The sequence below is a fragment of the Acidobacteriota bacterium genome (assembly GCA_016196065.1).
Classification (GTDB): domain Bacteria; phylum Acidobacteriota; class Terriglobia; order Terriglobales; family Acidobacteriaceae; genus Acidiflorens.
On sequence record JACPYL010000008.1, the window covers coordinates 461,371 to 570,181 of the forward strand.

88 protein-coding genes and 3 tRNA genes (1 of these 91 cut by a window edge) are annotated in these 108,811 nt (G+C 57.3%); 38 read left to right on the forward strand and 53 right to left on the reverse strand.

Annotation, left to right across the window (positions count from 1 at the left end):
- On the reverse strand, nt 1–1,252 hold the 5' portion of the coding sequence (locus HY010_03040) for a glutamate-1-semialdehyde 2,1-aminomutase (protein MBI3474682.1). 128 nt of this gene lie to the left of the window's left edge; 1,252 of the gene's 1,380 nt are visible here — the first part of the coding sequence; it begins with the start codon at nt 1,250–1,252; the stop codon falls past the left edge of the window.
- Between the two features lie 76 nt (nt 1,253–1,328).
- A complete protein-coding gene (locus tag HY010_03045) occupies nt 1,329–5,012 on the reverse strand; it encodes a TonB-dependent receptor (protein ID MBI3474683.1) in 3,684 nt (1,227 codons plus the stop codon).
- Nucleotides 5,013–5,191: 179 nt separating this feature from the next.
- Here HY010_03045 and HY010_03050 point away from each other — a divergent pair, with 179 nt between their 5' ends.
- Nucleotides 5,192–6,001 (forward strand): MerR family transcriptional regulator, encoded by an 810-nt coding sequence (locus tag HY010_03050; GenBank protein ID MBI3474684.1) that lies wholly within the window; start codon nt 5,192–5,194, stop codon nt 5,999–6,001.
- A gap of 45 nt (nt 6,002–6,046) precedes the next feature.
- Nucleotides 6,047–7,762: an amidohydrolase gene (locus HY010_03055; GenBank protein MBI3474685.1), complete on the forward strand. Its 1,716-nt coding sequence runs from the start codon at nt 6,047–6,049 to the stop codon at nt 7,760–7,762.
- Between the two features lie 242 nt (nt 7,763–8,004).
- On the opposite strand, the gene HY010_03060 is transcribed toward HY010_03055, so the two are convergent.
- The 4 genes from HY010_03060 to dcp form a co-directional block, all read right to left on the reverse strand.
- On the reverse strand, nt 8,005–9,510 hold the full coding sequence (locus HY010_03060; GenBank protein ID MBI3474686.1) for an amino acid permease: 1,506 nt from the start codon (nt 9,508–9,510) through the stop codon (nt 8,005–8,007).
- 28 nt (nt 9,511–9,538) lie between these two features.
- Complete coding sequence (locus HY010_03065; GenBank protein MBI3474687.1) at nt 9,539–10,027, reverse strand: nuclear transport factor 2 family protein; 489 nt, start codon at nt 10,025–10,027, stop codon at nt 9,539–9,541.
- Between the two features lie 54 nt (nt 10,028–10,081).
- Nucleotides 10,082–11,611, reverse strand: a complete 1,530-nt coding sequence (locus HY010_03070) for a carboxylesterase family protein (protein MBI3474688.1) — start codon at nt 11,609–11,611, stop codon at nt 10,082–10,084.
- Between the two features lie 150 nt (nt 11,612–11,761).
- Nucleotides 11,762–13,918: a peptidyl-dipeptidase Dcp gene (gene dcp, locus HY010_03075; protein ID MBI3474689.1), complete on the reverse strand. Its 2,157-nt coding sequence runs from the start codon at nt 13,916–13,918 to the stop codon at nt 11,762–11,764.
- A 143-nt stretch (nt 13,919–14,061) separates the two neighbouring features.
- Between dcp and typA the strand changes: the two genes are divergently transcribed.
- The 4 genes from typA to HY010_03095 all read left to right on the forward strand — a co-directional run bounded on the left by typA (nt 14,062) and on the right by HY010_03095 (nt 17,329).
- Nucleotides 14,062–15,885 carry a translational GTPase TypA gene (gene typA / locus HY010_03080; protein MBI3474690.1) on the forward strand — a complete coding sequence of 608 codons (1,824 nt, stop codon included), beginning with the start codon at nt 14,062–14,064 and terminating at the stop codon, nt 15,883–15,885.
- Between the two features lie 13 nt (nt 15,886–15,898).
- A complete protein-coding gene (locus HY010_03085; GenBank protein ID MBI3474691.1) occupies nt 15,899–16,132 on the forward strand; it encodes a hypothetical protein in 234 nt (77 codons plus the stop codon).
- A 101-nt stretch (nt 16,133–16,233) separates the two neighbouring features.
- Nucleotides 16,234–16,310: transfer RNA gene (locus tag HY010_03090), tRNA-Arg, on the forward strand.
- 185 nt (nt 16,311–16,495) lie between these two features.
- A complete protein-coding gene (locus HY010_03095) occupies nt 16,496–17,329 on the forward strand; it encodes a hypothetical protein (GenBank protein ID MBI3474692.1) in 834 nt (277 codons plus the stop codon).
- 203 nt (nt 17,330–17,532) lie between these two features.
- Here the strand turns inward: HY010_03095 and HY010_03100 are convergent, their stop codons facing one another.
- Nucleotides 17,533–18,306, reverse strand: coding sequence for a thioredoxin domain-containing protein (locus HY010_03100; protein ID MBI3474693.1), 774 nt, complete (start codon nt 18,304–18,306; stop codon nt 17,533–17,535).
- A 149-nt stretch (nt 18,307–18,455) separates the two neighbouring features.
- Here HY010_03100 and HY010_03105 point away from each other — a divergent pair, with 149 nt between their 5' ends.
- The 3 genes from HY010_03105 to HY010_03115 all read left to right on the forward strand — a co-directional run bounded on the left by HY010_03105 (nt 18,456) and on the right by HY010_03115 (nt 22,389).
- A complete protein-coding gene (locus tag HY010_03105) occupies nt 18,456–19,370 on the forward strand; it encodes a hypothetical protein (protein ID MBI3474694.1) in 915 nt (304 codons plus the stop codon).
- Between the two features lie 413 nt (nt 19,371–19,783).
- Nucleotides 19,784–20,236: a hypothetical protein gene (locus HY010_03110; protein MBI3474695.1), complete on the forward strand. Its 453-nt coding sequence runs from the start codon at nt 19,784–19,786 to the stop codon at nt 20,234–20,236.
- A 107-nt stretch (nt 20,237–20,343) separates the two neighbouring features.
- Nucleotides 20,344–22,389, forward strand: a complete 2,046-nt coding sequence (locus HY010_03115) for a sulfatase-like hydrolase/transferase (protein MBI3474696.1) — start codon at nt 20,344–20,346, stop codon at nt 22,387–22,389.
- Nucleotides 22,390–22,503: 114 nt separating this feature from the next.
- On the opposite strand, the gene egtD is transcribed toward HY010_03115, so the two are convergent.
- Both egtD and egtB read right to left on the reverse strand, forming a co-directional pair.
- Nucleotides 22,504–23,481, reverse strand: a complete 978-nt coding sequence (egtD, locus tag HY010_03120; protein MBI3474697.1) for an L-histidine N(alpha)-methyltransferase — start codon at nt 23,479–23,481, stop codon at nt 22,504–22,506.
- A 7-nt stretch (nt 23,482–23,488) separates the two neighbouring features.
- Nucleotides 23,489–24,835 (reverse strand): ergothioneine biosynthesis protein EgtB, encoded by a 1,347-nt coding sequence (egtB, locus tag HY010_03125; protein ID MBI3474698.1) that lies wholly within the window; start codon nt 24,833–24,835, stop codon nt 23,489–23,491.
- A gap of 248 nt (nt 24,836–25,083) precedes the next feature.
- Between egtB and HY010_03130 the strand changes: the two genes are divergently transcribed.
- The gene (locus HY010_03130; GenBank protein ID MBI3474699.1) at nt 25,084–25,422 is read left to right on the forward strand and encodes a hypothetical protein; all 339 of its coding nucleotides are present in this window, start codon (nt 25,084–25,086) and stop codon (nt 25,420–25,422) included.
- 4 nt (nt 25,423–25,426) lie between these two features.
- On the opposite strand, the gene HY010_03135 is transcribed toward HY010_03130, so the two are convergent.
- The 3 genes from HY010_03135 to HY010_03145 all read right to left on the reverse strand — a co-directional run bounded on the left by HY010_03135 (nt 25,427) and on the right by HY010_03145 (nt 31,026).
- A complete protein-coding gene (locus HY010_03135; GenBank protein ID MBI3474700.1) occupies nt 25,427–29,164 on the reverse strand; it encodes a carboxypeptidase regulatory-like domain-containing protein in 3,738 nt (1,245 codons plus the stop codon).
- 205 nt (nt 29,165–29,369) lie between these two features.
- Nucleotides 29,370–30,281, reverse strand: a complete 912-nt coding sequence (locus HY010_03140) for a VWA domain-containing protein (protein MBI3474701.1) — start codon at nt 30,279–30,281, stop codon at nt 29,370–29,372.
- 10 nt (nt 30,282–30,291) lie between these two features.
- Nucleotides 30,292–31,026 (reverse strand): molybdenum cofactor biosynthesis protein MoaE, encoded by a 735-nt coding sequence (locus tag HY010_03145; protein MBI3474702.1) that lies wholly within the window; start codon nt 31,024–31,026, stop codon nt 30,292–30,294.
- A 326-nt stretch (nt 31,027–31,352) separates the two neighbouring features.
- On the opposite strand from HY010_03145, the gene HY010_03150 reads away from it, so the two are divergent.
- Nucleotides 31,353–33,983 (forward strand): PilZ domain-containing protein, encoded by a 2,631-nt coding sequence (locus tag HY010_03150; GenBank protein MBI3474703.1) that lies wholly within the window; start codon nt 31,353–31,355, stop codon nt 33,981–33,983.
- 97 nt (nt 33,984–34,080) lie between these two features.
- Here HY010_03150 and HY010_03155 read toward each other — a convergent pair whose 3' ends face one another.
- The 16 genes from HY010_03155 to HY010_03230 form a co-directional block, all read right to left on the reverse strand.
- A complete protein-coding gene (locus HY010_03155) occupies nt 34,081–34,392 on the reverse strand; it encodes an ATP synthase F0 subunit C (protein MBI3474704.1) in 312 nt (103 codons plus the stop codon).
- A gap of 169 nt (nt 34,393–34,561) precedes the next feature.
- On the reverse strand, nt 34,562–35,320 hold the full coding sequence (atpB, locus tag HY010_03160; GenBank protein ID MBI3474705.1) for a F0F1 ATP synthase subunit A: 759 nt from the start codon (nt 35,318–35,320) through the stop codon (nt 34,562–34,564).
- A gap of 110 nt (nt 35,321–35,430) precedes the next feature.
- Nucleotides 35,431–35,877, reverse strand: coding sequence for an ATP synthase subunit I (locus HY010_03165; GenBank protein MBI3474706.1), 447 nt, complete (start codon nt 35,875–35,877; stop codon nt 35,431–35,433).
- Nucleotides 35,870–36,103 carry an AtpZ/AtpI family protein gene (locus tag HY010_03170; GenBank protein ID MBI3474707.1) on the reverse strand — a complete coding sequence of 78 codons (234 nt, stop codon included), beginning with the start codon at nt 36,101–36,103 and terminating at the stop codon, nt 35,870–35,872. Before HY010_03170 ends, HY010_03165 begins: the two co-directional genes overlap by 8 nt.
- A gap of 180 nt (nt 36,104–36,283) precedes the next feature.
- Nucleotides 36,284–37,789, reverse strand: coding sequence for an NADH-quinone oxidoreductase subunit N (locus HY010_03175; GenBank protein MBI3474708.1), 1,506 nt, complete (start codon nt 37,787–37,789; stop codon nt 36,284–36,286).
- Nucleotides 37,789–39,393, reverse strand: coding sequence for an NADH-quinone oxidoreductase subunit M (locus HY010_03180; GenBank protein MBI3474709.1), 1,605 nt, complete (start codon nt 39,391–39,393; stop codon nt 37,789–37,791). Before HY010_03180 ends, HY010_03175 begins: the two co-directional genes overlap by 1 nt.
- Before the next feature lie 111 nt (nt 39,394–39,504).
- A complete protein-coding gene (gene nuoL / locus HY010_03185; GenBank protein MBI3474710.1) occupies nt 39,505–41,637 on the reverse strand; it encodes an NADH-quinone oxidoreductase subunit L in 2,133 nt (710 codons plus the stop codon).
- A 130-nt stretch (nt 41,638–41,767) separates the two neighbouring features.
- On the reverse strand, nt 41,768–42,067 hold the full coding sequence (nuoK, locus tag HY010_03190; GenBank protein MBI3474711.1) for an NADH-quinone oxidoreductase subunit NuoK: 300 nt from the start codon (nt 42,065–42,067) through the stop codon (nt 41,768–41,770).
- A gap of 101 nt (nt 42,068–42,168) precedes the next feature.
- Complete coding sequence (locus tag HY010_03195) at nt 42,169–42,696, reverse strand: NADH-quinone oxidoreductase subunit J (protein MBI3474712.1); 528 nt, start codon at nt 42,694–42,696, stop codon at nt 42,169–42,171.
- Complete coding sequence (locus tag HY010_03200) at nt 42,693–44,015, reverse strand: NADH-quinone oxidoreductase subunit H (GenBank protein MBI3474713.1); 1,323 nt, start codon at nt 44,013–44,015, stop codon at nt 42,693–42,695. Before HY010_03200 ends, HY010_03195 begins: the two co-directional genes overlap by 4 nt.
- The gene (locus HY010_03205) at nt 44,015–45,184 is read right to left on the reverse strand and encodes an NADH-quinone oxidoreductase subunit D (GenBank protein MBI3474714.1); all 1,170 of its coding nucleotides are present in this window, start codon (nt 45,182–45,184) and stop codon (nt 44,015–44,017) included. The genes HY010_03200 and HY010_03205 overlap by 1 nt, the downstream gene beginning before the upstream one ends.
- The gene (locus HY010_03210; protein MBI3474715.1) at nt 45,181–45,810 is read right to left on the reverse strand and encodes an NADH-quinone oxidoreductase subunit C; all 630 of its coding nucleotides are present in this window, start codon (nt 45,808–45,810) and stop codon (nt 45,181–45,183) included. Before HY010_03210 ends, HY010_03205 begins: the two co-directional genes overlap by 4 nt.
- Nucleotides 45,811–45,879: 69 nt before the next feature.
- Complete coding sequence (ndhC, locus tag HY010_03215) at nt 45,880–46,236, reverse strand: NADH-quinone oxidoreductase subunit A (protein MBI3474716.1); 357 nt, start codon at nt 46,234–46,236, stop codon at nt 45,880–45,882.
- Nucleotides 46,237–46,332: 96 nt separating this feature from the next.
- Nucleotides 46,333–46,842 carry a lipocalin-like domain-containing protein gene (locus tag HY010_03220; protein ID MBI3474717.1) on the reverse strand — a complete coding sequence of 170 codons (510 nt, stop codon included), beginning with the start codon at nt 46,840–46,842 and terminating at the stop codon, nt 46,333–46,335.
- A 48-nt stretch (nt 46,843–46,890) separates the two neighbouring features.
- A complete protein-coding gene (locus HY010_03225; protein ID MBI3474718.1) occupies nt 46,891–47,316 on the reverse strand; it encodes a hypothetical protein in 426 nt (141 codons plus the stop codon).
- Complete coding sequence (locus HY010_03230; protein MBI3474719.1) at nt 47,313–47,615, reverse strand: hypothetical protein; 303 nt, start codon at nt 47,613–47,615, stop codon at nt 47,313–47,315. Before HY010_03230 ends, HY010_03225 begins: the two co-directional genes overlap by 4 nt.
- A gap of 150 nt (nt 47,616–47,765) precedes the next feature.
- On the opposite strand from HY010_03230, the gene lysS reads away from it, so the two are divergent.
- Both lysS and HY010_03240 read left to right on the forward strand, forming a co-directional pair.
- Entirely contained in the window at nt 47,766–49,328 is a 1,563-nt protein-coding gene (gene lysS / locus HY010_03235; protein MBI3474720.1) for a lysine--tRNA ligase, read from the forward strand.
- A 188-nt stretch (nt 49,329–49,516) separates the two neighbouring features.
- Complete coding sequence (locus HY010_03240) at nt 49,517–50,938, forward strand: hypothetical protein (protein MBI3474721.1); 1,422 nt, start codon at nt 49,517–49,519, stop codon at nt 50,936–50,938.
- A 161-nt stretch (nt 50,939–51,099) separates the two neighbouring features.
- On the opposite strand, the gene HY010_03245 is transcribed toward HY010_03240, so the two are convergent.
- The 9 genes from HY010_03245 to HY010_03285 all read right to left on the reverse strand — a co-directional run bounded on the left by HY010_03245 (nt 51,100) and on the right by HY010_03285 (nt 58,501).
- Nucleotides 51,100–51,345 carry a hypothetical protein gene (locus HY010_03245; GenBank protein ID MBI3474722.1) on the reverse strand — a complete coding sequence of 82 codons (246 nt, stop codon included), beginning with the start codon at nt 51,343–51,345 and terminating at the stop codon, nt 51,100–51,102.
- A 233-nt stretch (nt 51,346–51,578) separates the two neighbouring features.
- A complete protein-coding gene (locus HY010_03250) occupies nt 51,579–51,935 on the reverse strand; it encodes a hypothetical protein (GenBank protein MBI3474723.1) in 357 nt (118 codons plus the stop codon).
- A complete protein-coding gene (locus HY010_03255) occupies nt 51,922–53,088 on the reverse strand; it encodes a sulfite oxidase (GenBank protein ID MBI3474724.1) in 1,167 nt (388 codons plus the stop codon). Before HY010_03255 ends, HY010_03250 begins: the two co-directional genes overlap by 14 nt.
- A gap of 270 nt (nt 53,089–53,358) precedes the next feature.
- On the reverse strand, nt 53,359–54,378 hold the full coding sequence (locus HY010_03260) for a M28 family peptidase (GenBank protein ID MBI3474725.1): 1,020 nt from the start codon (nt 54,376–54,378) through the stop codon (nt 53,359–53,361).
- Between the two features lie 55 nt (nt 54,379–54,433).
- Nucleotides 54,434–55,231 (reverse strand): twin-arginine translocase subunit TatC, encoded by a 798-nt coding sequence (gene tatC / locus HY010_03265; GenBank protein ID MBI3474726.1) that lies wholly within the window; start codon nt 55,229–55,231, stop codon nt 54,434–54,436.
- On the reverse strand, nt 55,224–55,586 hold the full coding sequence (locus HY010_03270) for a twin-arginine translocase TatA/TatE family subunit (protein ID MBI3474727.1): 363 nt from the start codon (nt 55,584–55,586) through the stop codon (nt 55,224–55,226). Before HY010_03270 ends, tatC begins: the two co-directional genes overlap by 8 nt.
- Nucleotides 55,587–55,698: 112 nt before the next feature.
- Entirely contained in the window at nt 55,699–56,376 is a 678-nt protein-coding gene (locus tag HY010_03275; protein MBI3474728.1) for a hypothetical protein, read from the reverse strand.
- Nucleotides 56,377–56,445: 69 nt separating this feature from the next.
- Complete coding sequence (locus HY010_03280; protein MBI3474729.1) at nt 56,446–57,762, reverse strand: DUF4147 domain-containing protein; 1,317 nt, start codon at nt 57,760–57,762, stop codon at nt 56,446–56,448.
- A 73-nt stretch (nt 57,763–57,835) separates the two neighbouring features.
- Nucleotides 57,836–58,501: an alpha/beta hydrolase gene (locus tag HY010_03285; protein MBI3474730.1), complete on the reverse strand. Its 666-nt coding sequence runs from the start codon at nt 58,499–58,501 to the stop codon at nt 57,836–57,838.
- Nucleotides 58,502–58,606: 105 nt separating this feature from the next.
- Here HY010_03285 and HY010_03290 point away from each other — a divergent pair, with 105 nt between their 5' ends.
- The 5 genes from HY010_03290 to HY010_03310 all read left to right on the forward strand — a co-directional run bounded on the left by HY010_03290 (nt 58,607) and on the right by HY010_03310 (nt 64,476).
- On the forward strand, nt 58,607–59,602 hold the full coding sequence (locus HY010_03290) for a M20/M25/M40 family metallo-hydrolase (GenBank protein ID MBI3474731.1): 996 nt from the start codon (nt 58,607–58,609) through the stop codon (nt 59,600–59,602).
- Between the two features lie 17 nt (nt 59,603–59,619).
- Entirely contained in the window at nt 59,620–61,824 is a 2,205-nt protein-coding gene (locus tag HY010_03295) for a thioredoxin domain-containing protein (GenBank protein MBI3474732.1), read from the forward strand.
- 100 nt (nt 61,825–61,924) lie between these two features.
- Nucleotides 61,925–62,722 carry an isoprenyl transferase gene (locus HY010_03300; protein ID MBI3474733.1) on the forward strand — a complete coding sequence of 266 codons (798 nt, stop codon included), beginning with the start codon at nt 61,925–61,927 and terminating at the stop codon, nt 62,720–62,722.
- On the forward strand, nt 62,719–63,615 hold the full coding sequence (locus tag HY010_03305) for a phosphatidate cytidylyltransferase (protein ID MBI3474734.1): 897 nt from the start codon (nt 62,719–62,721) through the stop codon (nt 63,613–63,615). The genes HY010_03300 and HY010_03305 overlap by 4 nt, the downstream gene beginning before the upstream one ends.
- 75 nt (nt 63,616–63,690) lie before the next feature.
- Nucleotides 63,691–64,476, forward strand: coding sequence for a hypothetical protein (locus tag HY010_03310; GenBank protein ID MBI3474735.1), 786 nt, complete (start codon nt 63,691–63,693; stop codon nt 64,474–64,476).
- A 60-nt stretch (nt 64,477–64,536) separates the two neighbouring features.
- Here the strand turns inward: HY010_03310 and HY010_03315 are convergent, their stop codons facing one another.
- Nucleotides 64,537–65,652, reverse strand: coding sequence for an oxidoreductase (locus HY010_03315; protein MBI3474736.1), 1,116 nt, complete (start codon nt 65,650–65,652; stop codon nt 64,537–64,539).
- Between the two features lie 217 nt (nt 65,653–65,869).
- Nucleotides 65,870–67,648 (reverse strand): hypothetical protein, encoded by a 1,779-nt coding sequence (locus HY010_03320; protein ID MBI3474737.1) that lies wholly within the window; start codon nt 67,646–67,648, stop codon nt 65,870–65,872.
- Nucleotides 67,649–68,017: 369 nt separating this feature from the next.
- On the opposite strand from HY010_03320, the gene HY010_03325 reads away from it, so the two are divergent.
- From HY010_03325 to HY010_03345, 5 genes are all read left to right on the forward strand, one after another.
- A complete protein-coding gene (locus HY010_03325) occupies nt 68,018–69,211 on the forward strand; it encodes a 1-deoxy-D-xylulose-5-phosphate reductoisomerase (protein ID MBI3474738.1) in 1,194 nt (397 codons plus the stop codon).
- Nucleotides 69,212–69,238: 27 nt separating this feature from the next.
- On the forward strand, nt 69,239–70,582 hold the full coding sequence (gene rseP / locus HY010_03330) for an RIP metalloprotease RseP (GenBank protein ID MBI3474739.1): 1,344 nt from the start codon (nt 69,239–69,241) through the stop codon (nt 70,580–70,582).
- A 175-nt stretch (nt 70,583–70,757) separates the two neighbouring features.
- The gene (gene ispG / locus HY010_03335; GenBank protein MBI3474740.1) at nt 70,758–71,999 is read left to right on the forward strand and encodes a flavodoxin-dependent (E)-4-hydroxy-3-methylbut-2-enyl-diphosphate synthase; all 1,242 of its coding nucleotides are present in this window, start codon (nt 70,758–70,760) and stop codon (nt 71,997–71,999) included.
- 57 nt (nt 72,000–72,056) lie between these two features.
- On the forward strand, nt 72,057–72,272 hold the full coding sequence (locus tag HY010_03340) for a hypothetical protein (protein MBI3474741.1): 216 nt from the start codon (nt 72,057–72,059) through the stop codon (nt 72,270–72,272).
- A 19-nt stretch (nt 72,273–72,291) separates the two neighbouring features.
- Nucleotides 72,292–72,654 carry a DUF1801 domain-containing protein gene (locus tag HY010_03345; protein ID MBI3474742.1) on the forward strand — a complete coding sequence of 121 codons (363 nt, stop codon included), beginning with the start codon at nt 72,292–72,294 and terminating at the stop codon, nt 72,652–72,654.
- 18 nt (nt 72,655–72,672) lie between these two features.
- Here the strand turns inward: HY010_03345 and HY010_03350 are convergent, their stop codons facing one another.
- On the reverse strand, nt 72,673–73,227 hold the full coding sequence (locus HY010_03350) for a cytochrome P460 family protein (protein MBI3474743.1): 555 nt from the start codon (nt 73,225–73,227) through the stop codon (nt 72,673–72,675).
- Nucleotides 73,228–73,265: 38 nt separating this feature from the next.
- Here HY010_03350 and HY010_03355 point away from each other — a divergent pair, with 38 nt between their 5' ends.
- The 10 genes from HY010_03355 to HY010_03400 all read left to right on the forward strand — a co-directional run bounded on the left by HY010_03355 (nt 73,266) and on the right by HY010_03400 (nt 83,886).
- Nucleotides 73,266–73,535, forward strand: a complete 270-nt coding sequence (locus tag HY010_03355) for a hypothetical protein (protein MBI3474744.1) — start codon at nt 73,266–73,268, stop codon at nt 73,533–73,535.
- A 158-nt stretch (nt 73,536–73,693) separates the two neighbouring features.
- Nucleotides 73,694–74,212: a hypothetical protein gene (locus HY010_03360; GenBank protein MBI3474745.1), complete on the forward strand. Its 519-nt coding sequence runs from the start codon at nt 73,694–73,696 to the stop codon at nt 74,210–74,212.
- 211 nt (nt 74,213–74,423) lie between these two features.
- A complete protein-coding gene (locus HY010_03365; GenBank protein ID MBI3474746.1) occupies nt 74,424–75,041 on the forward strand; it encodes a hypothetical protein in 618 nt (205 codons plus the stop codon).
- Nucleotides 75,042–75,181: 140 nt separating this feature from the next.
- Nucleotides 75,182–75,838 (forward strand): hypothetical protein, encoded by a 657-nt coding sequence (locus HY010_03370; protein MBI3474747.1) that lies wholly within the window; start codon nt 75,182–75,184, stop codon nt 75,836–75,838.
- Nucleotides 75,839–76,116: 278 nt separating this feature from the next.
- Nucleotides 76,117–77,388 carry a DUF4238 domain-containing protein gene (locus HY010_03375; GenBank protein MBI3474748.1) on the forward strand — a complete coding sequence of 424 codons (1,272 nt, stop codon included), beginning with the start codon at nt 76,117–76,119 and terminating at the stop codon, nt 77,386–77,388.
- 563 nt (nt 77,389–77,951) lie between these two features.
- Nucleotides 77,952–79,616, forward strand: coding sequence for a hypothetical protein (locus HY010_03380; GenBank protein MBI3474749.1), 1,665 nt, complete (start codon nt 77,952–77,954; stop codon nt 79,614–79,616).
- Between the two features lie 158 nt (nt 79,617–79,774).
- Nucleotides 79,775–80,932 (forward strand): amidohydrolase, encoded by a 1,158-nt coding sequence (locus tag HY010_03385; GenBank protein MBI3474750.1) that lies wholly within the window; start codon nt 79,775–79,777, stop codon nt 80,930–80,932.
- A 104-nt stretch (nt 80,933–81,036) separates the two neighbouring features.
- Entirely contained in the window at nt 81,037–81,813 is a 777-nt protein-coding gene (locus HY010_03390) for a DeoR/GlpR transcriptional regulator (GenBank protein ID MBI3474751.1), read from the forward strand.
- 14 nt (nt 81,814–81,827) lie between these two features.
- Nucleotides 81,828–82,904, forward strand: coding sequence for an SIS domain-containing protein (locus HY010_03395; protein ID MBI3474752.1), 1,077 nt, complete (start codon nt 81,828–81,830; stop codon nt 82,902–82,904).
- Nucleotides 82,905–82,959: 55 nt separating this feature from the next.
- Nucleotides 82,960–83,886 (forward strand): sugar kinase, encoded by a 927-nt coding sequence (locus HY010_03400; protein ID MBI3474753.1) that lies wholly within the window; start codon nt 82,960–82,962, stop codon nt 83,884–83,886.
- A gap of 34 nt (nt 83,887–83,920) precedes the next feature.
- Here the strand turns inward: HY010_03400 and HY010_03405 are convergent.
- From HY010_03405 to HY010_03420, 4 genes are all read right to left on the reverse strand, one after another.
- A tRNA-His gene (locus tag HY010_03405) sits at nt 83,921–83,996 on the reverse strand.
- Between the two features lie 38 nt (nt 83,997–84,034).
- Complete coding sequence (locus HY010_03410; GenBank protein MBI3474754.1) at nt 84,035–84,823, reverse strand: DoxX family protein; 789 nt, start codon at nt 84,821–84,823, stop codon at nt 84,035–84,037.
- A gap of 245 nt (nt 84,824–85,068) precedes the next feature.
- Nucleotides 85,069–86,337: a UDP-glucose/GDP-mannose dehydrogenase family protein gene (locus HY010_03415; protein MBI3474755.1), complete on the reverse strand. Its 1,269-nt coding sequence runs from the start codon at nt 86,335–86,337 to the stop codon at nt 85,069–85,071.
- A gap of 168 nt (nt 86,338–86,505) precedes the next feature.
- Nucleotides 86,506–87,054, reverse strand: coding sequence for a 2'-5' RNA ligase family protein (locus HY010_03420; protein ID MBI3474756.1), 549 nt, complete (start codon nt 87,052–87,054; stop codon nt 86,506–86,508).
- A gap of 141 nt (nt 87,055–87,195) precedes the next feature.
- Between HY010_03420 and HY010_03425 the strand changes: the two genes are divergently transcribed.
- Nucleotides 87,196–87,272 (forward strand) — tRNA-Pro (locus HY010_03425).
- A gap of 40 nt (nt 87,273–87,312) precedes the next feature.
- Here the strand turns inward: HY010_03425 and HY010_03430 are convergent.
- A complete protein-coding gene (locus tag HY010_03430) occupies nt 87,313–90,696 on the reverse strand; it encodes an Ig-like domain repeat protein (protein MBI3474757.1) in 3,384 nt (1,127 codons plus the stop codon).
- A gap of 621 nt (nt 90,697–91,317) precedes the next feature.
- On the opposite strand from HY010_03430, the gene HY010_03435 reads away from it, so the two are divergent.
- Complete coding sequence (locus HY010_03435) at nt 91,318–92,478, forward strand: esterase (protein MBI3474758.1); 1,161 nt, start codon at nt 91,318–91,320, stop codon at nt 92,476–92,478.
- A 56-nt stretch (nt 92,479–92,534) separates the two neighbouring features.
- Here the strand turns inward: HY010_03435 and HY010_03440 are convergent, their stop codons facing one another.
- Complete coding sequence (locus HY010_03440; protein ID MBI3474759.1) at nt 92,535–93,530, reverse strand: AraC family transcriptional regulator; 996 nt, start codon at nt 93,528–93,530, stop codon at nt 92,535–92,537.
- Nucleotides 93,531–93,690: 160 nt separating this feature from the next.
- Here HY010_03440 and HY010_03445 point away from each other — a divergent pair, with 160 nt between their 5' ends.
- From HY010_03445 to HY010_03455, 3 genes are all read left to right on the forward strand, one after another.
- The gene (locus HY010_03445; GenBank protein ID MBI3474760.1) at nt 93,691–93,966 is read left to right on the forward strand and encodes a DUF4242 domain-containing protein; all 276 of its coding nucleotides are present in this window, start codon (nt 93,691–93,693) and stop codon (nt 93,964–93,966) included.
- 64 nt (nt 93,967–94,030) lie between these two features.
- Nucleotides 94,031–94,852: a class I SAM-dependent methyltransferase gene (locus HY010_03450; GenBank protein MBI3474761.1), complete on the forward strand. Its 822-nt coding sequence runs from the start codon at nt 94,031–94,033 to the stop codon at nt 94,850–94,852.
- Nucleotides 94,853–94,969: 117 nt separating this feature from the next.
- Nucleotides 94,970–97,399 carry a glycoside hydrolase family 31 protein gene (locus HY010_03455; GenBank protein MBI3474762.1) on the forward strand — a complete coding sequence of 810 codons (2,430 nt, stop codon included), beginning with the start codon at nt 94,970–94,972 and terminating at the stop codon, nt 97,397–97,399.
- Between the two features lie 21 nt (nt 97,400–97,420).
- Here HY010_03455 and HY010_03460 read toward each other — a convergent pair whose 3' ends face one another.
- The 7 genes from HY010_03460 to pilB form a co-directional block, all read right to left on the reverse strand.
- The gene (locus HY010_03460; protein ID MBI3474763.1) at nt 97,421–99,454 is read right to left on the reverse strand and encodes a DUF3857 and transglutaminase domain-containing protein; all 2,034 of its coding nucleotides are present in this window, start codon (nt 99,452–99,454) and stop codon (nt 97,421–97,423) included.
- Nucleotides 99,405–101,468 carry a DUF3857 and transglutaminase domain-containing protein gene (locus HY010_03465; GenBank protein ID MBI3474764.1) on the reverse strand — a complete coding sequence of 688 codons (2,064 nt, stop codon included), beginning with the start codon at nt 101,466–101,468 and terminating at the stop codon, nt 99,405–99,407. Before HY010_03465 ends, HY010_03460 begins: the two co-directional genes overlap by 50 nt.
- A gap of 138 nt (nt 101,469–101,606) precedes the next feature.
- Nucleotides 101,607–102,995, reverse strand: a complete 1,389-nt coding sequence (locus HY010_03470) for a sigma-54-dependent Fis family transcriptional regulator (protein MBI3474765.1) — start codon at nt 102,993–102,995, stop codon at nt 101,607–101,609.
- Nucleotides 102,988–104,670: a PAS domain S-box protein gene (locus HY010_03475; protein MBI3474766.1), complete on the reverse strand. Its 1,683-nt coding sequence runs from the start codon at nt 104,668–104,670 to the stop codon at nt 102,988–102,990. Before HY010_03475 ends, HY010_03470 begins: the two co-directional genes overlap by 8 nt.
- A 112-nt stretch (nt 104,671–104,782) precedes the next feature.
- A complete protein-coding gene (locus HY010_03480; GenBank protein MBI3474767.1) occupies nt 104,783–105,991 on the reverse strand; it encodes a type II secretion system F family protein in 1,209 nt (402 codons plus the stop codon).
- Nucleotides 105,992–106,060: 69 nt separating this feature from the next.
- On the reverse strand, nt 106,061–107,197 hold the full coding sequence (locus HY010_03485) for a type IV pilus twitching motility protein PilT (GenBank protein MBI3474768.1): 1,137 nt from the start codon (nt 107,195–107,197) through the stop codon (nt 106,061–106,063).
- A gap of 110 nt (nt 107,198–107,307) precedes the next feature.
- A partial coding sequence (pilB, locus tag HY010_03490) for a type IV-A pilus assembly ATPase PilB (protein ID MBI3474769.1) occupies nt 107,308–108,811 on the reverse strand: 1,504 nt, incomplete at its 5' end.

Consider the following 108,811-nt stretch of genomic DNA (forward strand, 5'->3'; position numbering starts at 1 on the left):
CATCCCACCAGTAGGGTTGGCACATCACGCCGCGGTTCACCATCGCAAACCAATAGTGTCGCCACAGGTCAACATCGATTGGCAACCAGTCGCGGTAGTTGCGAATTTCCTTCGGATAGAGCATGAGTGCCCCATTCACGCCCGCGCTGGCAATATAGGCTTGCATTCCAGCCTTGGCGACCGTCTTCCTGTAGCCATCGGTGAGCTTCTGGCTGAGTTTGTCGACGTGCGCATAATTCTCGCGAGTCAACACTTCGCGGAACGTGGCCAGGCCCGCGGCCATCGAAACCGGATTCGTGTTGTAGGTGCCGCCATGAAAGACCTTGTGATCGGATATCAGGTCCATGACGCGCTTGTGCGTGCCGAATGCGGCGAGAGGCAATCCGCCGCCAATCGACTTCGCGAGGCAGATCATGTCGGGCGTGACGCCGAAGTATTCGGACGCTCCGCCCCAGCTCAGCTTGGCGCCGGTTTTCACTTCGTCGAAAATCAGCAACGCGCCATACTTGTCGCAAAGTTCGCGCAGGCCTTCGAGGAATCCCTTTTGCGGCATGCAGAGGCCGACGTTCATCATGATCGGTTCGAGAATGATGGCGGCGATCTCATTCGGATTCTCTTTGAAGCGGCGTTCCACGGTTTCCAGATCGTTGAAAGTCGCGATCTGAACATTGGCAATACTCGCCTTCGGCACGCCTAAACCACCGGGGATCGGTTTCGGATTCTTCACATCGCCGAAATCGTCCTGCGGGGGATGCGGCTTCACGCTGACCAGGGCAGCGTCATGCAAGCCGTGGTATCCGCCTTCGAACTTGATGATCTTGTCGCGTCCGGTCGCAGCGCGCGCGAGACGGATGGTGTGCATCGTCGCTTCCGTACCGCTGTTGCCAAAGCGGCACATTTCCACGGGAAAGCGGTTACAGACTTCCTCCGCCAACTCCCATTCCATGTTGTGCGGCATGCCGAACATGGTGCCAGTGGAAAGACGCTTTTCGACCGCCTTCATTACCGCCGGATGACAATGCCCGGCCATCAGCGCGCCGAAACATAGATTGTGATCGATGTACTCGTTGCCATCGAGATCGCGGAACTTACTGCCCTGCCCTTCCGCAACGAAAATCGGATACGGATCGTAAGCGCGGTAATTGCTGGCCACGCCCAGCGGCAGGCGCTTCAGGTTTTTCTTATGCGCCTCGGCGGACTTCGGGGTACGGCGCTCGAAGGTCTCGAGCTCTTTTTGCAGTGCGGGGTACATCGTGATCTCCAATTTAAGGCTCAGGCCGGATCGGCCATTAGATTAGGCCCGGGCGGGTTCGCCGCCCGGGATCGAACTAGAAGAAAAACTTCAAAGCAAATTGTACCTGTCGCGGCTCGCGGCTGCGCTTGATACGGCCAAAATCCGTGCCATCCGTGATGTTGCCATCTGGATTGTTGAATTGTGTGTGGTTGAACATGTTGAAAATTTCCGTCCGGAATTCAAACCGGCGGGTTTCACTCAACGAAAATATCTTGTGGAGGCCGAAGTCGAAGTTATTAATGGCCGGTCCACAACAAATGGTTCGCTTGGCATTGCCGATTGTTCCCAGGTCGCTTTCGACAAACGCCGAGGTATCAAACCAGTAGCCCGCCCCGTTGCCGTTCCCCGAATCTTTCTTGGGATCGAGTTTGTGGAAAGGTGCGATCTGGTTGGGCTCGCCGGGATACTCGAAGAACGCGCTATACATCAGCTCCTGATCCGATGACGAAGTGATACGAACCGGGAAACCGCTCTGGAACGTGTAGATGCCCGATATATCCCAGCCCGACAACACCTGACCTGCGAGGCCGGAATATTTTGGGACCGGCAGTTGCCACACGTAACTCAAAATAAACCGGTGACGCGCGTCGAACTGCGAAAGCGAATAGGTGCTGTGGAAGTCGAGAGGATTCAACTCACCTTCAAAGCTGGAAGCCAAATCGAACGACTTGCTCCAGGTATACGCAACGTTGGCCTGAAGTCCGTGTGAAAAGCGTTTTTCCAGCGAGGTCTGAAACGAGTTGTAGTTGGAATTGGCAATCGTATCTTCGGCGAAGATGCTGGAGAACACCGGCGTGCCATCCGCCGGGCAATTGTTGCCCGTCAGCGGATCGCAATTCGGCGAGGAGTAGCGGCGCAGTCCAACCAGAGTGAGCCCGTTGGCAAGAGTCGTGCCCGCCGGAATCACTGTCGGTCCACCGCCGTTGGCGGAATAGGGCAGATGGAAATCGACCGGCAAGACAGTTCCGGGTTCGATCGCAAACGCGCTGTCCGCAAAAAACGGGCCGCAAGTCCCATCGCCCAATACTGAGTTCAGGTCGAGGCAAGTCTGCGAGTTGCCATAGTTAATGTCATGGCTCGCGAGCAACCGGTGTCCCTGCGAACCCACATAGCCCACCTGCAAAACCAGGTCCTTCGTCAGTTCGCGCTGAATGTTGATGTTGTATTGCGCGGAGTACTGCGTTCGCAAGTGAGGCTCAAATTGTCCGAAGAGGAGTAACGACCGGAATCGCTGCCAGTCGGGATCCTGCCCCTTAGGCGGAGTAATGATGCCGCCGAAAGGATTCGGCTTGGGATCATTGCCAGCCTGGTCCTGGTACGGAGTGTTGAAGAGGGGAGAACTGATCAGGTTGCTTCCACCGAATGGCGGTTCAGCGCTGAATTGCTCCAGCACCAACTGTTCCATCGGGTTGTAGAACATTCCCCAACCGGCGCGAATGCTGGTCTTGCCCGAAGAGCCGGGGCTATACGCGATGCCGATGCGTGGTGCGAAAGTCTTGTAGTAGGTCGTGGTTAGCCCGGCAGGAACTCCCGGATCTCCGGGCACGAGCAATCCCACTGGACAGTACATGTCCGGAGTGTTCGTACAAGGATAGGTCTTACTGGTTTGGCCGGGACGGAAACTTTGTACGTGGCCGCTCACGTCAGTAAGCGGTGTGAACAGTTCCCACCGCAGGCCGTAGTTCAGGGTCAGGTTCGGCCGAATCTTCCAGCTGTCTTGGGCAAAGAGGGAGAAAATCTTGCTGCGCACATTCTCCACCTGCGCCGAGCCCTGTCCAAAAGTGTCGGGCAATCCCAACAGGTACGCCGGGAAGAGATCCTCGACGGTCGTATTGTCACCCTGCGGGACTTCCAGGTCCGGATCGTTGCTGCCGCCGCCGAAATAGCTGTAGAAGCCGTTAACGTTGTAGTACAGAGTCTGATCGAAGCGCTGGTAACGAAGATCACCGCCAAATTTCGCGGAGTGTTTTCCCTTGATCCAACTCAGGCTATCGGAGAACTGGAAACTGTTCCCGATCTGAGGAATTTCGCCTTCGAAGTTGTTTCCAATATTGAAGTACCCAGACAGCGCAATAAAGGGAACACCTTCGCGGCTCGCACCCAGTCCCGGATGAATACCGGTTGCGTTGTCCGGAGTTCCGTCATTGAAACAGGCGCTGGAGGGAACCGTGATGCAAGAATCCTGCACCAGGTTCGTCCGCTGGGGATGAAGGAAATTGCCCTGTGCCTCCCGGAAAATGGTGAAATGCGCTTCGTTCACCAGGGTGTTGCGCAGCGTCCAATTGTGAGTGACGTTCCATTGCTGGTAGCGCTCTTTCGTATTGGCTCCAAAGTTCAGCACATTGGCGCCGCCTGCCTGAAATCGCGAGTAAGGATCGAAGAGCGTGCTGTCGTTGAAGTAGTAGTACGCGGAAATATTCTGCTTGTCGTTGATGCGGTGATCAAATTTGAAGGTGAACTGATCGGTGCGATCCTTGTGGACTCCGGCCACCGTCTGGAATGTGCCATCCGGGCGATTGGCGGAGGGCACAAACTGGGTCATCAGATCGACCGCCGTTGGATCCATGCACTCGACCGGAATCCGAGAGCCCGTAAAGACCTCAGCGTAGGCCGCGCCGGCTGTGATGGGAACGCCCTCTGCATCCGCGACAGCCGCACTGCATCCGGGACGACTATTGAACACGTCCGCCACCGTTTGATCGGTAATGACGCCATTGAAATCGCCCGTGAAGATTCCATTACGGAAATCCTCGCTCGGAACGGTCACGCTCTCAGAAGAAATTCCCTGCCGTATCCGGCGCCCTTCATACGAAGTAAAGAAGAAACTCCGATCCTTCTTGATTGGCCCGCCAAAGGTTCCGCCAAATTGATTCTGTTTGAAATCGGGCTTCTCACTATCAAAGTAGCCCTTCGAATTCAGGACTTTGTTGCGGAAAAATTCGAACAGGTTGCCGTGAAAAGCGTTACTGCCAGACTTGGTCACCACGTTGACAACCGCGCCCGAGTTGCGGCCGTACTCCGCGTCAAACGTATTGGTAAGCACGCGGAATTCCTCAATGGTGTCAGGACTGGGTTGCACGGCCGGAAGGTTGGCGAACTGGTCGTTGGCATCGCCGCCGTTGACGCTGAAATTGTTGGAGCGTCCACGGCCGCCATTTACCGAAACGACTCCCGCGCGATCACTGCCATAAAACAGGTCCGTACCAGTCTGCGACTGGACACCGGGCTGGAGCGACAGCAACTGGTACGTGTCGCGGGCATTCAGCGGCAATTGCGATACCGCCCGGTCATTCACGATCGCGCCGAGCTGCGTGCTGCTGGTATCGACGAGCGGCGCTTCCGAGGTAACTTCAACTGTTTCCCTGGCCTCGCCGACCTGCATCACCATATTCAAGGTGAGCACCTGGCTGATCTGCATTGTGATTTCGCGGCGCACATTCTTCTTGAAGCCGGCAAGGTCGAACTCAGCACGGTAGGCGCCCACGGGTACGTCCGGAAACGTGTAGTCGCCAGCCTCATTGCTGACCACATTCCTGCTCACGCCCGTCGCTTCATTAATCAGGGTGACCTTCACGTTGGCGAGAACGGCGCCGGACGGGTCTGCAACGCGGCCCAGGATACGGCCACTGGTGCCTTGGGCGGAGACGAGCGTGGAACAAATCAGGCAAAGTCCCAGGACGGTAAGCCACTGCGAAACCCAAATATTCTTAGACGGCATGGAACAGAACCTCCGGATTCCTCGAGGGGAAGTCAATATTTGTTAGACCGAGTTGCCAGACCGATTCGGCTTGCGCGCAGTGCAAACCTTGCTATAATCGCGCAAGGTTAGTGATTGCCGTCACTTCTGTCAAGCGGAAAATTCCTCTACGATCCATCAACAAAGACGGCGCTAAAGCGATGGCGAATAATATTGCGGGCGACGCAAAATCCTATCTGAAGATCGGCGACGTTGCCCGGATCGTGGGCGTGTCTCCCTCGGCGATTCGGGGATGGGAGAGCCTTGGACTCACGCGTCCGCTACGCACGGAGAGCCGTTACCGGCTCTACAGCGATGACGATGTTCGGCAATTGAAGAAGGCGCGCTATCTCCGCAAAGTTAGAGGACTGAATGCGCCCGCGATCGTGCAGATGCTGAAACGAGAGGGCACGCTCAGACCGCCCAACGATGGTGCGGCTAGTGCGATTGGTCCGCGGTTGCGGCAGTTGCGGAGCAAGCACAACCTGAGTCTGGCCGAAGTCGCAAAATCAGTCAGTATTTCCGTCGGGTTCCTGAGCGCGATTGAACGCTCGCACATGAGCGCGTCGGTCGGCACGCTCCGTAAGCTGGCGCGTTTCTACAAGACAAACATTTTGGATTTTTTTGGTCCGACCGAAGCCGATACGCCGCTGGTGCGCCCGCAGACCCGCAAAGCTCTGGAAGCCGGACCGGGCGTACGCATGGAATTGCTGGCCTCGGGTCCCACCGTGATGGAGCCGCACCTGTTTCGAATCGCGCCGCAGTCTGGCAGCGGCGAATCGTACGCGCACGAAGGCGAAGAATTTCTGTTCCTTCTGCGCGGCGAATTGACAATCTCGCTGGCTGACCAGGAGTATTCTCTGAAACGCGGCGACAGCTTCTATTTTCAAAGTGCAACACCGCATCACTGGAGAAATCCAGGACGGAGTGAGACATGGGTACTGTGGATCAACACTCCGCCCACATTCTGAATCCGAAGAAAAGGGCCTATGTGCTTCCCCCAACTTTGTAATTGGTTGAAATCTGCTTCGTTTATTTTTTCCTTGCTCTTCATCGGCACTCTGGTTTTTGCCGAACCTTCCCAACCCGCCGACATGATCGTCGTCAATGCGCGGGTGTACACCGTCAATGCTCAGCAGGCATGGGCCGAGGCGATCGCAGTGCGCGGAGGCAAGATTGTCGCGGTGGGCGACAACGCCACGATCAAAGGCTATCAAGGCAAAGAGACAAAGGTGATTGACGCTGCTGGTCATCTTGTCCTGCCTGGGTTTACCGATTGCCACATTCATTTCATGGAAGGGTCGCTGGGGTTGACGCAGGTGGATCTCAATGCGGCGGGCTCCGTTGCCGAGATCCAGAAGCGCGTGAAGGAGTACGCGGAGAGCCATCCCAATGAGCCCTGGATTGAAGGCATGGGATGGACGTACCCGACCTTCAAACCGTCGGGTCTTCCAGACAAGAAGATTCTTGATGCAGTCGTGGCGGACCGGCCGGTCTTTCTGTCTGCCTTTGACGGCCACAGTTCATGGGCAAACAGCAAAGCATTGGCGATGGCAGGAATCAACCGCAACACTCCTGACCCTCCGAACGGCAAGATCGTTCGCGACGAACATGGCGACGCCACGGGCGCACTGAAGGAAGCGGCCGGCGATCTGATCAGCTCCAAGATCCCGAAACCAACCCGTCAGCAGCGTTTGGACGCCCTCCGCAAAGGCATTCGCGAAGCAAACAAGGTTGGCCTGGTGCGGGTGCACAGCGCCGGCGGCGACTTTCAATATCTCGACCTCTATGACGAGTTGCGCAAACACGGCGAACTCAGTGTGCGTTTCTATGTTGCTTATTTTCTCGATCCTCCTGGGCTAACCGCCGACATCAATCAGACGATCGACACGGCGCGTAAGCAGTATGACGATGAATGGATTTCCGGCGGCGTGGTCAAGACCATGCTCGACGGCGTGGTCGAAGCGCACACCGCTGCCATGCTCCAACCGTATTCCGATGACCCGTCGCAGACCGGCAAACTTTTCTGGGATGTCAGCCAATATCAATCCGCGATCGCCGATCTTGATCGTCGCGGCTACCAGATTTTCACGCACGCGATCGGGGATAAAGGTGTGCGGACGGCACTCGATGCTTACCAGCACGCTGCCGAAGTGAACCATACGAAGGATGCGCGGCCGCGCATCGAACATATCGAAACCATTAATGCTCAAGATATCGATCGCTTTGGCAAGCTCGGCGTCATCGCAAGCCAGCAACCGCTGCATTCTTATCCCGACGAGGACACTCTCAGCATCTGGGCGCGCAACATTGGACCGGAACGCGCCACTCGCCCGTGGGTATGGCGCAGCATCGCGCAGAAAGGCGGAGTGCTTGCCTTCGGCAGCGATTGGCCCGTAGTCACGCTGAATCCGTGGCATGGCGTACAAACGGCCGTCACGCGTCAGACCAGAGAAGGAGAACCCGCCGGAGGATTCGTTCCGCTACAGCGCTTGAGCGTGGAAGATACGATTCGCGCATACACGCTCGGCGCCGCTTTCTCCGGACGCCGCGAGAAAACGGAAGGCTCGCTTGAGCCGGGTAAACTGGCGGACTTCATCGTGCTCGATCGCGATCTGTTCAAGATCGAGCCTTCGGAAATCAGCAAGACTGAAGTGTTGCTGACGGCGGTCGGCGGCAAGGTGGTCTATGAGTCTCCAGATTGGGCGCATGCCGCGGCCGGAAAGAAATAGCATCGGCAGCTGAAGTCGGGAACTGCTGGGCTCGTAATCGCAATCGCGCGTGGTAGATTGCTCGCTCAGAATCTAAACCACGAAGGCCACCAAGGCTCACACGAAGTATCACGAAGGATGTCGGTTTAAGACTTTACTTCGTGCACCTTCGTGGTGTGCCTCCGTGGCCTTCGTGGTCATGTTTTTGGAGGACGTAACCTCAAACCGACTCACGACACAGACCCAGGTAATCTCCGCTCTTTTCAGTCGGCACTGCTCTCGCCGACAAGAGGCGCGCCCAGGTGGGCGAGATGCGCATCGCCTTCGGGCGCGTCGATTCTGTCGTATGGCTTGAAGAGCAGTGCATACAGCAGGCCGCTGACGAGTACAAAAACTGTACCCACCAGCATCCCGTAGTTGCGGTACCACGGATCCTGCGGTGTGCGTGGCCACACCATGTTCACGATGGCCAGCACTCCATAGGTGAGGGCCGCCAGGTTCACCGGCCACGCCCACACTCCCAAACGAAAGGCACCGCTTGGCTTCCAGCCTTTTGCGCGCGCGACCAGCGCTCCCAGGACGATCATCTGAAAGGCAACGTAGATTCCAGCCGAACCAAACACGATGATGGTCTTGATCATTTCCACCAGGAACAGGCCGGCAATGCAGATGACGGCGGGTACGACTCCGGCGACCATCAACGCAAAAACTGGAACGTGAGTGTGCGGAGAAAGCGTGCTCATCCTGGCGCCACCAAAAATCATCCGGTCGCGGCCATAGCTGTAGAGCAGGCGACTGGTCGCTGCTTCCAGGCTGATCAGGCACGAGAGGAACGAAACCATGACCACGGCGATCACGGCACGCAGTCCAACCGGACCGAGGGCAGCACGTAGCGTGGTCGTCACTGGATCCGCATCTTGCCCAGACAATGCGGCTTTCAAGTCCGGAATCGCCAGCACCAGAGCCAGGCAAACCAACATAGCCGCGAAGCCGCCGATATAGATGGTCATTCTCATCGCCTTGGGAATGGCACTGCTGGCGTTAGGGGTTTCCTCAGCCACGTCTCCGCAAGCTTCAAAGCCGTAATAGCAAAACATGGCAGCGACGCTCGACGCGAGAAACGCGGGTAAATAGTGCCCGTTGCTGCCGAGACCGAAACTTTGGAAGAGGACTCCGAAACTCTGATGACGAGCGGCGACCAGCAGGTATCCGCCGACGACGATTGCGCCCAGCAATTCGCAAACGAATCCAAACATCGCGACCCGGGCCAGAAGTTTCGTGCCGCTGACGTTGAGCGCGGTCGTCCCCGCGATCATGACCAGGGCGATCGCAACTTCTCCAACCTGGCTGACTTTGATGCCGACGAGCTGCGCCAAATAAGGAGCACCGCCAACAGCAACGGCCGCGATGGTCGTGCACAATGCCCACAGGTAGACCCAGCCCGCCATCCAAGCCCAACGTTTTCCGACGAGCCGGCGAGCCCATGGATAGAGCCCGCCCGCGATTGGAAACTGTGACACGATTTCCCCAAAGACCAGCGCAACCAGAAGCTGCCCCAAGCCGACAAACAAGTAACTCCAGAACATTGCTGGGCCGCCCGTGGCAATTGCAAATCCGAAAACGGTGTACACGCCAACCACCGGGGATAGATAGGTGAAGCCAAGGGCAAAGTTCTGCCACAAGCTCATCGAGCGATCGAACTTCGAGTCGTAGCCGAGGGCTTCAAGTTGCGCGGAGTCGTTGTTTACAGCAGTTCGGTCTGTGGTCATAGGGTCCTTGGATATGGGGCGCGCCGGGCTACTGCGCGGGAAGCAGCCCGACCTGGCGCATGACGGTAGAGATATCGTAATAATCCAGGCTGCGGGAAATTTTCCCGCCGCGCACGTCAACCACGGAAACGCCGCGCACCGTGAACTTCTTCCCCGTCTTGTAGACGGCCTTGTCAGTGCCAGTAAAAGTCCATTCGATGGTGCCGTGTCCGTCGTCAATCGAAGCGCGCACCAGCTTCAGTTCGAGATCAGGGACGCCGTCATATTCCGAGGCGGCAAACTTACTGAGTTCGGCTTTCCCATGACTGATCTCGCCGAAAGCCACGTCCTCGTAGTAGACGTCGTCGGTGAAGATCGCGAGCATTTTGGCGGGATCGTGGGAATTCCAGGCGGCGATAAATTTTGCCGGGATAGCCTTTTCGGCGCCGTCCGCGGCGTTGACGCCTTGAGGGATTGAAGTGCACAGAACAAGAGCGATGAATGTGACCACACTGAACAACACGCGATTCCACGTCATGATCATTTCCTCCCATCAATATCAGTATCAGTTCGAAATCGATCGCCGGACAGTCTACGGTTTGCCGGCGATTTTCTCCACCAGATCAAGACGAGCCTTCCAAGGATCGGGCCCGGCAACGGCGCCGTCACTAGTGAAGTCGAGTATCGTGTCGCTGTCCGCCGCGTACGCAGGCCACTTCGTACGCGGACGCCCGCCGGCGTTGGGGTCGCCCGACTTCGCGAACGCAACCCAGTATGCATTCACCGTCAGCGCCATCGCGCTATCGGCGGTATCGAGTTTGCTCACGTACGCCGCATTTGCCACGGTGTTGAAGACAAATGCAAGTTCGGTCGCATGATGCGCGCCGTCAACCTGAGCGCGGTCGGCGACCGGAACATAAGAAAAGCGATAGGCATAGGTAGGCTGTCCCGCCGCCGATTGCTGTCGCGCAATAAAACGCATAGGCTCGACCATGAGACGGTCGGAAGCGACAGCCGCCCCGACAACCTTCGCATCGTTCGTGTGCTGAGGATCGTACACTGCGTACGCTTTCATCTGATTCAGGCCGAAGGGAAACATGACTTCCTGAATGTTTCGCGCGAAAGAGATTCCAATGTCGCGATTGGTGGCGCCGATCAGCAGCGGGACTTTCATCTGGCGTCCCGCCTGAAACGCAGCCTGCGGAGATTCGGGCAGCAATTGTCCATCGACCATCGGTCCGACAAACGTCTTGATCGCGCTGAAAATCGACATCATGTTCAGGCCGTCGACCACATCGTCCGGCGACAGTCTGCGCAGCGCGTCGAGCGCGGCGGCGTCCGTGCCGTTGATGCCTTTCGACTTGGCAAATGCCAGCGCCGCGGACTCTCCCGTCGCCTTGCTGAAAAAACCCGACTTCCCTTTCATCTGCGTCATGCCGCCCGCCCCATCGCGCGCGGGAGCGGACTCGACAATCGCCTGCTGAAACAATCCCTGTGCCATCGGTGAAGCCATCATCGCCAGCACGGAGCCACCGCCGGCAGACTCGCCAAAGATCGTCACTTTTTTCGGATCGCCGCCGAAAGCTTCGATATTGTGCTGGACCCATTTGAGCGCGGCGATCTGGTCCATGTATCCATAATTGCCCAGCGGTCCCGAAGGCGATTCGGCGGCCAACGCAGGATGCGCGAAGTATCCGAAACGCCCCACGCGGTAGTTAAAGCTCACCAGCACGACGCCCTGCCTGGCGAACTGCGTGCCGTCGTAAACCGCCGGCGAACTGCCGCCATTAACCCAACCGCCGCCGTAAATCCAGACCATCACGGGCAGCTTGGAAACGGCGGCGGGTAAGGGAGTCCAGACGTTCACGTAGAGACAATCTTCGTTGGGAGTAGTGCGTAGCGGCGCGAGGTCCTCAATAAACGGACGCTGCATGCAGTCATGCCCGTAGTCGGTGGAGGGGCGGACAGTCGTCCAGGGCGCGGGTGGCTGTGGAGGCTTCCACCGTAGAGGTCCGACCGGCGGCGCAGCAAAAGGGATTCCCTTGAAGGAGACAACACCATCCTGCGTGATGCCGCGCACGGCGCCCGACTCAGTTTTCACTTCGTCCGAAGCGGAAACCATCACTCCAGACACAATGATCACGACTGCCGACCAGCACAGAAACTTGCAGACTTTCATTCGTTCCTCTGAGCGGTCATTCGGGTTGCTCCGAATGATTGCCGCCCAGAGTACCATTGACGCGCTCAGGCGTTCATTTGTTTCTTGGCCGCCCTATTTGGCCCCTTCCGGCAACAATCCCCGGTACTTCAGCATGGGCTCGATCGTCGGCTCCGCGCCGAGCCATGCGGCATACATCTTCGCAAGGTCCTCGGTGTTGCCGCGCGACAAGACCATGTTGCGAAGGCGGTCTCCGTTCGCGCGAGTGAGGCCGCCATGATCCTCGAACCACTGGTAGGCGGCGTGGTCGAGCATCTCGCTCCAGAGATACGCGTAGTAGCCGCCCGCGTAGCCGCTGCTCCAGATGTGCGAGAAGTAGCTGGAACGGTAGCGGGGAGGCACGGAACTCAACAGCAGGTTGGTCTTTTTCAGTGCAGCGATCTCGAACTCGTCCGGCTTCTGCAGCGGAGCGGCGGCCGGCAGTGTATGCCACTGCATGTCCAGTTCGGCGGCGGCCAGCACTTCTGTCAGAGCGTATCCGCCATTGAAGTTTTTCGCCTTCTTGAGTTTCGCAACCAACTCTTCCGGCATAGGAGCGCCGGTCTTGTAGTCCTTCGCGAAATGTTGAAACACGCTCGGATAAGTCGCCCAGTGCTCATTGAATTGCGACGGGAACTCGACAAAGTCACGCGCGACCGCTGCCCCCGACAGGCTCGGGTACATAGTGTTGGCAAACATGCCATGCAGCGCGTGCCCGAACTCGTGGAACATCGTGGTCACATCGCGGAAGCTGATCAGGGCGGGCTGACCGGGCGCGGGCTTGCTGAAGTTGGCGACGTTAAAGACCACCGGCTTCGTGCCCAGCAGCTTGGACTGGCTGACATACACTTCCATCCAGGCGCCGCCATTCTTGTTGTCGCGCTTGAAGTAGTCGCAGTACCAGAGCGCCATCGACTTGCCGTCCGCATCGAACACTTCAAACGCGCGCACGTCCGGATGGTAGACCGGGATATCCTTGCGTTCCTTGAAAGTGATCCCGTAGAGCTGGGTGGCAGCGTAGAAGACGCCATTCTCCAGCACGTTGTTCAACTCAAAAAACGGCTTCACCTGCGCTTCATCGAGGTCGTAGCGCGATTTGCGCACCTGCTCGGCATAGAAGTCCCAGTCCCATGGCTCAAGCTGGAATCCGCCTTTTTGCGAATCGATGACCGCCTGGATGTCTTTTGCCTCAACTTTGGCGTGCGCGGTTGCGCCGGGCACCAGCGCGTCCATGAACTTCAGCGCGGCTTCCGGATTCTTCGCCATCTGGTCTTGTAGCTTCCAGGCAGCAAAGCTTGTAAACCCGAGGAGCTTGGCTTTCTGGGCGCGAATCTGGGCCAACCGCGCGATCGTATCGCGCGTATCGTTCGCGCCTCCACGTTCGGCGCGATTCCAGGCGTTCTCGAAGATCGTCTTCCGCGTGGTGCGCTGGCTGAGCGATCCGAGGTCGGGCTGCTGCGTGGTGTTCTGCAGGGTGATGACGTAGCCGTCTACTTTGCGATCTTTCGCGGTCTGCGCAGCGCCATCGATCCTCGCGGCACTTAAGCCTGCCAGAGCCGCCTTGTCGGAGGTGGTAAACGCCGCCTCCTTGGTCGCGGCCAGCAGCTTCGTGCTGAACGCGTTAGTGAGTGTGGACGCTTCCTCGTTCAGCTTTTTCAATTCAACTTTGTCGGACTCGGAGAGGTTCGCCCCGGCTTGCACGAACTGATCGTAGTCATACTCAACCAGGCGGAGCGATTCTGGATCAAGTTTGAGCGCATGGCGCTGGTCGTAGACGGCCTTCACTCGTTGAAACAACTTGGCATCGAGGAAGATCGCGTCCTGGTGCGCGGCTAGTTTCGGCGCCTCGATGTCCTGCACCTTCTGCAGTTCATCGCTCAGGTTCGCCCCGGTAACGCCGTTGAATATCTGCATCACGCGGGTGAAGAGCTGGCCCGACTTCTCGAGCGCGACAATCGTGTTATCGAAGGTCGGAGGCTCGGGGTTGTCGGCGATCGCCCGCACTTCCGCGAGTTGTTGCGTCATTCCGGCGTCGATCGCAGGCTGGTAGTCCGTGTCCTTGATCTTGTCGAACGCAGGCGCTTGAAACGGCAATGAACTCGGCGCATAGAACGGGTTGTTTGGACCAAATTCACCATTGGCTGCCGACGCGGGCGCACTCGACCCCGCTGCCAAAACGCTACCTAGAGTCAATGTCCCCATCTTGAGAAGTATCCCCTTTAACTCGCGCATTTTTATGATGGCCATAGTCACTGATTTTTCCTCAGATCATTGATTGTAAAGGAAGATTTGTCCGCCGGCTTCGCCACGGGCATCGTGATCCGCGTTCGCATAGTAAAGTAGTAGTAGCACCCAAAGTCAGGAAGGATTCCTTTTTGAGTACAAGCATTCGCAACATCGCTATCATCGCCCACGTCGACCACGGCAAGACCACGCTGGTTGACGCCATGCTGCAACAGAGCGGCACGTTCCGATCCAACGAGCACCATGTCGAGCGCGTCATGGATTCGAACGAACTGGAGCGGGAGCGCGGCATCACCATTCTGGCCAAGAACACGGCCATCTTTTATCACGACGTCAAGATCAACATTGTGGACACGCCGGGTCACAGCGACTTCGGCGGCGAAGTCGAACGCGCGCTGAAGATGGTCGACGGTGTAATGCTGCTCGTCGACGCCAGCGAAGGCCCGCTGCCGCAGACTCGCTACGTCTTGAGCAAGGCCCTGGAAGCAGGTCTCCCGCCGATTCTCGTGATCAACAAGATTGATCGCGCCGATGCGCGACCGCAGGAAGTGTTGAACGAGGTCTATGACCTGTTCATCGATCTGGATGCGAAGGAAGATCAGATCGACTTTCCGGTGCTCTACACCAATGCCAAGATCGGCACGGCATCGACCGACATCAAAGGCGGCGGCGAGGATCTGCGTCCGCTATTTGATGCCATCATCAAGACCATTCCGCTCCCGAAGGGCGATCCGGACGGTCCGCTGCAGATTCTGGTCGCGAACCTCGATTACAGCGACTATCTCGGGCGCCTGGCCATTGCGCGCGTATTCAACGGCAAGATGCATACCGGCGAAGACGTCGTCATCGCCAAGCTCGACGGCACGCTGCACAAGACGAAAATTACGAAACTCTTTTCGTTCTCCGGCCTGAAGCGAACCGATATTACCGAGACGACATTGGGAGACATCGTCGCCGTCGCTGGCGTGGAAGGCATCACGATCGGCGAGACCATTACCGACGTCCTTAACCCCGCTCCGCTTCCGCATATCGCAATCGATGAGCCGACGATCGCCATGCTGTTCACTGTCAACACTTCTCCCTTTGCCGGGAGAGATGGCCAATACGTCACGTCGCGCAACTTAAAAGAGCGGCTCGAAAAGGAATTGCTGACCAACGTCTCACTGCGCGTCGAAAGCATGGGTACGACCGATTCGTTCAAAGTTCTGGGACGCGGCGAACTGCAGCTTTCCATCCTGATCGAAATGATGCGTCGTGAAGGTTACGAACTGATGGTGGGCAAACCCGAAATCGTCACCAAGCGCATCGACGGCAAGCTGATGGAACCGGTGGAGCACCTCACCATCGACGTCCCGGAAGAATTTGTCGGCGTCGTGATGGAACAACTGGGCTCGCGCAAAAGCGAAGTCAAGAATATGCACAATCACGGCTACGGCCGCGTGCGTATCCAGTTCCGCGTGCCCAGTCGTGGGTTGATCGGACTGCGCAGCCAGTTGCTTACCGACACGCGCGGCACGATCGTGATGAATTCCCTGTTCGATGGCTACACCGAGTGGCAGGGAGAGATTCCGCATCGCTTGACGGGTGCGCTCATCTCCGACCGCAACGGAACTTCAACGGCGTATGCCTTGTGGGGCCTGCAGGAACGCGGCGAACTCTTCGTTTCAGCGGGAATCGAACTCTACGAAGGCATGATCGTCGGGGAGAATGCAAAGGATACGGACCTCGACGTGAACGCGGTCCGCGAAAAGAAACTCACCAACATGCGCGCCTCGACGGCGGACGAAGCCATCCGCCTCGTCCCCTACAAGCCGCTCAATCTGGAACAGGCGATTGAGTTCATCGCGGACGATGAGTTCGTCGAAGTCACTCCCAAGGCTTTGCGATTGCGGAAGAAGGTTTTGCAGTCGAACAAACGCAAGCGCGGTCCACTCGCCATGGTGCAAGAAACATAAAATAGAGACGTAAATGAAGAAGGCGAAAGCCAAGACGCGCGAGGATCAGAAACCCCTGCCCAGAATGTTTCTGATCCCGTGCAGTTGCGGCACGACCTTCGCGATCGCCGAGAATTTCGACCGGCAGGGGACACATATCCGCAGCTTCCTTCCTTGCCCCGGATGCGGCAAACGGCACGATCCCAAGAACCGCGTGTTACGCATGGACTACAACCGCGAGCGTTTCTGGAACGTCGACGGTTGTTGAGCGGTCAGTAGAGACGCGGCAAGCCGCGTCTCTACGCTCAGATTCGTGGGGATCGGGACCGGATTTGAGGGTGCTCGCGACCCGATGTACACTGTCCACATGCGCCCGTAGCTCAGCTGGATAGAGCGCTTCCCTCCGAAGGAAGAGGCCGGGAGTTCGAATCTCTCCGGGCGCACCATAAAACCCAGCTGTCAGCTCTCGGCTTTCAGCTCAAATCGCAAGGGTCCTAGTCGACCTGTTGTGGAAGTAACCAGCGTAACCTCTCCGCTTCTCTAAAGTTTCCCATCCAAAGGACCGATAGAGTGCCAGACGGCAAGCCATCTCATCTGCATTGCCCGTCCGAGCAAGTACAACGGAGAGCATATGTCCACACAGCCAATCTCAGACAAAGCATCGATTCTGCAGGAGTTGCAGGGCTTTCGACACCATCGGACCACGGGTGGATTTCACAAAGCTCGTACGACCGAGGATGTTGCCGTCCAGAGTCCGTCGGTGGTGGTCGTCATCAACGGTTCCCAGGGAACATCCGGACCACTTCCTCCCGAGTCGATCCACAATGAACGGCAGATCTTCTTCCATGACCGGAAGGCTGCCCTGCAGCAATTGGGTGCGGCACTACAGTCCGGCGACGCTGCGGCCGTACAGAAGGCGTACGACGCACTTGTAGCACTTGGTAAGAATGGTCCGCTGGTAAATGGCGAGACGTTCCACCGGGCTGACCGCGCACAGGACTTCGCCGCTATCGGTCAAGCCCTTGCTTCCGGCGATCTGGCTGGCGCACAGACCGCATTCGACGCTTTGGCGAGCACTTTCCAGGGCCACGGGCATAGCGTAGGTACTCTGCCGCCGACGCCAGCACCCGGACCTTTGCCGCCGACGCCGGCACCTGGGCCGTTGCCGCCGACGCCGGTGGGGACATTGCCGCCTACTATCCCGCCCCAGGGAACGCTTCCGCCAACCACGTTACCGCCATCCACCGGCGGCGTGGGCGGGCCAAGCGGACCTCCTGAGATCATCATCAATCTGGGAGGGAGCACCTCTGGCCACGTCAGCATTGACGTACAGCAGCAAAACGGCGGTGAATCCGTTTCCATCAACGTGGACAATGGAGCCAGTAGCTACCAGCTCGTCCTGAACCTGACTGAATCGGCTGCGAGCAGCTCGGCGCAGAGTGGTTCCGTGAACGTGCAAGCGTAAGGGAATTTAAGACGTCAATCGCAGAGGCGTACCTCGAAGGGGGTGCGCCTCTTTTTTTGTCCAAAAATTTAAGGGCGTCCAGAGTGGCGACGCTGGACGCCCGATACCTCGGATGCGCATCAAAAGACGCGCTAGAGACACGTTAGATCAGGTCACCAAATCCGACAAGATATCCAGAGTTACTCGTTGCGCGTTACGAATAGCTATTTCGCGCCACCCGCAGTTGCCTTATGCTCGGGAGGCGCAACCCCTGCGTCGCGCAGGGCATTATCCAGAGCTGCTCGAATGTCGTCGATGGGCAGCGCTCCGTCGATCTTGCGGCCATTCACGAAGGTCTCGGGAGTCGCTGTCACTCCCAACGCCTGCCCTTCAAGCTGCGACGCGCGCACTGCTTTGTCGCTCTGTGCCTTAATACAAGCCTGCAGTTTCGTCGCGTCGAGATGGAACTTCGGGCCGCGCGCTGCGGCCGCTTTATCGAGCGCGGCAGCCTGCGTGGCGAGAACTTTCATGTCATTGAATTCTTTTTGATTGCTGTGGATAGCGTCGGAGAAATCCCAGTACGCATCGACGTTTTGCGCAAGCAAACAGTTCGCATCGATGGCTGCGTGAAGCGCCCACGGATGATTATCCTCAAGCGGGAAGTCCTTGTAGATAAACAGGACGCGATCGCCATACTCCTGGAGCAGCGTGGGAAACAGAGTCGCGTGCATGCGCGAGCAGAACGGGCACTGGAAATCGTCATAGGTGACGGCAACAACCTTGGCGTCCTTGGCGCCGCGTGTGGGGCGCCCGTTGACATCGATACTCTTCATCATTTCGGCATAGGGATCTTTGTTCATGTCGATGTGGAAAATGCGAAGCAGTGTCTTGTGGTCGCGGGCAAGGAGAAATTCGAAATCCCTCCTATTTTGTGGATCGTCGAACGTGACGTTCAGCGTGTCATAGCCCGGAATGTCGCTGGGTTGGAGCGGGTTCATGATGATCCTTATTTGCGGCGGCACCGAGAAAATCGCTCGTATCTTTGGCTCCAGACGTCGCATGACGTCATCTGGAGCGGTTGGCGCCGTTTGGGCCGAACCACCAATGCAGACCAAAAGCGTCATCAAGAAACAACGGACCGCAAATCTTGCTCGAATCGTCAACCGGAAATCTCCTGTGTGACAAGAACCGCTACGGTTATCCATTCCACCCCTCGTTTGGCTGTGATGCCCACAATGTCCAGGCAAAATTGCAGGCCTACCTCAACTTCAATCCAGACGCATTTAGTATAGACGCTGCAAACACAGCGCCAATGGCGTTATTTGCAAAACTACGGTCATGCGATATTCTCGAAACACGTTGTTCTGGAGAAAAAAACTCAATGCGTCGTCACAAGATACTCGGTTTTGCAGGGCTGGTTTTGTTTGCTGTCACGTTCATTCACGCCCAAAACCCGCTTGACGCGTTCCAGCAATTTTCAGCCTCGGTCAGCGGCAGCCCGCTCAAGTGGAACAATTTGAAGGTGTATCGTTCCGGAAACCAATGGCGAAGCGAGTTCGCGCACGAGAACGAGATTCGACTGGGTAACCTCAAGGACAAGAACGGCTGGTACATAAGGCCCCTGGATGGGGTTAAGCCGAACCAATGCGGGCGCATGACGCTTTTGGATATGACCACGTATCCGTTCTTTGCCTACACTGGCGAAGACATCATTGTGGAACGGGTCCCGGCGGCGGCTTCGCCGGCGGAGGAGAAGGAAACAGTCGACGGTCACTCCTGCAAAGTGGAGAACTATATCGTCAAGCCAAAAGAGGGTGGCGTCACCATCAAGATGAAACTCTGGGAGGCGGAAGACTTGAAGGGTTTCCCGATCAAAATGGAAATCGAGCCTTCGGCGAGACCCAAGTTTACAATGAGCTACTCCGATGTAAGCCTCGAGAAGCCTAACCTCAAACTCTTTCAACTACCTGCAATCTGCCGACTGCCAGGAAAACAAAATTCGCCGCCCGCTGCCGCGAAAACGCCGAGCAAGAAAACAGCTCAAACTCCAAAATCAAAATGAAGACAGGCTTGTTTCGCGATTTTCGGTACGAATCCGCAATCGCGGAATCCGGCCAGCAGCTTGGCTTTGCGGCGAGAACGACCGCAAGTTCGCACATATATCGCAAACTAATGCACCTCTGTGAACCTCATGGCTGAAAGTCTTTATCACTTGCGAACATTCTTGCGAAAAATTCGAATTCCTTCCTTGACAACAGAACACGCTTGTTCCATGATGCTCCTCGCATGTACGGGTTTTTCCCCGGACCCGCAAGCAAACAGTAGACTTTCCGTTAGCACGACTTCAACTTCCAGGTAAAGACGTCCACGAACACACATTCATGCGCGGATGACTACGATCTCGAATCAAGCGGTTGTAGCTGACGGACAACAACAACTGTGGTTCATGCATTTACTTCCAGGAGGAAACACAAAATGAAGAAGTTCGCGATTTGTCTCGCAGTTCTCGCCGTTGCAGCCCTGATGGTTCCGGGCGCCCAAGCCGCCGGACCGAAGTGCTATCACTTTACTAACTTCTGCGACGTCATCCAGGCCACCCAGGTTCACGTTGGCGGAATCCAGGGCAACGAAGTCGTCGGTCTGTGGGACGCATTTTGTATCGGCGCCGGCTCCGGCACCCTGATTTCGGGTGGTCCCGGCAAAGTTGGTACCCAGATCGTCTATCCGTACGTTGGCGGTTTTGCGTATGGCATCCAGGCCAACTTCACCTTCAAGAACAGCACCCATTTGTTTGATCTTTATGGAACGTTTGACGGCTTGACCACCGGCGCTTTCCAGACCAATCAGCCTTTCACGACCACCAACGGCGCTTGCAACCCGCTCGGACATCAGGCTCCTGGCAAGAAGTCCTCGATCGGCATGCGCTAGAAATAGTTTTGGCTTTCCTACTACACTCCCTGCCTCACGGCGGGGAGTTTTTTTTGCCAGATCAATTCCCCATGGCGCTCAGATTCGGGCGCGTTGATAGAAGCCGTATGCTAGACTCCATTCCATCGGCTATGCAGGCCCTCGCACGGTTTCTCCTGATTGTTCTGGTTGCGCAGTATGCCTTGGCCACCCCACCGAAGAATGCCAAGGGGGACACCCTCAAAGCAGCAAAAGCACCCAATCTGATCCTGATCACGCTCGATACCACGCGGGCTGACCGCATGGGCTTTCTCGGATCCAAGCGGGGATTGACACCCAATCTCGATGCCCTGGCGCAGCAGAGTGCGATCTTCGTCCGCGCGTACTCCCAGGTGCCTCTAACGACTCCTTCCCACGCAGCCATGCTGACGGGAACCTATCCGCAGTTTAATCAGCTCGAAGACCTGGGTATGCCTCTCGCCAAGGATCTGCCTTGGGTGCCCTCCCTGCTTCACCAGCGCGGCTATCACACGGCTGCCTTTCTCGGCGCCAATATTCTCGACGCAAAAGGAGGTACGGCGCCGGGCTTCGACCGAGGGTTCGATTTATACGACACTGATTTTCACGACGCTGCTCCCGGGGACGATCGGTACCACAGCATCGAACGTCGGGCGGGAGATGTTGCCGACCGAGCCCTTCGCTGGTTGAGCCAGACTCCGCAAGGACCATTCTTTATCTGGTTACATTTCTACGATGCACACGATCCCTATGACCCGCCCTCCCCGTTCAAAGAACGCTATCCCGAAGCACCTTACGACGGCGAGATCGCCTACACGGACTCGGTAGTCGGACGCCTGGTCGATGCGCTCCGCCAGCGCGGCCTGTTTGATAATTCCCTGATCGCGATCGCTGCCGACCATGGCGAAGCCTTTGGAGAACATGGCGAGGAACGGCATGGCATGTTCCTGTACGACGAAACCATTCGTGTGCCGCTCCTATTGAAGTTACCGCAGCAGAAACTTGCTGGACGAAAGGTGGATCCCCGCGTCGCGCTGGTCGACCTCGCCCCCACCTTGCTTCAAGCCGCCGGCATGACTGTGCCCGCCACCATGCAAGGTAGCTCGCTCTTCTCGCTACTCGAGTCAGACGAATCCTCTCCGGGCAACCAGAAAGAAAAGGACAAACCGAAAGACTCGGATCGAGCCATCTTTTCATCGTCAAGCTATGCGCGGCGCGTCTTTGGCGCCAGTGAATTGAGATCCTGGCGTTCGGGGAAGTATCTCTACGTGCAATCTCCGAAACGAGAACTCTACGATTTGCCCTTGGACCCTTCGACCAGCAACAATCTGGCGTCATCCTCTCAGGCCGTCGCCGACACCCTGGATACACAGGTTTCGGGCTTCCTGCAGAAAACCAGCAGCACCCGCAACAAGAATGCAAAACTAGATCCAAGCGTGGTCGAAAAACTGCGTGCACTGGGCTATCTGGCGAGCGAGAACAACGCGGTACAGAAGAGCGGAAAGGCCGCCATCGATCCCAAGGATTTGGTCGACGTGGCGAATCGATATCACCGCGCTTTGATCAAGGGGGAAGAAGGCCATTACGACCAGCAGATCACGGAACTTCGCGATATTGTGGCCCACAACCCCGACCTGCCCGGCGCTCAATATAACCTCGGCGTTGCGCTCATCCATGAAGGGAAGTTCGACGATGCGGTACCGTTTCTGCGCTCGGCATCGGAGCAATTTCCCGACTCTCCCTCCGGGCACTACCAACTTGGGCTCGCTTTCATCTACTTAGGCAAACTCGATGAAGCACTCCGCGAGATGCAGGCTGCCGTGGTCTGTCTGCCCAGTTCCGCCAATCTGCACAGCATCACTGGTACTGTGCACTTGCGCCTAGGGCAAATACCGGCTGCGATGAAGGAGTACGCAAAAGCGATTGAACTCGATCCCACTCATTTCGAGGCGACCTTTAGCTACGGCCGACTGCTTCTGATGCAGGGACGCACAGATGCGGCGCTCGTCAAACTCACCCGCGCATCCAAACTCAACCCTCAGTCGGCGGATGCTCACATGGCTTTGGCCGACGTGTACACCCAGATGGGCCAGACCGCCGCTGCCCAACGAGAAGTCAAGACCTACGAACGCCTAAGGGCGGCAAGCCCGCAGTAGATTTCGTAGCAGCCTGGTTGCAACAAACTGGCCACGCACCATCCTGTGGACAATGCACGGCGGGCTCACCGCATGGATGATGATTTGTAAGTGATTGGCCTCGGTTTGCGGCGATCACTCTGCGCGTAACAGTGTTTCTGCAAACGGCCATTCGTCATCCACCCATTGCTGATCGCAGCGAAACCCTGCCGCCATTGCCAATTGCAAAAGCTCCGGCCGGGAGTATTTGTGGCTGCTCTCCGTCCAAATGGTTTCGCCTTCGCGGAACGTTACGGTGAGGCCGGCGCGAGAGATGGTGACGTTCTGGTAGCGTTCCGACCGGAGATGCATTTCGATGCTGCGCGTCTCGGGGTTGTAGCGCGCTTCGTGACGAAAATGCGGTAGCGCAAAATTTCCGCCCAGTTCGCGGTTGATACGCGCCAGAAGGTTCAGGTTGAATGCCGCGGTAACCCCGAGACAGTCGTCGTAGGCGTCGAGCATCTGCGGAGTCGGCTTGATGAGGTCCGTGCCGAGAAGCAGGAAGTCTCCCGGCTGCAGGGTGCGCCGCACTGCGCGCAGAAATTTAACGTCCGCCGGACGGTCAAAATTTCCGATGGTACTTCCCAGAAACAGCACCAGCAAGTGTTCGCCCGGGCGCCGGTTGTCAGCCACTTCGAGCAGGCCGTCGAGATATTCACTCTCGAAGCCCACGATGCTGATGTGCTCAATATCGCCCAGCTCACGCGCACACATGGTCAGCGCGGAATGCGAAATTTCGATCGGACAATAGCGTGTTTGCTGCCGGCGATCGAGTGCTTCGAGCAGGTAGCGAGTTTTTTTGCCGCTCCCGCTGCCGAGTTCCGCGACCACCACGGGAGACTTGACTCTGGCCACTATCTCTCCCGCATTCTCTCGCAGCAGACGCTCGTCAGCGCGCGTGAGCCCGTACTCGGGAAGCGCACTGATCACTTCGAAGAGCGCGGAACCGACTTCGTCATACAGGTATTTCGATGGCAATTCTTTCTGGCCGGGACGGAGCAAGCCCTCGCGCACCTCAGCGGCAAATTCAGCGATGGGATCGGCAGTGGTCGTAACTGTCTGTCGCAAAATCATTCGGTCCTCACGCGAGCCGGTTGCTCACACAGCGAAATCCTGCATAGACGTACTGGTAATGCGCCTGGAACCAGTTACGAAACGAAGGCCGCAACATACATGCAGCCGTGCGCGACGATGCGCCTTTGATTACGAAATGCTTGCCATCGAAAAAGTCGGCGGAATATCCCGGATAAAACGAAAATGTTTCAAACCCGCGGAACGGCGCGAACACCGTCGACGTCCACTCCCAACCGTTACCGAGTATGTCTTCCGGGCCAAAAACGCTAGCACCAGCAGGATGGGCAGCCACTGAAACAGGATCCCAATGCGCAAAATCAAAATTGCCGCGGGACGCATCAGGTGACTGTGCACCCCAGGGATACTTTCTGGATTGTCCGTCCTGCGCTCCATACACTGCCCTCTGCCACTGTGCTTCATTGGGCAGGCTCTTCCCTGCCCAACGTGCGTAGGCACTCGCCTCGGCATGGCTCACATACACAGGCCAATCAAGCGGCAAAGGAATCGCAGAGAACATCCCCTTCCAGAACCACGGGGCACCGTGATCCTGTTTCTCCCAAAATGCTGGATGCGAAATGCCGCTCGACTCTTTCCACACCCAATCCGCGTCGCTCCACAATTTTTGATTGGCGTAGCCCCCCTCGTTGAGGAATCCCAGGTATTCGGCATTGGTTGTCTTGTAACGTTCAATCGCAAAACCGGGAACTTCGACCGCGTGGCGTTCGTATTCGTTATCCCATCCGAAAGCATTGTCGGAGCGAGACAGGCCAAGGGCAACCGCACCGGAAGGAATTTCAATCATTCCCGAAGCGCGCGCTCCAGCCGAAATGCGCGGGATATCCGCAGGAGCGATCTTCCGCTCGTATGGCAAACGATGCAGCATGTAAGCGAGCGTCTCGGCGTGCATCAAACGATGCTCGATCGCCACATTCAGGAGCAGCGCCGGGGAGAATTCTCCGTCACTCCCTCCAGTTCCCTGCGCTAGTTTCTGAAGGCGTTCATCCAGTTCCTCGCGTACCCGCCGGACGTACTGCCGTACCTGTTCGACCTTTGGCCAGTCGGATGGCTGGTCGGTGGGTAGACCGCCCCCGACCGGATCGATCCCGAATGCGAACAATCGATCGAGCTGGGCAGAAGTGTCAGGAAGAGAAAGCGATCTTCCCCGGAGAAGATTTCGATCAAAGGCTTCCAGGTGCCCGATGTAGAAAATAATCCGGTGCCGTTCGCGGATGGGGCGCTCGTACAGCGAGTCAGGACGGACGATATCAAACAGCGCGTCGGTCCGGCGTCGCGCATCCTCCAAACTGGAGATCAACGCACGGGGCACATCGATTTCATGATTGGTTGCGAGCATGACCGGACCTCCTGATCGAGCGTTGGGTTCGTCCAGCACAGAAATGGTCTCTTTTGGATGCCGGAACGCGCCCCAGGACCCTTCTTTTTCCAAAAAATCTACGCTAGCCGGCAAGAGAAATGCTGGACCACGATTTTCGGGCTAGAATCTCCGGGAAAGGCTGCAGTCTATTGCAGGATCTGGGGCCGTGGGCACGCATTTGTGCACGCCGGCGGCGCGCCAGAGGGAGTGCTCTTCAGGAGGCTTCGATGCAACGAAACGTGCTGGGCGCGCTTGGCTTGGAAATTCTGTTGATCGCAATCGTGATGACGACTGGATCCGGCGGGCAAGTTCGTCACGGGTTTCCTACGCCGCCAGAGCCCGCCGTGCATGAGGAAGCGCAAAAATCGCAGGAGCGAAAACTCCCGATTCCACGTACAGATGGCGTCGCGATGGAACGCGAAGCAAAGGAAATGTCGGCACTCGCCGCCAGTATCCCCGGGGACATTGAACTCATGAAGAAAGGCCTGCTACCGAGCGATGCCCTCGACAAGTTGAAGAGAATTGAAAAGCTCTCCAAACAATTGCGCGGACAAATTCACCGGTAACCGATCAGAAAGTAATCTTCACCCCAAATTCAATTTGCCGGGGCGCTCCGAGTGCGTAGGTCCCCGAGCCGGGCATGATTCGATCCAGGCGCGAAGTGCAGAGCGCGCTTGAGTTTCCGCAGGTGCCTGGAGAGCTGGCGCCATTCAACGAACTGCCCGGTGAACCGTCAAGCACGCCGTTCAACTGACGGCCCGCGCCTCCAAAGTTCGCGAAATTCGCTATGTTGAAGGCAGCTACGTTCGGTTCCACCCGGACCCGCTCCCCAATTCGAAACGGCCAGCTGAAGCGTAGATCAACCGTCTTGAGCCAGGTCGTCTGCGCCGGATTGTGCGGCAACGCCGGACATCCGGGCTGTGCCGGACCCGCGCAGACGAAGGGATAGAGCGCACCCAGTTTCGAAAGCTGGTCGGAGGTGAACAACGGAGCGATCGTCCCATTCTGGCTGACCAGCGCCGCGCTGGCCGAGGTCAACCGGCCGGCGTAGTTCTTGTTATAGATTGCGATGGCATTACCCAAATCGCTACCCGAATATCCGCCCAGACCGCCAACGCTCGTTCCGGGAAGAAGATCGCCGACAGTACCATCACCGGTGGCGTCGGTCCGAAAGATTTCTCCGGCCACTCCACCGCCGTCCAGTTGCGGAAGGCGCGCGCTCAACTCCAGCGGAGAGGCCATCTGGGCAATGATGGAAAGCCGCGGTCCGTGCGGCAAGTCAAAGGTGGGCGCAAACGTAAACATGTTGCGCCGGTCGAGTCCGGACGATCCAAAATGACCGACGTGCGGGCGGATGTAATCTTCCGCCCGGCTGAGAATCGAGAAATCGCCGCCGCTGCCATCCGCCGCCGCGACGTTGCTTTGATATTTCGAATAGGTATAGGCAACCGCCAGATCCCAGTGCCGGATGCCGCGCGCCAGGCGATCTCCCGAAGTCCGAAACGTGGCATGCACGCCGACATACTTCGTGCGCCCGCTCGGGAAGTACATCACGTTCGATCCCAGGTACTGCAATTTCGTCGGATCGGCGGGGTCGATTGCGGTCGCATGAATTCCACCGAACGCGGGCTCCGGTAAGCCAAGCACGGAACACGGGAACGGACCGCAGAACGCATTTCCAGAATCGAGTCCATTGCGGGCGAAGTTAACAATGCTCGCTCCGGGAACCGCATTGATATAGCACTGCACAGCTGCCTGCGACTCGCTGCCAGCAGAGCCAGCGGGCGTACATCCAGCCTGCGTTACCGTGGCGTTAATTGCCGCCAGGGCCGCCGCGGAATCCAGATGCCGCGCATCGCCCACGTGGTTGGTGTCGATCCCGAGCGGATATTGCGTGCCGATCTCGCGCACGTAGTCCAGCGAGAACATGCTGCGCTCGCCTAGTTGGTGCTGGATCCCGGCGCTCATGTGCAACACTCGCGGGGTTCGGAAATTCGGCGCCAGCGTCCCGCCAAAGTTGGCGAGACTGTTTGCGAGCGAGTAAATATTATTCCCGCCAGTCACGGAAGACTGCGCGTCCAGATATTGCTGCTGAAGATGCTGGATCGCATCCGCGACCAGCACTGGTCCGTCCGCTCCCTGTACCGTGCCCCCGATCGGCTGTCCACAGAGCGAGCCGATACTTACTCCGTCTGTCGCGACTGAGTTTACGGCCGAACCATCCGGAAAGAGCACCGTTGACGCCGGACAAAGATTCAGGCTGCGGAAGTACTGCCCCTGCGACAATCGGCTGATGCGATCCTGATAGGCGTTCTGAAGAAGGAAGTTGTCGTAGAACAATCCGCCGCCCGCGCGAATCACGGTCCGGCCATTGCGGCCCGGATCCCATGCGACACCGGCTTGCGGAGCGAAATTCCAGTTGGGCTGACTCACACGATTGCCCAAGCCCTTTACGTCGCCAAACTGATCCAGTAGCGGCGTGCCGCCCGTGCAGATCTTGTCAGAGTTCGGAACGATATCCGTATTGATCGACGAACATGGGATCACGCCGAGATCGCTATTGGTGCGATTCGTATCGCGCGCGTAATTTACGCCTACGAAGATGTTGAGGTTTGGATAGAGCTTGAAAGTATCGGCGGCATAGAGTTCGATGCGATTATCCGTGTGGCCGCCCGTCGAACGATTGAAAGCAGAATGTTCGCTGAAATTTCCTAGCCCGTTGTAGATGGTGATGGTTCCCACTGGATAATTCAGCGGATTCTCGGCACCGCCCGACAGAGTCGGATCATTGTTGATGGCGGTAATCACATCGATGCCATTGGAACTGGTCACCGACGGTCCAACGATTCCGGGTGAATAGAAATCGCCCTGTTCGATCCGATGAATGGCACCGCCAAAACGGAACGTGTGCCGGTCGTGGAACGGCGTGCTGCCATCGTAGCGCCCGAACAAATCACGTTGAATCGTTTGCCGCGGTCCCTGCGAGTTCGGCCCCGCCTCGAAAGATCCTATCTGCAGGTGAAACGGAGCTTCGGGGATAACGAGGGAGTCCCCACCTAACGCCGGATTGAGGGAGTTGACCAGCTTCTGATACCCGAAGCGCCCGCTGTGCGCGAATCGGCCTCGGTTCCAGTCCAAACCAAACACCGCGGACGGCACATTGATCTGATTCCGCAGCTTGGCCAGGCTATCGGTCGGCCCTAATCCGTTGGCGTTGTTATAACTGTAGCGGGCAAACCACTTCGCGTTTTCCGACCAGTTGTAGTCGAGGCGAGCGGTCAGCATGTTTTCACGGAACGGCGCCTGACGCGTGCTCAGAAAGTTGGCAGGAAACCCCTGGTAGAACGGCAACACGCCGTCGTCCTTGGTGCGCTCGCCGCCGAAATATAGGAATGCTTTATCTTTGATCAACGCCCCGCCCGCTCCAAACCCATAGTGCTGGCGGCTGTATTTCGGATCACCCGAAGGAAAGCCTGCGAGTCCTATCTTGCGGTCGCGGAAGTTCCCGAACAGATTGCCATGCCAATCGTCGCCCCCAGAGCGCGTCGTCAGACGAACGGATCCCGCCGCGTTCAGCGACTGAAATACTTCCGGCAAAGTCCGGGTCACAATCAATTCGTTGACCGCTTCGGCAGGCAAGTTGGCGATTGCCCCGCCCCTGGTTTCGTCCATTGCTTCGACTTCGTCGAAGTCGTAATGGACGGTGCGCCCGTACTGACTGTTGAGGGAGAGCGCCTGGTAACCACTCTTGCCAGAATCCAGTATCGAGCCATCGACGACCTGCACGCCGGGATCTGTCCGGGCGAGGCTTACAGTAGCGCGGCCGTTGATCGGCATCGAATCGACCAGTTCCCCTGGCCGGCGACTTTCCAGCCGAACTGGCCCGGGATTGATCCCCTCCAGTTTGAAGTCGGCGACGGCAGCCGCTCCCACCTTCACGGTGATATGAGTTTCGGAAATCTGTAGGTTGCGCGCATTCACCTGCACCAGGTAGTCCCCGGGCGCCAATCCCTCTGAAACATAAGCGCCATTCTTGCCGGAACGGACCACCGTACTGGTGCCTTCCAGTTTGGAACGGAACAGGACGCGTGCCCCTTCGATCGGATTGCCGTCGACGTCCTTCACCGTGCCCTGGACGGTGCCTGCAGGGGCCTCAGTGGACGCAGGAGCCTCGGTTGCCGCGGGGGCATCCTGAGGAGTAGCAGGCGCGTCCTGCGCAGGCGAGGGCAAACTAAACAGGGCAAATGTAAGCAAGCAGAAGGAAATCGGGCGAAACAACCGCCGCCACAACACGGGCTTGGATAACAAAGCAACACTCTCCTGGGAGCAGAACGTCGAAGCCAATTCTGCGGTGCTAGGGTCTGAGCTTCAACCGCTTCAATAATGGATAGAACAGTTTACTAGATGCGGGGGCAGTGGCGGCGAGGTGTATGGGAAATATGGGAACTATGCCTTAAGCGATAGGTTTCAAAAAGAAGGGGTGGGCAGCGCTGACCCGTAAGATCCCATGCTCCTAGAACGAGTCTTTCGTGGTGTAGTATCCCGCGCGGTAGCGGGCCCGGTAGGGACCTCCGGCGGGAGGGTTGGTCAAGTCGATTTGGATGTGGCGGAAATCGGCGAACGACTCGCGCTGCGAGGGATAGTACGCGAGAAGGTATTGGGTGCGGAGTTCGTCGCTGATCTGGCGGAAGGCTTCGTCCAGCTGTTGCAGTGAGCTTGCGTAGTAATATTTGCCGCCCGTGTCTTCAGAAAACTGAATCAGGGCATGTTCGCCCCCCGTGTCGCGTCCAGCGCTGGCTTCGATCGGGACGATGATGACGCTGTAGATAATTGCTTCGGATTCCTGGGCTGCGCGCAGCGCTTGTTTGTAGTCGACCTGGCTGATCGTGTCTCCGCCATCGGTGACCGCTACGATCACCTTTCTTCCCTGCCGTTTTCCTAACGCCTCCGCGCCGAGAAACACGACGTCGAACAATGCCGTGGCCGATCCGTTGCGAAGATGATCGATGCCGGCGTCGATGCGGCCAAGGTCAGCGGTGAACGGCACCACCTGCGTGACTTCTTCACTGAACTTGTAAACCGCGAGCCCGTCTTGTGGGCGAACAATGGTGTGCGCGAATTTGTGCGCCGCGGCCTGCTCCAGAGGAAGATCTTTCTTGGTGCTCAAGCTGGTATCAATCGCGAGCACGATCGATAGCGGTATCGCGGACTCGCGGCTGAAGATTGCGATCTTCTGTTCCTTGCCGTCTTCCTTCAATAGGAAGTTTTCTTTTTGCAGGCTCGCCACCGGCCCGCCGTGGGCATCGGTGACGGTTACGAAGACGTTAACTAGTTTGACATCAACCTTGAGAGTGGTTTCCGGATCCTGCGCCAGACAGGCCAGGCTTGTGACACCGAGGATCAGGGCTACGCCAAGAAATTTCATGCGGGGACAATCATTTGGATGCAGGCTGCCCTCTGGTTGCGCCTGCGGGACGAGCGATTTCTTCGGGAAAGGGCTCACCGTCTGCCCACACAGCTCCGTCCTCGAAATATTCTTTCTTCCAGATGGGAACCGTCTTCTTCAAGGTGTCGATGATCCAGCGGCAAGCCTCAAATGCAGGCCCACGGTGTGCGGATGCTACCACGATCAGCACGCTCGTCTCACCGATTTCCAGGTGACCCAGACGATGCACGAGGGTCACTGCCCTTACGGCAAAGCGAGCCTTGGCATCCTCGCAGAGCGCCTCCATCTGCTTCAGCGCCATGGCTTCGTAGGACTCATAGTCGAGGTAGAGGGTACGACGCCCACGCGTGTTGTCGCGGACCACACCTTCGAAGACCACCGCCGCGCCATCCTGCGGGAGCTTGGTGCGATCGAGTTCCGCCTGCGTGGATATTGGTTCCCGCACAATGCGAACGCACGGTAGCACGCTGGCCGCGACCGAGCCTCCACTCACCGGCGGAAGCAATCCAACTTCGTCGCCGCTCCGTAGAACTTTTTCTGGACCGGAATACTCCTGATTTACAGACAGCGCCAGCGATGGAAGCAGCGACTCCAAACGGGGCGCCTGGCTTACATAGTGGGAGAGGACGGCTTGAAGACGGGCTCCTTCCGGGAGTTCCAGCGCATCGCTCGACCGTCCGAGCAGGTCTTTCAACATCCCGAAAAAAAGTACGCGAATCTGCATCGCAAATCACGAGGTCCCGCGGAGACGCGCCAATCCGCATCCATACGGCGTATGAAATTTTGGACGGACAGCTCCCCCGCCTAGCGTCCAGTGTAGCGCGACCAAGCGCGGGAACGCCTCGAATAACCCCGAAAATTAGGGCTGGATGAGGTTTTTGTATCCCAGTGGTCTATTACCTCCGTAATCGTGCATAAGGTCACTTTCCGTCATAGGCTTATGTCCGAAGGTCCTAACGCCCTGAGGAGGGAGTTATCTCCACCGCAGCTCAAACCGATGCTATCCGCAATGCGTCTGCGCGGGCGTTTATCCACAGCCTGAACATTCTTGTGAAGTACACGCGCCTCTATGGCGTGAAGCATAAGCGGACCGAAGGCCAGTTCCAAACCACCTGGAAAGAACTGCAGGAAGGCCTGCCCAAGACCGGAGAAACCGGATTTCTGCTGGGTGTAGCGGACAATCGATTGTTGCTGGACGGCACGCCTCTCGAAACCGGACAGGCAGAACGAAGCTTCGCGCAACTGCTCACTGCGGCCGGCCTGGCGAGTATCCATTTTTCCAGCAAAGTTACGCTCGATGACTTTACCCGCCTGGTCACAGCCTTTGCGATGGGCGGATCGAAGGCGCAGGACTTCGCCAAGCAACTCAAAGACACGCTCGGCGACAACAAGAATTCTTCCATCAAAATCAATGAAGTGAAATTTATCGCAGCTGATCCGACGACCGGAGAAATTTCCGTCGCAGCCCAGCTCGCTGCACAATCGCTCGGACCAGAATTCAAACAGTGGCTGAACGATCCGCAAAAAATGCTGCAGTTGATCGCCGCGGCCCAGGGAGCGAGTTCCGGCGGCTCGGGCGAGCCCGGCGGAGCGCCACTGGGTACGGTCCCCAATGTTCCGGTCGCGCATGGCGGCGGAGCGGGCACCGGCGGCGGCGGTGGTGCGTGGACCGGCGGAACGGTTCCTCTTCAAGAAGAGGAAGTGATTCAAGCCATCCGCATGCTCACTCACTTCGGACAAGTAGCGCAGGATCCGAACGCGGGCCCCGAACAGTTCACCGCGGAGCTGAACAAAGTTCCCGAAAGCACCAAGCTGAATCTGGCTGGGTTACTTGAAAGTTTGTCGAAGCAGGTCACAACGGTTGCCGAAGAAACCGACACGCCACTGTTGATGAAGGCGGCCGAGCACATGGCCATCCGCTTCGCACTCGATCGCTATTCGAAGGGTGAAGTAAAGGTCAACGCCGTTCACCAGATGATGGAGCACATGAGCCGTCAGATGGACACGTTGCGGCAGATCTTGCGCGTGCAGGAAGACAAGATGTCGAAGGCGGGCATCCTGGTCGACTCGCATGCCGACATTCTCGACCGTATGTTCTGGGCGGAAGTCCCGGAAGCTGGCAAGAAGAGCGTACTGCTCTCGGGCGAAGCGGCATGTGTGCCTCCGCGCAACATCCGGCAGTTTGTGGAAATGCTGCTGGAGCGCGACGACAAAGAGATTGCAGCCAAGATCCTGACTAACTACTGCAGTTGCCTGGACGCCAAGGACCTCGAGCCGCGGCGCAAGACCGCCATTGGTCTCGCGCAGATTGCCGACCTCTACGCAAGCGCTCCGGAAGAAGTGATGCCGAACGCAATTTCCATGATCGGCGAAAAGCTGGCCAAGGAAACCGACAGTGAAGTGCAAAGCCTTTTGAGCGCGGCATTCACCCGTTTCGGACAGGAAGCCTGCACTCGCAAGAAATACAAAGCGGTCGCGGAAGTTTGCCTGTCGCTGGTCGATATCGGCAAGGAACGTCCGCTGCTGGTGCAGGATCTGCGTTCCCGTGTTGGCATTGAAAACCGCCTCCCGGAAATGCTCGAAGAAGCCATCATGGCGCCTTCGGTTTCGGAAGAGCTGATCAACGTTCTGCAGCAGATTCCGAAGAGTTCCGTGGAACATCTCTCTGACCGATTCTTCCGCTCGCAGAAACGAGTAGAGTGCGACCGGATCGTGGAACTGGTCGGAGAACTGGGCCAGCCGGCGGTCGACGATCTGCGCGAGGTGCTGCGCACCGGACAACCGCGACAAGCTGCATCCTGTGTAGGCCTGCTGAGCCGTCTGAATGTCTCAACGTTGCTCGAACTGCTGCCGACACGCATGTCGGAATTCAACCGTTTCTATCAGGACGTAATCGTGCGCCAGATCGCGTACGGCGCCGCTTCCGATCGCGGCCGCACGCTCCTGGAGCTTTTGGAATTGCTCGATCCGCTCATTCTGCCCGAGGCCATCGACGAAATCGGGATGAGCCTGGATCGCACCGCGAGTTCGAGTCTGATTGCGATGGCGAGCGCGGGCGAAGCTGCTTCCCGGCCACCGTTTGTGCAGCTCAAAGCGATCGAGTCCCTGGGACGATTGCGAGATGCAGAAGCGGTTCCGGTTCTGCGCAGCATCGTGGAAGAGAAGAAGATCTGGGGCCGCACGCAGCATCGCGAGCTACGCGTCGCTGCGGCGCAGGCACTGTCGAAGATCGACCCGCGCTATGGCGCCCAGGTACTGGCAGACAGTGGCCTGGATGCCGCAGAACTGGCCATCAATCCGTTGGATCCGGCTCCTGCTTGCCCATGGGTGCGGCAGCGGCGCTATGAACGCGTCATTCTGCCACGCACATTCTCGGCGACGCTGAGCAGTTCCTGGGGAAAGTCCAATATCGTCATGCGCGAAATGAGCATGGGCGGCGGTATGGGAACGCGTAGCGACAATCTCCGCGTCGGTTCCGAAGCGAACGTCGAGATCTCCACGGGCGTAAAAAAGATTCGCGGCCAGGTCCTCCTGCGTCGCGCGCGTGTCAACGAAATCGGCTTCGAGTTCGTCAGCATGGATCTGGACAGCCGTTACCGGCTACGCCGCATCCTGGTCGAAGCGTCCGAGAAAGCGCCCGAGAATCGTTCGTCCACGTGGGACGGCGAACGCAAGACCTAGCCAAGGCTAGACCTGCAAACGTAAGTCTCTCGAAACAAAAAAGCCTCCGCTTCGAGCGGAGGCTTTTCACTGCATCGAATTCCCAACACGTAAATCTTTAGACAACCTTGACGAAAATAATCACGAGCGTGAACAGCACCAGCGACTCGATGAAGGCCAAGCCGAGAATCAGCGCCAGCTGAATGAAAGAACGTGCTGCAGGGTTGCGAGCCATCGCTTCGCAAGCCGCTGCACCCACTTTGCCCTGGCCTTGCGCAGCCAGACCAGCCGCGATTGCAATCGCGAAGCCTGCCGTAATCGCAACCCAGTTCGTACCGCCGGCCGCAGCGCCACCGGTCTGCGCGAACGCAGGCACGGCAAGGATCGAGAACATCATCATCACGAACAGCACCATCAACATCTTCTTCATTGTTTTTCTCCTAGGAAATAGCCGCCAGTTGGTGGTTGACACCGCGCCTTGGGAGGCCGGAGCCCTCACGCTGGAAGCAGGTGACAGGTCTCAGGTGTTAGGTGTCAGGAAAACCGAATGAAGCGACGCGCTTCCTGAGACCTAAGACCTGACACCTGACACCTGTTCTTTAGTGTTCGTGCGCCGTTGCTTCGCCCAGATAAACGCAGGCGAGCAGCACAAAAATGTATGTCTGAATCAGCGACACGCCGATATGCAATCCCTCGAACAGCACCGGGATACCAATCGGCAAGAGCGAGAAAAATACCAATGTCACCATTTCGCCGGCGAACATATTAGCGAACAAACGAATCGTCAATGACATGATCCGGGCGAGGTGACTGAACACTTCGATCGGGAACATCAAGACCGGCAAGAACAGCCGGACCACGATCGGCAGGTCTTTGTCCTGCGGCCCGATAAAGTGTTTCAAATATCCAATCGCGCCGTTGGTTCGGACGCCGTACAAGTTGTAATAAACCCAAGTCATCAACGCGCAACCGAGCGGCACCACGTTCACCGCCGTTGGCGATTCCAGTCCCGGGACGAGTCCAATCAAATTGCAGGAGAGGATGAACATTCCCAGCGTAATCAGATATCCGACGAACGGGTCCGCATGATGGCCGATCGTCTCGTGCGCCAGGTTGTTTACAAACCCGTAAATACCTTCCATGGTGTGCTGCAGGCTGCCCGGCTTCTCCACTGACAACCGCATCCGCACCAGGACAAAAAATGCCGTCAGCAGCAGGACGACCAGGATCTCCATCGCCACCGCATTGGAAATCGGCGCCGCAGGGTTCATCACGGGAACGCCAATCGCGTGCAGCAAAGCGAACACAGGTCCGCCGAAGATCCGATTCAGGAATTCAGTAAATACCAGTTGTTCCATACGATTAGGTAATGCAGCTTCGAGCTACAGGCTTGAACCTGATTCTTCCAGATTTCAAGACCGTCAGCGCCCAATTTTTCGCGGCTCGCAGCTCGTAGCTCGCAGCTTCTTTACTTCTTACGAAATGCAACGACCGCTTCGACTCCTGCCTCGGCCATCATGGCCGCCACCGGCAGGCAAAGCCCCCACAGGAACCCTCGGAAGGCCAAAACGGAACCCTTTAAGATAGCATACGCAGCCACTCCAACCAACCCGTAACGGACCAGGAAACGGCCGACAATCGCCCATCCCCGCTCCTTGCTCTGCTGGTTCACTACGCGGTCGCCAAGGGCCTCGACGCCGCTGATCAAGGTTCGGAAATTGACATAGGAAACGGCCGATCCAGCGGCCACACCGAGTGCGCCAACCCAACCGTAATACCAGTAGACGGGTCCCAGGAGAAGCACGCCGACCACCAGGATTGTCCGCAGCATTCGGGGGATGGCGCGTTCGTGGAAAGTATCGAAAGGCGTGCTTTCGACTGGGGCGCTTGCTTCGGAGTTGGAGAGGTTACTCATCCCGGGAGGCCGACATCGCCATACGAATCATCTGATAGAAACCCAGCACTGCGCCCGCCAGGAGGCCGGCCAGATAAAGCCACTTGGTGTGAAGCCAGTAGTCGAGAAGTTTGCCAAAAAAGAACCCTACCAGGATTGCAGCCGGGATGATGAATCCAATTTCGGAGTAGCGTGCGAGCGCCACCAGCGGATCTTTCTTCCCGGGAGGCGTGGAGGGCGCGGCCATGCGGTGATTCTAAACTAGCCGCGGGCTGCGGGCGCCGAGCTACGTGCAACCAAATTTGCCGAGACCCTGTTCCGCCGGAGAAGCGGGCAAAATCATCAACCCAACCATCACTGAGTCGGAGGTGCTGAGGGGTGGGGGTGCGCGAAGCGCGAAGGTTCTAGCTCGTGGCTCGAAGCTGCCCTACTTCATCACCTGCGCCACATGCGTCGCCTGCGGAATCCCCAGCGACCAGTTCACGCCTTGAATAAACGGCTCCGGATAGATCCCGATCATCAGGGTGGCCAGTGCAGTGACGGCGAGTGCAGCACGCATTCCATAGCTGACCTGCAGCGGCTCACTGACCGTCGATTCCCGCATGAACATCGCGTTAGCGACCTTTAAATAGTAGTAGAGGCCGAACAACGCGTAGAGCACGGCCACGCCGGCAAGCACGTAGTGCTGGCTTTCCACCAGGCTGAGGAAGATGTAGTACTTGCCGAGAAATCCCGCGGCGGGCGGAATGCCTGCCAGTGAAAGCAGGAACAGCAGCATGAGAACCGCTTCGACCGGTGCGCGCGAATAGAGGCCGGCGAGGTCGTCGATTTCATCCCCGATAATGTTGCGCTGGCGCAGCGACGTAATCACCGCAAACGCGCCCAGATTCATGAAGGTGTACACCAGGAGGTAAACGAGGATTCCCTTCATTCCGTCGAGGAACGCGGCACTGCCAGGCGCGGAAGTTCCGATCGCGACAAACGCGAGCAACATGTAGCCGACATGCGCGATCGACGAGTAGGCCAGCAGCCGCTTGGTGTTGGTCTGCGTGAGCGCGGCGAAGTTCGCGCCCGTCATGGTGGCGATGGCGACGAAGACAAACATCGGTGTGTAGACGGCGCGCAGCGGGAACAATCCGAATAGCAGGATGCGCAGCAACATTGCCCATGCCGCCGCCTTCACCGCCACGGACATGAATCCCGTGATGCTGGTGGGAGCGCCCTCGTAAGCATCCGGCGCCCACTGGTGAAAGGGGACCGCAGCAATCTTGAAGAGCAGGCCCACCATGGTCGTGATCAGCGCGATGATCAAAACAGGGTTGTGCGGATCCATCCGGGCAACGGCTCGTTGAATCAGGATCAAGTTCGTCGTGCCCGTGAGCCCGTACAGCAGCGATAGTCCATATGCGAAGATGCCGGAAGAAAACGCTCCCAGCAGCAGATATTTCAAAGCGGCTTCGTTGGATCGGCGGTCGCGGCGCAGGAATCCGACTAGCACATAAGTCGAGATTGCCATCAACTCCAATCCGATGAAGATCAGCACCACATCGATGCCGGCCGCCATGCACATCATGCCTACAACCGAGAGCAACAGCAGCGCGTAGTACTCGCCGTGATGCTCATCTTCAATTTCGAGATAGCGAACCGATATCAGAATGGCAATCGCTGCCGCGGCCAGAAATAAATACCAGAAGTAGATAGCGAAGCGATCGACCAGCAGCGAATTCAGGAATCCGATGCTGCCATTCGGCAGTACTCGCTGAATCTGACCCACGCAGACCGCGGCAAACACCACGCCCATCAAAGCGCCGGCTGCGTTCACCCATTTCCACTGGCGGGGCACGATCAGGTCAATCAGCAGGATGCCCAGCGCAAAGATGGTGAGCTCCACCATGGGCAACATCAGCCGGTATTCGTTTGGCGAGATGCCCATCAGCGATTGCTCCCTTCAGGCTTGCTCACTGATCCGATGGGCACTGACTCGACCGGAGCCGCCTGCGCGTTGACCACTCCGTTCGCATGCGCGTTGTCGTGAATCGACTGCACCAGTTGATTCACCGGCTGTTCGAGGATCTGGAAGAATGGCTTCGGATAGAGGCCGATCCAGAATGCCAGGATCAGCAGCGGAGCAAACGTCAGCAATTCGCGCGGAGTGAGGTCATGTAATTTTTCATTCTTGGGATTCGTCACCGGCCCGAAGAACACGCGCTGATAGAGCCACAATAAGTACGCCGCCGCGAGGATCACGCCGGGCGCTGCCCATGCTGCCCACTTCCAGTTTGCGGTGTACGCTCCTGCCAGGATCGTGAACTCGCCGACGAAGCCATTCAACAGCGGCAATCCCATCGACGACAGGAACATGATCATGGTGATGGTCGCGTACACCGGCATGACGTTCGAGATGCCGCCATATTCGGCGATTTCGCGGGTATGCCGCCTTTCATACAGAATGCCGACAATCAGGAAGAGCGCGCCAGTGGAGATCCCGTGATTGATCTGTTGCAGTACCGATCCGCTCAAGCCGGCCGAGTTCAATGCGAAAATTCCCAGCGTACAGAAACCCAAGTGACTCACGGACGAATACGCCACCAGTTTCTTCATGTCCTTCTGCATCAGCGAAACCAGCGCGCCGTAGATGATGCCGACGATAGAGAGGCCAATCAGCCATCCCTGCACCCGCTTATCCATCACCACGCTCGGGAAGAACGGCAGCGAGAAGCGCACGAAACCGTACGTTCCCATCTTCAGCAGGACCCCAGCCAGGATGACAGAACCAGCGGTGGGAGCTTCCACGTGCGCATCCGGCAGCCAGGTGTGGAAGGGGAACATCGGTACTTTGATGGCGAATCCCAGAAAGAACGCAATGAACAGCCAGATGGCCGTCGCAAACGAAATCTGCGGTGCGGTCTTATAGAGTTCCGGGATACTGAATGTGAATACGTTCTGCACCGCGTGGTGATGGAAGTAGAGGAACAGAATCGCCAGCAGCATCAACACCGAACCGAGCAGCGTATACAGGAAGAATTTGATCGCCGCATAAAGTTTGCGGGGACCGCCCCAGATGCCGATCAGCAGGTACATCGGGACCAGCATCGCTTCCCAGAAAACGAAGAACAAGAAGAAGTCGAGCGCCATAAAGACGCCCAGCATGCCAGTCTGCAAAACCAGAAACCAAACGTAGTATTCCTTCACGCGATTTTCAATCGCTGTCCACGAAGAGAGAATCGAAATCCATCCCAGCAACGTCGTGAGCATGATCAGCAGAAACGAGATGCCGTCGATGCCGAGGTTGTAACCCGCGCCGATCGAGGGAATCCAGTTGTTGGCAGTGCCTTCGACGAATTTGAATTGGGAAGTGGCGTCGAAACGCTGCGCCCAGAACATCGGCACGAGCGGCAGCGAAATCAGCAGGCCGCCCAGCGAGAAGATGTTGGCCACCCAGCGCACCGCCGCCTTGTTCGTGCCCGGCACAAACAGGAGCACCAGCGCTCCCAGCAGCGGCGTGAAGAGGATGATGGAGAGAATATGAGTTTGCATAATGAATCGGCTTCTAGCTACTGGCCGCTAGCTTCTGGCAATCATTCCTGAATCGTTGCCTAAAACTGGTTCCGATCGCCAGGAGCCAGTAGCTAGAAGCTAGTCGCTGCATCACTTCCATACGTAATAAAATCCCAGCCCAACCAGCCCCGCTGTCATCACCAGTGCGTACCACTGCACCAGGCCCCATTCAAATAGGCGCGCTGGATAAGACAGCATCCGCGACAGAATCGCCGGTCCATTGACCAGCAGGCCATCGATGATCCATTTGTCCCACCAACTGGACAGAGTTCCAGCGGCGCGTGTGCCCCATCCAGCGCCGTTGACGGTGCCATCGATCAAGTTGGTGTCAACCCACGCGGACGCTTCGCCCGCTCCCATTGCGCCCAGGCGGATGTTGCCGATCTTGCGGCGTCCGGTGAAGAGGTAGTCGTAGGCTTCGTCGACAAACCATTTGTTGAAGAGCGCGCGATAGAGCGGCGGTGCGGCGGCCGCGATCGGCTCGGGATAGTCTTTATCAGCGTGCGCGTAGTAGCGGTACGCCACCGATCCGCCCACAACAGCAGCCGCCACCGACAATCCCATCAGCGTCCATTCCCATCCGCGATGTTCTTCTTCTCCGGCAGGCCCGGCGGGCGCAACCGGCTCTTCGCCTGCGACTTCTGCTCCTGTCGCAAACACCGGCTCCAGGAATTTCTCGAAATGATTGGAGCCGCCAATGCTCGCAGGCCATCCCAGCCATCCCGCGCAGATCGAGCAGACGGCCAGCACTACTAACGGTCCGGTCATCGACTTGGGCGATTCGTGAACATGGTGTTCCACTTCATGGCTCATGCGAGGCTTCCCATAAAACGTCAGGAAAATCAGCCGAGCCATGTAGAACGCGGTCATCAGCGCGGTCGCAAATCCGATCAGCCACAGATACGGAAAGCCGCCGTGCGCGGAACGCCAAGCCTGCCAAAGGATTTCGTCCTTCGAGAAGAAGCCCGCCAGCGGCGGAATACCGGCAATCGCCAGCGTCGCAACCGCCATGGTCTTAAAGGTCGTCGGAATGCGCTTGTTCAGGTCACCCATATTGCGCATGTCCTGCTCGCCCGACATCGCATGGATTACCGAGCCCGCCCCGAGGAACAGGAGCGCTTTGAAGAACGCGTGCGTGAACACGTGGAAGACGCCCGCCGTAAAGGCGCCGACTCCCAACGCCAGGAACATGTATCCCAACTGTGAGACGGTTGAGTAGGCGAGGACGCGCTTGATGTCGTTTTGAACGAGTCCGATCGACGCAGCGAAGATTGCCGTGAGGGCACCGACGATGGCAACCGTCTTCATCGCGGTCGGAGCCAGCATGAAGACGGCATTTGACCGCGCCACCATATACACTCCCGCCGTCACCATGGTCGCGGCGTGGATCAGCGCGGAAACCGGCGTCGGGCCTTCCATCGCGTCCGGCAGCCAGACATAGAGGGGAATCTGCGCCGACTTTCCGCACGCTCCAACAAAGAGCAGCAGTGCGGCTGCCGTCAGGACCGGGTCGCCGAGAACGAAGTGCCCGTTGTGAATCGCGGCATTGATGTCAATGAAGCGGAACGATCCCAAATACCACAGCAGCGTAAACATGCCGAGCAGGAATCCGGCGTCGCCAATTCGGTTGACGATGAATGCCTTGTTGGCCGCGTCCGTCGCTGACTTGCGATGAAAATAGAATCCGATCAGCAGATATGAGCACAGCCCGACGCCCTCCCACCCTACGAACATCAGCGCATAGTTGTTCGCGAGGATCAGCGTGAGCATCGAAAACATGAACAGGTTCAAGTATCCGAAGAAACGGTAGTAGCCGCCTTCGTGCGCCATGTATCCGGTGGAGTAAATATGGATCAGCATGCCCACACCGGTTACGAACAGCAGCCAGATCGACGAGAGCGGATCCAGCAGGAAACCGAAATCGGTGTGGAAGGAGGCGTGAGTGCCATCCTGTTTCAGGAACGTGAAATTGGAATCACCCGTGCCCAGCCAGGTGTAGAGGATAACTTCTTTCGGCTGATGATAGTTTTCCGGATGCTCCGGGATGCCCGACCACTGCGTGTATTGCCAGACAGCTCCACAGGCAAACAAGAACGTAACGACGATCGCTCCCACGCACACCGCATTCACCGCCGTCTTCGACATCTTGCGGCCAAAAAAGAGCATCATCGCGGCCCCGAAGGCCGGGAAGAGCGGGACGAGATAGATGTGGTCTAGAAACATGTCGTTAGTCGTCAGTCTTTGGTCGTTCGCTGTTCGTCATTCGCCGTTCGCTTTAGCCCGCCAGCAGCCAGAAGCTAGGAGCCAGTAGCTGTTATTGCTCGTAGCTCGAGGCTCATAGCTCGAAGCCCGCCTACCATTTCAACAAATCAATCTCATCCACATTGATCGTCTCCTTATTGCGGAAGAAGGCGATCAGGATGCCCAGGCCAACAGCAGCTTCAGCCGCAGCATCAACGACTACAAAGATCGCGAACACCTGCCCATGCAGGCCTCCCCACATGCGGGAGAAAGCCACCAGGTTCAGGTTCACCGCGTTCAGGATCAGCTCAATCGACATCAGCACGATCACGACGTTGCGCCGCGTGAGCACGCCGATCACTCCCAGCACGAAGAGCGCAGCGGCAACGACGAGATAGTGGAGCGTGGTAATCGGAGTCATAAGTTGTGTCGTTGGTCGTCCGTCCTTCGTCGTTCGCAACACATGCTGAGATCAATCGGTTTCGCGAACGACCAACGACGAACGACCATCGACTAAATCCTTTTCTTCGCCATAATCACCGCTCCCAGAATCGCGACCAGCAATAGCAGGGACGCGATCTCGAAAGCGAACGTGTATTGCCCCATACGGCCGGCTTCTCCGTAGAGCATGATGCCGATCTGTTGGGTGTTGGCGGATTCTGCCATTTGCTGGCCACGTTCCACGAACAGGTCTTTGCCCTTCCACAACACGGACAGGAACAGCGCCAGCAGCGCCGCCGAGGCCAGCAATCCTACTGGCCACATGCGATTGAACTGGTGTTCGTGCATGGTGCGTTCGAGGCTCACCAGCATGATCACAAACAGGAACAGCACCATGATGCCGCCGACATAGACAATGATCTGCACGCCAGCTACAAACGGCGCGTAGAGCATCAGATACAGTCCGGCGACTGCCAGCAGTGCAACGATCAGCGCCAGGGCAGAATGAACGGCATTGCGGCGAGTAATGACGATGAACCCACTGACCACGGCCAGTCCCGACAGCAGGTAGAAAAAGAATGGAGTCGCGACCGGAGTCATCCGAGGATTACCCCCGCGATGGCGGTAAGAATCAACACTCCCAGCGAAATCGGCAGCAGGACTTTCCATCCCACGCGCATGAGCTGATCGAAGCGGTAGCGAGGCCAGGTCGCGCGATACCAGATGTACAGGTACATGAACACGCCCACTTTCAACACAAACCAGTACACGTTGCTCAAGCCTTCGGCCGTGTGTGTAACCAGCGCATGATTGCCGGAGCGCCCGCCGATGGCGATCGCGAGCAGCACCAGCCCGATGAGCGCGAGCACCGCGCCGAATCCACCAAGGCCAATCGTCTGTGCCTGGAAGCCGCGCTGCCGGGGCATGCGCGCCGTCCCGACGAGGGCAACTGCAGCGAGCACCAGGAAAGTCAGCCCGGCAAAGAGCGAGAAAATAAAGTCCCAGGTTGGCCCATTCAACAGGTTGGGAAATGGGCGCATCCATCCGCCGAGCCAGAGCGTAACCGCGATCGACGAAACGGCGATCATCGCCGCATACTCGGCGAGCATGAAGAGCGACCATCGTAAGCCACTGTATTCCGTGTGAAATCCAGCGGTTAGTTCGGACTCGGCTTCGGGCAAATCAAAAGGCGCGCGGTTGGTTTCCGCAATCATCGCAACCGCGAAAATTCCGAAAGCGATGAAACCAAGCGGGAAAAATTTGAACAGAAACCAGACATGCTGTTCCTGCTGCGCTTGCACGATGCCGATCATGCTGAGCGTGCCTGTGCCGTCACCTAACTTGGAAACGCCGTAGAGTCCAGTACCGTGCAGGCTGGTCATCAGGATTGCCGAGACAACTGTCAGTCCCATGGCCACTTCATAGGAAACCATTTGTGCGCTGGAGCGCAGCGCTCCCATCAATGGATAGTGTGAGTTTGAAGCCCATCCCGCCATCACCACACCCAGCACAGCGAGCGATGAAACGCCGAGCATGAACAGAATGCCAATGTTCATGTCGCTGACAGCTTGCGAGGGCCCGAACGGCACCACCGTGTACACCGTGAACGATGCCAGCAGGCCGATCACGGGGGCAATCCAGAAAACGAACTGATCGGCTTCGGCTGGAATGATGTCTTCTTTCAGAAGGAGCTTGATTGCATCGGCAATCGGTTGCAGCAATCCGTGCGGTCCGACGCGCATCGGGCCAAGCCGCACCTGGAAGTGGGCCAGCGCTTTGCGCTCGATCCAATTCATGGCGATCACGGCAACCGACACGCCCGCAAAAATGATCAGCACATAGATCAGCGCCCAAAGCTGGTTATTGGCTTGGCCGGGAGTCAGCGTGCTACCCAGATAGGACCGGAGGGAGTCGAGCATCAGCGGTCCACCTCACCCAGCACGATATCGAGTGTGCCGATGACGGCAACCACGTCGGCCACATACATGCCGCGCACCATCAGGTCGAGCGCCTGCAAATTCACGAACGATGGCGGACGCACGCGCATCCGGTAAGGCATCGTCGTTCCATCGCTGACGATGAAATATCCCAGCTCACCCTTGGGTGCTTCGATCGAGTGATAGATTTCGCCGACCGGAGGCTTGATCACTTTCGGAACCTTGGCCATAATCGGCCCGGCCGGAATCCCATTCACGGCCTGCTCGATGATCCGCAACGACTGCCGCATCTCCGCCATGCGCACCGTGTACCGGTCGTAGGTATCGCCGTTTTCGCCCACCGGAATTTCGAAATCAAACACCGAATAGTTAGCGTACGGTTGCGCCTTGCGGAGATCCCACTTCACGCCACTGGCCCGGAGTACAGGCCCGGTTACGCCGAGTGCAATCGCATCCGCAGCGGAGATCACGCCGACTTTCTTCGTGCGCTCCAGCCAGATTCGATTCGTGGTCAGCAGTTCCTCGTACTCGTTAATCTTGGGCGCGAAGAATGTCAGGAAGTCTTTGACATCTTTTTCGAAACCTTCATAGGTTTCGTACTGGCAACCGCCGATACGAAACGCATGCGTCGTCAGACGAGCGCCGCAGTATTGCTCGAATATCTTGAGGATCTCTTCCCGATCGCGGAAGGTATAGAAGAGCGGCGTCATCGCACCGATGTCGAGCGCGTGCGTGCCGAGCCAGAGCTGGTGACTGGCGATGCGATTCAGCTCCGTCAGGATCACGCGCAGGTATTGCGCGCGGGGCGGGGCTTCCACGCTCAGAAGTTTCTCGACCGCTTCGCAATATCCCAGGCCGTTCGAGACCGCGGCCACGTAGTCCATGCGGTCGACGTAGGGATTGAACATTGAATACGTGCGATTCTCAGCAATTTTTTCGACGCCGCGATGCAGGTACCCGATTACGCATTCAGTGCCCAGAACTTTTTCACCATCGAGTTTAAGGATGACCCGCAGCACTCCATGGGTCGCCGGATGCTGCGGCCCCATGTTGATGATGAGTTCGTTGGAATCGAGATACGGACGATCAGGAGTTTCAAGATCGAGGTTGGAAACAACGTTGCTGGGACCGTTTTTGTTCTCTGGGATCATTGGGCTTTCTCAATCCCCAGATTGATCTGGACCCACTCCTGGTCCTGCTGGCGAATGCCGTAATCCTTACGCAGCGGGTGCCCTTTCCAATCGTCTGGCATCAGGATGCGTTTCATGTCGGGATGGCCGTCGAACTTGATCCCGAACATGTCATAGACTTCGCGCTCCAGCCAATTCGCCGTCGGCCAGATCGAGACGACCGAAGGTATGGCCTCGCCATCGGCAATCTGTGTCTTGACCCGAATGCGCTCGTTGCGCGAAAACGAGTAAAGAATCCAGAGCAGATCAAATTGTTTCTCGCGCTTGGGATAATGGATCGCGGTGATGTCCACGCAATAATCGAACTGCTCTTCCTCGCGCAGGGACCGCAGAATTTCAGGAATCGCCGAACGATCAACCGTGAAGTAGTTCTGCCCAACAAAACTGAACGCATCAAGACTCGATCCGAATCGTCCTTTGTATTTCTCGACCAAAGGCGATGCCCAAGGCATCGGAACCGGCCCCGCGGGCTTTGGGGGAACAGCAGGCTTCGGAGGAGCAGGAGGAGCGGCGGCAGGAGGAGTCGCGGCAGCAGCAGTAGGCTCTGCAACTGGTGGTGAGACAGGCGATTTTGGTTCGTCAGCCATGCGCTTCAGTTCTCAGTTCCTGCTCTCAGGTTTCCTGACACCTGAGACCTAACACCTAAGACCCGCCGTTTAAATCCACTCCAACGCGCCCTTTTTCCAGATCCAGACGTAACCCACGATCAGGATGCCCAGGAAAACCAGCATCTCGATCAATCCGAAAGCTCCCAGAGCTTTGAACTTCACTGCCCACGGAAACAGGAACACAGTCTCCACATCGAACACCACAAACAGGATGGCGATGATGTAATAGCGCACCGTGTAACGGCCGCGCGCATTGTCCACGGGATCGACACCGCACTCGTACGGCATCAATTTCGTCTGGTGAGGTTTCTGCGTCCGAACGATCTTCCCCAGCACCAGCGTCAGCGGGATGAGCACGCCTACGACCGCGATGAACAGGAAAATGGGAACGTAGTTTTGCGGCATGAACCCTCACCTCAATGCTGCAGGACTTGTCATGCTATCGTCCCTGTCCTCCGCCTTCAAGATGCGGGATCACAGGGCCGTGTGACGAATGAACAATCAGCGAACTCGTTCCCAGATCAGGGTTTCGTCGAGCATTTCGCCGGTCGACGACTGGAATGGCGGAGGAGTCAGGCTGAGCTGGCCTCCACGTAACTGGAACTTCCTTTTCTTCGCCTCGCCGACGCTATTCGGATCGAGCGACAACTCGGCGTGATGAATCACATATCCTTCGCGGTCGTGTACCTCGTACGTGCCGGAATAGGCCTCAAAGCCGGTAACCGCTGCACGCGATTCTTCTGCGGTCGGCTGGTCTTTGGATTTCCATTTTGGCCGGTCAGGATCCATCAGTTGCACGGCCATGTGCCCCGTGGAGTCGTAGGCGATATATCCCACGACGTGTGGGCCTAGATCGGGATCGGGGGTGATGTGACCATCAGGATGACGAACTTCGATGCGCACCAGCTTCCACAATCCGACAAAATTCTTAGCAACGGTGGAAGTGGGTTCGCTTCCCGACGCTCTCATCAGCAGACAACAGCACGCCAGCACAAGTAGCAGGTTCTTCATCCATCCTCCCTGGGCGATGCCGCATGCTAAACCCGGGCGAGTGGAGGTTCAAGGACGAACAGTCTGGTTAATTTTCAGCGGTCTGTCGGGCAGCAGGAAAGACGCGCGTGCAGCGGCTGATGCCAGAGTTCCCTGCTGGTAATAACGGTCCAGGACGCCAAAGCTTCCCTTTGCCCATGCAAGAAGGTCGGCGTTCCGTGCGGCAAAACTCTCCCAGTCCGAGGGCTGAGTGCCCGCCAACAGGCGCTCGCGAATGAGGAACAAGTAAGCCCATGTGACCGTCTCGTGGTAGCGATCCGCTTTGCCCTGAGCGGTAGCAAAACGTAACAACGCGGCCGAGAATTTCTGCAGGGCATCCAGTACCGGATATCGCGTCAGATACTCATAACCGAGCCGGACGTGATCGGCATGGTGAAAAGTTTCCGGCGCGGTGGTGCCACCTTCGAAATGTGCGATCAATTCGTCGCCAGTCATTTCTTTTTCTCCCGAAGAGGCTTGGTCCCGCTTCGCCCTTTTTTGATTTCAGTCAGCCGATGGCTAGCATTCGAGTCGAGATCGAGGCCATAGAACTTCTTGAGTTCGCGGATGCGTTCGAGCGACGCCGGGCTGAAGGGCGTCTTGCCGTCGAAGGCGTGCAGCACGATGCCTTCGAGCACGTCGCCGAGCGTCATGTCGTGATATTCGGCGAATCCCTTGAGGACTTTCAGAATGCGCTTTTCCATCCGGACTCCGGTCTGGACGCGCTCAATGAGGAGCTTGGGATCGTTTGTCATGATGGTACCAATGTACCATGGTACCGAAATGACGTCAAAGCCAATTGGTCCCAACTCACCTTGCCCGCAAACTGAGACTGAGAACCGGAGCCGAGAACTTTTCCTGCCTTGTTTATAATCAATAGTTTCCGAACCAACGAAGGATTCTCATTGTCACTCGACGAAAATATCTACGAAATCCGGCGCGAGAAGCTGAAGAAGATTGAGGCTCTCGGGCAGCCGGCGTATCCGACGAAGTACAACTTCAGCCATACGGTTCCGCAGATTCTCGCGGCCTATAGCGGCGAGACGGCCGAGACGCTCGAAGCAACGCGCGTCAACGTGCGCGTGGCTGGCCGCATCATGGCGATCCGCCTGATGGGCAAGGCCGGTTTCGGACACCTCCAGCAGGACGGCCAACGCCTCCAGTTCTACGTGAAGAAAGACGCCATCGGCGATGCGGGCTTCGAACTCTGGAAGTTGCTCGACCTCGGCGACCACATCGGCGTTCGCGGATATCTATTCCGCACCCGCACGGGAGAACTCAGCATCCATGCGGAAGAACTGACGTTCCTTTCGAAGGACCTGTTGCCGTTGCCGGAGAAGTGGCACGGCCTCACCGACGTCGAACTGCGTTACCGCTCGCGCTATGTCGACCTGGTGATGAATCCGGAGGTTCGCGAAGTATTCCTGAAGCGCAGCAAATTAGTGCAGTCATTGCGAAGGCATCTCGATTCACAGGGATTCATCGAAGTCGAGACACCGATGATGCATCCAATCGCCGGCGGCGCCGTGGCGCGTCCGTTCAAGACGCATCACAACACGCTCGACATGGACCTGTTCCTGCGTATCGCGCCCGAACTGTATCTGAAGCGCCTGACCGTCGGCGGCTTTGATCGCGTCTACGAAATCAATCGCAACTTCCGCAACGAGGGACTGGGCTGGCGCTGGAATCCTGAGTTCACCATGCTTGAGGCCTACCAGGCGTACACCGATTATCTCGGCATAATGAACACGACCCAGGCCGCAATCGAGCAAGGCGTGCGCGACGTTACGGGCGGAACGAAAACCAAGTGGGGCGACCAGGAGATCGACTGGACCAACGAAAACTGGCGGCGCATGACCATGCGGGAGGCGATTGTTAAGTTCTGGCCCGAAAACGCTGGCGCAAAACCGGTGGTGAGCGATTTCGCGACCCACGACGCGGTAAACGGCCTGGTGACGCGCTTACGAGGAGCCGGGATCAAGCTGGCGTACGACTCGAACGAACCAGCAGGCAAGACGATTGCAGGAATATTTGAGGCGATTGCAGAAGAGCATCTGGTGCAGCCGACGATCATTTACGAATTTCCGACTGCCATTTCTCCTCTTTCGAAGCAGAAGCCCGACGAACCAGACTGGACGGAGCGCTGGGAAATCTTTGCCGGCAAAATGGAAATCGCCAATGGCTTCAGCGAACTCAACGATCCCGAGGACCAGCGGCAACGATTTGAAGGCCAACTAAAAGAACGCGAACGCGGTGACGACGAAGCTCACCAGATGGACGAGGATTACATCCGAGCCCTTTCGTACGGGATGCCGCCGGCAGGAGGAGTAGGCGTCGGCATCGATCGTCTGATCATGCTGATCACCGATTCCCACACCATCCGGGACGTGATTCTCTTTCCTCTCCTGCGGCCCGAAAGACAAGAAACCACCGAAGACACAGGGGAAACACAGGCGCCGCCAAAATAGTAGGCGTTCTAAAAAGTGCTACCCATCCTAAAGGAGTTGGCATTTTAGAAGAATTGTCATCCTGAGCGAAGCGAAGGACCCGCTGTTTGGCCGCGATGAACACGGCCGCAAGATTCGGATAGATCGCATGCACCTGCATGGATGAACATGAGCAAGCCCTAAGACCTAACACCTGAGACCTGCCTTTCATGCCCTTCGACCTTGACTCCGCCCTTCGCCGCAAGCTTGGCTACAAGCTGATCGATCACATCGACGCCTTCTACTCTTCCCTGCCCGACCGTCCCGTGCAGGTACCGGCGGATCAGCGCAGCTACGGCCCACGCAACGAGCCGATGCCAGAAGGGGGCGCGGATCCAACCACGGTATTCGAAGAAATTTGTCGCGCGATGGTTGATCAAGGCTTCCACGTTCCCGCCGCTAACTATTTCGGACTGATGAATCCCACGCCCACATACATGGGATTCCTGGGCGAAGCGCTGGTTGCCGGGCTCAACCCGCAACTGGCGACTCTGGCTCGCTCCCAACTCGCGTCCAAGATTGAAGTGGAAACGCTGCGCTGGATTGGCGAACGTGTAGGCTGGCCCGGCGGCTTCAACGGCACCTTCACCAGCGGCGGCAACGAAGCCAACTTCAGCGGCATGGCTCTGGCATTAGCGTGGAAATTTCCCAATGCGATCGAGGACGGAGTCGCGACCATCGGCGGTCAACCGATCGCGTATGCGTCGGCGGAATCGCACCATTCGCTCGACAAATCGGCGGGACTGTTAGGCATCGGCCGCAAGGCCTTGCGACGAGTCGCGATCAATACGCGAATGCAGATGGACCCCGCCGCACTCAATACGGCGATCGAATCCGACTTTCGCAATGGCCGCAAGCCATTCTGTGTCGTCGCGACCGCCGGTACGACCAGTTCCGGCATCATCGACGACCTGCCGGCGATTGCCGAAATCTGTCGTCGCCACCAGCTCTGGCTCCATGTGGACGGAGCGTATGGTGGGTCGCTGATCTTCTCCAACAAACATCGCCACCTGATCAACGGCATCGAACTGGCCGACTCGATCACCATCGATCCTCACAAGTGGCTGGCCGTACCTTTTGCGGCAGGAGTCATCCTGACCAGCCACCCGGAAGTTTTGGAACAGGCCTTTTCTGTGCAGGCGCCCTACATGCCGAAAGCGGCAGGCGCAGTCCTGCCGGACAACTCGAAGATCAGCACCCAGTGGACGCGCCGCATGAACGCTATGAAGTTGTGGCTGACCCTCAAAGTGCACGGCAGGCAAGCGTACGAAGAACATATCGACCGGCAAATGAATCTGGCCCGCGGCTTCGCCGATTGGGTGAGCCAGTCGGAGCACTTCGAATTGTCGGCGCCGATGATGGTGCCAATCCTCAACCTGCAGCTAAAAGGCGTTGCCAGCTCGACCGAGCGTGCGGCCTTGCACAACGCGATCGTCGAGGAAGTGACCCGCGATGGTCAGCGTTGGATCTCCGAAACAATCGTGAATGGAGAGAGCGTGATCCGCGTGATGGTGATCAGCTATTTGACGGAAGAACGTCATCTCAAGGCGCTGCAAGAAGCCTTGTTGGCTGCCGCAGCGCTGCATCGGTAAGCCTAAACCGCCCAGGGACGACAAAGCGCTACCGACCCAGAGCCCAAAAGGGCGCTACGGTAGCGCTGCCATGATCTTTCTCGAACTTCTGAGAGCATGGCTAAATGCACGCCTGACTTCAAGTAATTGTTTAGGTTCGTGCGGCAAACCAAGTCCGCGAGCTACTTAGTCTCTTCCGGGGTCTTCTTCTCGGGAACCTTCTTGGGCGTCGCCTTACCGGCCTTTTCGGTACCGAAATTTTTCGAGAGGTAGTTCAGGATCGCGGCGCGGTCGGCGTCCTGTACATCCGCTCCCAGGCCGACCATCTTGTCGAGTTCGTTCGACCATTCCGCGCGGGTGAGGTGCTTCTCCGTAATCCGGGCGGCATTGTGGCACTGCGTGCAGGTAGCCTTAATCTTGGCCTGCATAGGACCGGGTGGCAGGGTCTTGGTCTGTGCAACTGCCAAGCTAACCGAAGAGAACAAGAAAAGAGCAAAAAGAAGTTTGTGCAGCAAGCTGGACCCCAGATCCTCGCGGCTCCCGGAGCCGATTAGAGTCACCCCCACGGGTGCTGTGTACATGGTAGGGGCGAAGTGGAATCAGGGTCAAGCAGCGATGACCACCTGGCGAACCCTTGCATCGAAGGCCCTTTTCCATCCAATCAGTGCTTGGACTTGGCACGCGCCTTCGCGTCCGGCTCATGAGAGGTTGCCGGAGCCACATACGTCGGCTGGTCAGGACTGAAGCTAGCGCTGAAATAATCAATCAGGCCGTCGCGATCTTGCGGATCGACCACCGCGCCCCACTTCGCCATCTTGTCCATTTCCTTGGTCCAGGCGGCCTTGCTCAAACGCTGCTGCACGATGATACGGGCCTCATGACAACTCAAGCACGCGTCCGCGGCCTTCTCCTTCATGGGACCAGCGGGCAACTCCTCGTTCGGGGAGGACGCCGAAGCCGACACTGCCGCAATGCAGAACAGTGCAATCACAACAACGTTCGTACTAAGCCTGGACATAGACCTTCACCTGATCGTAGGCGTTATGAAGATAGCCGCTCGGATTCCAGACGGCGGCATCCGGCTGCACTCTTCCTTGACTGTCGGTAGCGCGGGAGAGGATCACGTAGTCGCCGCTATTGGAGGGCTTCCACGCGTAACTCCACAGCCGCCAAGCGTACTTGGCATGATCCTTGCCGAGTTCCGCGGGAACCCATGACGCTCCACCATCGGTCGATATTTCAACCTTGGTAATGTCGGCTTCACCGGCCCAGGCCACACCCTTGATCTCCTGTTTGCCGGGTTTGAGTTTCGCTCCGTCGCTTGGACCGGCGATCAGGGACTTCACGGTGAGGCCAGTAACGGAATGCGTGTCCTCGGGCTTCACCGCTTCGCCAGGCTTCACCGGATTATTGGGAAGCCGGTATCCGGGACTCATGAAATTCCCTTCCGCGGGCTTATCGAGTACGGTGATTTCCGTGAGCCACTTGCAGGACGCCGCACCGGCCCATCCCGGAGTCAGGGCCCGAGCGGGAAATCCATGATGACCAGTAAGAGGCGCATCGTTCATGTGAGTGGCGATGAGAGTGTCAGCATCAATCGCTTTTTCGATGGGAATGCTGCGAATGAATGGAGGCACCTTGCCCAGAACTTCGTCGAGTCCGCGAAACATGACATGCTTGCCGGTATCTTTAACGCCGGCTTTTTCCAGCAGTGTCTTCAGGCTCGGTCCGGAAAACTTGGCATTGCCAACCGCTCCCTTACTCCATTGAATTCCCGGAACCTTGGGATTCTGCAATGACCGGCCATTGCCCGCGCATTCCATGGCATTGGTCACAGAGTGGACGGGAACCTTCTGCAGGTCCGCCAATGTGAACGTCTGCGGCTTTTCCACTTCGCCGCCGATCGTCAGCTTCCATGTGCTGGCATCGATTTTTGCCGGGGCGAACATGTGGTTGCGAACATAGAAGTGTTTGACCGGGGTAATCCACTCGGTCATGAGTTCCACCGGCATCTCCAGATCGAGAAAGCGATAGGAACGGACAATCATGCCGTCTTTGCCCGGCACGGGGATGGTCGAGGCGTCCGTCGCCCACGCAAGCACCGGACTGGCTGCTCCCGCGGCAAGCGCCGCGGCGGATGCAGCTTTAAGAAAATCACGACGGGAAGTCATCAAAAAGGGCCCCCAGCGCACAAACCCTACTACATCAGTAGAGATTGAGGCAAGCTGTTTTTGCTCTTCATCACCAATTCGCTGCTCGCGTAACGTCGCGCATGCCCTGGGCAGATAGTTACAGCCAAAATAAAAAACGCCTCGAAATTAAGAGGCGTATTCCAGGAGTGGACAGGAGGAAACGGTGGAGGCGAACCACCTAATGTCTACTATATCGATAGACATTATGGCAGTCAAGAGGAAAATGGCTCAGGCGCGTGAAAAGGCCGGTTAGCGGCGGTCGATCAACCGCAGGGCTTCCAGCGTGGCATTGCCGACGATTTCCAGGCTGCGTGGGCTCAGTTTATCGAGCGTATCCTGCGGCGTGTGGTGGAAGACGTTGTCGTAGCCGTATTCCAAGTCGATCACGTCGAGGCTGGGCACGCCGCGCTTCACGAACGGCATGTGGTCATCTTCCACCGCGCCGGAGAGACCGTAAAAGTGAGACTGTGCTCCGCCACGTTCAGCAGCCGCATACATCAAATCGAGCAGCCATGGAGTGGAATTGGTGTCGCGCAGAATATTCAGATCGGCGTCCCCGATCATGTCCATGACGAGCAGCGCTTTGATTTTCTTCAGCGTGCCGTCTTTCTCCCACTGCTCGGCCAGATGACGCGTGCCGTAAAGACTATCGGTGTCCGACCACTGCCGCACCGCTTCTTCTCCATCGGTCCAGACCAGCCAGACGCTGTAGCCATCGCGCTTCTTCCCGCGCAGATGGTTCGCATACTCGATCAGAATCGCAGCCGACGAGCCGCCATCGTTCGCGCCAACGAACCCCGTATTGCGTAGAGGATAGTTGGTGTCATAGTGGCCGAGGATCACGATGATGCCATCTTTCGTCCCCGGATATTTCGCGATGATGCTTCGCACCGGGAACTTCCCTTCCACGGTCTCAGCAGTAAAAGCGTCGTCCTCGACCTGATCGCCTTTCAGATGCGATGTGATGTAGTTCTCAACCTTCTTATGGTTCTCGCTGCCCATAGGCCGCGTTCCGAAGGCGACGATGTCTTTGATGTACTGAAACGTGCGTTTGGAGTCGATCTGCGGTGCGGGGCCGGATTCCGGTGCGGCGGTATCGACGGAGGCAGCGGCCGGTTCAGGCGCTGCACTCACGGCGGGATTCGCACTTGCTTCCGGCGCCGAGGGAGATGCTTTGCTGCATGCAGCGGTGTTGAGTACCAGCAGCGCAACGCATAACCACAAGGAGGATAGGAGATCACAGGGGAAAGCGATTCGAACACGTTTCATGTTGTATTTCCGAAATAACGGCATTGCTTTTCCCTGCCCTCTGTAAGCTCTGTTCTTAAGATTTCTTCTCTTGCCGCTTCTTGCGCTGCGCAGGATGCACAAGCCACGCGATGCCGATGCTGAGGATGTAAAGCGCCACCATAGGCGCCGCGAAAATGCACATGTTCAGGATGTCGGTGGTGGGCGTGAGGATGGCGGCAACGACAAAAAGTGCGAGGATCGCATAGCGCAGGTTGCGCCACATCCACCCTGCAGTCACGATTCCCATGAGCGACAGGAAGAACACGAGAATCGGCATTTCAAAAATCACGCCGAGTCCGATGATCACCGCCAGAAACAGCGAACTGTATTCGCCCAGCGTGATCATGGGCTGAAATTCTTTCCCGTAACCGATCAGAAACACGAGCGCCTGGGGAAGAACGATCCTGTACCCAAAGTATCCGCCGGCGAGGAACAGCGCGACCGTTGAAAGCATGAACGGCAGCACGTAACGTTTTTCATTCCTGTAAAGCCCGGGGGAAATGAACAGCCACACCTGGTACAGCACAAACGGCGACGCCACGAACAGCCCAGCCATCAGGCCGACCTTCATATACAGGTTGAAGGGCTCGGTTGGATTCAGGTAGACGAGTTTTGCGTCGATCCCGTTTTTGTGAAGAGCCTCCAGCACGGGACGCTGCATGACGTCATAAATGCGCTGGGCATAATTCCAGCACAACAGAAAACCTCCCGCCATGGCGACAATCGAGTAAATGATTCTCCGCCGCAATTCCTCAAGATGTTCGAGGAAACCCATGGTGGGCATGTCGTCTTTCACGGGATCGTCTGCGGAGGACGCAGTGGCCTCAGGCATCGGGCGCTACCTTGGGCATGGTTGGAGGCTCCGGGTCGGAACCAGATTCATGCGTTCCAGTTTCCGCGGCCTGTGCCTCCTCAGCAGCCTTGAGCCGCTCCGGCGGCGGGGGATTGAAAATCCGGTTCGCCAGGGAATTGAGCGGGGCATGCAGCGGCGGCAGGATCTGCGTCTGCACGCCGGCATCGATCGAATTGATCTCGGATTCGATCTGAGCTTTGAACTCATTGGAGGCGCGTTTGAATTCGTTCATAAAGCGCCCGATCTGGCGTCCAACTTCCGGCAGCTTCTTCGGCCCGAAAATCAGGAGTGCCAGAATGAACAGGAACACCATCTCTGAAAAGCCCAGATTCATGCAGTCATCATAAATGCCTCGGAAGGGCGACGGCAACGAGAGCCACAACAAATGGCGATCGCAGGCATTCGCCCTCAAAAACCCAGGTTTCTCAGCCTACTATTTCTGATTCCTATCGCGCGCCGAACGTGTACCCCAGTGAAAGACCATAGCGGACTGCCCGTCCGGAACTGAACTCCTGGTTGTCGTTGACCAGGTAGAGATGCGCCTCCGGGCGCACAAAGAAGTTTCGGGTTGGATACACCTTCAGCCCAACTCCAAAGTGCCCCATGAAATGGTTGACGGTTACGAAGTTCTTGCACGTATTGAAATCGCAAACCTGAGTGGGTTGGTAGAAACGCGTCGCCTCGGAACCGAGTCCCGCGAGCAATTCCATGTATGTACGATCCGTCAGCTTAGGCGCATAAATCGCGTTGAAGTCGTAAAACATCGGACGATCAGGCTGAATTCCCTGCCAATCCCCGCGTGTCGCCTTCCACGCAAACTCGCCCTGAATACCAAGGTTCTTGTAAAACAATACGTCCGCGCTGAAGCTCGGATAGGCGCCTCCGGTAAGGGACTGCGGCGTGTGATTGCCATTGGCTTCGTTGGCAGACGGCGCCGTCATCGTGTTCATTCCGAAGGCAACGTCAATCTGCTGTTGCGCGGACGTGAAAGTGCAAACCACTGCGAGGAAAGCGCAAGAGAGTACAAGCGAGCGCAACGACAGGCTTTTCTGGTGCACACACACCTCCGCAAGAACGGTCTTGCTTTGAAGTTGGATGCCGGCGGGGTACAGACTGGTGGCCAAGTCGAATGACTCGAGGGTAACCGGAGAGCGATCGTGGCAAGGAACTAGGCTTCGTCTCAACAGCGGATGCTAGTAAGCCAGCAGAATCCGCAAGTCACGGAGATTGTTGCCGGTCGCGCCAGTCACGATGGCATCGCCCAGGCCTTCAAAAAGGGGATAGGCGTCGAAGGCGGCGAGAGCTTTCCTGATGCTCTCCTGATTTGCGGCCCGATCCAGAGTTGAGCCGTCGACCACAGCGCCCGCTGCAGGACTATTGCCGTCGATGCCATCGGTGCCAGCGCTCAAGACCGTGATGTCCTCTCCTGCAATCTTGTCTGCGCAGGCTAGCGCGAATTGCTGATTGCGGCCGCCCGTGCCGCCGTTACGCACGTTGACGGTGACTTCACCGCCGGAAATGAGGCAAACCTTCGAGACCGACTTGCGCAGGTCGCGGACTCTCTGCAGCAAATATTCCGCCACTCGCTCGTAGTCCCAATCATCGCAGGAATTATCGACCTCCACCGCAAAGCCCGCCTGCGCCGCGGCCTTACTGGCTTCCTCCACTGCGACCTGGTTCGAAAGTACGGTCCACCACCGGGCTCGCACGAAGGCTGGATCGTCTGATTTTGGCGTTTCCTCGATCACGTGCTGGCGGAACAGGTCAGCGACCGATTTGGGGAACTGGTCGATCAGCCCATACTTCTCGACAATCCGTTCGCAATCGGCAATCGAGGTCGAGTCTGGCATGGTCGGACCGGAAGCGAGCGCGTCGGGAGTCGCGTCGGGCACGTCTGACACGAGGATCGAAACTTGCTGCGCCGGATAGGCCACCTGCGCGAGCCTCCCTCCTTTCACCGCCGACAGATGCTTGCGGACGGCATTGATCTCCGCGATCGGCGCTCCGCACAGAACCAGCGCGCGATAAGTCGCCACCAGATCGGGCAGCGATATTTCGTCGTCCATGGGCTTTTCGACGATGGATGATCCGCCGCCCGAAATCATGAAGATCACGAGCGCTGCCGAATTCAGAGAGTTCAACGACTTCAGAATCGCATCGGCTGCACGAATCGACTCGGCAGTCGGCGTGGGATGGCCCCCTTGAAAATAACGGAAGCCGCGCACTTGGCTGGACGGCTCGACCGACGAAGCGACAATGCCCTCAAACCGGCTACCGGCCTGCGCTTCGAGCCCCGCCACCATCGTATGAGCGGCTTTGCCGATCGACACGACGAACACTCGGGAAAAAGAATCGAGATCGTGCAGATCGTCGCCAATGCGCAGCACTCCGCGCTCGCAACTCACCTGGCGGGCAAACGCGCTCTCAATCGCCGCATTCTGCAGCGCGGACGAAAAAATCCCACGTGCAACTTCGCGCATGTGACGGAACTGTTGCTGTCGTTCGGGCATGATCTCCGTCATGCGGGAGATTATAGGGTAGAGCCGCCGTCGCGACGGCTATCGGACGGGCCTGACCTCGGCGCTACGGACGAATCGTCACCATTTCGCTGACCCACTTTTCGATGGTCTCGCGCATTTCTTTGAGACGTCCTTCAAAAAAATGGTCGCCTGCCTCGATGCGCACGAGCTTCTTTGGTTCCGCAAACGTATCCACGAGCGCTTCGAGTTTTCCCGCAGGACCAAACTGATCCCGCGATCCGCTGACAAAGAGTTTCGGCTTGGCGCACGAGCGCAGGAATTCAAAGTCATACACTCGATCGTCCACCGGCGTTGCAGGCAGGCCTAATCCAATCAGTGAAGTCACACGCGGGTCCGGACAAGCAGCCCGCAGGCCAACTGCCGCTCCGAATGAGAAACCGGCAAACACGACCGGCAGCGAGTATTCCCTTTCGATCCAGTCGAGGGCAGTGCGAACATCATCCAATTCGCCCACCCCATGGGCGTACTCGCCTTCGCTGAGCCCGGTGCCGCGGAAATTGAAACGCAGAACGGGAAATCCAAAGTGATGCAGCGCCTTCATCGTGTGAAAGACGACTTTGTTGTGCAGCGTCCCACCGTAGACGGGATGAGGATGACAAACCACCGCAGCGTGAGTTCCATTCGCCGATCCCACGTTCAACAGCGCTTCGAGTCGCCCGGCAGGGCCTTCGAGAAAGAGCGAGCGGATGCTGTTGGGCTCGGGGTGCATGTCGCTGGTCGTTTGTCGTTAGTCGTTCGTCGCTAGTATTGCAGACTCTCCCCACGAACTGCCAATGACTAGCGATGAACCGCCGCCCACTGCTACGCTCTTTGCATGGACTTGTTCGCACTCACCCGCCGCCTCGTGGATATCGAATCGACGACTCCCCATGAAGAGGCGGTCGGATCATTTCTATTCGAAGAACTCGGCCGCCGCGGATTCGAAGCCAGCAAGATGCCGGTCGACGGCGCACGCGTCAACGTGCTCGCCACCTCACCCGGACATCCACGCCCGGACATCGTCTTCTCGACGCACATGGATACGGTTCCACCGTTCATCGCATCGTCCGAAGACGACCACCGTATTTGCGGACGCGGCTCGTGCGATGCCAAGGGCATCATCGCCGCCCAGATTCTGGCCGCCGAGAAATTACGCACAGAAAAAATTTACGTAGGCCTGCTGTTCCTGGTTGGTGAAGAGCGCGACTCGATTGGAGCAAAACTCGCCAACCAGTCTCCCATCGGATCGCGCTTCATGATCAACGGAGAGCCCACTGAAAATCGTCTCGCCATCGCCACCAAAGGCGCACTGCATGTGGAACTCACCGCCCGCGGAAAGATGGCGCACTCCGCGTATCCCGAACTGGGTGAATCCGCGATCGACAAGCTGGTCGAAGCATTGCATCGCCTGCAAGCCATGAAACTGCCGGAGACTCCGGACGTCGGTCCCAGCACAAGGAACGTAGGATCGATCCAGGGAGGCCGCGCCCCCAATGTAATTTCCGATAGCGCCAAAGCGGATTTGTTTTATCGACTGGTCGGACCCGCGGCGGACCTGCGCCGCCAGATTCAGGAAGCCGTCGGCAGCCTGGTCGAAGTCCATTTCACCCGCGAAACCCCCTTCATGCGCTTGCGGAAACTGGAAGGCCTCCCCACCATGGTTGCCGCCTTCACCACCGATATCCCATCATTGCCAAACTGGGGAGAGCCGCTGCTGCTTGGGCCAGGATCGATTCACGTCGCCCATACCGAAGGCGAATTCATCGACAAAAAGCAGTTGCAGCAAGCCGTCGAGCTATATGCAGCCATGGCCCGGCACTTGCTGAAGTGAGCATTTAGACTGATGCGATGACCACGACCTCCCTCAACACTCTTTCCCGCGCCGCCTCTTCTTACCTGCGTTCCGCCATGCATCAGCCCATCCGGTGGCACGAGTGGGGTGAAGAGGCATTTGCGGCGGCGAAGCGGGACAACAAACCGATCCTGCTGGATATTGGCGCGGTCTGGTGTCACTGGTGTCATGTGATGGATCGCGAGTCCTATGACGATCCCGAAGTCGCGAAGATCGTGAACGAGAACTACATCGCAGTAAAAGTAGATCGCGACGAGCGTCCCGACATTGATGCGCGCTACCAGATCGCAGTGAGTTCGCTGACGGGACAAGGCGGCTGGCCGCTCACCGGATTTCTCACGCCTGACGGCAAGCCTTTTTACGGTGGCACCTACTTCCCTCCTCAAGATCAATACGGGCGTCCCAGTTTTAAGCGGGTGCTGCTATCGATTGCGCAGGCCTATCGAGAAAAGAACGGCGAGGTCGTGGAGCAGGCCAACATGGTCACGAACGCGATCTCCCAGTCGGAATCGTTCCCCGGCCGAAGCGGCGAGGTCTCTCCCAAGATCATTGACGCGATCGTCGAATCCGCCGTCAAGATGTTCGACGAACGCAATGGCGGATTCGGCAACGCGCCCAAGTTTTCGCATCCCTCGGCTCTTGATTTGCTGATTGGATACCAGGCTCGCACGGACAGCGAAGCGCTGCGCGATGTCATCGTCATCACGCTGGAAAAGATGGCGCGCGGCGGAGTCTATGACCAGTTGGCCGGAGGATTCCACCGCTACTCCGTCGATGAGCGATGGATTGTCCCGCACTTCGAGAAGATGTGTTACGACAACTCGGAGCTACTCAAGAACTATGTCCATGCCTGGCAGTTAACTGGCAATGCTTTCTTTGCCGATGTCGCGCGCGACATCATTCGTTGGATGGATGAATGGCTGAGCGATCGCGAGCGCGGAGGCTTCTACGCTTCGCAGGATGCTGACTACTCCATGGAAGATGACGGTGATTACTTCACGTGGACACAAGACGAAGCAAAAGCCGCACTGACTTCGGATGAAATGAGAGTAGCGGAACTCCATTTCGACATTGGCGAGATCGGCGAGATGCATCACGATCCCGCGAAGAATGTGCTCTACATCCGTGCGAACGTGGAGGAAATCGCGCGCCGGCTTGTCGTCGGTGAAGATCGCGTTCGCGGACTGCTGGCGTCCGCCAAAAAGAAGATGTATGCGGCTCGCCTTACTCGGCCCACGCCTTACATCGACAAGACGATTTATGCGGGATGGAATGCAATGTGCATTTCGGCATACCTGGAAGCGGCGCGCGTGCTCGAGATCCCGGATGCCATGCACTTTGCGTTGCGCTCGCTGGACCGGTTGCTGAGTGAGGGATGGAGTGGCAAAGCCACGGCACCTGCAACGGCAGCGGGCGTGGGCGCCCGCTCTACACGTTCGACCACACTCAAGCATGTGATCGCTTACTCCGATCCGAAGGCGGAGCACCGGGATACAGTCGGCGTCCTCGATGACTACGCGTTCACGGTGATCGCTTGTCTCGACGCCTATGAAGCGACTGCCGACTTGAGCTACTTCAAATTTGCGCGATCGATTGCCGACGCAATGATCACGGGCTTTTACGATTCTCAAGCGGGAGGTTTTTTTGACACGACTCCCGCGGAATCAAGCGCATCCGCCGAATCGAACGCGCCGCTTGGCATTCTGGGCGCGAAGCGCAAGCCATTTCAGGACTCGCCCACGCCTGCAGGCAATCCGGTCGCCGCGATTGCCTTGCTTCGTCTGCACGGTTACACCAACGAAGCTTCGTATCGCGAACAAGCGGAGCGTACGCTCTCAGTCTTTGCCGGCGGCGCAGAAAAATACGGGATGTTCGCCGCGACCTACGCTCTGGCCGTCGCGCAGAGTACGCAGCCCCACACGCAAGTCGTCATCGTCGGACAGGACGAAGCTGCGAATCAACTTCTTCGGACCGCACTCGGTTCCGTCTCATTCGGCAAAGCTGTGCTGCATCTTTCTGCAACCGGAACCGTCCCGCAAAACTTGCCCCCGGCATTGGCGGAGTCGATTCCGAATCTGCCGGCTTTGCGCGAAGGACGGTCGTTCGCCGTCGTCTGCTCGGGATTCAGTTGCCAGGCGCCGGTATTCGACGCCGCTGGACTCGCAAGTCAACTGATTGGAATGGCTGTTCAAGGCTCGTAACTCACGTCCTAACGAGCCAGATGTTACATTGCGTGGACCGCAACTCGTGTGTTAGCTTCGACTTGCAGAGGTTCACTTGCGACACACGGTTCCCGCGGGGATGGACCGCAAGGAAGCGGAAGCTTACCAGCGGCTGGATCCAGCGCGACTCCCCAAGCATATCGCCATCATCATGGACGGAAACGGACGCTGGGCGCGCCGGCGTCATATGCCGCGCGTGGCCGGACACCGTGCCGGAGTCGCAGCCGTGCGTTCCACCGTCGAGACCGCGGCCCGGATCGGTATTCCCGCGTTGACGCTCTATGCTTTTTCTGAAGAGAACTGGAAGAAGCGTCCCCGGACCGAAGTGGACTTCCTCATGAAACTGCTCTGCCGCTTCCTGAAGGCGGAGATCAAGACTCTCAACGCAAATAACATCCGCCTGGAATACATCGGCCGCAAGCATGAATTGCCGGAGTCGGTGCAAGAAGAAATGGAGTACGCCCGCGAGGCCACCAGCCGGAATGGCGGCATGGTGCTGACGTTGGCGTTGAACTATTCCGCCCGCAGCGAAATCGTCGACGCCTTTCGCTCGATGGCCGAAGCAGCCGCGCGCAATGGCGGCCTCGAGCACCTCAAAGTCGATGAGCAATTGGTCAGCGAGCATCTTTATACGCGCGGCTTGCCAGATCCTGACCTGGTCGTGCGCACGAGCGGCGAGATGCGGCTCAGCAACTTCCTGCTCTGGCAACTTGCCTATTCGGAAATTTACGTGACACAAACCCTGTGGCCGGATTTCCGCGGCGTCCAACTTCTGGAAGGCATCGAAGAATTCCAGAAACGCGAACGGCGCTACGGCGGGCTCGGCAAAGACAAAGAACACGCTCCCGTCCACCCGCACACTGAGGCGAAGCGTTGATCAAGCGCATTGCGACCGCTGTCGTCCTCATACCTCTCGTTCTTCTCCTCGTACTCAAAGCGCCTCTGTACGTGATGGCGATTGTGTCGGGCGGCATCGCGCTCATGGCGATTGCGGAATTGCTCAAGCTCACCACCCATTACGCAGTGCAACCGCTCTGGCGGCCAACTTACGCGTATGTCTCGCTGTTTTTCCTTTTCGTAATCGTAGCCGCAGCCAATCGCGTGCCCCTGGTTGAAACCACATCCATGATTTATGGGCTGGCATTGGCAGCGGCTCTCGCACCGTTCGTGTTCCTCACAATTGCGATGGGCCGCACGCAACTCGTCACGGGATATCCCGCGGCCGCAGCGTCATCGTTTGCATTCGCCTACATTGCGATTCCGATGGCGCTACTGGTGCAGATCCGGCAACAACCCGCGGGCGCGATCCTGGTGATCTTCACACTGCTGGTCGTCTGGTCAGGAGACATCTTCGCCTACTTCGTCGGCAAGGCAATTGGCCGCCATAAAATGTCTCCGGAGATTAGTCCAAACAAGACCTGGGAAGGCGCAGTGGCGTCCGTAGTTGCCAGCGTCGTGATTGGGACGTTGTGGTTTCAGAACGGCGCAGCGATCAGCACATGGTTCCTGCAACACGGCCTGATCGAGCGCCGCGACGGCATGTTCGGATTGCAGCAGCCGTCATTGCTTGTGATTGTCGTGCTCTCCGCAATTGTGAACATCGCGGCGCAACTGGGAGATCTAGTCGAGTCGCTGATTAAGCGCGGCGCGGGAGTGAAAGATTCAGGATCAATCCTTCCAGGCCACGGCGGCATGCTCGATCGCGTCGACGCGATGCTGTTCGCGGTGCCAGTCGTGTGGGCTTGGAGCGCCTGGCGTCTGATGCAGTGAGCGCATAGCGAAAGCAACTGTGGGGGGAACAACAAATAACAAGCCGGAGTCTAGGGTTCGAGCGGCGTTCTGAACATGTCAGTAACGAAATACATCCGGATCAGCGCCCTTCGATTCGCTTTCATACTGGCCGTTGCCTTAACCCTTGGCTGGCTATTCTTGTTTTTGGACTCGTTGCACAAACGCCAGAGGGCAGAACACTTCATCTCCGACTTGAAATCATTTCCTTTCGCGACCGCTAGCTTTGGAGACGTGCGCTCTCTGATGGATCGCAACGGCGGCACTTCGCTGCAGCAGTTTCCCAATTGGCGACTTCCTCATATTGGTCTTCCCCACGGTCCTACGCCCACGCTCGTTCCCGAAGGTGGCGGGCCAACTTGCACCGTTCAAGATTGCATTTTTGAAATTCGGATAAACCCGCGACCATTAGGGCTTGCACCGAGCTCCCGTGCGGCGATCTTCTTGCGCTCGGTTCTTGCCCATGTGGGCATTCGTCCCTGGGGAGTCTTCGCAACTTTTGAAATAAAGAGGGGCCGGCTTGAGCGAAGTCGCACTGAAATTGGTCAAGCGAGTATCAGCGAAATGTCAAATGCGGACGGGTTTCTTGACACGCGGTTGTACACCGTCGAGTGCGTGTTGGATCACCCGGCCAATCTCGATTCTCGCGATTACGTGGTTGGGCCCCAAGCGAGTAACTTGAACGTCGAGAACTTCCTCATGTCCCGGTTGGTCCGGCCATCTTCTGAGTCGACCCAAAAAGCATTCGACGTGCACCTCGGCTGCTTTACGACCGTCGCCCGCAGCTGCAATGGATTCCAGGAACTGGCGCCCTCGGCTTGGGCCGATTACCAAAAACAATAGGCGAGTTCACTCATCAGTACGCAACGCGAATTTATGAAATTACGGTTGACGCTTTGGGTTCTATCTTCCCTCGAAGCTGACATTCAAGATCGTCCCATCTACTCCCACCAACCATCCCGCTTCCGGATTCGCGAATCCGACTGCCCAGTACCCCGTCACGCCTGTGAGTGAGAACCACGTAGTCCCTTCATCCGGAGTCCAAGCCGCTCCCCCGTCATTCGCCGTGATCACGACTGCGTGCTCACCCTCGTGGTGACGTCCACCATGTCCCTGGTGTCCGTGGTTGTCCGCCGGACTCACGTACGCCAGTCCGAAGATGGCTCCCGTCACCGGAGTCGGATTCGTCAGCGTCCAGGTTTGTCCGCCGTCGTTGGACGTTGCGGTCGACGCGTTGTTGGGATCGCCCGGGTCCAGATCGCCACCGCCGACAATGCCGTGCCACGCGTCACGGAAGGCTACGCTGAAGCCGCCCGCGCTCGGCGAACTCACCAGTGGAGTGTCATACGCGTTCCAGGTATCCCCGCCGTCGCGCGTCGCCAGAATTCTGGCCACAGTCGCGCCGCCGGTCGTGATCCAGGCATTTCTCTTGCCCTGCGTCGCGACACAAGTGCCGCTCGATGCAAATGAAAATTCACCCGCCAATGCGGGCGGCATGTTGCCGCTGATGTCCAGCCAGTTCGTGCCATCGGTGGTGCGGAGATCGGGAAACACGCCATCCACGGAGTCGCTGTGCGAGATGGCACGATTCGACGACCAGAACGCAAAACAATCGTAAAACGCGCCCGGATTCTGATTCTGGAATTGCATCGTCCAGTTCGCGCCGCCATCAGTCGTCTTATAGATGCGGAAGTCAGTTGGGTTATCGCCGATCGATTGCAGATACGCAACCTTGTCGCTGACGCCCTGCACATCGCGGAATTGCAGCGCCTCGGCCCCCGGCACCACGCCTGCTTTCCAGTGCCGCCCGCCATCGGTAGTCAACACGAACGTGCCGCCGCGCCCGGAAGCCCACACGATGCGCGAATTTACTGGGCTCACGGCGATCAGGCCTTGCGTGGTGCCGCTGTTTTGTGGCGTGAGACGAGGCTGATGAACTCTGTGCGAGTCTTGTCCAAAGCTGAGGGTTGCAAGAATAAAGACGGAAACCAGGATCGCAGCGAACGAGCGTTTCGACATGACATCTCTCCCGGGGGAAATTTTCACGCGTGGACGGGGAGTATAGGACCGCTCGAGGAGCGTGTCAAATGTGGCGCGGGGCAGGGAGTCTCACTGTCCCTCGTGTGGGCGCACGTGAAGCCGTGAGGCACGAGCCAGAAGCAACAAGGTTGTTCGAAGCCCGCAGCTCGAAGCTCGCAGCCTCGCTCTCTCCAATCTGCCCTCGAACTATGACCGCCTACTCCACGTCACTCAATGCCGCGTTCAATCCCGCGATATCCGCACCCAGATCCTTGCCGTCCGTGCCTTTATTCTTGTACGGACTGCTCGACTGGAGCGTGTAGTCCCCATCGCCACCACTGTCATATTGCACGAACTTGACAGCATCCACGGTCGCGGGAAAGAGATTGCCGCTGGGCCAGTCCGACGGTGGAAACGCATCCGGCGTTCCAATCAGCGCGTTGTTCTTGAACGTGGACGTCTTGAAACACTTCTGGATTTTCATTTCCGGTGTGCCGTGATACGCGCAACTCTCCCAGCCTCCTCCGGAACTCCACACCGGATACTGACCCGTAGCCACCAGATTGTTGGTAAAGACCAAGCCGAACATATCGGGATCCTTGATGCTGTTTCCGATCATCAACAGATGCGCTCCGGCATCGGGAAACGCCGTGACATGGTTGATCGTGATGGTATTGACCGGATTCCGCGGCCACCCATTCGCGATGATGAACACGTTGCCCTGGCCAAAGTAGTTCTTGCTGATGTCGTCGATCACGACGTCGTGAATACTCCACCGTTGTCCGGCCAGCGCGGGCGCTCCATTCCCCCCGTTGCCCGATATCGAAGTCTCCAGTTGTATTCCGCTGCCGGAATGGGAAATTCGGGTATAGCGGATGGTCACATCCGTTACCTGGCACTTTGGACAAACGTTGCCATGACGCGTGTGTTGGTTCTTCGGACTCAGCAGCAGCGCGTATCCCGCCTGCGTAAAGCCTCCCCAGTTGTTCTCCATCAGGTTCGCTTCCACTAGCACGCGCGTCGCGTTCTTGAGTTCCAGATGATTCTTGGTGGCGAACGACTTCCCGTTCAGGCCCTTCACTTGTCCCGGGGTGCCGGGCATCCATTGCCACGGTTTAAAGAAATGATTCCGCGTAATTTCGATGTCCGCCGGGGTTAAGGTCGCCGACCCGCCGCCGAACATCACCGCCTCGCCCGAGGCTTCCAGGAAATTGTGGGAAATCTTGAACGGCCCGTCCTGATGATCGCCGGTACCTCCGCCGATGGCATGCGCGTCGGTGCACATTCCGTATTCGTTGCAATGGAAATCGCTGAAATAAGAGTCCACCACCGCGGCCTGCGACATCCCGCGCAGCGAAACTCCTAACCTGGTCTCGTCGCGAACCGTGCCGTGGAACCAGCAGCGGTCGATCACGATGTGATCCGCGACGCCCTTCGGCTCAACTGTGAGCAACACCGGCGCGTCGTGTACACCCGCACTGCGCGTCACTTCTAGTCCGATCAACCGGTAGTGATTCGCGCCCTTTTGCAATATGAAGGGGCCATCCACAGGATTCGGATTTTCCACCCGCGCCATAACATTTTGCGGATTGCCGCACGCATACGCGGGACGCCCGACGAGTGTCGCGATCCCTGCATAGCACGGGTTCACCCTCTCTCCTTCAGAAGGCAAACTGTCTGCCGCATCGGTGCGGATAACGATCCAATGATTGTCGTCGCAGCTCTTGGTGGGGAGATCGAAGAGACCGGTAAATACCGCCCCGGCCTGGAGTTCAATCGTGTCGCCGCAGTGGGCGTTGTTCAAGGCCGTTTGCAGGTTGTCTCCGGCGCGAACCGTAACATGACTTCCCGGGGCCGGCGTTTTGGCCAGCGTACTGACAACGGTCGCTCGCGGCAGTTCAGCGGGTCCATCAAACACTCCTGAGGCCTGCGCTGAAGGGACTGAAAGCGCCACACCAGCAATGGCAAACACGAATCGGGCAAGATAGGATTGCATGTCGATACTCCTTGTCATGATTTGCTGCTTCGGAAAGTGATCTCAGGCGTTGGCCATGAGGAGTTGTCGCGATAGTAAGGAAGCCCGGACCCGCACAGCAAAATTAGTCGGGCACAAAATGCCCATTGTGAGGCGAACACCCTAGAGTGAGTCGGGCACTTCCAACCGACGCTGCGGATTTGCTCTTGCTCGGTTGTCAAACGATCGTGGGTTGAAACAAATTGTGATCGAAACGAGAAGGAGATCGAGACAGAAACCAGTTGCACCAGTGATGTGACGGTCCCTGGGTGCCCGCCCCACAACTGCCAATCCCCCTAGCGCCGTCGCACGTCAAATTCCCGTAGAATTAAAGCGCACAGAATTTTCAAAATGAAACGCATTGCCATTCTAGGTTCCACCGGATCCATCGGTCGCAGCACGCTGAGTGTGGTCGAGAGTTATCCCGACCGCTTTCAGGTCGCGACGCTGGCTGCAGGCAGCAATCTCGATGCCGCACTCGATCAGGCTCGTCGGTGGAAACCAAAAGTCCTTTCGCTAGCCAGCGAACAAAGTGCTGACGCAGTGCGCACCAAACTGCGTGCGGAGGGCTTGACTGAGATTGAGGTCGTCCACGGTTCAGCCGGGACGGTGCAAGTGGCGACTCATCCGGATGCCGACTTCGTAGTCAGCGCAATCGTTGGCGTGTCCGGACTGGAAGCAACTTACGAAGCCGTCCGGTCTGGCAAGACGGTTGGACTCGCCAACAAAGAGTGCCTGGTCGTAGCCGGAGAACTAATCGTCGCCGAAGCCCGCAAGCAGGGGAAACCGTTACTTCCGATTGATAGCGAGCATAACGCCGTCCATCAGTGTCTGCGCGGCGGGCGCATGGAAGAGGTCGAGCGAATCTGGCTGACGGCTTCAGGCGGCCCGTTCCTGCACACTCCCAAATCGGCGTTCTCCTCCATTACTGTCGAGCAGGCGCTGAATCATCCCACCTGGAAGATGGGAAAAAGGATCACCATCGACTCCGCAACGTTGATGAATAAGGGGTTCGAGGTGATCGAGGCTTGCCGCCTGTTCGACGTGCCTCCCGGTCAGGTGCAAGTCCTTGTGCATCCACAGTCTACGATCCATTCCATGGTCGAATTCGTCGATGGCAGCCTGCTTGCACAAGTCTCTGTGACCGACATGCGCCTGCCCATTTTGTATGCCTTGACCTACCCGGAGCGTATCCCATCGGACCTGCGCTTCCCGGTCATGGACCTGCGGCATCTCGATTTCTGCCCCCCGGATGTGGCTAAATTCCCTTGTCTACGTTTGGCTTACGAAGCAGCGGAGGCGGGCGGGGCGAAAACCATCGCCCTGAACGCGGCCGATGAAGTCGCAGTAGCGGCGTTCTTGGATGAGCGAATCGGGTTTGAAGACATTCCCCGGATCATCGAGGACGTGATGTCTGCAACTCCGGCGGGGCGGTTGGAATCTATCCCTAGAGTGCTTGCTTTGGATATCGAAGCCCGCGAGGCGGCGCAGGAAATGGTCAGGCAGCGAAGCCGTTCGGACTCGCCCGTGCGTGCTATTCCGTAAAACAGATTTGGGAGTAATCTAAATTTTATGCCTCAAGTGCTGTCCTTTCTTCAGACGATTTTCGTGATGGGAATCGTTCTGGGCTTCATGATCCTGATCCACGAGTTCGGCCACTACGCGGCCGCGAAGTTGTTCAAAGTTCGGGTCGAAGTATTTTCGATCGGATTCGGTAAACGCCTGCTCGGATTCCGCCGCGGCGAAACCGATTACCGCATCAGTGCCCTGCCCCTCGGCGGCTACGTCAAGATGTCGGGTGAAAATCCGATGGACGAGCGCACTGGCGATCAAGGCGAGTTTCTTTCGCATCCGAAATGGCAGCGCTTCATCATCGCCATCGCCGGACCGGCGATGAACATCCTCCTCGCTTTTGGGTTGTGGACCGGCGTCTTCATGGTGCACTTCGAATACCCAGCCGTCTTTGACGGCCCCGCAGTCATCGGATGGATTCTCCCGAATACTCCCGCCGCCACCGCTGGAGTGCAAATCGGCGACAAGATTGACCGCGTCGAAAACATTCAGAATCCCACCTGGGAACAAGTCGAAATCAAGGAAGGTTTGAGCCCGAATCAACCCCTGAAGTTCGCCATCAACAGAAATGGTGTGGTTTCAGAATTGACTCTGACCCCGCAGCCCTCCGGCCGCAATCAATGGGGAGACATAGGGTGGGTGCCCAAGGAACCGAACTTTATTGCCACGATGATTGAGCCGGGAATGCCCGCGGAAAAAGCTGGCATGAGAGTCGGAGACCAGATCCAGAGCGTAAATGGCCAGCAGATTCCCGCGCTAGCCGTGCTGGTCGATATGTTGAGCCACTCCAAGGATCAGCCTCTCGACATCGTGGTGCTCCGCGACGGTAAAGAAATGACCATGCGTGTCACACCGACTCTGACGGCGAGCAAGACCGGCGGAGAATCGCGCTACCGCATCGGTCTCGCCAGTCAGCCGACGAAAGTTGTGCGCCTGCCGTTCGGCGAAGCCGTGCGAAAATCCGCGCTGGAATGCAAGAAGAACTCACTGCTCATCCTCGAACTGTTGCAGAAGATGGTGGAGCGCAAGGTCTCGATCAAGCAGGTTGATGGCCCCATCGGCATCGGCAGCGCTGTCGGCAGTGCCGCCCGCGAAAAAGGCTGGACGCCTCTCCTCTTCGTGAGCGCGATCATCAGCCTGAACCTGGGCGTCTTCAACCTCATGCCCATCCCGATTCTCGACGGTGGAGTCATCCTTCTCCTCTTCATCGAAGGCCTGATGCAGAAAGAAATCAGCCTTCGGATCAAAGAGCGTATCTACCAGGCCGCGTTCGTATTCCTGGTTCTGTTTGCAGTGACGGTTATCTACAACGACATCATCAAGCAGTTCCCCGGCACGCAGTAAATGTCACGATCATCAGCACGCTCCAGCCGCGAAGCGGCGGTATAGGAAAGCCCGGCACGTAAGTGCCGGGTAAGCGAGCGCCCCGACGGAGTCCTATAGGGACGGCACCCCGGCCACGGTCACCCTTCGAGCCACCGCCCTGCTCACTGCCAACCTGCTAAAATAAAGCTTCCCTATGGCTGAAATGCGACGCAGAAAAACCGTAACCGTCACGATTGGCGGAGTAAAGGTTGGTAGCGATGCACCAATCATGGTGCAGTCGATGACCAACACCGATACGGCGGACATCCCTGGCACCATCAAGCAGGTCGCCGCCCTCGCTCGCGCTGGGAGCGAAGTCGTTCGTGTCACCGTAAATAATGACGACGCGGCCAAGGCTGTGCTGCACATCGTCGAGGGACTCGAAAAACTCGGCGTGCGCGTTCCCATCGTCGGCGACTTCCATTACAACGGACACCTTCTGCTGACGAAATATCCTGCATGCGCCGAGGGACTGGCGAAGTACCGCATCAATCCCGGCAACGTCAGCGTCGGACGCAAGAACGACGACAACTTCCGCACCATGATCGAAGTTGCGGTGAAGTATCAGCGCCCCGTTCGGATTGGCGTGAACTGGGGCTCGCTTGATCAATCCCTTCTCACGCGCATGATGGACGAGAATTCCAAGTTAGCGGAGCCGCTCGAAGCGCGCGAAGTCATGATGGAAGCGATGGTCGTGAGCGCGCTGCGTTCCGCGAAAATCGCTGAAGAAGATGGGCTGCGTTCCGACCAGATTATTTTGAGCGCGAAAGTCAGCGGCGTGCAGGACTTGATTGACGTCTATCGATCTCTCGCCGCACGCTGCGAGTATCCCCTGCACCTCGGACTCACCGAAGCGGGCATGGGCGCCAAAGGTATCGTGGCCTCGAGTGCCGCGCTAGCTGTGTTGTTGCAGGAAGGAATCGGCGACACGATTCGCGTTTCGCTGACTCCTGCTCCCGGCGGCGATCGCACCGAAGAAGTTCGCGTTGCGCAGCAGATCCTGCAATCGCTTGGTATTCGCAGCTTCACTCCGCAAGTCACCGCCTGCCCCGGTTGCGGGCGCACGACCAGCACCTTCTTCCAGGAAATGGCGCAGCAGATCCAGGACTACCTCCGCGACCAGATGCCCGTCTGGAAAGGCCGCTACGTAGGCGTGGAAGAAATGAAAGTAGCAGTCATGGGATGCGTAGTGAACGGTCCCGGCGAATCGAAACACGCCAGCCTCGGCATCTCGCTGCCCGGAACTTTTGAAGAACCTAAAGCGCCGGTCTACGTCGACGGACGCCTCTTCACCACCCTGAAAGGCGACAAGATCGTCGCCGAGTTCATCAAGATTCTCGACAACTACGTGGACTCCCACTACACGGCAAGAGAAGCAGTCGGCGCCCGGAACTAGCAGGCATCGAGATTGCTCCAGCCGCGACGCGGCAGTATGCGGAGGATCGCATCGGTCATGAAAGAAGGCACTCAACGTTCAATCGTTCGCTGGATTCACATCGTACTTGCGATTCCGATTCTTGGTTATATCTATAGCCCCTTCGAAAAACTTCCTGACTACGCTACGCCGACTCGGTATGTCTTCTTACCTGCCATGGTCGCTACGGGGTTGTGGATGTGGAAGGGCCACGTCGTTCGACGACTAATTTCGACCAAGAAACGATCGGCCTAGTAAGAGCTGGGGGGGACCGATGAAGATGAAAAAGTACGCCAGCTTTGCCGACTACCTCGATGACCAGCCGCCCAAGAACCGCACGATTATCCGAGCACTTCGCCGCTTTGTGAAGCGTGTGGAGCCCGGACTCGAGGAGTCGGTGAAGTGGGGCAATGGCTGCTGGGTCAAAGGGAAAGAGCCAAAGGGAAAAGTGCCCGTCGCCTATGTGTACTCAGCGCCCGACCACGTCCAGTTTGGTTTCCTGCGCGGCTCTTCATTAAAGGACCCACGCCACCTTCTTGAAGGCAATGGCCAATACGTACGCCATGTCAAAGTGCGCAAGTCCTCCGACATCGACGAAGACGTGTTCAAAGCCTTCCTGCAACAGGCCGCGCGCTGATCGATTCTCCTACCCGTTTCACCGCTTCTGGTACGGATGGAAAATGTAATCCTTCGCCTTCACCTTCGTATGGCATGCAACTCCGCAGTCGGAGAGGCTTTTAGCATCGGCTTCGAACTTGTCTGATGCGGCGTCATAGTTGAACACCGCGTATCCCCATCCGGCGCTTTTCGAAAATCGCTTGCTGTCTCTTTCCATGACGAAAGCCTGCTTGAAGACGTCGGGGACATCCACGGCAAACTGGGCTTCGGTACTCTTCTTCGGCTTCCACTGCAGCTTCGCGACCTTGGACCCGTCCGGGAAAGGCTGCCCGTTGCCCGGAATGCCCGACTTATACGCCGCGATCATCGCCGGATTGCCGACGATCACCTTAAGCACTTCATCAGTCCGCGCGGAAGAGATCACCGACCAGTCCTCGTATCCCTTGAAGTCGGCAAACTCGATTCCACTCGGTGATTTCAGCGCGTACTTGTCTTTCTCTTTGTCCTGCGCGTATACGCCCATGGCGCCAAGGACGGCGACGGCGAGCACTACGGTGGATATCGTGATTGCAATTTTGCTTTGACGCTTCATGGCTGATTCTTTCTGGAGAAGGATTTCCGATTTGGCTTTTGGAGAGGCAAAGCATATCACAGGAAATTCTCGATCTACTGAAGCGCCGGGTGCCCTTGCTCGATTTGCTGCCGATCGCCGACGTACTGTGCTACCCTGACCGCCAAATGAGCAATCAGTCGAATGCCGCCACCGCTGGTATTAGTTTTGGATCGGCCTTAGCCATGATCCTTTCCTTCCAACTGAATCATTCGATTCTGTGGGCCATCGTGCATGGCGTGTGCTCGTGGTTCTATGTGATCTACCGAGCGCTGAAGGGTAACTACTGATACCGCACCACCGCTCTCCGAGGGTGCTCATGATGCTGTGAGAAGTAGTTCACCCTCCCGATCCGAGCGTTCTATGATGTTGAAGAACTGGGATGTTGGAGAACTGGGCCGCCCCGTTCGACATTGTTCCCACAACTCTCTGCCCAGGAGGTCGCGCGATGAAGACGAATCTTGCCATCGTGGCTTTGCTTTTCATCCTTTCATTTTCAGCATCCGCACAGGAACCAACACCTAAGGATTCCCTGCTCGATCATCTGAGCGGTAGTTGGATCCTGCAAGGCACCATTGCCAGACACGAGACCACGCACGATATTGAGTCCGAATGGGTGCTGAACCATGAATACCTACGCCTGCACGAGACCTCGCGAGAGAAAGACGCCAAGGGACAGCCTGCGTATGAAGCGATCATCTTGATCGAATGGGACGCGTCGTTGAACGAATACCTGTGCCTGTGGCTCGACTCGACCGGTGGCGGAGGTCTCTCGGCGCCGATGGCCCACGGCAAACGGGGCGATGATCAAATCGTATTCGTGTTCAAGGGCAAGGATGAGAAAGACGGCGGCGTCCAGACAACATTCGCCTACAACAAAGCCACGGATTCCTGGAACTGGCTGATCGATAACGAATCCGGCGGCAAGCTGACGCCGTTTGCGCGAGTCAAGCTCACCAGAAAATAAGCGCCGGGAGCGCGGCAAGAACTCAGGCTAGCAAGCCATTAGGAAGCGCACGGCTTCAGCCGTGCCACAAAGCTCTCTGGAAGATTGGGCTCCAGCCCCTGACGGCACACGCACTACTGCTTTCACCCACGTTTCACAAAAAACGAAGCGAGGGGCACCTACTTACCGGGGCCACCCGCCCGTTGATAACCGTGTAGAATTTCAATCCACAATGTCCACCTCACTCACTCCTAAGCAACGTAGGTTGAAAAAGGAACTGGAGGCCATCAGCGAAATAGTCCGCGTTGATTACTGGAATATCCTCACTTGGCCTCCCAGGCTTAGAACGACCGCTTTGGAGGTGATGACGCGCCAGTTGATTCGCGGTGACATCGTTACCCAATACACTTTGATTGACGACTGGTTGAGTAGTGCAGTATGTCGATATTTCTTGCCGGGACGAAGCTTCATTGTTCAATGGAAGACTCAGCGCTTTGTCAGATTCAATTACTATGTGATTGAACGTCTTTACATGACACAAAAGCTCGCCTTCTTGAAAGACGCGTATGTCATTCCCAAGGCTATTGCCGCTACGATCGAGGAAATTAACGCGCTGCGGAACGCGATGGCTCATGCATTTTTTCCTGAAAATCTACGGGCATACCACAGGAAAGGACCTTCCGCCGCTCGGAAGCCTGTAACAGTTCGCTACAAGGGCACCGACATTTTTACCCTGGAGGGGATTAGACAATTCGCGGCGGATTGTGGCACCGTCACCGAGTTTTTCAAAAGGGGGCTAAGGCGGCGCACGCGAACCCTCATTGCCCTTCGTACTTCAGGCGAGGAATAATATATCGGGAATGTCCCGCCTCTCCCCTGATTTCGATCGAAGAAAAAATAAGCTGAATTGACGGAGGGACTGTGACCGAGCTAAACGAACCGACCGAGCAGCCGCCGCCCCCGCAGCAGTTTGCGCCATCGGAAAGAGCATTGAAGTTGCATGACGAGTATCGAAAGAAGATCTGGGAAGACTCGGTATCAGGCAGTGAGAACTTTGACAAATATCTCATCACCTTTTCGACTGGTGCCCTTGCCCTCTCGTTATCTTTCATTAAGGACGTTGTTCCGCTGAGGGATGCGATATGGATTTCGCTTCTGATCGTCTCGTGGGCTGCGTTCATACTCGCAGCATTGGTGACTCTGGTTTCGTTTAGATTCAGCCTCTCGGCTCTGGAAAGAATGGTTCCGGTGCTAAATGACTATTACCTGAATGCCAAACCCGCTGCATATGACAAACACATGGACGACCTGCGGACGAAAGCCGTCGACTGGTGTGCTTGGGCGGGACTATTTTTCTTCGTACTCGGTTTGATTTGCACTATGATATTTGTGAGCGGGAACGTTCTGAGAGCGAACGCTATGGAAGACAAGGAAAATCTGCAAAAGGGCAATTCCGTCCGAATTGACCGAATTGACTTTGGTTGTAAGCCTCCGGCGATGACGCCCATGACACCGAATGCGAAATTCGAGGCACATGCTGGGCAGGACAAAGTTGAAAAGGGCGTCAAACCGCCACGATTTACTCCAGTCCCCCCGTCCCCCACACCTACTCCACAACCGTGCCCGGCAGAACCGCCCAAGAAATGAATCGAGGGGAAGATGGCAAGAGTCAATGATGGCTTGAAACCAACGGGAATGACGCCAGTCGTTACCGGTCAAGAAGACCGAGGCTTGAAGCCTTCCCCGTTGACCCCTATACAGCCCCAACAACCAACACCTACTCCAACTCCTCCGGCCCCTACGCCGAAGGAGTGACGGCGAAACAGTGACAGTTAGCTTGTGGCCGGGCCCCCAGCAGCAATGAGCGAATGTGTGGGGCACTCGGCTACCGGAGTCGACCCGCCAAGTAGTAACATCATGAGTGGGTGAAAAAGAAAAGCAAAGGTAACAAGAAACAGCAGTCTCACATACACCATTACGTTCCGCAGTGGTACCAACGTAGGTTTCTCCCGCCCGGCCAGACTAACTTTTTTTACCTCGACCTTCACCCCGACACCTTTACCTGGACCGGCGGATCACACATCCTGAAGGCGTTGCGCCGTCTTGGACCATCGGCGTGCTTCTACAAAGAGGATCTCTACACCCTGAAGCTTGGAAGCTGGAGCACGGACCAAATAGAAAGTCACTTCTTCGGCGTGGTGGACAGCCGAGGCAGAAACGCCGTCTCCTACTTTGCGGAGTTCAATGGTATCGAAGCGCCGGCTTGGGATGCGGGTGGAAACTTGGGCCCCTACATGGACGCGCAGAAGTTCAGGACGCCTCGGGGGCTCGACCTCATCAAAAAACGGTCAGGAGGGTCCGACCACAATGCAACCCTGCTGTCCATGCAGAGGGAATTCAAGTACACCACGATGTGGATGGAGGCTACCTGGGAAATCGTGCGGGCAAGGCGAAGCCCGACCAAGTTCATAGTCTCGGACGATCCTGTCACCTTCTACTGCAAGCGGCTGTTCCCGAGCGACCGCACGTATCCCAATGAAATGTACCTCGGTCAGACAGGGACGCGCACGCTGTTCCCCCTCGGTCTCGACTCGTGCTTGATACTCACTCACGTCCAACTTGTTCGGAACCCCTGGAGCAACCCGTTTGAGCCCCGCACCAACGCCCGATCCGTTCCTGCGGCAGGCCCCAAGTACCTCCCAGACATACAGTACGGACGGGAGCTTGAGGAGGATGAGGTGCTCCGCATCAACCACATTCTCAAGACAAGGGCTGTTCGCTTCATCGCCGCTGCTGAGGAGGAATGGCTCTACCCGGAACGTCGCGTCTCTACGAAGGAATGGGAGAATCTCGATGACGATTGGTTCCTGCTGCCGAACCTTTGGAGAGTCTCATTTCACAGAGAAATCATGATAGGGCATCAGGGCGGCGGGGCATCGGCCTGGGACGAGTACGGGCGGAGGCCATGGGAGTTGGGGTACAAGGACGAGAGGCAACGTGATCTAGAGTGTCAAACTTGCGAGATGGCAAAAAGGGAATGGGCTGTAAAGCGGATTGGTAAATCCAGGGCGCAGACTGACGAGCGCATGGGGATGGACGTTGCCGACAAGATGGCGGACGACTTCCTGCGCGAACAGGGCCTGATTCACGGGCCTATAAATCGCCCCTATGATTGGAAGGAATCAACCAGCGAGTGAAAGGTGACCGGCTGATTAGATAACCGTATCAGGCCCACATTTGGAGAGAGCATCGACAGGTGCCCCATACATTCGAGGGTACCGCCGGTGCCCCATTTCTCGCGTTCTTTGCGAGAAGTGGGCAGCAGCGCGGCCAGCAGCGAAGGCTTCTTGAACCGCTGATGGTCGGAAGTCGGGTTGCGACAGCTCACATTCAGTCCTTAGCTAGTGAATAATCAAGAGGTCCAATATTGCAGCAAAACCGTTTCTAACAAACGAACCACGCCCTCAGTGGCTAAAGCCTTAATTCAAAACAAGGCAGTGACCGCAGCGGTGAGCCGCTGCGCCACCCAAAATCAAGAACAACACCGAGTTTTTTCGCATCCTGCTAGAGGGTATGGAAGGGCCCCCTTTCTCGTGCCCCATGACGGTTTTCCCCTCCATTCCACGCATAGCGAAATAGGGTAAAATCCCGGGGCCTCTCCTCCGAGGATTCTGCTCACGGCCAGGTTGCCGGGAACCTGGATTCCGCAATCAATACACATTTTTGCTGGCTCGTCCCGAGCTTCCGTGGAGGGTCGTCCATGACCGCAAACCGAATCTCTGTGCTGTTGGCCGTGACCATACTCATGGTGGTCGCCGCGGCCAGTCCCACCGCTCTCGCCCAGACTTATACCGACCTCTACGACCTCGGAACCAATGCCGGAGACCCGTTGCTTCCTGCCTGGATGGGCCTGTTCGCCCAGGGACGCGACGGCAACCTCTACGCCACCTCGCAGAGCGGCGGAGCCTTCTTCAACGGACATCAGTACGGTACGGTCTTTCGCCTGACGCCCTCGGGAAGCATGACCGTCCTGCATTCCTTTGACGGCCCCAACGACGGCGCCTTCCCGAACAGCGGCCTCACGCTCGGCGCGGACGGCAATCTGTGGGGTACAACTCCATCCGGCGGTACGGTTGGCTTCGGGAATGTCTTCAAGATCACGCCCAGCGGCACCTTCTCCGTCGTGCACAACTTCAACGGCAACACCGAAGGCTCCGCCGCCAACGCTCCTCCGGTGATCGGCATGGACGGCAACTTTTACGGCACCACCGGCAACGGAAATAATGCGGTCTTCGGTACCGTCTACAAGATGACCACCAAGGGCAAACTCACCCTGCTGCACACCTTCGACGGCATCACGCGCTATCCGCAGGCGATCACGCTCGGGCTCGACGGCAACTTCTATGGAACGTTCCTCGGCGGCACCGGCGCCAATGTGAACGGCGACGTTTTCCGCATCACGCCCAAAAAGAAGTTCGTCGTGCTGCACGCCTTCACTGGCACTGACGGACAGAATCCGATGGGCGCGATCATCCAGGGCGTTGACGGCAATTTTTACGGCACCACGCGCGCCGGCGGAACCGGCGGCACGGGCGTCGTCTACAAAATGACTCCCTCCGGCAATCTCACCGTCCTCCACAACTTCGCCAACGATGGATTCGGCAGCACACCCTTCGCCGGACTTGTCCAGGCTTCCGACGGAAAACTGTACGGCGTCACCATCACCAACCCGGGCACCAGTTTCGGCGTCCTGTTTCAGATCACCACCGGCGGCAGCTACAGCAATCAGGTCTTGTTCAGCAACACGAGCGGCGCGTTCAAGGGGAACAGTCCGCAGGTCACTCCCTATCAGCATACGAACGGCGTTCTCTTCGGAGACACCACCTCGGGCGGCACCGGCAGCAACGGCTGCAATTTCTGTGGCGTGCTTTATAGCCTGGACGCGACCCTCCCGCGCTTCGCCCGCCTCGTCTATTGGACCGGCACGGTCGGTTCAAGCGTTCAGATTCTCGGCCAGGGCTTCACCGGAACGACGAGCGTGAAATTTAACGGAACCGCGGCGAGCTTCAACGTCGTCTCCGACACTTACCTCACCGCCACTGTCCCGGCCGGCGGGACGGCAGGCAATGTCAGCGTGACCACGCCTAGTGGCACGCTCGCCAGTAATCACGCCTTTCTGGTTGTGCCGGTGGTTACCGGATTCAGCCCGGCCAGCGGTCCAGTCGGATCGGCCGTCACCATCACAGGCAGCGGCCTGACCGGCGTCACCCAGGTGAAGTTTGGCGCCAAGTCGGCGTCCTTCACGGTGAACACCGACAGCAGCATCACGGCCACGGTCCCGGCCGGCGCCAAGACCGGTAAGATTTCCGTGACGTCTCCGGGTGGAGTCGTGATGAGCAAACTGAAGTTCACGGTGACGCCGTAGGATAGGGCGCCTTGCTCTCGGAGTCGTGAAAACGAGGTGTGCGAAATTCAGCAATCCCTGTTGTCGGTCGACATGAGTCAGCGCGCGCAATCTGCGTTTTCGCCGCTTTGTTTCGACTTCTTTCGCTTTCTTTCGAGATGGTGTATTCTGCCAGACAAATGGCGAAGAATATTCCGTCCTCACTTTTGTGCTTAACCCTATTGGCTGCGGCTTTGGGCGTCGCCCAGCAAACCCCAATCGGGTATAAACCCGCCGCCGATGCGGACAGCAAGAAGACCATCCTCCTGAAGGATTTCCATCCCGACACGGCGCTGCACGCCGGGAAGCACGAAGTAAATCGCGCAAAGTTTCCCGTCATTGACGTCCATAACCACACCAACGACCCGCGCGGCATCGGGGATCGTGTCGATCCGAAAGAAATGGTCGCGCGCATGGACAGCCTCAATGTGAAGACCGTCGTCATCCTCACCGGCGGTTGGGGCGACGACCTGCAGAAACTGATCGACACGATGGTCAAGCCCTATCCGGGGCGATTCATGGTGTTCACGCAAATGGACTGGAGCAAGATCGATGATCCGAACTTCAGTCAGTTGATGGTGAAACAGGTCGACGACTCGGTAGCGCGCGGCGCACGCGGCCTGAAAATGCTGAAGGAACTCGGCCTCGGAGTTCGCGACAAGACCGGCAAGCTGATCCCCGTTGATGACGCGCGGCTCGATCCGGTGTGGGAGGAATGTGGACGCCTCGGCATTCCCGTTTTCATTCACGTCGCGGACCCGGAAGCTTTCTTTCATCCGATCGACGCCAGCAACGAACGTTACGAAGAATTGATCGAACATCCGGACTGGAGTTTCTACGGGCCGCAGTTCCCTACTTTGCCCGAATTGATGGCGCAGCGTGACCGGATGTTTGCGAAACATCCGCAAACCAGGTTCGTCGCGCTGCACTTTGGCAGTTGGCCGGAGAATTTGGACTTCGTGGAGCAGACGCTGGACAAGTTTCCCAACGTGATGATCGAGACCGGCGCGCGCGAAGGAGAACTCGGCCGGCAACCGCGACGAGCTCGAAAGTTAATCCTCAAGAATCCCGACCGGATCATGTTCGGCACCGATGAAGGCGCGTCCGAGGCAATGTATAAGAACTACTTTCGCTGGCTCGAGACCGAGGATGAGTACTTCCCGTACGCGCAGTATCCGGGGCAAGGGCGGTGGATGATCTATGGACTGGGTCTGCCCGACGAGGTGCTGGAAAAGGTTTATCACTTAAATGCAGAGCGGCTGTTCAGCCAGTTCAAAGGCGCAGCACTTTCGAAATGAGGCGACCGAGGAGTGGCCCCTGTGGTGGCCGTTGTTTGGTCTTGACAACAGCCGTGGCCATCGACGAAAGTTACTAAACGAAACTAATCGAAAGATCAATTTGAATGCCTGCTGACGGATTATTTAACGAAGAGCGTCGACGAAAGATCCTCGAAATGCTCCACGGGGAGGGGCGTGTCCTCGTCAAGGATCTGGCGCGCCACTTCAAGATTTCGCAGATCACCATTCGTAAGGATCTGGAGATTCTCGACAGCCAGGGGGTTGTCCAGCGGACTCACGGGGGCGCCTTGCCCGTGCAGAGCGGAGCGCTGCTCGATCCCACGTTGCGTGAGAAAGAGAAACTCCACCGGCGCGAGAAGACACGCATCGCCGAAGCGGCCGTAGCCCTCGTCGAAGAAGGCCAGTCGGTCCTGTTGGATTCTGGCACCACGACCACCGCCATTGCACGCGCGCTGAAAGACATGTCGCGCCTCACCGTGATTACGAATGCGATCAACATCGCTGCCGAACTGGCCGGCACGCACATTGAAGTCATGCTCACGGGCGGAACCCTGCGCAAGAATTCATTTTCCCTGGTCGGTCCATTGGCGGAGCAGACGCTCCATCAACTCAGCGCGGACATTTTGTTTCTGGGCGTGGATGGGTTCGATACACACGCCGGGTTGTTTACTCCAAACATGCTGGAAGCACAGGTGAACCGCGCCATGGTGGAGATTGCGCGGCGCACGGTTGCCGTCTGTGATTCGAGCAAGTTTGGACGCCGCAGCTTGTGCAACATCATGCCGGTGACTTCCGTGCACGAGGTCGTCACCGACAAGATGATTCCCAAATCCGACCTGCGTGCCTTGAAGGATGCGGGCGTGAAGGTGACTGTGGTTTAGGGACCAGACACAGAATGACTTCGACCAATATTTCAAGCGAGTACGGCGCTCACACTCTGAGCGAAATTCTTTCCCAACCCGAGCGGTGGACGGCATGCCTGCGAAAGCTGGCGTCCAGCGCGGAATTGCAGCGGGCCGTCGAGCGCGCTCGACCCGGCGCAGAATGGCTTTTTGTGGGCTGCGGCACCAGCTACTACCTGGCCATTGCGGCTGCATCCGCGTTCCAGCACTTGGGACTGCCGGCGCGCGCGGTGCCCGGTTCCGAGATACTACTTTATCCCGCGCTCTCGCTTCCGCCTAGCCGCGACTACATACCCGTCGTGATTTCGCGTTCGGGTCGCACGTCCGAAGCGGTGCGAGCTGCACACCTGCTCGAAAAAGAGCGAAACCTGCGCACGATTGCCATCACCTGTGCCGACGGTGAAATGCTCGAAGCAGAAGCCAGTCTCACCCTCAAACTGTTGGACGCCGACGAACAGAGTACGGTGATGACCCGGTCGTTTACTTCGATGCTGCTCGGGCTGCAATATCTGGGCACTAAAATCGCCGGCGACGAAAAACTCTGCAGCGCCCTGATGCAACTGCCAAACGAAGCGGCCCCGTTGCTGGCGGACATTCCGCAACGCCTGCGGCTATTCATTGAGTCCCGCGATGTCGACGATTGTATTTTCCTGGCGCAAGGACGCTTGTTCGGAATCGCCTCGGAATGCATGCTCAAAATGACCGAATCTTCCTGTACCTATGCCCAGGTTTTCCATTCCCTGGAATTCCGGCACGGTCCGAAATCGATTGTTAGTCCTGATACGTTAATCACATTCCTGATCTCGGAATCTTCCTACGATGCGGAAGTTGAGTTATTGGAAGAGATGAAGAAATTGGGTGCGGCGACCCTGGTCATCGCGAACCGGCTGGATGCCCGCGCGGGAAAGTTCTCGGATTTTGCGATTGAACTGGGATTGACGGTTCCGGAGTTTGCGCGACCTGCCGCTTATACGATCTGGGGGCAGCTCGCTGGCGTCTATCACGGGCTGAAGAAGGGGCTCAATCCCGACTCCCCTAAGAATTTGACGCGAGTTGTCGAGCTGCAATAGCTCTTCGCTGTTGTTCCACCGCACGTAATCATCGCTGTATGGGGAAGGTCTACTTTTGTCTAACCTGGACATCGCTATCGCGGGAGAGATCAATTTTGATCTGATCCTCTACGGCTTGCCGCAGCCAATGCCGACAGAGCGCGAGTTGCTGGCCAGTTCGTTCAGCATGACCCTGGGAAGCTCCTCGGCGATTGTGGCGCACAATCTGGCGGCACTCGGGAGCCGGGTTGGATTCGTCACGAAAGTGGGCGACGACGCGTTTGGGCAAATGGCGTTGGAGCGTCTGGGCGCAAGCGGTGTCGATCTGTCGAAAATCATTCGCTCGGAGGACGAAGCTTCCGGCGTGACCGTGATTCTCCAACACGAGCGGGATCGTCACATTCTCACCTACCTCGGAACCATTTCGGCTCTGCGCTTTCAGGATCTCGACTTTGAATACCTGACATCAGCGCGGCATTTTCATATGTCGTCGCTGTTCCTGCAGAGAGAGCTGCTGGCACGAGTGCCGGAAGTATTCCAGCGGATGAAAGGCGCCGGCCTCACGACTTCGCTGGATACGAACGACGATCCAGATGGCCACTGGGACGGTGGACTCGAGGCGATCCTCCCCTACGTGGATATTCTCTTCCCCAATGAACGGGAAGCGATGAAGATGGCGCGCACGGACAATCTGGAAGCCGCGCTAGTGTGGCTCTCCGCGCGCGTGAAGACGCTGGTGGTCAAGTTGGGATCACGCGGGGCGATGGCCATCCATGAAGGACAACGCTACAACGCGCCTGCGGCGAAGGTGCAGGTAGTCGATCCAGTTGGCGCAGGAGACAGTTTCGACGCCGGTTTCCTCGACCAGTTTCTGCGCGGGGCCGACCTGCAGACTTGTCTTACCTTCGGGAATCTGTGTGGCGCGTTCTCGACCACCGCGAGCGGCGGCACGGAAGCGTTTCGCAATTCCACAGCGATGCGGGCTTTTCTCGGAAGTCTTTAATCAATCTGAATTGGATGTTTGGATCAGGAGAGTTTGGGGTGGGAAACGGGAATCGAACCCGCAACCGCCGGAGCCACAGTCCGGTGCTCTGCCAGTTGAGCTATTCCCACCGCAGAGATTGATTATAGCAAGGGGAAGTGGGGGGCCGTCAGGATGAGTCCCGCAAATCCTCACGCCCGGCGACTCCTTGCTGTTGCGCTACAACCCAAGCGGCTGACCCGATGATCCAGGAGATAAAGAAGCCTGTCCAAGCCAAACGGTCAGCAGGTTTGGAGACGACCATCGGCAACCATACGAGTAGAGTGAAGGCGCTCACCATGCCGGCTTCACACCACGCCGCCACCCGCGGAAGAACATGAAAGAGGATTCCGAGGCCGCAGGCAATTTGTCCGGCGCCAGTGAGGCAGGCCCAGAAGGTGCGGGCTGGCAGCCAGGCAGGGACAAATCCCATCGTCTCCGAGATGTAGACCAGATGAGAGAGGCCCACGGGCAGAACAGCGAGACCGAAAGCAACCAGCGCTCGCTGTAGACCGCGGCGGCCGCCGATCAGAGCGAACCCGGACCCCGACGCAGCACTTTCAGAGACGGCCCAGAGGATCCAACCGCCGCTCATCAGCATGACCAGTTCGCCGAAGCCCAGCCACACCGCCTCCATGCCGGGCGCAGCGAACAGAGCGGGAACCTTGAGGAGCATCCAGCCGATGAGGTAAGGGAACAGTATGCGCACGGCCCAAAGTGCGGTCGCGCGGAACAGCATGCCTACACCACAGCCGAGCATGAGCACGCCCGAGGCATAAGCCAGAGCAGTCCGGCCCGGCACCGAGGGTGGAACCGGCTGCCATACCAGCGCGAAGTCGTGGTAGATGAGGGCAAGCACGCCGAGGCCTACCAGTCCAATAGCGAAGAGCGCGCGGGCCGGTTGTAGGGTACGGTTCATGAATCTCTCCTGTCACTGAGTCCGAAACTCTGCCTCAATCAGCGAGTCATTGCCCATGAACCATACTCCATCTTCTCCCGCATGAGCTAGTACAACCGCTCACGGGTGGTCTTGAAGAAGCCATACGTCAACCCTTCACGTGAAAATTTTCTGGATAGAAGATCCCTACTGGGTGAGTGCAGTGGAATCCCACCTTTGCGCAAAGAACGCGCAAAGATGGGGCACCCAGCTACTGAAGAATTCGACTACTTCCTGCCTACGCCCATGTACTGGAATCCCATGGCGCGAAGGCGGGACGAATCGAGCAGGTTTTTGGTATCGATGATGATGGGGCGTTTGAGCAGGTGTCGAATCCTGCCGAAGTCAAGCGTGCGGAATTCTGGCCAGCCTGTGCCGACGACAAGAGCGTCCACACCTTCAGCCACGCCGTAGGCGGACTCGCAATACTTCACGGTACCGTTGAGCTGGTGTTTCGCTTCAGGAATTGCGACCGGATCGTACGCCCGAACGCGAGCGCCCTTGGACAACAAATTCTGCGCGAGTTGGATCGATGCAGAGCCAGCCACAGAATTCGTGTTGGGTTTGAAAGCGAGTCCGAGGATACCGACGTCCTTGTTGTTCACCGTGTCGATCGCACCGGATATTTTTTCAAACATCCGTTGCGCGACGCTCAGATTGACTTCACGAGCGGCACGCAGGATCTTCAGGTCCACACCGTTTTCGGATGCCAGTCCAGCCAGCGAATCCATATCTGACTCAGCGAAGATGCCGCCCATGCCGGCGCCAGGTTGCAGGCAGCGCGGTGCGATCTTCTTGTCGAGTCCGAGAGCGAGCGAAAGGCTGACCGCATCGGCGCGTACGTGTTCACACAGGCTGGCAATTTCGTTGATAAAAGAAATTTTCGTGGCGACAAAAGCGGTGGTCGCTTCCCGTGCCAGCTCCGCCGTCTCGTAGTTTGTCACCAGCACGGGCACGCCGCGCATCACGAGCGGATGAAAAATCTGTTTCAGCGCGGAAACCGCTTCACTCGAAGACGTCCCGAGGATAATGCGGTCAGGCCAGTTGAAGTCTTCCACCGCGCAGCCGTTTGTGAAGAACATGGGCTGGCAGACAAGAATGCTGCGCAGAGCTTGCGCCTTGAGTGCTTTTTCCAGATTTGAAGTTGTGCCTACCCGCACGGGTGTGACGATAGAGAGCACCTGCACCCGGCCGGCAGCCCGGCCCATGCGGAGCACCAACTCGTCCAGCCCTTGCGGAGAGTCTTCCGCGAGGAAAATGACTTGCGCCTTGCGCGCCAGATCTTCAGGGTCGGTGGAATACACGAGGCGTCCGGAACGAACATTGCGGCGAATGACTTCCTGCAAATTCTTTTCGAAGAAAGGAATTTCGCCTTTCGCCACTTCCGTGATGCGGGAACTGTCGGCGTGACAACAGCAAACGGGAGTGCCGAAATCGGCAAGACAGGCAGAGATGACGGTGGCGAGATAGCCGGATCCATAAACCCCAATGTGCATTGTGCCTTCTCTTAAATCGACCCGCAGCCTGGGATCCGGCGCTTGGTTTTAGAGCCCGTAACTCCTATGGTAATCAAGCGTTTGGACTTGGCAACGGCCGGAAAGTACATGTACTGGCGCCACTGCCCTATTGGCCGGGCGTTTGGGGTTTTTGGGGGTTATTGCAGGCTATGGTCGGGCAGACAAAAGGGAGCGTCCCAGCGGTATGCGGCCAACGTCTTCCCACACTCCATCGGTCTCCCGTACGAACATCAATTCGTCGAAGCGGATGGTGCGTGGACCAGTGAATTCCGCCCAGCGCTCACGGGCCACTGCGGCGGCATCGATCGCCTGCTGATCAACGTCTGTCTTCAGGATGGTCATGTGCGGAACGTACGGCCATGCTTCGGGGCAGTTCAAAGCCTCCACGCAAAGCTGATCGTGGAGTTCCCGCATGCGGTAGGCGGCCCGCTTCACTTGCAGAAACACGGTCGCCGTTGTGGGCAGAAAGGTTCCCACGTCGCCAATCTCGACTTCGAAGGGCTCCACGCGGCTGCAGGCTTCTTCTAGGAACTCAAGAGCCGCCTGCTCCGGGCCACTCAGCTCCCGCGGCGGCAGGATGGTCAGGTGAGCCGGCATATGAGGCAGGACTGGATGGAGCTCCCGGCGGAGGTTTTCCACGAAATTCCCAACCGGGTGGTGGATGTAGGCCACCAATGCGTAGCGTGAACGGGCCATGACTTGCGAAGAACGATTATAGCGTGAGCGCGGTCTGGGATGTTGGCGATGGTATGGGGAGGAGAGTTCCCAAAGTCACATTCGATTTTCGCAGGCGAGGAAGCGGCACAAATAAGCCAGTCATTTATAATCAGTTGCAGTCGGGGCGTAGCGCAGCCTGGTAGCGCACCTGCCTTGGGCGCAGGGGGTCGTGAGTTCAAATCTCGCCGCCCCGACCAATCATCACCCACTTGCACGCAAAATAAACTGCGGATGCTCTCACTGCACTACGAGCGTGAGGGTGGTCGTATGGGTTAGTGAGCCCGAATTGGCCGTCACCGTGATGGTATAGGTGCCGGCGGGTGTTCCCGTTGCACCACCTCCACCTCCGCCTCCGCCTCCGCCTCCATTTGTGCCGCCACCGCCGCATCCGGCCAGCCCGATAGTAATCAGCGACAGAAGGAACAGCAGCGACAGAAGAAGAGAGCGGCCTTTGCGGCGCTGTCGGGCCCGCGCCAACGGAACGACCAAGGCGCCTAACAATCCGATCGTCGAACTCAACCAAATCGATGGAACAAAGGGCGAGATCATCCCTGCTACGGGCGCTGTTGTTCGCGCTGTGGTCGTTACCGAGAGAGTGCCAATCCCTTTCCCGCTCCCGAGCGGATACGAGTTCGGGTTCACCGAACAGGTGGTAGCCTTCGCCGGAACCGTGCAGGAGACGGTAACGGTACCAGTGAATCCAAAGAACGGGTTCACTCCAATATCGTTGATGTAGGACGCCGTGCGACCTGCCGGCACCGTCTGACTTGTGATTCCTCGATCCGCGACGGCGAAATCTGCAGCCAGATTCAGGGCCAACGGAATCGAATTCGAGGCTGTGTAGTTTCCGTCGCCAGGATAGCTCGCTGTGACGGAGTATTGCCCGGGGGCGAGTTGCGTGGCGTCAAAGGTAGCAGTTGACTGGGTCGTGCCATTGCCTGTGCTGCCATTGGTCAACGAAGCCGTCCCCAGCACCGTGTTGCCGGAATAAAATGTAACGGTTCCTGTGGCTGGAGCGCCGGTTCCCGAGGCGCTGACGGTTGCCGTCAGCAGAAATGATTCTGACGTCTGCTGGGACGCGAGCAACGTATTGGTCGCGAGGCTGGTGATATTGAAATTGATGGGCGTCAAATCGACGCTGGAATTGAAGCTGGGGTCCCCGTAGTATCCTGCGGTGAGGGAGTGGGATCCTGCTTGGATTTGTGTAAGAGGCGGAGTCAACGCATTGCCACTCGCATCCAGCCAGTTGGACCCCGCACTCGCTCCGTTCGTGTCCCAGAAGTTTACCCAATTCCCCGGGGTGCCGTAGCCCGATTGCCCGCTGACGTGCGCCTGATAATAGACGGGCGTTCCGTACGGGCCCCCTGTGAATGGAATGAAATTCCCGCCCCCATCTTTTGTCAGCACCGAAAACGTAATGGTGGTTGGTTCCGCCTGAATCGTCACTGATACGGGGGGAGTGGAATCACTTCCCGCATACGTTCCATCGCCGGCATAGTGGGCATAGACCTGATACGATCCGCCCGGCAGCAGGTGCGTTACACCAGCAAAATTCGACTGATTGTCCAACGAAAACGTGCTCACCGTAAAATCACCCACGATATTACCCGGCGGATATTGCGTGAACCAGACCGATCCGGACGGCGTGCCCGTTCCGCTATTCGGTGTCACGGTTCCGGATACATTTGCGGGCGAGCCGTGTACGGCTGTGGTGGGACTGATCGAAAAGGTCGTTGTCGTCGGACTGAATGTCACCGAACTCCACTGGTTGATCAGGTTCGTTACGTTGACCGATCCCAGTCCGGTAGCTTGATCGTAGCCGGTTCCTGCCTGATAGGTTGCGTCGGGAGTTCCGTACTTGGGTTCACCGGGAACCGCATTATTGCCAACCGTGACATCGTTGAAAATGCATGTGCTCGCTGGAAGCGTCGTGATGGAAGCGTTGCATTGAGAGAGATTTTCCGCGGCCGCCAACCTGTACAGCACATAGTTCGGCTGCCCGACACGCACCAGTTGTTTTTGAATCACCAGGGACATGACTCCCGCGAAGGCAGGCGTTGACGCAGATGTTCCGCCCACGCCGATGAAGCTGATATTCCCATGCGAATCTGGGATACACGATCCCCGGATGCAAAGCAGATAAGGATCGTGCGTAGCAGCGGTGAGAGAAACATCAGGCAGGTGTCGAGCGTTATCGGAAGGAATGCCTGTTACACCTGCTTGCCAGGATGGCTTTGAAAAGAATGTGCTGGCGCCCCCGCCACCCGCCCAAATATTGGGATTAGTGCATCCGGGCTGACCTGCCGCGCAGCTTTGATTCCATGGATTTTCGGGAATATACGAAATCGCGGACTCTAAAGTCGGCTGCGCGTTGGTCGGCCTCCAGTACGTGCTGTCGTGTCCGTTTTCATTGAAGATCGTTCCGCCCACAGCCACGGTATATGGCGATGAAGCCAGCATGTTAACTGACAAACCGTGGGTCGCGATCGACTGGGTATTCGGGTCGTCGCAACCTGCCGACCCGGAATCGCCGGTCGCCACAACATAGGTGATTCCCTGCGCGGCCGCCTGCTGCGCCAGGCTCGAAATACCTGCTGCTTCGGCAGCGGTGAAATTTGCTTCGCAGCTGCCGAAACTCTCGCTCATCACGTCCGCGAGGTTATTATCGATGATGTATGCTTCGGACAAGTCGACTCCGTCTGTGGTGTTGGTCGACTTAGAGACCACCAATTCCACAAAGGCTGTGGGTGCGACCGCTCCCGCCCATGTGGTGTCGAGTACCGCCTCCACTTCCTCGCTTCCGCCCAAGTTTCCTGGATCGTCGCCGTTCACGACCACTCGGTAGGACGTGGCCTGGTCGTACATCCAAAAATGGAAATAAGTCACATCCTGGAGATTGATATTGGAGCGACCGACGATCGCGATCTTGGAAGACCAACCTACCAGCGGGTTAAAGTTGTAAATGGTGTAGTAGTCCGCCGGTCCCAGGGCATGCAACCCATTGCCGGAGGTGAATTGCGGACGTTCCCCTGCCTCGGCTTTCGCGGTAAATTGCGTCCCGGTCACGTGAACGAGAGGATTCTTATAAAAATTGTGCAGCGTGAATACACCTGCTACCGCCGGCGATAACGCTGCAGGAATGGTCGGATCCCCAGCGTTGGCCCAATGCTCTTTACCGTTCACCACAAATTTCCGGATTGAGGTTTCGAATGCCTCCTGCACCTGGGTCGCCGTGCCAGAGAACTCAATCAGCGTTCGCCCTTTATTTACTTGCACCGCATGAAATCCCTGTACTTGCAGCCACGCAGTGATTTTCTGGATATCGGCGTCCGCCGGGCCAAATTGCTGACCAAACTGGTCGGGTGTTAACCATCGGCGATAGCGAGGCGAAGCTTTATCCTGCTGGTCGTCAAGCAACTTTCGCAATTCCGATTCCTGTTCGGGACTGCGTTTGAGCACGAGCAGCATGCGATCCATTGCCAAGTCACGTGGCGCGAGGCCGCGGCCAAATTCCGCGCGAGCCAAGCGATGGACATTGCCCGTCAGCTTAATCCGGTTTGCGTTGTCCACTGGTTCGACCAAGCGCGGGACCACCTGCGCAAAGCAGACGGTTGTTTTCACAAGAAAAATAATCCCTAGGACCAAATGGGAGGTCAGTAACCTACAGCGATGTGCACTCATTCACCGCTCCCTATGAGTACGTAGATGCCGCACTCCGACCGTCCGAAGGTGACAAACACTTGTGCGCCACAGATGGAGTACCAGAGCCTGAAATGCGGTATCGAGTCGTCCTTGCTTTATAACTCGGCTCACAATATCGGTCACAGTGTAATGGCATCAGTTATGCCTTGTCTAACTATTTATCGCCTTGACGAAGGCGTCGGATCGAAACAAGCTCACCCTACTTACTCGCCTTGCAAGCGCAAGACGTAGTTATTTATTCTCTTGAATGAAGCGGAGGCCAAGGTGGACGTCGACCTGAACGAGCGGTGAATCGTGGCGGGACGGCACCAGTTTGGCAGGCCGGAACGTGGCCCGGGCGGGGCTACTAGTCCTTCGCACGTCTCTTGAGCGCAGGGGGTCCGCGGTTCAAATCCGCGCGGCCCGACTACTAATCCTCCTGGCCCCATATCAGCACCTTGCGCCTACCTTCGCCTCTACCCTGCAGATCCCGCCAATAATCGCAAGAGAGAGACAGAGTGGCTGCGGTGCGCGAGACCCGTTAAAATTGCTCGCATGAAAATGCGACCAACGTCACGATTCCTCCTTGCCGCTATTTTTCTTGGTTTCTCCTTACTGAGCGGTGTCCCGGCATACGGGCAAGCTCCCAAATCGTTTGATTCTCACGAAGTCCATCCCGACGGAAGCATCACGTTCCGCTACAAAGATGCCGGGGCCAAGAAGGTTTCTCTGATCCTTGATGGCGCGGGCGATCCGTTGCCCATGGCGAAGGATAAGGATATGGAGGGCGTGTGGAGCATCGTGACGCCTCCGTTGAAGCCGGAGATTTACGGGTACGCATTTGAAGTCGATGGCCAGGGACTGCTCGATCCGAAAAATACAGTGGTAAAACCGAACTTGCTCTATCTCGGAAATGCCGTGACAGTTCCGGGCAAGACTGCACAACTCTGGGATGTGCTCGACGTGCCGCACGGAGACGTCCATCACCATTTCTACACTTCTAAAGTCGTGCTCGGCCTCGCCGACGGGCAAAGTGAATATTTCGTTTACACGCCGCCGAACTACGATCCGAAGAGAGCCAACCCGTATCCGGTCCTCTACCTGCTGCACGGCTGGAGCGATCTCGCAAACGGGTGGACGGAGGTCGGCGAGGCAAATTTCATCCTCGACAACCTCATCGCGCAAGGTAAAGCGCAACCCATGATCGTCGTGATGCCTCTCGGATATGGCGACATGAAATTCGTCCTCGGCGGCGATGGAGGCTGGGACAACCCCAAATCCATCGATCACAACGTGGACCTGTTCACTCAGGCTTTGCTGACCGAAGTGCTGCCGCGCGTGGAGTCCGCCTATCACGTCTCTCGCGACCGCAATGACCGAGCGATCACCGGCCTTTCCATGGGAGGGCTAGAAAGCTTGTCGATCGGGCTGTCTCATTCCGAACAATTTGCCTGGGTCGGGGGATTCAGTTCCGCGGCGGCAACGCTGGTTGGTCATGAGCGCCTTGCGAAATTGGATGGGAAGACCGCCGATCTGCGACTGCTCTGGATTGCTTGCGGGACGGATGAAGGACTGATCAAGCCGAACCGCGAACTCATCTCATGGCTTACGACCAAGGGGATCACGGCGACCGCGATCGAGACGCCAGGAATGCATGATTGGATGGTGTGGCGGGACAATCTGTCGCACTTCGCGCCGCTGCTATTTCAGAAAGCCAAATAAGCTCGACGAGTCTCAGATTGCTGCCTGATTGTCCGGCAGGAAGCATTCGGTCCAGACTAACCAGCCACCCGTTGCCCGTCCCGTTTGGGGCGGGCAATTTTTGACTGCGTGCGGAAACGCGCGGGCGGAATTTCAAACTCGCGCTTGAAGGCGCGATTGAACGCAGCCTCAGACTCGTATCCAACCTCAGCGGCAATCTGCACGACCGAATGGCTCGTGGATGCCAGCATTTGCGCCCCCAACTGGAGGCGCCATCGCGTCAGGTACGACATGGGAGTGTCACCGAGATAATGTCGAAAGCGTTCGGCCAGCACGGAGCGGGAAATTCCGACTTCCCTGGCTAGCGTCGCAATCGTCCACGGACGAGACGGATGGCGATGCATGAGCGCGAGAGTCTTGCCCACTTCCGGATCGCGCGCGCCTGCGAGCCAACCAGTCTGCTCAGCAGGGAGATGTGCGATATAGGCGCGCAGTGTCTCGACGAACAAAACTTCGGACAGCTTCGCCAGCACCGCCTCTCCTCCTGCGCGCGCAGCATCCGCCTCGTTGACCGAGAAGCGGATCGAGTCTTCCAGCCACCGGCCCGAAGCATCGTTACGGATACTGATCTTGAACAAGGGAGGCAGTCCGCTGAGAAAGACCTGGCTCAGTTGGGGTTCGCAGGCCATGTATCCGCAAACGAATTTTGTAACTTCTCCTCCGCCGCCCGCGCGCCACACTTTCAAGCCTTGGGAAAGAACTTCAGACAACTGATGCGAATCGTCAACGGTTTTCGTGGGCGGGCCGTTTTCCATGATGTGCGGATCGCCGTGCGGAACCATGACCAGGTCTCCGGCGTTGAGAGCGACGCGCTCGCCGTTGTCCAGTTGAATAAAAGCTCTGCCCTCCGTGAGCAGGTGATAAATGATCACGTGCTGCGCGCCCGGTACGAAGTAATTAGCAAGCGCGTGGGAAGACGCGGCACGAACACTCCAGGGCGCGGAGAATTCGCCGTTATAAAACAATGCGCCTTGCAGCTTGACGACTTTGAGAACTTCCGAAAGTACATCCATACAATCTGCAAACCTTCCCGGACTCAGGAGCAAATCATCATACGGCACCTGCTGGTGAGCAAGAAAACAGGACGGGCGGACAAGTCCCCGTCGAGCGCTTCGTCCATAGTTGAGAAGTAGCAAATACAGATGATTCGATGAGAATCACAAGGAGGACGACTTGAAGAAATACGTAATTGAACGCGAAATCCCGCAGGTGGGAGCTCTGGAACGAGATCAACTTCAGCAAGCTGCCGCCAAATCCAATCAGGTGCTGGCGCAACTGGGACAAGACATTCAGTGGCAGGAATCGTTTGTCACAGCAAACAAAATGTTTTGTATTTACCTGGCGAAGGATGAGGCCATCATCCAGCGGCATGCGGAAATGAGCGGATTCCCTGCCACCAGGATCACGGAAGTCGGCAAGACGATTGACCCGACGACCGCAAATTCGTAACGATTCGCAGCCAAGCGGGGTATAGGGACCGGAAATCATGACGACAAGAAATAATGGAGGAACGATGAGCACAACTGAGGTCGCATCACCGATTGATGGCCTGAAGGCGAAGCTGAAAACCACATGGATGGCCGGCGATTACGATCGCTTCTCGCGCTATATGGAACAGGACGCGCGCGCTTTTTACGAACGCCTGGATGTGCCAGCCGGCTGCCAACTGCTGGATGTGGCCTGCGGCTCCGGCCAACTGGCGCTTTGCGCAGCACGGGACGGAGTCGACGTCACGGGCGTGGACATTGCACCCAACCTGGTTCAACGGGCGCAGGCCCGTGCCAATGCCGAAGGCCTGAAGGCGCGCTTTCTGGAAGGGGACGCCGAGGACCTTCCATTTGAGGATGCTAGCTTCGATGTGGTTGTCAGTTTGATTGGAGCGATGTTTGCACCGCGGCCTGAACTTGTCGCCAGCGAACTGCTGCGAGTGTGCAGTCCTGGAGGCACGATCGCGATGGCCAATTGGACGCCGGAAGGCTTCGTCGGACAAATGTTCCAGACTTTTGCCAAGTTCATCGCACCCTCCGGCATGCCGGCACCCGTCTTGTGGGGAGACCCTACGGTCGTTCGCCAGCGTCTGGGACATGGAGTTTCGAGCTTGTCGACAAAGCGCTGCAACTACAGCATGAACTATCCGTTCTCTCCCGCGGAGGTCGTCGAGTTCTTCGGGCAATACTACGGGCCGACCAATCGCGCCTTCGCATCGCTCGATCGGGACGCAGCGTCAAAATTGCGGGAAGAATTGACCGCGCTATGGTCAAAGCACAATCGCGGAGGCGAGGGAATGACAGTCGTGCAGGCGGAATATCTGGAGGTAGTCGCGACCAAGGCGTAAGACTCTGTGCCATTTGATTCCTAGCCCTCCCCCATTCCTCCAGCCTACAATGACAGTTCGGCGGCGCGGCAAGGTTGATCCCGAGGCTGCGTCGCCGCAACTCAAAGAGGAACATCTATGCGGGCTGTAAGGAATGCAATCCTGATTTTCAGTGTGCTAGTGAGCCAGAGAATGGTTGCCGACACCGGCTGGCAGACGCTGGGCGATTTCGTCAGTGCTCAGGCAAATGGCAATCAGGTTGAATTGACCGCGCAGCGCGGGAAGGTGCGGATCTTCGCAACGGCTCCCGGCGTCATTCGCGTCACTTATGGTCCCGGCGGAACATTGCCGCCAGATCGATCGTTCGCCGTGCTCCCGAATGCCTTTCCGTCAATCACCTCGCTCCGAGTGTCTGAAACCGGCGCGGCGCTGGAACTGCGCACGGATTCATTGGTCGTCCGAATCGATAAGTCCCCCCTCCGGATCAACTTCCTCGATGGCAACGGAAGCGCAATTTGGCAGGAGAGCGCTGACCATCCCGCCGCGTTCAACGGTACGGAGTTTCGCGTGTGGCACGCCATGCCGGACGATGAACACTACTTCGGCCTGGGAGATAAGTCAGGGCCGCTGGATCATCGCGATCTCTCTTTCACGAATTGGAATACCGATATGTTCGCGTGGCAGGAATCGACCGATCCGCTCTACAAAACCATCCCATTTTTTCTAGGAATGCGGCACGGCGCGGCCTACGGCGTATTCCTCGACAACACGTACCGCAGCAATTTCGATTTTGGCAAAGAAGCGCGCAACCTGAATTCATTCGGCTCTGACGGTGCCGCGCTTGACTACTATTTTTTTTACGGCCCCACACCCCGGCACGTAGTCGAACAATTCACGCAACTGGTGGGACGCACTCCGCTTCCGCCACTGTTCGCGCTTGGATATCAGCAGTGCCGGTACAGCTACTATCCGGAGTCACAGGTTCTGGATATTGCAGCAGAATTCCGCAAGCGCAAGATTCCTGCCGACGTGATCTACCTCGACATCGACTATCAGCAGGACAACCGTCCGTTCACGGTGAACCGGGAACGTTTTCCCACGATGGAAAAGATGGTGACGCAACTCGGCGACGAAGGATTCAAGTTGGTCACGATCACGGATCTGCATATTGCGAAGCTCCCCGGATATCGACCTTATGACGAAGGCGCGAAGAACGGTTACTTCCTCAAGAATCCGGATGGCTCAGTCTTCGTCGGCAAGGTCTGGCCGGGAGACAGCGTGTTTCCGGATTTCACGCGCAAAGAAGTGCGCACGTGGTGGGGCACCCTGTATACGGATTTCGTGAAGATGGGGATTCGCGGTTTTTGGAACGATATGGACGAGCCGTCCGTGTTTGTCCCATCCAAGACGGCTCCGCTCGATACGGTGCACAGCGTGGAAGGCCGCATTACCGACCATCGCGAAATCCACAACGTACTTGGCATGGAGAATGTGCACGCCACCTACGACGGAATGTTGCAACTGCAGCCGAATTTGCGGCCGTTTGTCCTGACGCGCGCCGCCTTCGCCGGAACCCAGCGCTATTCGGCCACTTGGACGGGAGACAACACCGCGAGTTGGAATCACATGCGGATTTCAATTCCGCAAATGGCGAACCTCGGGATCTCGGGATATTCGTTCATCGGCGCCGATATCGGCGGCTTCAACGGCAGCCCTACTCCCGAATTGCTGACGCGCTGGATGGAACTCGGCGTTTTCAATCCCATGTATCGCAATCACGGCAACAAGGGGACGCGCTTCCGCGAGCCATGGGTGGACGGCCGCGAGCATGAGAGCATCCGCAAACGCTACATCGAAACCCGCTACCGCCTCTTGCCCTATATCTACACCAGTATGGAAGAGAGCTCGCGTACGGGAGTGCCGCAGATGCGCCCGATGTTTTTTGAATTCCCCGAGGAAGAAGCACTCGCCACCAACGGCGAGGAGTTCATGTTCGGAAGTAGCCTGCTGGTCGCACCGAAGGTGTGGCCTTTCGTCGATCCCTATTTAGTCACGTTGCCCAAGGGCGACTGGTACGATTTCTGGACTGGCAGCCGGATGGACGGAGGAAAGACGATCAGCGTCGATCCGCCGCTCGATACACTCCCCGTTTATGTTCGCGCCGGCAGCATCGTGCCGCAGCAGCCCGTGATCCAACATGTCGGCGAGACCCCGCAAGGGCCGCTCGCACTGCATGTTTATCCCGGACCGCAATGCAGTGGCGATCTCTACATGGATGACGGGAATACACTCGCCTACCAGCATGGAGAAACTCTGCGGGTGCACTTCAGTTGCAGCGCGGATCAAGGATCGGTCCAGGTTGAAATTGGAGCCGCACAAGGGCCCTATCAGCCATGGTTCAAGGACATGCAGATTGTCGTGTACGGCGTCGCCGGAAAACCTTCGAGTGTAAACCTCGACGGCAAAGCGATTTCATCCTGGAGTCAGAAAGCAGGCGCGGTTTCGATCTCCGGGGTCCCCTGGTCTGCGAGCGGCCATACCGTACGTGTTAATCTCGCGACGAAATAACGAGACACCCGCAAATTTCAACTACTTCGCCGCACCGGCGGGCTTGAGAACCGCGGTGTTGCGTTCGTCACTCGAAACGATGCGGTAGAACTTTTTGAGTTCCTCCATCTTCTCCACCGGCACACTCAGTTCCTTCACTTCAAAAGTCCGACTGTAGTGAATGACATCCCCTTTGGCTTCCGTTCGCGAATGGTAACTGGCAAAGCTGTAGTCGCTGTCCACGGGAGGAGGTAAGTCATCCACTACATATCCGGCAGGAATCGTGATTTCGAAATTATCCGTGTCCTTGACCGGCCCTTCGAATTCGACCGGAAACTTGCGCGGATCCTTGGTTTCGAGAATGCCCGACGACTTGCTGCCGACTACTCTTGGGCGCAGCAAGATCAGGTCGCCGGCATTCTTCGCGTACTTGTCCGATTCAAACGAGTAGTCGAAGCCGAAGGGCTGGTCAATCCGTTGCAGGTTGACGACGCTGGCACGGGTGATCCGAAAACTTGTCAGCGAGCTGCCTAACAGGCTCTCGATCGGCTTGATGCGATCCACGTCCTTGGTGACGGTGCGCAAGCGCCACCTTTCCGACCACGCGCGATCTCCCAATCGCAATTCGTTGACATTTCCCTTGAGAGTTCCATTGGTGTCGAGCGTCAATTTTCCGGTGCGTTGAATTCCGTTCATCCTGGAAGGCTGTTGCGGCAACTGAATCAACTCCCCGCCTTCGGGGGTTACGAGCAAGCCATAGTTCGCCTGCAAGTATCCACCAATCTGGCCAAAGGGCATCATTTCATTGGTGGGATCGAAGAACAGAAGTCTCCCGAGCTTGGGATGCTCGACGGTTGCGATCAGCGAAGGATCGGAGATGTTGCTCGGCAATTTAATGGCGGTGACCAGGTGATTGAAGCCATTGTGAGCCGGCGCGTCCCTAGCGACTGCACCACGCTCCGTGTTGATCACAACGAAGTAGGAATCTACCCCGATTTCTCGCAGCATGGTGCGCATCAACGTCGCTTTGTCTTTGCAGTCTCCATAGCGATTTGAAAATACCTCGGACGCCGCGTGGGGCTGCAAACCTCCTATGCCGAGTTGGATCGCGACATAGCGGATGTTGTGTTGCACAAAATCGGCCAGCGCTTGCATCTTGGGAAGCGTGGCGTTCTTGGAGGAACTCAGGCTGGCTACTTGTTCTTTTATTTGCGCAGAGCCGTCGAGTCGTCCCTCTGCGAGATTGGCGTACCACATGCCCATTTCTTTCCAGTTCGCCAGTTCATTCTTCTTCGAAGTCCCACCTGGGGGGAAGAACGAAAGAACCATCTGCGCCGCCACTCCAATCGTGGGTGGCATATCGGGCTCTTCCCGAATTGCTTTGATATCGCTCACGGTCCATTGGGCCAGGTTGTTCGACTCCGCAGCCTTGGTCTCCGGATGATTCAACCAAGAAGCTTTGTACTCCCAGCCAGCCGGGAGTTCGAGGGAGAAATGGCTCTCCCGGATGGGATCATCTTCCTGGAAGTGCCAAACAACCTGTAGAAAAAACGGTTGCTCTTCAAGTTCGTACTCATATCCGATGATGTTTCCAGGATCGGGCGCAGGGACGTGAATAATCTTGTATTTCACGTCCGAAATGAGTTCGCCACCTTCGGTCGAGGGCGCAGCTTCGATCGCGTCCTTGTCCTTGACCTCAAAATCCTTGCCCTGTGCGGGGATGCACCAGGCATGAAGGCTTTTCAGTTTGCGTTGCGGATTCGTATAGACATAAACCGTGCCGCGCTCGCGGCCGCTGACCCGCAGGATTTTGTAGGCTTCGCGGACATGCGTCCTGATCTTGTCAGTCGACAGGACCGTGACACTGGTATCGGAGTACAGCAACACTGCGTCCGTCTTCTCGTCGTAGGAGGGTAGGGTTGCGGACGTTAGGGCGTGCATCCACTGGGGAGCGTCACCCGCCCAAGCCGACTGCAGGCAACTGAGAAAAGCAACAACCACTCCAACCGAAAACAGTGCCGCTCGTCTAGTTGCTGGCGGACGCTGTACCCGGCTGCAACACAATCTGCTCTTCATCTCCGGTCCTCACACTTTGGAAGAAACTGCGTAGCGCCCCGTAGTACTTCGCATCTAGAATCATGAAGTCGACATTCAATTTCCGTGTCAAATGTACGGCGTTCTTGTTGTCCTCGACTTTCAAGTCGTAAACAATGACATGGCCATCCTGCATCTGGGGCTTAGGCACGCTGCTAACCTGCCATCCAGCCGGAAGTTCGATCGTGACGTCGTCTGATTTTTGGTAGGGATATTCGAAATAAATGGGATGGACACGGTTGGCGTGTTCAAATATCCGTTTCTCGTAGGCCGTAAAGAGGCCCACCGGAAGGATAGCTCGCTTACCCGCACTCGAAACCCAGCCAGGAATTTTCAAATCGAACTCGGCTACCAATGGAGCCGAAGAACTGGCCCAGTCCGGCTTGTTGGTCAACTCGACCTCGACGCCTGATGAAATCTGGCCCTTGAGGTCCTCTTCCAAAAACTTCTTGCGCTCCACTTCGTCGGAGTTACGGTTTGCCAGGCGGTGCTGCATCGCTACCAGCCCCGTGAAAGTGAACGTAACCTTTCCTTGCAAATCGCCAGTATCGGCAAGCTTTAATTTTGCGGTGCGCACGATTGTGGACTCCGCACTCTGCGGAAGCGTGGTCTTGATCCAGGTACCACCATCTTTATCCAAACGGAGCCCGGGTGTCCCGGTCTCAGCCCACATGACCATGCCGTAGGGTGTGAAAGCCGCTCCCGGATCGAAATAAACGTCTTTACCATTCACCTTGACCAGCACCACGTTCGAATTCAACTTCTCGGCTTCCATGGTCTGGGAAGCGAAAAAATATTGCCGCCGATCGGAGACCCAACATCCGTAGGCTTCAAAGCCAGCCGCTCGAGCCAGCGCGAGAAACAGCCAGGTCAGTTGACCACCATCGCCGTATCCCCGTTTCCAGAGATCTTCCACGTTGTCGATGGATTTTTCCTTGGCACGCTTTTCCTCTTGCTCAGTCTTCTTCAGTTCGTAGGAGGTGTTTCGGATCGTCTGGACCTTGTCGTAGATCTTATGCAGCTTCACTTCTGGCGTGTCACTGGGCGCAACGATCTGAGAGATGGCTGCTTCCATCGCCTTGCGCTTCCCAATAAAGCTCTCCAGATAATCATTCCGCTTCTTCCCAACCTGTTTCCAGAACTTATCCTGCTGCGTCTCCGCATAACTGTCTCGATAGATAAAATCCACGCGAGACTTCATCTCGTTTTCCGGGGGCATGAAGTCTTCGGTCTGAAACGCGGGAATGTTACTTGCTTCCATGCGCACGATATGGTCCGGGCCCTCTTTCACTTCCGAGCCAACCGGCAGGAGGTGCCAGGTCCACCGCAGCTGAAAAGGGTTGTCAAAGCTGCCGACGTATGGCTTCAGAGAAAACTGCGCTTTCTTTGTGAAGAGCTCGTCACTCAATATCCAATGAGAGTCGAAGAGGGCATTTTCCCGCAGATCGTCGGTGTAGAAGTACTCGATGATTCCGCCCACTTGCACATCTGGTAGCGTAAAAGTCTTTGCCAGATACTTCACGCCTTTGGCCTTGACGATCGTCTTTTCGAATACCTTGCCTTCGAAGTTCACGATGGAGCCGTCGGGCTTGATCGTGCGGGCGTGAAGGCCAGTGATGCCTTCACTTTCCTTTACAAATGGAATTTCGATATCGGCGTACTTGCGACCTTCTTCGGTCAAAATCTTGATGCGGAAATAGTTGTCTTCGTGACTGGTGCGGCTGTTGTCATCGCGATCCACTTCGTGAAACAAGAGGATCGCGTGCGCTCCGGGCGCAAGAGGTTCACTGGTGGCCTTGAGCTCGTCGGGAACGACCGGCTGGAATCCAACACCCGCCCATGCATTCGGAGCATGACTCATCCCTATCACTACCAGCAGCGCCATCATGGCTTTGGAGAATTTTGCGGAAGACTTGCTAAGGTTCCGGGAGAATGATTGCTGACATCCCGTGAAAATAAAACGAGGGAACAGGGACAAGACCGGCCAGACGGGCATATTCGCTCCTCTGAATTCCGTGCCCCCTCAAGCCGGAAATTCAGGTGAAATCAAGAGTGACGTTTGAGTATATTCACAGGCCGCCGCCCGTCAAGGACGAAGATCACTCGACTAAGTAAGTAGTAAGGAACAGTAGTTCTAGACTTCGTACTTCTTCATGAGGTGACGGAAAGAGCGGTACGAAATGCCGAGGATGTCAGCGGCCTTTACTTGCACACCATGGCTTTGTCCGAGCGCAGACTGCAAAAGCGTGCGCTCGATGTGTGCAACATAGTTTTCCATGTTGACGCCTTCCGGAAGCACAGACCCAGCCGGAATGGAGAAGGGCGTCTCCGCCCCCGCTGCTACCGCGCGTGCTTTGGGGCGCTCCGCAGGAAGTTCGACGCGGAGTTCGCTGCCTGATTCCAGCGCGACCGCGCGCTCGATGGTGTTTTCCAATTGGCGCACATTGCCCGGCCAGTCGTATCCACAGAGAGCGTCAAGCGAGAGCTTGTCGACGCTGTGAATGCTCTTCCCTGCTGCCGGAGCGTACTTCTTGAGGAAATGGTTGGTAAGCAGGGGAATATCCTCGCGCCGCTCGCGCAGAGCAGGCACGCGGATGGGAATCACACTCAGACGGTAGTAGAGATCCTCGCGGAACGTGCCGTCGGCAACCTGCTTGTCGAGATCACGATTGGTCGCAGCGATCACTCGCACGTCGACGGCTATTTCGCTCGTACCTCCGACCGGGCGCACGCTGCGTTCCTGCAACACGCGGAGCAGTTTGACCTGCATGGGCATGGTCATCTCGCTGATTTCATCGAGGAAGATCGTGCCCTGATCAGCAACTTCGAAGAGGCCGCGCTTGTTCTGGTTGGCTCCCGTGAATGCGCCCTTCACGTAGCCGAAGAGTTCGCTTTCCAGTAGCGTCTCCGGAAATGCGCCGCAGTTTACGGACACAAAGCCTTCCGTCGCGCGCGGGGAGCAGGTATGGACGGCGCGGGCAACCAGTTCTTTTCCGGTTCCACTCTCGCCGTAGACGAGAATCGTGCTCTGGGTCGAAGCCACCGTACGTATGGTTTGCTTCAGCTTTTCCAGCGTCGGACTGACGCCGATAATATTATCGAGCGAGTTGCGAGTTGCGGCATCGCGCCGCAATGCAAAATTCTGGCGGCTGAGTGAAACTTTTTCGAGAGCGCGCGCGATCCCGAGCTTGATTTCGTCGACTAGACCGGGGCTCTTGCGGATGTAATCGGTAGCTCCGCCCGCTTTCACGGCCTGGATGGCCGCATCGTAGTCATCGACTGCAGTCATCAGGATGACGGCGGTGTCCGGCGAAACCTGGTGCGCATAACGCAGCACTTCGATGCCATCCACGTTCGGCATCTTAATGTCGGTCACGATGACGTCGAAGAGGGCGCTTTCGATCTTGCGACGGGCCGCGTCACCACCGGTGACGGTTTCCACTTTGTGGCCTTCGCGGCGCAACGCGATGTCGAGCAGTTCGCAGATGGAGCGCTCGTCGTCGCAAACCAGGATGCTACCCACGAGTCCCTCCTCCCGCAGCAGCGGCGTTGGCGTTGACGGTCAGTGTGGTGGCAGGCACTGTCGGGACCCCGGCTTCCAGACGTCGCAGCCGAACTACAAAACTTGTTCCCTTGCCTACTTCCGAACGTGCCCATACCTTGCCTTCGTGCGCCTGCACAATCTGGTACACGATGGCGAGACCAAGTCCGGTGCCGCCCTCAAAATTTGACTGGAAGGGCTCAAATATTTTTTCGGTCTGTTGCGGGCTGATGCCGGGTCCGGTATCCGCAAAGCTCAGTTCCCAGTCCGTGCCACGCTCCACGAGAGACGCAGTCAGCGTGCCGCTCATGTTCTTCATGGCGCGCACTGCGTTCTCGCTGAAATTCCAGAACACTTGCTTGAGTTTGTCGCCGTCCGCAAGAACCCATGCCTCGGACGGCGGCAACACTCGGCGCAAACGAATGCCGGAGTTTTCCGAAGTCAACCGATTTTCGAGCAGCGTGAGTGTGTCTTGCAGTAGCGGGATCAGGTTGACGCGCTCAAAGCGATATTGTTTGCCCCGCGAATATGCAAGGAAGTCGGTAATGATGTTGTTCAGACGATCCGATTCACGGGTAACAATCTGCAGAAGCTTGCGTTGCTCCTCATTCAAAGCCGGCGCATCGGACAACATACTCACGGACCCGGCGATCGACGTCAGCGGGTTGCGAATCTCATGCGCGATGGCAGCTGCCAGGCGGCCTACCGCAGCCAGGCGGTCCTGCAGGCGCATCTCGCGCTCCAGGCGGCGAATCTCGGTGAGGTCGTCGAAAGTGTAGACAAAGCCCAGTTCGCCGGGAACATTGACGTTCAATGCGGAAGCCATCACGCGAAACGTCTTGCGAAATCCGTTGTTCGCATTGCAGCGGACTTCCGCATCACTGCGTCCTGATCCGACGTGCGGCAAGGGATCGAGAAAAAGGTCCGTGACGGAGCGGCCGCGCAGCTCTGCTTCGGAAGTTTCCAGCAGTTGTTGCGCGGCACGATTCACCAGCGTGATGCGTCCATCGAGGCCCGTCGCGATTACTCCGCCGCTCATGGATTGCACGATGTTTTCATGCAGGGCCTGCAGGTTCTGCAGCGCACCACTTGCGTCCTTTAACCGGACGTCGGCCTGGCGCAACTTCGTCACCAGGAGCCCAGCGAGATACGCAATCGCAAAATATGCGAACAGGTTCACGAACATGACTACCTGGAGCGCCTTCAACTTCGGATGCGACGAGGAAAATGTAGGGATCACTCCGTAGTAGTCGAGTTCAAGAACGGTTCCAAACAGGATGAATGCCAGCGCGCCACTCAGGAAGCCCCAGGATCGCGGCAGCAACATGCAGGCAACGATGATGACCAGCGGATAAAGAAAGTTGAGAGAGCTGTCGATGCCGCCTGTGAGGTGGACGATCAGCGTAACCATCGCCAGGTCGCTCAACACCTGCAACATGGCCTGCAGGCGGCTCTCGGTCCACACGGATACCAGGAAAAGAAAGAACAGGGACAGCGCGAACCACAACACCATCGCTGTGAGGAACGGCAGAATCGGTACCGGGCTCGGCGTAAGGCGGATCACCGCCAGCTCGATGGCGAGCAGGACGGTGAGGATCAACAGCCGGACCTTAACCAGCCAGGTCAGCCAATTCCGCTCGTCAGAGATGGAATGCATGGGAAAGTTCGTCGTCGGTCATTGGTCGTCGGTCGTTCGCGACCACCTCAGAGTGGCTTCGAGCCGCGAGCTTGAACCGGCTTGCTCGCAGCCCGAGGCTCGTAGCTCGCAGCTATCCTGCCAATTTCGAAATCATCGAGAACAACGGCATGTACAGCGAAATAACGATGCCGCCAACGGTGATGCCGAGCATGCCGATGATGATGGGCTCTAACATCGCCAACATATCTTTAGTTGCCGAATCGACTTCGTCTTCATAGAAGTCGGCAATTTTCTGCAGCATGGCGTCCATGGCACCGGTCGCTTCACCGACGCCGATCATCTGCGTCACCATGTTCGGAAAGACACCGCATTCGCGCAACGGGTCGACGATGGTGCGGCCCTCTTCGATCGCTTTACGCACTTTCATCAACGCTTCTTCGAGCACTGCGTTGCCGGACGTGCGCGCGGTAATGGCCAAGCCTTCCAGAATCGGCACACCTGAAGTGATCAGGGTGCCCAGGGTTCGGGTAAACCGGGCCACGGCGATCTTACGAAGCAAAATGCCGATGGCGGGCAACTTCAGCAAGGCAGCATCGAAATAGTAGCGGCCACGCGGATCTTTCCGGACTTGTTTCATCCCGAAGAAGATCGCCACAGAGCCGATGATGAAGAACCACCAGAAGTGGCCAACGAAGTTACTGAGTCCGATTACGATTCGGGTTGGCAGAGGCAGCGCCACGCCCAAGCCGACAAAAAGGTTGGCGAAGATCGGGACCACCCACTTCAACAGCGCGCCGACGATGATGACGGCGATGGAAACCACGGCCACGGGATAGATCAACGCCGACTTTACCGCCGACCGCAGTTTGACTGCCTTTTCAACGTATTGCGCAAGACGTTGCAAAATGATGTCGAGAATACCGCCGGTTTCGCCGGCCTCGATCATGTTGGTGGTCAGATCGTCGAACACTTTGGGATAGAGACGCATCGCGTTGGCAAGTGTGGAGCCGCCTTCTACCGTGGTGCGCACGCCGACCAGAGTCTTCTGGAAGTTCGGATTCTCCTGGTTGGCGGCGAGAATTTCGAGACACTGCACCAGCGGCAATCCGGCATCGATCATGACGGAGAACTGGCGGAAGAACACCGCAATGTCCTTCACCTTGATCTTCGCGCTGCCGAATGTGGGCAGGGCAAATTCCTTGCCCTTTTCCCGGATCGACCCGGGCGTGATGCGCTCGCGCCGCAGCGCGGAGGCTAGTGATTCCTTGTTTGGGGCCGCTCGTTCGCCCTGGACTTTTTCGCCAGAATTGGTCTTCCCTGAAAATGTGAATACCGGCATGGTCCTCTTCTCCTCACTGCTGTAACTCGAAGCTGCTGGCTTGCCAGCCGCTTGTCTTCCGCGTTTCCGCTATCTCTTGGTCGGTACTGCTCCCCGGGCCGCTACGCTGGAAGCCGCGGTCGGCCGGTTCAGCAGGTTCGCCCCGCGTGTAATCATTTCCTGCAGCTCGTCCTGATTGCTGGAGCGAGCCATGGCTACTTCCAACGTGATCTGTTTCTGGTAGTACGCCGTCGCCAGCGACTGGTTGAAGGTCTGCATTCCGTATTTTTCCTGGCCGGACTGCATCGCCGAATAGATCTGGTGAATCTTGTCCTCGCGGATCAGGTTGCGAACGGCCGCGTTCGGAACCAGAATCTCCATGCACATCGCGCGTCCCTTCCCGTCGACTTTGGGCAACAGGCTTTGACACATGATCCCTTCGAGCACCAGCGAAAGCTGGGCACGAATTTGCGACTGCTGGTGAGCCGGGAACACGTCGATGACGCGGTTGATGGTCGATGATGCCGAGTTCGTGTGCAGCGTGCCGAACGTCAAGTGCCCGGTTTCCGCGATACGCAGTGCGGATTCGATGGTTTCCAGATCACGCATTTCGCCGATCAGCACCACGTCTGGATCTTCACGAAGGGCGGCGCGGAGTGCATCGGTAAATGACTTGGTGTCGGAGTGCAATTCGCGCTGGTTGACCAGGCAGTTCTTGTTCATGTGCACGAATTCGATCGGGTCCTCGATGGTGAGGATGTGATCGTGCCGCTCGGTGTTGATCTTGTCGATCATCGCGGCCAGCGTGGTCGATTTTCCCGAGCCGGTTGGTCCTGTAACCAGCACCAGTCCGCGGGGCTTGTCGCACAGCTTGCTGACGACAGGTGGAAGGCCGAGCTGGTGGAACGACTTGATTTCGAATGGAATCAGACGGAACACGCACGCCGTGGCGCCGCGCTGGTTGAAGACGTTGGCACGGAAGCGGGCGAGGCCTTTCAAGCCGAACGAGAAGTCGAGCTCGAGGTTTTCTTCGAAGCGATGCTTCTGCGAGTCGGTCATGACGCTGTAGGCAAGCTGCTTGGTCTCGGCCGGGGTCAACTGCGGCAGATCAAGCGGCACCAGATGTCCGTGCACGCGGATTTGGGGCGGCGAGTTGGTGGTGATGTGCAAGTCGCTGCCGGACATCTCCAGCATGCGCCGGAGCAAATCGCTTAATGAGAGCGCCATAGTTTTCCCGTCTTTCCGTATCGTTTCGTTCTTCGTCGTCGGTCGTTCGTCGTTCGCGATTCGTCAGTCGAAGACTACGTTGCTAACGACTAGCGACTAACGACCAATCCCTAGTGAATCGTCTCGCGTGCCACTTCTTCGAGCGTGGTCATGCCTGCCGCCACCTTGATCAGACCGCTGCGGCGCAGCGTGATCATGCCGCGTTCAATCGCTTTCTTCTTCAGTTCAAGCGCCGAAGCGCCCACCAGAACCAGTTCCTTGATTTCGTCGTCCACTTCCATCACTTCGTATAAACCGCAGCGTCCCTTGTAGCCCGTCTTGTTGCAGGTCGCGCAGCCCTTACCCTTAATGATCTGGACCGTCTTCGCCTCTTCCGGCGAGAAACCCTCTTCAATCAGGGTCTGCACCGGCACTTCCACGGGCTCGGCGCAGTCTTTGCAAATGCGGCGGATCAATCGCTGAGCGCAGATCAGGTGCACTGACGTTGCCACCAGGAACGGTTCGATACCCATGTTCATCAGACGGGTAATGGTCTCGGGAGCGCCGTTGGTATGCAGCGTGGACAAAACCAAGTGGCCGGTGAGAGCGGCCTTGATGGCGATTTCAGCCGTTTCGAAGTCACGAATTTCGCCGACCAGGATGATATTGGGATCCTGGCGAAGGAAGGCACGCAGGGCAGCGGCAAAGTTCAAGCCGATCTGTTCCTTCATCTGTACCTGGTTGACACCACCCAGCTGAAATTCGACCGGGTCTTCAGCCGTCATGATGTTGGTGTCGGGCTGGTTCAGCCGTGAGATCGAGGAGTACAGCGTGTTCGTTTTACCGGAACCTGTCGGGCCGGTAACCAGCACCATGCCGTACGGTTTCAAAATCGCTTTCTCGAACTTCACCAGCGACTCGGGCTCGAAACCGAGCTTGGTCATGTCGAGGCGCAGGTTTTCTTTGTCGAGCAAGCGGAGCACGATCTTTTCGCCCCAGAGAGTCGGCAATGTGCTGACGCGGAAGTCGAGCTGCTTTTTCTTCCCGCCGATCTGCATCTTGAGCATAATGCGGCCGTCCTGCGGGAGACGCTTTTCGCTGATGTCGAGCTTCGCCATGATCTTCAGGCGGGACGTAATGGCGTCTTTCAACTTGAGCGGCGGATTCATGATCGACTGGAGCACGCCGTCAATACGGAAGCGGACGCGGAATTCTTTTTCGTAGGGCTCCATGTGAATATCGCTGGCGCCCCGCTTCACGGCGTCGGTCAGCACCAGGTTCACGAGCTTGACGATGGGAGCTTCGTCGGCCGCTCGTTCGAGTTCGGCCAGCTCCATCTGCGTTTCTTCGGCCTGCACTTCGACATCGGCGGCATCGCCGAGGTCGTTCATCGACTGCATCACCTGCTCAAGCTCTTCTTCTTTCGAAGTGCCGTAAGCTTTGTCGATGCCCTCGATGATGGAGCTTTCGGATGCGACGACCGGCTCGATGTTAAAACCGGTCATGAACTTGATATCGTCCATCGCAAACACGTTGGTCGGATCGACCATCGCGATGGTGAGCGACGCGCCTACGCGGCTGAGCGGGAGAATCTGGTAGCGCTTGGCGGTTTCATACGGGATCAACTTGACGACA

Bases quoted from the DNA above. Each gene is read 5' to 3' on its own strand.
- HY010_03340 (MBI3474741.1), top strand. From the start codon at position 72,057: ATGAAAGAAGGCACTCAACGTTCAATCGTTCGCTGGATTCACATCGTA.
- HY010_03060 (MBI3474686.1), bottom strand. From the start codon at position 9,510: ATGACCACAGACCGAACTGCTGTAAACAACGACTCCGCGCAACTTGAA.
- HY010_03380 (MBI3474749.1), top strand. From the start codon at position 77,952: ATGACCGCAAACCGAATCTCTGTGCTGTTGGCCGTGACCATACTCATG.
- HY010_03155 (MBI3474704.1), bottom strand. From the start codon at position 34,392: ATGAAGAAGATGTTGATGGTGCTGTTCGTGATGATGATGTTCTCGATC.
- atpB (MBI3474705.1), bottom strand. From the start codon at position 35,320: ATGGAACAACTGGTATTTACTGAATTCCTGAATCGGATCTTCGGCGGA.
- HY010_03440 (MBI3474759.1), bottom strand. From the start codon at position 93,530: ATGGATGTACTTTCGGAAGTTCTCAAAGTCGTCAAGCTGCAAGGCGCA.
- HY010_03415 (MBI3474755.1), bottom strand. From the start codon at position 86,337: ATGCACATTGGGGTTTATGGATCCGGCTATCTCGCCACCGTCATCTCT.
- HY010_03145 (MBI3474702.1), bottom strand. From the start codon at position 31,026: ATGCAGATTCGCGTACTTTTTTTCGGGATGTTGAAAGACCTGCTCGGA.
- dcp (MBI3474689.1), bottom strand. From the start codon at position 13,918: ATGCGCGAGTTAAAGGGGATACTTCTCAAGATGGGGACATTGACTCTA.
- tatC (MBI3474726.1), bottom strand. From the start codon at position 55,231: ATGCCTGAGGCCACTGCGTCCTCCGCAGACGATCCCGTGAAAGACGAC.
- HY010_03480 (MBI3474767.1), bottom strand. From the start codon at position 105,991: ATGCCGGTATTCACATTTTCAGGGAAGACCAATTCTGGCGAAAAAGTC.
- HY010_03420 (MBI3474756.1), bottom strand. From the start codon at position 87,054: ATGGCCCGTTCACGCTACGCATTGGTGGCCTACATCCACCACCCGGTT.
- egtD (MBI3474697.1), bottom strand. From the start codon at position 23,481: ATGATTTTGCGACAGACAGTTACGACCACTGCCGATCCCATCGCTGAA.
- HY010_03240 (MBI3474721.1), top strand. From the start codon at position 49,517: ATGCCCTTCGACCTTGACTCCGCCCTTCGCCGCAAGCTTGGCTACAAG.
- HY010_03285 (MBI3474730.1), bottom strand. From the start codon at position 58,501: ATGCACCCCGAGCCCAACAGCATCCGCTCGCTCTTTCTCGAAGGCCCT.
- HY010_03070 (MBI3474688.1), bottom strand. From the start codon at position 11,611: ATGGTTTCCGCTTCGGACGAAGTGAAAACTGAGTCGGGCGCCGTGCGC.
- HY010_03260 (MBI3474725.1), bottom strand. From the start codon at position 54,378: ATGAAACGTGTTCGAATCGCTTTCCCCTGTGATCTCCTATCCTCCTTG.
- HY010_03110 (MBI3474695.1), top strand. From the start codon at position 19,784: ATGAAGAAGTTCGCGATTTGTCTCGCAGTTCTCGCCGTTGCAGCCCTG.
- HY010_03300 (MBI3474733.1), top strand. From the start codon at position 61,925: ATGGACCGCAAGGAAGCGGAAGCTTACCAGCGGCTGGATCCAGCGCGA.
- HY010_03230 (MBI3474719.1), bottom strand. From the start codon at position 47,615: ATGACAAACGATCCCAAGCTCCTCATTGAGCGCGTCCAGACCGGAGTC.
- HY010_03290 (MBI3474731.1), top strand. From the start codon at position 58,607: ATGGACTTGTTCGCACTCACCCGCCGCCTCGTGGATATCGAATCGACG.
- HY010_03225 (MBI3474718.1), bottom strand. From the start codon at position 47,316: ATGACTGGCGACGAATTGATCGCACATTTCGAAGGTGGCACCACCGCG.
- HY010_03315 (MBI3474736.1), bottom strand. From the start codon at position 65,652: ATGTCGAAACGCTCGTTCGCTGCGATCCTGGTTTCCGTCTTTATTCTT.
- HY010_03205 (MBI3474714.1), bottom strand. From the start codon at position 45,184: ATGATCCCAGAGAACAAAAACGGTCCCAGCAACGTTGTTTCCAACCTC.
- HY010_03175 (MBI3474708.1), bottom strand. From the start codon at position 37,789: ATGGGCATCTCGCCAAACGAATACCGGCTGATGTTGCCCATGGTGGAG.
- HY010_03170 (MBI3474707.1), bottom strand. From the start codon at position 36,103: ATGGCCGCGCCCTCCACGCCTCCCGGGAAGAAAGATCCGCTGGTGGCG.
- HY010_03245 (MBI3474722.1), bottom strand. From the start codon at position 51,345: ATGCAGGCCAAGATTAAGGCTACCTGCACGCAGTGCCACAATGCCGCC.
- HY010_03250 (MBI3474723.1), bottom strand. From the start codon at position 51,935: ATGTCCAGGCTTAGTACGAACGTTGTTGTGATTGCACTGTTCTGCATT.
- HY010_03320 (MBI3474737.1), bottom strand. From the start codon at position 67,648: ATGCAATCCTATCTTGCCCGATTCGTGTTTGCCATTGCTGGTGTGGCG.
- HY010_03350 (MBI3474743.1), bottom strand. From the start codon at position 73,227: ATGAAGCGTCAAAGCAAAATTGCAATCACGATATCCACCGTAGTGCTC.
- ndhC (MBI3474716.1), bottom strand. From the start codon at position 46,236: ATGCCGCAAAACTACGTTCCCATTTTCCTGTTCATCGCGGTCGTAGGC.
- HY010_03100 (MBI3474693.1), bottom strand. From the start codon at position 18,306: ATGAACCCGCTCCAACCCAGCGACATTCCGGGCTATGACACGCTGAAC.
- HY010_03210 (MBI3474715.1), bottom strand. From the start codon at position 45,810: ATGGCTGACGAACCAAAATCGCCTGTCTCACCACCAGTTGCAGAGCCT.
- HY010_03065 (MBI3474687.1), bottom strand. From the start codon at position 10,027: ATGACGTGGAATCGCGTGTTGTTCAGTGTGGTCACATTCATCGCTCTT.
- HY010_03325 (MBI3474738.1), top strand. From the start codon at position 68,018: ATGAAACGCATTGCCATTCTAGGTTCCACCGGATCCATCGGTCGCAGC.
- ispG (MBI3474740.1), top strand. From the start codon at position 70,758: ATGGCTGAAATGCGACGCAGAAAAACCGTAACCGTCACGATTGGCGGA.
- HY010_03455 (MBI3474762.1), top strand. From the start codon at position 94,970: ATGCGGGCTGTAAGGAATGCAATCCTGATTTTCAGTGTGCTAGTGAGC.
- HY010_03200 (MBI3474713.1), bottom strand. From the start codon at position 44,015: ATGCTCGACTCCCTCCGGTCCTATCTGGGTAGCACGCTGACTCCCGGC.
- HY010_03050 (MBI3474684.1), top strand. From the start codon at position 5,192: ATGGCGAATAATATTGCGGGCGACGCAAAATCCTATCTGAAGATCGGC.
- HY010_03280 (MBI3474729.1), bottom strand. From the start codon at position 57,762: ATGCCCGAACGACAGCAACAGTTCCGTCACATGCGCGAAGTTGCACGT.
- HY010_03390 (MBI3474751.1), top strand. From the start codon at position 81,037: ATGCCTGCTGACGGATTATTTAACGAAGAGCGTCGACGAAAGATCCTC.
- HY010_03345 (MBI3474742.1), top strand. From the start codon at position 72,292: ATGAAGATGAAAAAGTACGCCAGCTTTGCCGACTACCTCGATGACCAG.
- HY010_03095 (MBI3474692.1), top strand. From the start codon at position 16,496: ATGTCCACACAGCCAATCTCAGACAAAGCATCGATTCTGCAGGAGTTG.
- HY010_03465 (MBI3474764.1), bottom strand. From the start codon at position 101,468: ATGCCCGTCTGGCCGGTCTTGTCCCTGTTCCCTCGTTTTATTTTCACG.
- HY010_03460 (MBI3474763.1), bottom strand. From the start codon at position 99,454: ATGAAGAGCAGATTGTGTTGCAGCCGGGTACAGCGTCCGCCAGCAACT.
- HY010_03365 (MBI3474746.1), top strand. From the start codon at position 74,424: ATGTCCACCTCACTCACTCCTAAGCAACGTAGGTTGAAAAAGGAACTG.
- HY010_03435 (MBI3474758.1), top strand. From the start codon at position 91,318: ATGCGACCAACGTCACGATTCCTCCTTGCCGCTATTTTTCTTGGTTTC.
- HY010_03485 (MBI3474768.1), bottom strand. From the start codon at position 107,197: ATGGCGCTCTCATTAAGCGATTTGCTCCGGCGCATGCTGGAGATGTCC.
- HY010_03255 (MBI3474724.1), bottom strand. From the start codon at position 53,088: ATGACTTCCCGTCGTGATTTTCTTAAAGCTGCATCCGCCGCGGCGCTT.
- nuoL (MBI3474710.1), bottom strand. From the start codon at position 41,637: ATGTTTCTAGACCACATCTATCTCGTCCCGCTCTTCCCGGCCTTCGGG.
- HY010_03475 (MBI3474766.1), bottom strand. From the start codon at position 104,670: ATGCATTCCATCTCTGACGAGCGGAATTGGCTGACCTGGCTGGTTAAG.
- HY010_03085 (MBI3474691.1), top strand. From the start codon at position 15,899: ATGAAGAAGGCGAAAGCCAAGACGCGCGAGGATCAGAAACCCCTGCCC.
- HY010_03410 (MBI3474754.1), bottom strand. From the start codon at position 84,823: ATGAACCGTACCCTACAACCGGCCCGCGCGCTCTTCGCTATTGGACTG.
- HY010_03385 (MBI3474750.1), top strand. From the start codon at position 79,775: ATGGCGAAGAATATTCCGTCCTCACTTTTGTGCTTAACCCTATTGGCT.
- HY010_03295 (MBI3474732.1), top strand. From the start codon at position 59,620: ATGACCACGACCTCCCTCAACACTCTTTCCCGCGCCGCCTCTTCTTAC.
- HY010_03045 (MBI3474683.1), bottom strand. From the start codon at position 5,012: ATGCCGTCTAAGAATATTTGGGTTTCGCAGTGGCTTACCGTCCTGGGA.
- HY010_03180 (MBI3474709.1), bottom strand. From the start codon at position 39,393: ATGCAAACTCATATTCTCTCCATCATCCTCTTCACGCCGCTGCTGGGA.
- egtB (MBI3474698.1), bottom strand. From the start codon at position 24,835: ATGCTCGCAACCAATCATGAAATCGATGTGCCCCGTGCGTTGATCTCC.
- HY010_03220 (MBI3474717.1), bottom strand. From the start codon at position 46,842: ATGAAGAACCTGCTACTTGTGCTGGCGTGCTGTTGTCTGCTGATGAGA.
- HY010_03310 (MBI3474735.1), top strand. From the start codon at position 63,691: ATGTCAGTAACGAAATACATCCGGATCAGCGCCCTTCGATTCGCTTTC.
- HY010_03270 (MBI3474727.1), bottom strand. From the start codon at position 55,586: ATGAATCTGGGCTTTTCAGAGATGGTGTTCCTGTTCATTCTGGCACTC.
- HY010_03360 (MBI3474745.1), top strand. From the start codon at position 73,694: ATGAAGACGAATCTTGCCATCGTGGCTTTGCTTTTCATCCTTTCATTT.
- HY010_03195 (MBI3474712.1), bottom strand. From the start codon at position 42,696: ATGACTCCGGTCGCGACTCCATTCTTTTTCTACCTGCTGTCGGGACTG.
- HY010_03450 (MBI3474761.1), top strand. From the start codon at position 94,031: ATGAGCACAACTGAGGTCGCATCACCGATTGATGGCCTGAAGGCGAAG.
- rseP (MBI3474739.1), top strand. From the start codon at position 69,239: ATGCCTCAAGTGCTGTCCTTTCTTCAGACGATTTTCGTGATGGGAATC.
- HY010_03140 (MBI3474701.1), bottom strand. From the start codon at position 30,281: ATGAAATTTCTTGGCGTAGCCCTGATCCTCGGTGTCACAAGCCTGGCC.
- HY010_03395 (MBI3474752.1), top strand. From the start codon at position 81,828: ATGACTTCGACCAATATTTCAAGCGAGTACGGCGCTCACACTCTGAGC.
- HY010_03165 (MBI3474706.1), bottom strand. From the start codon at position 35,877: ATGAGTAACCTCTCCAACTCCGAAGCAAGCGCCCCAGTCGAAAGCACG.
- HY010_03115 (MBI3474696.1), top strand. From the start codon at position 20,344: ATGCTAGACTCCATTCCATCGGCTATGCAGGCCCTCGCACGGTTTCTC.
- HY010_03130 (MBI3474699.1), top strand. From the start codon at position 25,084: ATGCAACGAAACGTGCTGGGCGCGCTTGGCTTGGAAATTCTGTTGATC.